Raw genomic sequence first — 115,343 nt, 5'->3', positions numbered from 1 at the left:
AACTGCGCGATCTGATGTTGCGCGCAAACGAACGCGGACTCGGCCCGGAAGATCTCGTCGCACTGGGTGAGCGCCGTGATCGGCCGGAGTGGGTCGCGGCCGGACGTTTCGCGCAGCGCTACGAGCAGGTGATGCTCCTGCGCGGTGCGGTCGGTCTCGAGGCCCCCGAGGCCACCGCTCCGGCGCTCGACGCCGCCGAACTCGTCGGTGCGGCGCTCGCAGCGTTCGCCACCGACCCTGATCTGCTCGCCTCCGAACGCGGCCGGATCCGTCATCTGCTCGTCGACGACGCCCAGCATCTCGATCCTCAGGCGGCCGATCTCGTGCGGGTGATCGGGACGGGCACGCGCACGAGCACTGTCGCAGGCGATCCTGATCAAGGTGTGTTCGGCTTCCGCGGTGCCGACACGACGTTCCTCGAGGATCTCGGGGAGGCAGACGGGTCGCGGAGGATCGTGTTGGGCGTCAATCATCGGGCCGATCCGGAGGTAGCGACGCTCACCGACGGCATCGCCCGCAGGCTGCCGGGCCTGCCGCCACACCGAGGCGTGGCCGAGCATCGCGACCGAGGCGTGGCCGAGCCGGGCGACCGGGACGGTGATCCCGGCCGCGTGCGGGTGGCGGTGTGTTCGTCGCAGGCGAAGGAGGCGGCTCTGGTGGCCGACACACTGCGCCGGGCTCATCTGGTGGACGGGGTGCCGTGGTCGGAGATGGCGATCGTCGTCCGATCCGTGCCGCGGGTGCTCGCCCCACTGCGGCGCGCGTTGCTCGCGGCAGGTGTCCCGATGACGACCGCCGCTTCCGAGCTTCCACTCGCCCGGCAGCACAGCGTTGCGGCATTGCTGCTCGTGCTGCGCGCGGTGTCGGGTCGTGGCTTCGGCGCCGAAGAAGCGCTCGCTCTGCTGTCCGGTCCGATCGGTGGGGCCGAACCGGTTGCGCTGCGAAGACTGCGGCGCGGACTGCGGCGTGTCGAACTGGATTCGGGTAGCGACCGCGATTCGGCCGAACTGCTCCGCCTTCTCCTCACCGAGGGCGACGACACCGCCGAGAACGCGCATCTCGTGCGCGGTCTGACCGACGTCGAGGTCGCACCGCTGAAGAAGGTGCTCGCTGTGCTGCGCAAGGCGCGCTCGGCGGCGTTGCGTGGGGGTGGACTCGAGGACGTGTTGTGGGAGGCTTGGCAGGCCACCGCACTCGAACGGCGATGGGCCGCTGCGTCGGCCTGGGGCGGGCCGATCGGCGCGCAGGCCGATCGCGATCTGGACGGGGTCGTCGCCCTGTTCGATGCCGCTGCCGACTACGTCGATCGGCTGCCGCGCGCACAGATCGCCGGATTCGTCGACTATCTCACCGAACAGGAGATTCCCGGCACGATCCGGACCCGCGCCGCCGCCGAGGCGGAAGCTGTGACGGTCCTCAGCGCGCATTCGGCCGCCGGCAGGGAATGGGAGGTCGTCGTGGTCGCCGGCGTCCAGGAAGGACTGTGGCCGAGCCTGCGGGCGCGGGGCACCCTCCTCGGCATCGAGGCGCTGATCGACGCCGTCTCCGGCGCCGACGGGGGAGAGGAGACCGGCGCCCGGCTCTCTCGTACCGCGCCGCTGCTGGCCGACGAGCGTCGACTGTTCCTCGTCGCGTGCAGCCGGGCCCGCACGAGGCTTCTCGTCACCGCCGTCGATTCGGTGGGCGGCGACAGCGAACTCCTCCGGTCGCGTTTCGTCGACGAACTGCTCGCCGGCGACACCGATGGCATAGACGAGTCCGAGGCGCTCGACGAGAGGCTTCCGGAGGAGGTCCGGACGAGGGTGCTCGCCCTGCCCGCCCTCGTCGCCGAACTGCGCAGCGTGGTGTGCGACCCGGAAGTCGCGGAGGAAGAACCCGAACGGCAGCAGCGGGCGGCTCAGCAGCTCGCGCGGCTCGCCCGCGCCGGGGTGCGCGGCGCCCATCCGGACGACTGGTACGGCACTGCCGATCCGAGCACCGCAGACCCACTGTGGGATCTCGACGACGACGTCGTGCGGCTGTCGCCGTCCACGGTCGAGCAGCTCACGACCTGTCCGCTGAGGTGGATGTTCGAGCGTCACGGCGGCTCCGACGGGGAGAACAGTCACGCCGTGACCGGCACGCTCGTGCACACCCTCGTCCAGGCACTCGCCGGACGGATTCCGCCCGAACGCATCGACCAGGCGCTCGAGAAGGCTTGGGACTCTGTCGATCTGGGCGCAGATTGGTATGCACGACGTGAGCTCGAACGCACACGCCGCATGCTCGACACCTTCTCGACCTGGTTGCAGGGCACGCGCGGGGAGCTCACCGAGATCGGCGTCGAGGTCAAGGTCGACGGCATCCTCGAACCCGACTCCGGCGACAAGCCCCGTGTGCGGCTCCGCGGCCGCATCGACCGACTCGAACGAGACGCCGAGGGCCGTCCCGTGGTCATCGACGTCAAGACCGCGAAGAACCCCGTGTCCAAGGACGCCGCACGAGATCACGCTCAGCTCGCTGCCTACCAGGTGGCTGCGGCGGCCGGCGCGATCGAGGGCGAACCGGCGGCGGCACCAGGTGGCGCGCGCCTGGTCTTCGTGGCGAAACCCCACAACAAGGAAGGCGCGACACAGCGTGTGCAGCCGCCCCTCGACGACGAGGCTCTCGCCCAGTGGCGCGAGATCATCCACGAGGCCGCTGCCGCGACCCGCGGCCCCCGATTCGTTGCGAGGGTCAACGACGGGTGCCGGCATTGCCCGGTGCTGTCGAGCTGTCCCGCACACGACGAAGGCAGGCAGGTGACAGGGGAATGAGCGCACCACGGGTGAGCGCGCTGCGTCTCGCGGAGGCACTCGGGCAGCTGCCGCCCACGGCGGAGCAATCCGCCGTCATCGAGTCCCCGCCCGGCCCGATGCTGGTCGTCGCAGGGGCCGGCGCCGGTAAGACCGAGACCATGGCCGCCCGCGTCGTATGGCTCGTCGCCAACGGCCTCGTCGACCCCGAGCAGGTGCTGGGCCTGACCTTCACGCGTAAGGCCGCTCAACAACTCACGGCCCGGATCAGGGCCCGCCTCGCCAAACTCGCAGGATCGGCACTCCTGCGTGATCTCGATCCGACAGGTGAGTTGCGCGCTCGGATCCTCGGTAGCGAACCTGAGGTGAGTACGTACCACGCCTACGCCGGTCGCCTGCTCGCCGAGCACGGTCTGTTGCTGCCCATCGAGCCGTCGGCGATGCTGCTGTCCGAGACCGAGTTGTGGCAGGTCGCGCACCGTGTGGTCAGCTCTTGGGACGGCGAACTCGACACCGACCGCAATCCCGCATCGGTCACCGAGGCCGTGCTCGCGTTGTCCGGGCAACTCGCCGAGCATCTCGTCGAACCCGATCGGTTGCGCGACGCCCATCTCGAGCTCGAGCAGCTCGTGCATACCCTTCCTCCCGGTCCGGGGCAGCGAGGAACACCGTCGAAGACGCTTCTCGGCTATCTCGAGACCCAACACGCCCGCCTGCAGTTGCTCCCACTCGTCGAACGGTTGTCCGAGACCCTGCGCCGTGAAGGCGCTCTGGACTTCGGCAGCCAGATGTCGCTCGCCGCACGGGTCGCCCGCGATCATGTCGAAGTGGGCGCCGGGGAGCGGAGCCGCTTCCGGGCCGTGCTGCTCGACGAGTACCAGGACACCGGCCATGCGCAGCGGGTCCTGCTCGCGGCACTGTTCGGTGGCGGCACCGACCCCGGACTCGCCGTGACCGCGGTCGGCGATCCCATGCAGTCCATCTACGGCTGGCGTGGCGCATCGGCCGCCAACCTGCCGCGCTTCGCGACCGACTTCCCGTCGGCGAACGGTGAGCCCGCCCCGACCCGGGAGCTGCTCACCAGCTGGCGCAATCCGCCGCAGGCGCTCGAACTGGCGAATGTGTCGTCCGATCCCCTGCGCGACCGGGGAGTGTCCGTCAGCCGGTTGCGTCCGCGGCCCGAGGCCACCGCCGGCGACGTCCGACTCGCGCTGCACCCCGACGTGGCGACCGAACGCGAATGGGTGGCCGACCGGATCGCCGCCGAGTACCTAGCGGCACGCGAGGCGGGACGCAAACCCCCGACCGCGGCGGTCCTGGTCCGGCGCAATGCCGACGCGGCACCGATAGCCGAGGCGTTGCGTGCGCGCGACCTTCCGGTGGAGGTCGTCGGTATCGGTGGGTTGCTCCACACACCGGAGGTCGCCGACGTGCTGGCGATGTTGCGCCTGGCGGCCGACCCGCTCGCCGGCAGCGCGGCGGTGCGCGTGCTCACCGGGGCCCGCTGGCAGCTCGGTGCCGCCGACCTGAAGGCGCTCTGGCAGCGCGCCCAGGAACTGGCCATCGCGGCGCGGTGGGGTGTCAGCGGTGCGGTGACCGATCCCGACGCCCTCGACGACGCTCTCGATTCGGCTCTTCCCGGTGAGTACGCCGACCAGGCCGGACTCGCCGACGCGATCTCCGACCCCGGCGAACGCGAACGCTACTCGGAGTTCGGGTATGCGCGCATCGTGGCGCTGGGGCGCGAACTGACCTCTCTGCGAGAGCGTCTCGGACAGCCGCTCACCGAACTCGTCGCCGAGGTCGAACGCGTACTCGGTATCGGCATCGAAACCGAGGCGCGGGTGGGCAGCAGGCGCGGAGTCGCCGGCCGCGAGCATCTCGACGCGTTCGCGGCGGTCGTCGCGTCCTATGCCGCGCGGACCCACGCGACCCTTCCCGGTCTGTTGACCTATCTCGCCGCTGCGGAGGAGATCGAGCAGGGTCTCACGCCGGGGGAGGTGGAGGTCGACCCCGACCGGGTGCAGATCCTCACCGTCCACTCGGCGAAGGGGCTCGAATGGGAGGTCGTCGCGGTTCCGCACGTCGCGGCCGGAGTCTTCCCGTCGGCCAATGCCGCCGCGACCTGGCTCGGTTCCACCGACGAACTCCCCCCGCATCTCCGAGGCGACCGGGTGCTGCCCGGCGACGAACCGGGCAACACCGACGGTGTGCCCGTGCTCGAACTCGCCGACGTCTCCGATCGCAAGATGCTCGAGCGAGTGATCGATACCCACAAGGCAGCCCTCAAGCGCCGTAAGCTCGACGAGGACCGTCGCCTGTTCTACGTCGCACTCACCCGCACCGAACGCGCCTTGCTGGTCTCCGCGCATCACTGGGCCGAAACCGGATCCGACCCGAAGGGGCCGTCACCCTTCCTGGAGGAACTGCACGAGATCGTCACCGCCCGGCCCGAACTCGGTGTGATCGAGCAGTGGGCGCCCGACCCGGAACCCGACGAGCAGAACCCGCTGACGGCGTCACCACGGAACGCGTTGTGGCCGCGCGACCCCCTCGGCTCCCGGCGCGCCGACGTCGAACGTGGTTCCGCACTCGTCCTCTCCGAACTCGACCGAGCCGACCTTCCGACCGAGTACGAAGACGATCCCGACGAGTGGGCCGCCGACGTCGATGCCCTCCTGGCAGAACGTGAACAGCGCGCTGAGCAGAGCGCCGAGGTGGCCCTGCCCGCTCAGCTGTCCGTCAGTCAGCTGGTCGACCTCGCGACCGATCCCGACGCCCTCGCGGCCCGGTTACGCCGCCCGTTGCCGTTCCGGCCCAATCCGCTCGCACGTCGCGGCACCGCCTTCCACGCCTGGCTCGAGCGCAGGTTCGGAGCGACGCGCCTGCTCGACCTCGACGAGCTTCCCGGTGCCGACGACGAAGACGGCGACGACTCGCACTTCGACCGGCTCCAGGAGGCCTTCCTCCGTTCCCCGTGGGCATCGCGCAATCCCGTCGAGGTCGAGGTGCCGTTCGAGACCGCCCTGGGTGGCACGGTCGTCCGCGGCCGCATCGACGCCGTCTTCGAGGATCCGGACGGGGGGTGGACGGTCATCGACTGGAAGACCGGCGCCGAACCGGAAGGCGAGAAGCTCGCCGCGGTCGGTGTGCAGCTGGCCGCCTATCGACTCGCCTGGGCGCAGCTGATGGCAGCGCGAACCGAGCGGCTCACCGGCCGGCCCGCCGAACTCCCCCTGCACAAGGTTCGAGCGGCCTTCCACTACGTGCGCACCGGACGCACCGTCGCACCCGAAGAACTGCCCGGCGCGGCGATGCTCGAACGTCTGGTCCTCGAGGCCGGAGAATCCTCGCGCGAATCCTCCGTGACGTCCGTGCCGAACCGCCGAGAATGAACCATGGCGACCTTCGTGCTGCTCCCCGGTGCCGGATCCGACTCGTGGTACTGGCACCGGGTGATACCGCTGCTCGAGCGGCGCGGACACCGCACCCTCGCGGTGGACCTGCCGTATTCGGACGAGAGGGCGGACCAGTACGACTACGCCGCTCTCGTCGTCGATGCGATCCGGGAGGCGTCGTCTCCTGTGGTACTCGTGGCCCAGTCCATGTCCGCGTTCACGGCGGTTCTCGTCGCCGAGCGGTGCGCCGTCGACGAACTCGTCCTCGTCGCTCCGATGATCCCGGCGCCGGGGGAGTCGCTTGCCCGGTGGTGGGGGAATGTCGGACACGGGGAGGCCAGGCGAGACCAGGAGGTCGCCGCAGGTCGCGACCCTGATGCTCCGATGGACATGCGCGAGGTGTTCTTCCACGACGTGCCGGAGGATGTCGTGGCCGAGGCGTTCACGCGCGAGGCGTCCGCACCTTCGGAGGCCGCCTTCGAGCCCGCCTGGGACGCCGACCGGTGGCCGAGCGTCCCCGTCCGCGTGGTCGCCGGCAGCCACGACCGGTTCCTACCGCTGCCGCTCGTGACGCGCCTGTCGCGCGACCGCCTCGGTATCGAACCCGAGATCGTCGACAGCGGTCACCTTCCGGCGCTTGCGCGGCCGTCCGAACTCGCCGAAGTTCTGCTGTCGCCGAGGTGACGCGCGGTTCAGGGACGTTGCCCCACGCCGGTTGCGACTTCGTGGATTCGGCGACCGGCCGTGTCGGGAGCCAGCGGGGCTGTGGGCATCCCGGTGCCGTCCCGCAGACCGGACAGGAACTCCGAGAGGATCTCGCTCGGTGAATACCGCGGTGTCCAGTCCAGCTCGGCCCGGGCGCGCGTGCTGTCGAGCAAGGGTAGTTGCAGCACGGTGTCGAGCAGACCGGGCGATGCCGGAACGAGGTGCGCATGCCACGCCGCTCGCAGCGCTTCGCGGAGCGCCGTCCGCGGTACCGGGATCTTCCGGGCGGAGAACATCTCGGCGAGGAAGGAGCCGTCCACCGGTGGTTCCGTCGCGAGGTTGAACGGCCCGTGGACGGGGCGGACGGTCGCCCGGGCGAATGCGTCGGCCACGTCGCTCGTGTGGAGAACCTGAAAGCGGAGATCCTCGACGAGTGGCATGACGGGCAGCAGTCCGCTGCGCAGCAGATTTCCCGGTAGCAGGGGGCCGACGAAGATCCGCCGCTGCGAGGTCGCCGACTCGCGCTTGAAGATGAAATACGGCCGCATCCGCACGATCCGCATGTCCGGATTCCGCAGTTCGAGAGTGTCGAGGCAACGCTCGAGATAGGACTTCTCGCGAGGATAGGCCGCACCCGGCCACCCGTGCGTCGGCCAGTTCTCGGTGACACGATCGTCCGAGTTGCCGGGTGAATAGGCCGCCACCGACGACGAGTAGATCAGAGCGGGAACCTTCTCGGCCTCGGCCGCCTCGAACACCGAGATCGCGCCGAGTACGTTGTTCTTCCACGTCACCTCCGGGCGGTGGGTGGGCTGGAAGAGCCACGCAAGGTGGATCACCGCGTCGGCCCCGCGCACGATCGGGCGGAAGTCGTCGGTTGTGGTGTCGGCGACCGTGAACGTCGTCTTCGGGCACGTCCACTCGGTCGGCCGTCGCGCGACGCCGACTATCTCGGCGACAGCGGGTTCGTTGCTGAGCGCCTCGACAACGCCCGTGCCCACATTGCCGGTCGCGCCGACGACCACGACCTTCAGACCACGTCCGGTATCCATACCGACGCATACCCGTTCGTTGTGACCGTAATCACAGTCCGGGAACGGTCAACGCGGTGCGGTGCGGCGAACCCTCACCGCTTCGGTGACGAGCGGGATCTGCAGGGGCAGCCGGGCGAGGGCCACGGCCTTGGTGGCCGGGGAGAGTTTCGGACTGCGCAACCACGTCACGGCCATCTGAACATTGGCAGGGAAGACCGCAAGGAACAGGGCCGCGGCGAGGGTGCCGCCGAGCCGCCGCGAACGAGGCACCGCGAGCGCACCGGCCACGGCAATCTCGGCCACTCCCGACACATAGGTATAGGTGCGGGCATCGCCCGGAAGAGCGCGGGGGACTATGCCGTCGAACGGTTCCGGTCGCACGAAATGCAGCACTCCGGCACCGAACAGCAGAGTGGCCAGCCGGATCGCGGAGCGTTGCGACGTTTTCGTGGTCGTGGACATGCGCGCCACACTAGCGCGCGGCGGTACGCTGCGATCCGGTATCGGACACAGTCCGCTCGATACCGCGACGACCGAGGGTGGCCGCCAGTAGGGGCCGACAGCAGGAAGGTGGACACCGCGATGCCCGGGAGGTTGCGTGCGCGGTTCAGCCGCTCCGATCAGCTCACCGAGCGACCCGACTTCGCGCTCGTCGGTGTGCTGCGCGTACCGCAGGAACAGAGAAGCCCCGGACTCGCGATCGCTCGTCGGATCGGCTACGCGTTCGTGGCGCTGTTCGTGGCGGTCGTCGTCGTCTACCTCGATCGCGATGGATACCGCGACGCCCAGGGCGACGAACTGTCGTTGCTCGACTGCGTCTACTACGCCACGGTGTCGCTCTCGACCACTGGCTACGGCGACATCACCCCCATCACCCCCGAAGCGCGACTGATCAACATCCTGCTGATCACCCCGCTCCGGGTCTTCTTCCTCATCGTGCTGGTCGGTACGACTCTCTCGGCACTGACCGAGAACTCCCGGCAAGCATTCAAGATCCAGCGTTGGAGGCGCCGCGTGCGTAATCACACCGTCGTCATCGGTTACGGCACCAAGGGCCGTACCGCGGTCGACGCCATGCTCGGCGACGGGATACCGCCGTCCGAGATCGTCGTGGTCGACACCGATCCGGTGGTACTCGAGTCCGCAGCCGGACAAGGCCTCGTGACCGTTCAGGGCTCGGCGACGAAGTCCGACGTGCTCCGGCTCGCCGGGGTGCAACATGCCGCGGCGGTGATCGTCGCTGCGAACCGTGACGACACCGCGGTGCTCGTCACCCTCAGCGCGCGGGAGATTGCCCCGCGCGCAAAGATCGTCGCCGCGATCCGCGAGTCGGAGAACACACACCTGCTGCGCCAGTCGGGTGCGGACTCGGTGGTCATCTCCTCGGAGACGGCGGGTCGCCTCCTGGGCATCGCGACGACGACCCCGAATGTCGTCGAGATGATCGAGGATCTGCTCACGCCGGAGGCGGGCTTCGCCATCACCGAGCGCGATGTCGAACCGAGTGAGGTCGGCGGGTCACCGCGACATCTCAAGGACATCGTCCTCGCCGTCGTGCGGGACGGGCGGATGTGGCGGATCGGGTCACCGGAGGTGGACGCGCTCGAACCGGAAGACAAACTGCTCTACATCCGGTTGGTGGGTTCGCCGCCCGGCGCCATGCGTGGCTAGGGTGCTGGTGTGACCGGTTTCGCCCTGTCGGGTACCCCGCTGCTCTCCCGTACCGTCGTCGATCGGGCGGAGGAACTGCGTTCCGACGAGGACGCACTGCGATCCGGATGGGCCGACGCGAAACTGCTGCGCGTCGATCGGCGCAACCAGGTCCGCGTGTCCGACGGGGCACTCGTGCTCGGCGACGCGTCCGAACTCGGTCCCGAACCGGTCGCCGGTGCGATCTTCCTGGGCATCCGTGACGGACACCATGTCTGGGCAGTGAGGGTGCTCGCTCAGACGGGCACGGTGGGCGATCTCCGGCGAGTCGGAGAGCACCTCGACGATGCGGATGCCGACCTCATGGTGAGCGCGGTGGCGTTGCTGAACTGGCACGACAACGCCGGCTACAGCGCGGTCGACGGCTCGCCCACCCGCCCGAGGATGTCCGGCTGGTCGAGGATCAGCACCGAGACCGGGCACGAGGAGTTCCCCCGCACCGATCCGGCGATCATCTGCCTCGTGCACGACGGGCACGATCGTGTCCTGCTGGCCCGGCAGCCGGTATGGCCGGAGCGGCGCTTCTCCGTGCTCGCAGGTTTCGTCGAGGCCGGCGAATCGCTCGAATCGTGTGTGGTGCGCGAGATCCGCGAAGAGGTCGGCGTCGAAGTGCGGGACGTGCGGTATCTCGGCAGTCAGCCCTGGCCGTTTCCCCGGTCGCTCATGCTCGGATTCGCGGCGGCCGCCGATCCTGCCCAGAAGCTCGACTTCCGGGACGGGGAGATCACCGAAGCGCGTTGGTTCACACGCGACGAGGTGCGGGCGGCACTGGCGACGGGTGACTGGGGATCGGCCGAGGACGTGCCGCTGCTGTTGCCCGGCTCGATCTCGATCGCGCGCGGCATGCTCGAGGGCTGGGTCAAGGAATGAGAAAGGCCGGTCGCGACGAACGCGACCGGCCTTCGCAACGGGGGTCGATCAGAGACCGAGCGCGCGCTTGACCTCGGCCAGCGGCGGATTGGTCGCGGTGCTGCCGTCGGCGTACTTGACGGTGGGCACCACATGGTTGCCGTTGTTGACGCTGCCCACGAACTCTGCGGCAGCCGGATCCGACTCGATGTCGATCTCCGTGTATTCGATGCCGTTCGCGTCGAGCTGTGTCTTCAGTCGCCTGCAGTAGCCGCACCAGGAGGTGGAGTAGACGGTCAGGGCAGGTGCGTCGGTGGTCGTCATGCCTTGGAGAACATCACAGTCGGCGTACATGTTCCAGTTCGGGTCGGCTGTGGTTGCCGCCACATCGTCGGCATCGCCGGCGGCGACTGCGCTGTCGGCTGTCACTGTCATGATGGAGGCCATGTGTGCGGATGTGGTGGACGGCCTCGACCCGGAGCAGGCAGCGGCAGTACTCGCCCCCCGAGGACCGGTCTGCGTGCTCGCCGGCGCCGGCACCGGCAAGACCCGAACCATCACCCGCCGCATCGCGCACCTCGTCTCCGCCGGGCACGTCTCGGCCGGCCAGGTCCTCGCCGTCACGTTCACCGCCCGCGCGGCAGGGGAGATGCGGTCGCGCCTCCGTGCCCTCGGCATCGGCGGTGAGGGTGGGCAGGTGCAGGCACGCACCTTCCACGCGGCTGCACTACGGCAACTGCGGTACTTCTGGCCGCAGGTCGTCGGCGACACGCCGTGGCAATTGCTCGACCGCAAGTTCGCCGCCGTCTCCCAGGCCGCACACCGCTGCGGCTTCCCGACCGACACCGACACCGTGCGCGACCTGCTGTCGGAGATCGAGTGGTCCAAGGGCACACTCGTCGCTCCGGAGGACTATCCGGCCGCGGCCGCCCGCGCGCACCGCACCCCGCCGGCCGATCCCGAACGGATCTCCCGCGTGTACGCGACGTACGAGCAGTTGAAGAACCGGTCGGGCGAGGGCATGTATCTCGACTTCGACGACCTGCTGTTGCACACCGCTGCCGCTCTCGAGGACAACATCGCTGTGGCGGAGGAGTTCCGCGACCGCTACCGCTGTTTCGTCGTCGACGAGTATCAGGACGTGACGCCGCTTCAGCAGCGCGTGCTCGACGCATGGCTCGGGGACCGCGACGATCTCACCGTGGTGGGCGACGCCAACCAGACCATCTACTCCTTCACCGGGGCGACCCCGAGGCATCTGCTCGATTTCTCCCGTCGCTTCCCCGATGCCACGGTCGTGCGCCTCGAGCGCGACTATCGATCCACCCCGCAGGTCGTGGACCTGGCCAACCGGGTGATCGGCGCCGCGCGGGGACGCATCGCAGGCACCCGTCTGAAGCTCGTGGGGCAGAGGCCGCCCGGCCCGGAGCCGACCTTCGCCGAGTTCGACGACGAGCCGGCCGAAGCGCTGGCCGTCGCGAAGGCTGTCGCCAAGCTGATCGGACAGGGCGTTCCGGCTGCCGAGATCGCGGTGCTCTACCGCATCAACGCCCAGTCCGAGGCGTACGAGCAGGCATTCACCCAGGCGGGGATCCCCTACCAGGTGCGCGGTGGCGAGGGATTCTTCAACCGCACAGAAGTCCGGCAGGCCGTCAACGCCCTGCGCCAGGTGAGTGCGCGCGACGATCTTCCGGACGACGCCGGCAGCGGCGACGGCCTGCTCAGCCTCGTGCGGGCCACGCTGATCCCGCTCGGCCTGGCCGACACCGAACCGGTGGGAACCCAGGCACGTGAACGCTGGGCCTCGCTCGTGGCTCTGGTGCAGCTCACCGAGGAACTCCTCGAGCACGAACCCGGACTCGGCCTCGATGGGTTGTTGCGCGAACTCGCGGCGCGGGCGGAGGCACGTCAGCCACCGACCGTGCAGGGTGTGACACTTGCGTCGCTGCACGCGGCGAAGGGGTTGGAGTGGGACGCCGTCTTCCTCGTCGGGCTCACCGACGGCACCCTGCCGATCACCCATGTCACCGGCGACAAGGACACCCCTCCCGACGAGGCGGGGATCGAGGAGGAGCGTCGGCTGCTCTATGTCGGTGTCACTCGCGCTCGCGTGCATCTGCAACTGTCGTGGGCACTGTCCCGCACGGCGGGCGGGCGACGGTCGCGGCGACGCTCCCGCTTCCTGCACGGCTTGATCCCGGACAACTCTCCCGCCTCCAAGATCGTCGAACCGGCGACCTCGCGGAAGAAGCGGCCCCAGTGCCGTGTCTGCGGCAGACCGCTCATGGGGGCCACAGCGACCATGCTCGGCCGCTGCGAGGGTTGCCCGTCGGACCTCGACGAGAATCTGCTGGTCGCGCTCAAGGAATGGCGTCGGGAGCGCTCGAAGGAGATGAAGGTGCCCGCCTACGTCGTCTTCAGCGACAACACCCTGGTCGCGATCGCCGAGCAGCAACCGCGCGACGACCGCGCGCTGGTCGCCATTCCCGGAATCGGAGCGAAGAAGCTCGAACAGTACGGCGCCGACGTGCTCGCACTCGTGCGAGGAGAGCGCACCGCCGACACGCTGGATCTCTGACGACGAGCGTCGCCGGAGGTCAGCACGCGCACAGGCAGAAGAAATGCCCGGCCGGGTCGCGGAACACCCGGAACGTGCCGGTGCTCGACCCCTCGTCGGCGCGCAGCGCATCGAGACCGAGCACGAGACGCTCGGCTTCGTCGAGATCGGGTACGACGAAGTCGAGATGGGCGTGCACCCCGTCGGCAGGCCAGTGGCGCGGCGTGAAATCCGGATCGCGTTGGAACGCGATGGCAGTCGCGTCGTCACGGGCGAGTTCGACCCACTCGTCCCGGTTCTCGGTGATCGTCCACCCGAGCAGCCGGCGATAGAAATCTGCGAGCGCGCGCGGATCCGGGCAGTCGAGCACGGGCAGGAATCTCGTGGTCGCGAGGGACATGGCTCCAGACTGTAGTCCCGAGAGTGCCGCCGGCGAGACGAAACCGCAGGTAGAAAATCAGTTGTGCCGAATGTGTCCGCGAATCTAGGCTGGATGACGATGTCACGGGAGACGGCCCGTGCGCGACGAGAAAGTGAGGTGGCCCCGATGCTCGGCTTCGACGTCTTTGCAGCGGCAGTGGCCCCTCGGCTCGCACCGGTCGTCGCTACCTCCCGCGCCGCCACACCTGTGGCTGTCGCAGCAGCAGTCGCGCCGCGTGCACGCCGTCGTGCCGCCGCCGTCTCGTCCGTGGCCGGAAGTCGTTCCGGGAGTATCCCCCGGTAGACCTTTCGTCTCCTCCAGGCCACGGACCCCGCCCAGCGGACTGTGGCCTTTCTCGTTCTCCGGCCGGGTTCGCATCGCCTTCGAACGAATCAGCAAAAGGAGCTCACGTGCCGAGCGAAAACCTGTCGAGCCTGTCGGAACATAGGAACGGAGACGAGGTGAGCCGTAACGACGGGATCGTCCTGCCGTGCCACGACAACGACCCCGACCTGTGGTTCTCCGAAACCCCGGCGGATCTCGAGCATGCCAAGACACTGTGTGCGGGCTGCCCGGTACGGGCCCGGTGTCTCGATGCCGCTCTCGCACGGGAGGAGCCGTGGGGTGTCTGGGGTGGGGAGATCATCGACCGCGGTAGCGTCGTCGCCCGCAAGCGCCCTCGGGGCCGACCCCGCAAACAAGCGGTTCCCGAACCTCCCAAGGAACTCGTCTGCGTGTGAAATCGGTTGCCCGGCTTCGTCACTTCTCGACGAAGCCGGGTAGCCATTCGCTCAGGATGCGCATATAGGGCGCCTCGGCATCGAGCTGCGCGCAGATCCCCACCGACCCCAGCAGCACGCGGAAGACGCTCGCGTATTCGGGCGGCAGATTCAGGGTGCGGGCTGTCCGGAACGTCGAACTCGTGAAATCCGTGGCCGTGCCCGCCACCCGCTGCAGCCATGCGCGGGTGAAGTGGAAGGACTCGGTGTGGATCGGATCGGTGAACGGTCTCAGGTAGTCGGCGATCTCCTCGTCGGTGACCGTGCGCCCGGGTAGAACGAACTTGTTGTCGTAGAGGAGCCGGGTGAGTTCGTCGAAGCGCTCGTCCACGGCGAGGCGGACCATCCGGCCGAGCACGGGCGGGAAACCGTCGGGCATCGCCGCCGCGGCACCGAAATCGATCACACCGAGGCGACCGTCGTCGACAAGCATGAAATTGCCCGGATGCGGGTCGCTGTGGAGCAGACCGGCGCGCGCGGGTGAACAGAAATGGAACTCCGCGAGCAGCGCGCCGGCCCGGTTGCGCTGCTCACGCGTGCCGCCGGCGATGATTGCCGACAGGGGAGTCGCCGAAAGCCATTCTGTCACCATGACTTTCGGTGAGCTGGCGACGACGCGCGGGATGAGGAACTTGTCGTCCCCGGCGAAGGCCTTCGCGAATGCCCGCTGGTTCTCGGCTTCGATCCGGTAGTCGAGTTCTTCCTCGGTGCGGGCGGAGAGTTCGTCGAGCAGCGCGCGCACATCGGCGCCGGGCATCATCGTCGCGAACAGTCCGGCGAACCGCGACAATGTGCGCAGATCGGCGCGCAATGCCTCGTCGGCCCCCGGATACTGCACCTTCACCGCAACTTCGCGCCCGTCCGACCACACCGCCCGGTGCACCTGCCCGATACTCGCCGAGGCGACGGGTACATCGTCGAACGACTCGAACCGCTCGCGCCACTTGGTGCCGAGCTGCTGGTCGAGAACCCGATGCACGGCCTTGGCCGGCAGGGGAGGGGCCTCGGCCTGAAGTTTGGTCAACGCTTCCCGATACGGCTCGGCAAATTCCTCCGGTACGGCGGCTTCCATCACGCTCAGGGCCTGCCCGAACTTCATGGCGCCGCCCTTGAGTTCGCCCAGCACGCTGAACAGTTGCTCGGCAGCCTTGGCCGTCATCTCGGCGTCGATCTCCTGCCGGTCTCCGCCGGCAAGTCGACGACCGAAACCGACGGCAGCGCGCCCGGCGATTCCCAACGGAATACTCGCGAGCTTGGCGGTGCGGGACGAGCTTCTGCGAGGGATCTCTGGCACGCCCCCCATCATGCCTGACAGATGGAGGTCGTGGCCGAGCAGTCGCATCGGGGATGACGGTCCCACCGCCGGGTGACGATGCGGTGAGTACGCAGATCGAGCTCGAACGTGCGGTCGACGGCGGGAGAGACGGACGGATCGGCCGAGAGGAACGCCTCGATCTGGCAGACGGCTACCGCAGCGGTCGCCGACGTCACGGCGCGACCCGCGTGGCCCTGCCGTCCGTACAGTTGGCTCGCCAACCGCGGCCAGGACGGATCGAGGTCGGTCCGCACGAGATCCGCGCAGCGCAGGCAGCTGCTGCGTCCCGGAAGCACGAACGGTCCCACCACACCGCGCCCGTCCCTGATCCGCACCACGAGATGGGGAAGGCCTGCCCGCATCAGCGCGCGAACGAGGTGAGGATCCGGCACCTGCCGGTCGGCGAGGACGACACAGTCGGCTGCACTCGCCGGATCACCGCCGTAGGGCGAGCGCACCCAGCGCACATCCCACAAGGGCAGGTCGTCGACGATGGCGGCGGCGAGCGGCCCGGAACCGTGGACCCGTACCCGTCGTGTGCGCGTCGGCTCGATGGTGGAGCCCGGGACCCGCCGGACCGCACCCGTCGCGGTGAGTTCGTCGAGCAACACCCGGACCGGATCCGGCGGCAGTCCACGCAGCGAGGCGGCCTCGACCACCTCGTCGTCGGTGAGTCGGCCGTCGAGCAGCCGGACGAGCACACCGACATCGAACGCGTCCATACCGTCGGGCGGAACGACGACCGTCGAGGTGTCGGGTCCCCAACCGAGCTGGATCGCGCCGTCCGATCGTTCGAGCACGGCAAGTTCGGGATCGATGCGGAGAACGAAGTCCTCGGACGGTGGCGAGGGCGGGATGGGGGCGGTGATCACGCACACAGCCTGACAGCGCCGACACCGGCCCAACGCGTTGTCGGGGGAGTTGTCCACAGGGTGGAGCGCAACCCGCCCCGGGGGCGAGCCCGGTCTACGAGGTGCTGCCGCCCTCGGGGTGTTCCTCGTCCGGCCCGTCTTCGGCGGCTTTGTCGCGCTCGGCCTTCTCGCGTTCCATGGTCGCCTGCAGCTGGGCGATCGGATCCTCGAACGCTCCGGTTCCGCCCCCGATCACCCTGTCCACGAAGGATGCCGGGTTGTCGAGATCGGACGAGTCCGGCAGCAGATCGGGGTGTGCCCACACGTGGTCGCGGGCCTCGGTGCCGGCGTCGGTGGTCAGGCGCCGCCACAGTGCCGCAGCCTCGCGAACCTTCCGGGGGCGGAGTTCGAGGCCGACGAGTGTGGCGAAGGTCTGCTCCGCGGGTCCTCCCGTCGCGCGGCGACGTCGCAGCGTCTCGGTCAGCGCAGAGGCACCCGGAAGCCGCTCGCCGAGGGCGTCGGCCACGACCGTCTCGACCCAGCCTTCGACGAGCGCGAGCATCGTCTCGAGCCGTTCGAGCGCGGCCTTCTGCTCCGGGGTGGTCTGCGGTTCGAACGCCCCCTGCTTGAGGATCTCCTCGAGCTTGGACGGATCGGCGAGTGCCGACGGATCGAGGCCCTGCGCGAGATCTTCGATCGACGACATGTCCATGCGGATCCCGCGTGCGTATTCCTCGACGGTCGCGAGCACCCGCTGACGCAACCAGGGCACGTGGCTGTAGAGGCGCTGGTGCGCGGCCTCGCGGGCGGCGAGGAAGACGAGTACCTCTTGGGCGGGCTGCTCGAGGCCTTCCCCGAAGCTCTCGATCGCGGCCGGGAGCAGCGCGGCCGTACCTTCCGGGCCGAGCGGGATGCCGATGTCGGTGGAGGTGAGCACTTCCTTCGACAGCTGTCCGAGTGCCTGGCCGAGCTGGGAGCCGAAGGCGACCCCACCCATCTGGGAGAACATGCCCATCATCGGGCCGGCCATCGCGCGGGCCTCCTCGGGAAGGCCGCTCAGCATCATGCCGTTGACCTGCTCGGCGATCGGGTCGCACAGGCGCTTCCACGTCTCGAGCGTGTTGTCGAGCCAGTCGACGGGCGTCCACGCAACCGCCTTCGACGCACCCGCGGGCAGCGTGGTGGCCGCGTCGAGCCACAGCTCCGCGAGACGTGCGGCGTCGGCCACCGCGTCGGCCGTGCGCGGAGAAACCGGAGTGACGGACCCGATCTGCTGGCGTGCGAGCTTGGTGGCGATCTCGTAGTTGACCGGTCCCGAACCACCGCCGGAGCCCATGGCGCTGCCCATACCTGCGAGCATCTGGCCGAACTGGCTGAGCATCTGACCGAACTGCGCGGGATCGAAGCCCTGACCGCCGAACGGGTTGTCGTTACCTCCGCTGCCGGGGAGTCCGAATCCGAACGGCATACCGCCACCGGCGCTGCCGCTGCCGGAACCCTCGTCCTTCCTGCGGTCGGGGTCGTCGTCGGGATTCGAGAATCCGAAGGGCGTGTCGCTCATACATCCAACGGTACAAGGCATGCAGGCGGGGGATCGGCATCGTGGTCACGCTGACGGCGAACAAGGCCCGACCGCTACCCTGGCCGGGTGAATCGTCGCTTCGTCCTGCCGCTCGCGCTGGTGTTCCCGATCCTGCTCATCGTGATCGTGGCGTTCAACGTCCGGGCACCGTACGTCGCGCTCGGTCCCGGTCCCATCTTCGACACGCTCGGGGAGATCGACGGCACACCGGTTGTCGCACTCGACGGCATCGAATCGGACGAGACCGAGGGCAGCCTGTACATGACGACGGTCGGGGTGACCGACAATCTCACCTTGGCCCAGGCGGTCACCGCCTGGCTCAGCGGACGGTACGGCGTCGCCCCGCGCGAACAGGTCTATCCGCCGGACAGGAGCAAAGAGGAGGTGCAGGCCGTCGACCAGGCGCAGTTCGCACAATCCGAGCGTTCTGCCGAGCTCGCGGCCCTGCACTATCTGGACCTGCCGGTGACCCTGCGAATCGCCGAGGTGGGCGAGGATGCTCCTGCCGCGGGGGTTCTCGAGACGGGTGACCGGATCGTCGCCATCGGCGGAGAACCGATGAGTACGGCCGGCCAGGTGCAGCGCGCGGTGGGAGAGATACCACCCGGCGAGTCGGTGGAGGTCCGCGTCCTGCGCGGCGACGCCGAGGAGTCGCTCGACGTCACAGTCGGTGCCCGGCCCGGCGAGCCGGACAAGGGTTTCCTGGGTATCGCGACCGAGGAGGTGCCCGAGGTGCCGTTCGGGGTCACCTTCAATCTGGCCGACATCGGCGGCCCGTCGGCGGGCCTGATGTTCAGCCTCGCGGTGGTGGACAAGCTCAGCCCGGGCCTTCTCAACGGCGGACTGGACGTCGCAGGCACCGGCACGATCGATTCCGACGGAATCGTCGGCCCGATCGGGGGCATCACCCACAAGCTCACCGCGGCCTCGGAAGACGGCGCGACCGTCTTCCTGGTTCCTGCGGACAACTGCGCGGAGGCGCTGAGCGGCGCACCCGACGGGGTGCAGCTCGTCAAGGTGGAAACCCTCGAGGGCGCGATCGACTCCCTCCGTGCGATCGCCGAGGGACAGGACGCCCCCACCTGCGGCTGAGCCCCCGATCCGGGGATGCCTTCAGTCGTCGTCGCTCGCCTCGAGCGTGGCGTACAGCGCCGCCACCAGGTGGGGAGCGAGATTGTCGTAGGTCCGCAGCTCGGCCCCTGCGAACGGATCGTCGTCGTCGAGCGGACGCAACTGGAGGATCGAGAGCGACGGCCCGTCGCGCAGCACCGCCGAGATCAACCGCGCAGCGCGCCGCTCGGGATGGCTGTTCGCCGCGAGGCGTGCTGCCTCGTCCGCCGCGTGTGCATCGGCGAGCAGCGGGGCGAACGCATCGTCGAGTTCGTTCTCCGCGCTCGGCGGCAGCACGACGACCTCCTGCACGAGGGCGCAGCCGGCCACCGACCCGGGCCAGGTGGTTGTGGCGAGGAACTCTTCGAGCGCGGGACTGCCGCCCTCGACGTCGTCAGGAAACGCCTCCTGGGCGATCGGGGTGTACTCGTGCCCCTCGTCGAGCTGGTCGGCGAGGTTCGGTTCGGCGGCTGCGAGCAGCACGGTCGGCACGAGCGCGAACATCACGGGAGGGCGGTCCCAACCCTCCGCATCCACGAAATCGATGATCTCGTGGACCGCGCGCGCGAGTGCTTGTTCGGAAGGGACGGGAAGAGGTTGGTTCACCGGCCTATCCTGGCACCTGTACGCGGGTGTGCGTGGGCGGACCCGCGTCACGTGACCCCCCGTACGCGGATTCCGTAGAGTGGGGCGAAACGGTCACTCCGCGACAACGAGGCGTGTTCGCACGCGTTCGTCCAGCGCGAGATGTACAGATGCGGTGCGTTCGCGCCGCCGGAAGAGTTGGGAGCGTGGCACGTGGGCATGAGGCCCCCCACCGGAGTACCTACATTGTCGAGGCGGAGCAGAGTTCTGCTGATCCTTGCAGTCGTGGCCGCAGTGCTGCTCCTGCTCGGACCGCGGTTGGTGGATACCTACACCAACTGGCTCTGGTTCGGCGAAGTGGACTTCCGGGGCGTTTACGTCAAAGTTCTCCTGACCCGGATAGTGCTCTTCCTGGTGGTCGGGTTGTTCGTCGGTGGCGTGGTGTGGTTGGCGATGCTGCTCGCCTACCGTTCGCGGCCGGTCTTCGTACCGACGACGGGCCCCAACGATCCGGTGGCGAGATACCGCACCACCGTGATGACCCGGATGCGTGCCTTCGGGATCGGTATCCCGGTCGTGCTCGGTGCCCTGTCGGGCCTCGTCGCCCAGGCCGGCTGGGTGACCGTGCAGATGTTCTTCAACGGTGGCGATTTCGGCACCACCGATCCGCAGTTCGGCCTCGACGTCGGGTTCTATGCCTTCGACCTGCCGTTCTACCGGTTCCTGCTCAACTGGTTCTTCGTCGCGATCGTGCTCGGGTTCATTGCGAACCTGATCACGCACTACATCTTCGGGGGCATCCGTCTCGCGGGTCGCGGCGGCAGCATTTCGACCGCAGCGCGTGTGCAGCTCGCCGTCCTCGCGGGCCTCTTCGTGGCCTTCAAGGCGGTCGCCTACTGGCTCGATCGCTACGAACTGCTGTGGAGCAGCCGCAAGGAACCGACCTTCACCGGTGGCGGCTTCACGGACATCAACGCAGTCCTGCCGGCCAAGCTCATCCTCCTGGCGATCGCCGTCATCTGCGCGATCGCGTTCTTCGCCGCGATCTTCCTGCGCGACCTGCGGATCCCCGCACTTGCGACGGCCCTGCTCGTGCTGTCGTCGATCCTCGTCGGTGCGGTCTACCCGCTCATGGTCGAGCAGTTCTCGGTCCGCCCGAACGCTGCCGACAAGGAAAGCGAGTACATCGAGCGCAACATCGCCGCGACGCGCGAGGCGTACGGCATCACCGACGAGAAGGTCTCGTACGAGGACTACCCGGGAGTGGGAACCACTTCTCCCGAGAACATCCCGGCCGACATCACGACGATCGCCAACGCGCGACTGCTCGACCCGAACGTGCTTCCCCGCACGTTCACGCAGCAGACCCAGCTGAAGAACTTCTACGGCTACCCGGAGTCGCTCGACATCGACCGCTACGACATCGACGGTCGCATGGAGGACTACATCGTCGCGGCGCGTGAGCTCTCGCCCACGAGCCTGACCGGCAACCAGACCGACTGGATCAACCGCCACACCGTGTACACGCACGGCAACGGGCTCGTCGCTGCTCCCGCCAACCGGGTCAACGCCGCAGCGAGTGCGTCGGCGGAGGAAGCGGCGAACAGCAACAGCGGCTACCCGGTCTACTTCGTGAGCGACCTCGCGTCGCTCGCAGCCGAGAACCAGGTGATCCCGGTCGAGCAGCCTCGCATCTACTTCGGCGAGGTCATCGCAGAGGCCGATCCGGATTATGCGATCGTCGGCAACAGCGGCGACTCGTCCGGTCCGCGCGAATACGACACCGACACCGAGAAGTACACCTACACCGGTGCCGGTGGCGTGGACATCGGCAACTGGTTCAATCGCCTTGCTTTCGCCGCCAAGTACGGCGAGCGCAACATCCTGTTCTCGAGCGCCATCGGCAGCGACTCGAAGATTTTGTTCAACCGCGATCCGCGCGAGCGTGTGACCAAGGTCGCGCCGTGGCTGACCGCTGACGGCGACGCATATCCGGCGGCGATCGACGGGCGAATCGTGTGGATCGTCGACGCGTACACCACGCTCGACTACTACCCCTACGCGCAGCGTTCCTCCCTCGAGGGGCTCGTCGAGGACAGCATCGACCAGAACACCGGCCGGTTGCTGCCCCGCAAGGAGGTTTCCTACATCCGCAATTCGGTCAAGGCGACGGTCGACGCGTACGACGGCACCGTCACGCTCTATCAGGTCGACGATCAGGACCCGGTCCTGAAGGCGTGGATGGGCGTGTTCCCCGATGCGGTAACTCCGCAGGACCAGATCTCCGACGAACTGCGTGCCCACTTCCGGTACCCGGAGGATCTGTTCAAGGTCCAGCGCGAGATGCTCGCGAAGTACCACGTCGACGACCCGCGCGAGTTCTTCACGAACAACGCGTTCTGGTCGGTGCCCGCCGATCCCACCGTCGACACCAGCGCGAATCAGCCGCCCTACTACTTGCTGACGGGCGACCGTGAAACCGCTGATCCCCGGTTCCGCCTGACCTCGGCGATGGTGGGCTACAACCGGCAGTTCTTGTCGGCGTACATCTCGGTCGAATCCGATCCGGAGAATTACGGGCAGTTCACAATCCTGCAGCTGCCCACGGACACGCAGACCTTCGGTCCCGAGCAGACGCAGAACGCGATGATCTCGGATACCCGAGTGGCGTCCGAACGCACCCTGCTCGAGCGGTCGAACCGGATTCAGTACGGCAACCTGCTCACCTTGCCGATCGCCGACGGGGGCATCCTGTACGTCCAGCCGATGTACACCGAACGCAACGCGACGGCGGGTAGTACGTCGACCTTCCCGCAGCTCTCACGCGTGCTCGTCAGTTACCGCGAGCCGGGTGCGAGCGGAGGCGTGCGGATCGGCTACGCGCCCACCCTCGCCGGAGCGCTCGACCAGGTCTTCGGCCCCGGTGTCGGTGACGCGGCGACCGCGCCGGGTGGCGAGGCACTGCCCACCGCGGAGGTCGATGACCAGACCCGTGGCGAGGTGCCCGGCGAGGGCACGGTGGAAGGCAACCAGCCGGCCGGACCGCAGGAAGAGCGGCCGGAGACCCCGGCAACGCCCGCGCCTGCCAACCGGGAGGCCGCCATCGCAGAACTCGACTCGGCGCTCGCGGAGCTGTCCGACGCTCAGACCAGCGGCGATTTCGAAGCCTACGGCCGAGCGCTACGGCGGGTGCAGCAGGCGGTCGACGCCTACGAGTCGACCGGAGGCTGACCCCGGACGATCGACGCGACGAAGGCCCGCGGTGCACCGCGGGCCTTCGTCGTATCCGGGAGGTGGTGTCTGCGCTCAGCGGCCGGCGAGCGCGATGTCGACGATCTGCGTGAACTCGGCGCCGACACCGTAGTGATGGGCGAGCTGGCTCGCGATGTCGACGGCCTGGGTGACGTCGGACGGCAGTTCCGGGACAGCCGGTGCGACCGGTGCAGGTGCCGGAGCCGCCGGAGCGGGAGCTGGTTCGGTGGTCAGGTACTGCCCGCAGACAGGCCATGCGCCCGGGCCCTGTGTTTGCAGGGTGTTCTCCGCGACGCGGATCTGCTCTGCCTTCGACGCCTGGTGCGGCATGCCGCTACCGCCGTTGGCCTGCCAGGTGCTCGGTGAGAACTGCAGACCGCCGTAGTAGCCGTTGCCGGTGTCGGTCGACCAGTTGCCGCCGCTCTCGCACTGAGCGACAGCATCCCAGTTGTGCGGGGCAGCATTGGCGGTGCCGGTGGCCAGTGCGAACGGAACGGCGGTCAGAGCGCCGGCGGCGAGAACGGTGCGAAACGCACGCGTGCTGAAGATCTTGCTCATGTGATGGAGATCCTTCCCGCGCTCGCGGGCGCGACGGCCATCGGCGATCCGGCCTGACGGCTCGTGGATCGTGGGCGTCGAGGTCGCGTCCCTGCCCCTCGGGTCTTCGTAGGCACCGGACCCCGCGGGGCAGAATCGTGCGGCGACGGGCCGGTGGTGGCTCGGCGGTTTCGAGCCGGGACCGACAGTACAAAGCGTCCGGACGACCGTCATCTCGTCCCGGCCACGACCGTCCGTCCATCCTGTGAGACGAAGTTGGAGGAAATCTGCTGCTCAGGGTCGCCGTTGCACGGCTCGATACAAGATCGTTACAGGTCCGTTATGTGTTTAGTGTCATGTGTGAAATGTGCACTGGGTCACGTCCGGGCGGCGTGTGGGCGAGGCGGCGAAGTCGGTCCAGGAGACGAGGCGAAGGGATTTGCTTTCCTTTTCCACGCTCGTGTACGTTCATTCATGCAACGCGGGGTGGAGCAGCTCGGTAGCTCGCTGGGCTCATAACCCAGAGGTCGCAGGTTCAAATCCTGTCCCCGCTACCACCACGAAGGCCGGTCGTCTCGGACGACCGGCCTTCGTTCGTTTCGGGGCAGTTCCGCCCCGCCGCCTCTACAGGGCGGTGTATTCGCTTTCGGGGTCCTCCGGCACATCCATCTCCACGAGCACGCGGCGCAACAACTTACCTGTCGCGTTGCGCGGAAGTTCCTCGAGGAAGACCACCTCGCGGGGGACCTTGTACCGGGCGAGATTGGACTTCACGAACTTCTTGATGTCCTCGGCGTCGCGGGCCGATTCGGGTGAGGGGACCACGAACGCCCTCAGTCGCTGGCCGAATTCCGAATCCGGTACTCCCACTACAGCGGCATCGAGCACGTCCTCGCGTTCGGCGAGCAGATTCTCGACCTCGAGTGGGTAGACGTTCTCCCCGCCGGAGACGATCATGTCGTCGTCGCGTCCGTCGACGAACAACCTGCCGTTCTCGTCCCAGTGCCCGATATCGCCGATCGACAGCATTCCGTCGATGCGTTCCTTGTCGCGGCCGTCGGTGTATCCGGAGAACGACAGTCCGCTCGAGACGAAGATGCGACCGGGAACGTGCGGTTCGGTGATGCGGTTGCCGTTCTCGTCGAAGAGCACCACCCGGCACGTCACGGGAGGGCGGCCCGCCGTGCCCGGCGACTGCCGGATGTCCTCGGGAGTCGCGACCGTTGCCACGGCACACTCGGTGGACCCGTAGAGATTGTGCAACACGTGCCCGAACGCTTCCGTCGTGCGCCGACAGACGTCGGGCGACAGGGACGAACCCGCGGAGAAGATGATCTTCAGACTCGACGTGTCGTACTCGGCGATCTTCTCCGGTCCGAGATCCAGGATTCGCTGCAGCATGGTGGGAACGACGACGAGAACGTTCGCCCCGTGCTGTTCCACGAGGCTCAGGGTGTCGATCGGGGAGAACCGCCGCATCATCACCACGGTCTGCCCGAGCGCGAGCGCGAGCGCGAACTGCGACACACCGGTGCCGTGAAAGGCCGGGGCAGCCATCAGCATCGTCTGCCCTGGCCGCAGGGGGACCCGGTCGAGGAACTGGGCGGACGCGAACGGCGAGGTGCGACCTCGTGGAGCGCCCTTGGGAGTGCCGGTGGTACCGCTGGTCAGCAACACGAAGCCCCCGAAGACCTCGGGGGCGGGCAGCGACGAACCGTCGACCCCTTCGATGACCGATTCGAGCGTCGGAATACCGGGGACCTCGTCGTCCACCCACGAGACGTAGCGGCGCACTTCGTCGGGAAGCGTCGCAGCGAGGTCGACGAACTCGCTGTCGAAAACGAACGTCGTGACCTGCTCGCGTGCGGCGACGTCCACGAGCTGCCGCGCCGCGAAACCGGTGTTCATCATCACGAGCCGCACACCGAGTTTGGCCGTGGCGAGCATCGTCGACACGAGTCCGCGGTGATTGCGGGCCATGATGCCCATGACCGATCCCGGCTCGATTCCGTCGCGCTGCCACGCCCGCACCAGGGCGTTCGAGCGGGCCTCGAGTTCCTTGTAGGTGACGTCGCCGGCCTCGTCGATCACCGCGACCGCGTCGAGACCTCGCTCGGCCTGGGCGTGCACGGCTCCTGCGAAGGGGCCGTACTTGTTGGCCGCGATGATCGTCGCGATGCTGTGGTCCACGCGTGGGAAGTGGAGCAGGCCCGCACGATGCAGCACCGCGAGTGAACCGACGGCGTCCTTGACCTGGGCGATCGTGTCGTCGAACGTGGTCCGCGCCCCGGTGATCCTGCCGAGAATGTCCTGACCGAGCATCCGTCCCCCTAGCTGTATGTGCGTCAGCACACACAGTAGCGGTGACCTATCTCACATTCCAGGCGTCGTGATCGAAGCGGTAAACCCTCGCCGCACGTGCGGCGAGGGTTCATCCCCCGATGGGTCCTCCGATGCGCCCGGCGCGTCCGCCGACCCGGCCCCATCCGCCGGGTCGTGCTCGCGAACTCCTGACCCGAGTGCTACTTCAATTCGGAGGACGACTTGCCGAGCACCCGTCGAGCGACGATGAGCTGCTGGATCTGCTGGGTGCCCTCGAAGATGTCGAGAATCTTGGAATCGCGCGCCCACTTCTCGAGCAGAGGTCGCTGCGAGTATCCGTATGTTCCGGCCAGTTCGACGGCCTTGAGCGAAACGGCGGTGCCGGTGCGACCCGCCTTGGCCTTGGAGACCGAGGCCTCGAGCGAGTTGGGCTTCTTGTTGTCGGCCATCCACGTCGCGCGCAACGCGAGAAGGTAGGCCGCCTCCCAATCCGCCTCGAGTGCCAAGAACTCGGCGGCTGCGGCGTGCTGGTTGTTCGCGGGGATGTCGTAGGAGACCTCGACACCGGCGTCCTTCAGGATTGCACGCAGTTCCTCGAGGACGGCGCGACCGAGACCCACGGCCATGCCGGCGACGATCGGGCGGGTGTTGTCGAAGGTCTGCATGACCCCCGCGAAACCCTTCTCGGTGTTCACCTCGGGCGAGCCCAGGATGTTGTCCTTGGGAATCCGGCAGTTGTCGAGCACCAGGACGGCGGTGTCGGACGCCTTGATGCCGAGCTTCTTCTCGAGGCGGGCGACCGACAGGCCGGGAGCCTCGCGCGGTACGACGAACGACTTGATTGCGGCCCGGCCCTTCGACTTGTCGACGGTCGCCCACACGACGATGTGCGTGGAACGCTCACCGGCCGTCACGAAGATCTTCTCGCCGTTGAGAACCCACTCGTCGCCGTCGAGCACGGCGGTCGTCGTCACTGCCGCGGAATCGGATCCGAAGCCGGGCTCGGTGATCGCCATGGAGGCCCACACCTTGCCGAATCGTTCGAGCTGTTCGTCGGTGGCGACCGCGGCGATCGCCGAGTTGCCGAGCCCCTGATAGGGGATGGACAAGGTCAGGCCCACATCGCCCCAGCACGTCTCGATCACGTTGAGGAGGCCGGCCATGTTGCCCCCGTTGGCATTTCCTGCCCGCTCGTCCTGCTTCGCCTTGGCGTCGCGGCCGAGTGACGCTCCCGCGGCGCCCTGGCCGGAGTCGTTGAGTCCCTCGACCATTGCGGCCATCGTGTCGAGCTCGACCGGGTACTCGTGTTCGGCCAGGTCGTACTTGCGGGAGACCGGCCGGAAGATCTGTGCAGCGACCTGATGGGCCTGGTTCGCGGAAGCCTTGAGCTTCCTGGGCAGTTCGAGATTGATCATCACAGGTTCCTTGTTCGGGTCGGGCCGATCAGACGAGGACGACGCCCTCGGCGACGCCGATTGCTCGCAGGTCGCGGTACCAACGCTCGACGGGATGTTCCTTGGTGTATCCGTGGCCGCCGAGCAGCTGGACGCCGTCGAGGCCGAACTGCATACCCTTGTCGGTGGCGAGCTTGCGGGCGAGGGCCGCCTCGCGGGCGAACGACAGACCCTGTTCGGCACGCGATGCACCGCGGAGAGTGACCAGCCGGAGGCCGTCGAGCTCGATCTTGATGTTCGCCACCATGAATGCGACCGCCTGCCGGTGGCTGATCGGCTCGCCGAACGCTTCGCGCTCGTTCACATACGGGATCACGTAGTCGAGTACGGCCTGGCCGGTGCCCATCGCCAGCGACGCCCAGCCCAGACGCGACAACCGCACGGCGTCGGCGTACTGCTCGGCGCGTACTTCCGCGTCGTCGTCGCCGAGGCGCGCCGACTCCGGCACCGCGACGTCTTCGAGCAGCAGCCGACCGAGGCCGGCGGCGCGCAGGCCCATGCCCGGGTCGGCCTCGATGACCACACCCTTGCTCTTCGCCTCGACGAGGAAGAGGGACGGCTTACCGTCGAGTTCGGCTGCGACGACGAAGAGTTCGGCGCTGCCGGCGGCCGGCACGAACGACTTCACGCCGTTGAGCCGGTATCCGCTGGGGGAGCGCACTGCCTTGGTCTGCAGCGCGAAGGGATCGAACAGCGCGCGCGGCTCGGCGATCACGACGGAGGCCTGGGGGACGTCGTCCCCGGCGAAGGCCGGAAGGTAGGTCTTCTGCTGCTCCTCGGTGCCCCACTGGGTCAGCGCAACCGCCACCCCGCTCGGCGCGAGGATGGGCAGGGCCAGGCCCATATCGCCGTGGGCGAGGGCCTCGGCGACGAGCACGTTGGTCACCACACCGCGCTCGTCGGCGGCGCCGTCGAACGCCTCGGGGACGTTGACCATCGTGATGCCCAGTTCGGCGGCGCGTGCCAGCAGATCGGCCGGGGCTGCGGCCGCCTCGTCGGCGTCGTGCGCTGCGGGCCGGAGGATCTCCTCGGCGAACTCCCGCACCGTCTCGGTGATCATCTGCTGATCGTCGGTGGGGGTGAGGTCGAAGAAGTCCGAGTTCTTTGCGGTCGCGAGGCGCTGCGGACCTGCCGCGCCTCCCGACATCTTCTTGAAGGTGCGCGTCGCAGCACCGAGGGTCTTGAAGCCGGTCTTGGTGGACTGGTACGTGATCCGGTCGATCGTTTCGCGGATCTTGTAACGGTCCGCGAGCTCGGAGCCCGTGATCCGGGTGAGCACGCGCATGGCGGCGCCCATGGCGTCGCGTTTGATCGGATTGAGGCCGACGGCGGACGTGTCGCGAGGCGTGTGGCGGGCCACGCTGTCTTGCTTGCTCATGATCACCAGAAGTCTCTCGATGCGGGAGCGGACGGAACCCGATCTTACTTCTGAGTAAGGTGACTGTCTACTGCGCGGTAAGTTCCCCGGCGCGCCTCCCTGGCGACTTCAGGACAACCGAGACAGCACGTGCTCGTGCAGCCGCCCGTTGGTGGCCACGGCGCTGCCACCGTGCGGGCCGTCCGCGCCCTCGAGATTCGTGAACCGGCCACCCGCCTCGCGGATCAGAATGTCCAGTGCGGCCAGATCCCACAGCGACACCTCCGGTTCGAGCGCGATATCGACCGTTCCCTCGGCGAGAAGGCAATAGGAGAAGAAGTCGCCGTAGGCACGGACCCGCCATACCTCGTCCGTCAGGGCGATGAAGCGGTCCCGGATTCCACGCTCGTGCCAGCCGGTCAGGCTCGAGAAGCTCAGCGAAGCCGACGCCGGGTCGGTCACCTCCGACACCGTGATTCGACGGGCCTCCTCGTCGTTGTGCGAGACCCACGCCCCCGCGCCTGCGGCTGCCCACCAACGGCGGTCGAGGGCGGGAGCGCTCACGACACCGACCACGGGGACACCATCCTCGAGCAGGGAGATCAGGCTCGCCCAGACCGGCACCCCCCTCACGAAGTTCTTGGTGCCGTCGATGGGGTCGACCACCCACTGCCGTCCACGGAAGATCGCGTCGCCCCCGAACTCCTCGCCGAGCACCGCGTCCTCGGGGCGCCGCGCCTCGAGTTCGGTCCGCAGCGCGCGCTCGGTCGCGAGATCCGCGTCCGACACCGGGCTCAGATCCGGCTTGTCGTCGACCTTGAGATCCAGCGCTCCGAATCGATCGCGGGTGATCGAGTCCGCCAGGTTCGCGAGCCGGAGGGCGAGGTCGAGGTCTGCGCTGTAGTCGGTGGTCATGGGGGAAACGCTAGTCGTCGCGACCGGTGGCCGAGTAGCTTGCCGCCCACGGCAGGGCCGTTCGGCGCTCCGGTAGCCTGTTGAATCGTGCATCCCGATGTTTCCGCAGCCCTGGCCGAGCTCGACACGACCCTCCGCACTGTGGAGACGGTCCTCGACGTCGAGGAGCTGCGGCGACGGATCGACGAACTCGAGCACCAGGCCGCAGATCCCGAGCTGTGGAACGACCAGGAGCATGCTCAGAAGGTCACCAGTGAGCTCTCGCACGCGCAGGGTGAGTTGCGCCGGGTGGAGGGGCTGCGTCAGCGGCTCGAGGACCTGCCGGTGCTGTACGAGCTTGCCGAGGACGAGGAAGGTGAGGCGCGTACGTCCGCGCTGGCCGACGCCGATTCCGAACGTGAGAGTCTGCGTACCGACATCGAGGCGATGGAGGTGCGCACGCTGCTCTCGGGCGAGTACGACCAGCGTGACGCGCTCGTCAACATCCGTGCCGGAGCCGGTGGCGTCGACGCCGCCGACTGGGCCGAGATGCTCATGCGGATGTACATCCGCTGGGCCGACAAGCACGGCTACGGCGTCGAGGTCTACGACACCTCGTACGCGGAGGAAGCAGGCATCAAGTCGGCCACCTTCACGATCAAGGCCCCGTACACCTACGGCACCCTCTCGGTCGAGATGGGAACGCACCGGCTCGTCCGTATCAGTCCGTTCGACAACCAGGGCCGTCGGCAGACGTCCTTCGCCGAGGTCGAGGTACTGCCGGTCGTGGAGACCACCGACCACATCGACATCGACGAGAACGACGTTCGCGTCGACGTCTACCGTTCGTCCGGGCCGGGTGGACAGTCGGTCAACACCACCGACTCCGCCGTGCGCCTGACCCACATCCCGACCGGTATCGTCGTGACCTGTCAGAACGAGAAGTCCCAGCTGCAGAACAAGGTCGCGGCCATGCGAGTGCTGCAGGCCAAGCTGCTCGAGCGCAAGCGCCAGGAGGAGCGCGCCGAGATGGATGCGCTCAAGGGCGACGGCGGCAGCTCGTGGGGCAACCAGATGCGGTCGTACGTGCTGCACCCGTATCAAATGGTCAAGGATCTGCGCACCGAATACGAAGTGAACAATCCGTCTGCGGTACTCGACGGCGACATCGACGGATTCCTCGAGGCAGGCATCCGCTGGCGTATGCGGGAAGAGCAGAAGTCGTGATCGGAAACAGGAGAGGGGCCTGTGCCGTTTCTGCCCGGAGCTAGACTGCTCGACTGGTTGTCGACGAGTGGGCTGCAGATCGCGCTCACCATCCTGGGCGCGGTTCTGGTCGCCCGGTTCGTCTCCTGGGTCGGCGGCCGCATCACCCGACGGATCGACGAGCGCTACAAGCAGTCCGACGACCTCGTGCGGTCCGAAGCGACGAAGCACCGTCACTCTGTCGCCCAGGTCGTCACGTGGATGGCGATCTCGTTCGTCTATATCGTCGCCACGCTGAAGGTCTTCGATTACCTCCAGCTGCCCATCGGCAGCCTGGTCGCGCCCGCGACCGTGCTCGGTGCGGCTCTGGGCTTCGGTGCCCAGCGGATCGTGCAGGACATCCTCGCCGGTTTCTTCATCATCACCGAACGGCAGTACGGCTTCGGTGACACCGTCCAGATCTCCGTGACGGGCGCGTCCGAGGACGCGATCGGCACTGTCGAGGACGTCACTCTGCGGGTCACCCGGGTGCGCAGCACGGCGGGCGAAGTGATCACCGTGCCCAACGGGCAGATCAACAAGGCCGTCAATCTGTCGAAGGACTGGGCGCGGGCGGTGGTGGACGTGCCGATCCCGGTCTCCGCCGACATCGCGAACGTCACGGAGATCCTGCGCGAGCTCGGGGTATCCGCCTACCAGGAACCGCGCCTGCGCGAACTACTGCTCGACGAGCCGAGCGTGATGGGTGTCGAGAGCCTCGAGGTTGATCAGCTCAGCGTCCGCATGGTCGCCCGCACCCTGCCGGGCAAGCAGTTCCAGGTGGGACGCCTGCTCCGCGCGCGGATCGCAGCTGCTCTTCGTCAGCAGGGCATCACGGTCACGCCGCAACTCGATACCGCCAGTGTCGTCGATCGTGTGGAGGCACAGTGAGCGAGCCCGAGCCCGAGACCGGGGCGACGCACCGCAGGCACATCCCGTCGCACCTGCTCGGTGGGCGGATCAGGACCACGACCTTCGCGCTGTGCAGCCTCTGGGTGGGGTTGTGGGTGCTCTACCAGTTCCTCAATCAGCCCGACGAGCCGCCCTCAGCGCCGTCGACCGCGGTGATCATCTCCGAGACCCCCTACGTGCCGTACGTGCCGCCCGCGACCACTCCTGCTCCGCAGCAGTCACCGTTCGCGACCACCGCCCCGTCCCCGTCGACCACCGTGCCGACAGCCCCGCCCCCGACGACGACGGTTCCGGCGCCTCGGCAAGGCCAGACCACGACGCAACAGGTTCCGACGACACCGACGCCCACTACGACGACCAGGCAGTTCCCGTTCGACCTGCCGACGATTCCGGGCCTTTCCGAGGAGCAGAACGGGACGGTTCCGGACGACACCGGGGCGCCGGCGCCATAGGTCACCGTCCGGTAACGGTTAGCATTGCCTGGTGATCCGGCTGGAGAATGTGTCCAAGTCCTACAAGACATCCACGAGACCCGCCCTCGAAGGGGTATCGGTCCACGTCGAGAAGGGTGAGTTCGTCTTCCTCATCGGCCCGTCCGGATCCGGGAAGTCGACCTTCCTCCGGCTGCTGCTGCGGGAGGAGAAGCCCACCACGGGCGACATCCACGTCGCCGACTTCCATGTCAACCGGCTCCCCGCGCGGCGCGTGCCGAAGCTGCGGCAGAGTCTCGGGTGCGTCTTCCAGGATTTTCGCCTGCTCCAGCGCAAGACGGTGGCCGAGAACATCTCGTTCGCCCTCGAGGTGATCGGCAAACCGCGTGCGGTCATCGAGCGCACGGTGCCGGAGGTTCTCGAGTTGGTGGGGCTGTCGGGCAAGGCCGACCGGCTGCCCGGGGAGTTGTCGGGTGGCGAGCAGCAGCGCGTCGCGATAGCGCGCGCCTTCGTCAATCGCCCGCTCGTGCTCATGGCCGACGAGCCGACCGGCAATCTCGACCCCGAGACCAGCCAGGACATCATGCTCCTGCTCGAACGCATCAACCGCACGGGCACGACGGTGCTCATGGCGACCCACGACCACCACATCGTCGATTCGATGCGCCGGCGGGTCGTCGAACTCGACCTCGGACGTGTCGTGCGCGACGAGGCCCGCGGCGTCTACGGCGTCGGCCGGTAGCGCCCGTCCTCGAGCATCCCCACCAGGCAACCGAAGGATCCCACTCGATGCGTGCCAGCTTCCTGTTCAGCGAGGTCACCACCGGCCTGCGCCGTAACCTCACCATGACCGTCGCGATGATCCTGACCACGGCGATCTCACTCGCACTCTTCGGTGCGGGTCTGCTCGTGGTCCAGATGGCAGGCAAGACCGAGCGGATCTTCCTCGACCGGGTCGAGGTGCAGGTCTTCCTGACCGAGGACATCTCCTCGCTGGATCCGGAGTGCGAGCAGGATCTGTGCGCCACCCTGCGCAGTGACCTGGAGAACACCGACGACGTGGTGTCGGTGCAGTATCTGAGCCGCGACGACGCGGTCGTCGATGCCACCGAACGTGTCTTCGCCGACCAGCCCGAGCTGGCCGAGTTGGTGAGCGCCGACAGCTTCCCCGCCTCCTTCAAGATCAAGATGTCCGATCCGGATCGTTTCGCGGCGATCCAGGAGGATTTCGGCACCCGGCCGGGGGTCGACAGTGTCCTCAACCAGCAGGACCTCGTCGAGCGTCTGTTCGGCGTGCTGGGCGGGATTCGCAACGGTGCATTTGCGATCGCAACCATCCAGGCGATCGCAGCAGTGCTCCTGATCGCCAACATGGTGCAGATCGCGGCCTTCACCCGTCGTACCGAGGTCGGCATCATGCGACTGGTCGGCGCGACACGCTGGTACACGCAGTTGCCCTTCCTGCTCGAAGCGGTGATCGCCGCGATCGTGGGTGCCGCACTCGCCATCGGCGGTCTGTTCGTGGCCAAGAGCATGTTCGTCGACGACATGCTCGTCGAGGTCTACGACGCGAACATCGTCGCGCGCATCACCGACAGCGACATCCTTCTGATCTCGCCGTTCCTGGTGCTCGTGGGTGTGGGAATGGCCGCGCTGACCTCGTACGTGACCCTGCGTTTGTACGTGCGTGAATAAGGTGTTGCGCGAGGTTCCTATGCTGGACGATGTTCTGTTCGACCGATCGTGGACCGGAAAGGCCTGCACGTGAAGGAAAAGGGCCGGAAGGTCATCGCGACCAACCGGAAAGCGCGCCACAACTACACCATCATCGACACCTACGAGGCGGGGATCGCGCTCGTCGGTACGGAGGTCAAGAGCCTGCGAGAAGGCAAGGCCTCCCTGGTCGACGCGTTCGCCACCGTCGACGACGGTGAGGTGTGGCTGCGCGGTCTGCACATTCCGGAGTACGGGCACGGCACGTGGACGAACCACGCTCCGCGACGCACCCGCAAACTGCTTCTGCACCGCCGGGAGATCGACGCGCTCGTCGGCAAGACCCGCGAGGGCAACCAGACCCTCGTCCCGTTGTCGATGTACTTCTCCGACGGCAAGGTCAAGGTCGAACTCGCGCTGGCCAAGGGTAAGCAGGACTACGACAAGCGTCAGGATCTCGCGCGTCGCACCGCCGAACGCGAGGTGACCCGCGAACTCGGCCGGCGCGTCAAGGGCATGAGCCGCTGATCGCGGTCGCGCTCGCGCTGGTCGCGGCGGTCGCCTACGGCGTGAGCGATTTCGCCGGTGGCGTCGCGTCCCGCCGCGCGAGCGCGCTCGGCGTCGTCGCCGTGACCTATCCCGTCTCCCTCGTCGTGTCGCTCACCGCAGCGCCGCTCGTAGGCGGTGACATCACCGCCGCCTCGCTGATGTGGGGTGCCGCGGCGGGCGTGGCCGGTGGTATCGCCGTCTGGTGGTTCTATCTGGCGCTCGCGATCGGGCCGATGTCGGTGGTCTCCCCGGTCACCGCGGTGCTCGTGGCCGGAATTCCTGTGCTCATCGGGATCACCCTGGGGGAGCGGCCGGGTCTGCTCGCCTATCTCGGCATCGTCGTCGCAGTGATCGCGGTGGCGCTGGTCAGCCGTGAATCCGACGAGACGGTGACGGGCGTCGGGCACCCACGCTTCACGGCGAGGGTCGCGTGGTGGACCGTCGGGTCGGGCATCGCCTTCGCGTTGTCGTTCGTGGCGCTCGGGCAGGTCGAGACGGGGACCGGGCTGTGGCCGCTCGCCGTGTCCCGCGCGACCGCCACCCTCGTGGTGTGGCTGGTGATCGCCGCATCGTGGCGCACGGTGGCCTGGTCGACCCGGTCCCTCCTGCCGATCCTGATCGGAATCGGGGTGATCGACGTCGTCGCGAACGGTGCGCTGATCTTCGCCTACCAGCACGGCATGCTCTCCTTGGTGAGCGTGATCGCAGCCCTGTATCCGGCGGTGACGGTCTTCCTCGCGGTGATCGTGCTCGGTGAGCGGGTGAGCCGGGTGAAACTGCTCGGGCTGGTTGCGGCGGGCATCGCCGTCGCCCTGGTCAGCGTGCCCGCCTGATCGGCGTCCGCCGCAGGGGAAGAACCCGCGAGCGGTGGGCGTTGGACCGGGTATCGCGGCATGCCCGTGATCGACGACCGAACCCGGAGAAAGTCGAGGACTTCCATGTCCGAAACCGTTCCTTCCGCGCTTTCCGTGCCCGAGGCAGTTCTGAAGCGGCTGGCCGACGAATCGGTGATCTGGTTGACCACGGTGGACCGTCGAGGCGGACCGGTCCCCACTCCGGTGTGGTTTCTGTGGTCCGACGCGTCGTTCCTGATCTTCTCGCAGCCTCATACGTCCAAGCTCGCCAACATCACCGCCCGGCCGCGGGTCGCCCTCAATCTGGAAGCCGACCGAGGCGGCGGGCACGTGGCGGTGTTCACCGGGACCGCTGCGATCGGTGAGAGTGTCGAGGACGACGAATGGGCCCGTTATGTCGGAAAGTACGAGGCGGGTATGCGTTCGCTCGATTACGGCCCGGAAACCTTCCGGGCCGACTATTCCGTTCCGCTGCGGGTGACCCCGCTCAGGTTCCGGGGCTGGTGACCGGCGGTGTGAGCAGGTTCATGGCAGGCCCGCGAATCGTTTCGAGAAATGGGAATGACATCGGACCGTCGGGTCGTTACAGTAGGTACTCCTGCGAAGTTCGCAGGAGCGTACGGGGCTGAACGGTTTCGACTGCGTACGTTGAGCAAGGGGAAGCGTGTCGGTGCAGGCAAGAGACCACCGTAAGCGTCGCTGCAACCAATTAAGCGCCGAGTCTACTCAGCGCGAGTACGCCCTCGCTGCCTAAGCGAGCGCGTCTCTGTCAGCCCGGGTTTGCTCTCGACCCGGATCCTGGCATCGACTAGAGAGCTCTACCGTGCGGCTCGGTCGCGGAGACGTACGGGACAGCAAACAGCGACTGGGATCGTCATCTCGTCTTGTTCGCGAGAACGGGAGATCCGAGTAGAGGCATAGCGGACTGCACACGGAGAAGCCCTCGCGAGGCGGCGGAGGACCCGGGTTCGATTCCCGGCAGCTCCACCATCGACCCGGGTAGGAGATCGGCATTCGATCACCTACCCGGGTTTCGTCGTTTCAGGGCGCCGGGACCCCGAAGGTGAGCCGGTCCGGATGTGCAAACGACAGTGCCCGCCGCGAGACTCGGGTGCGAGAGTTCTCGGCGACGGGCACGGTCACGCTGTCGGCCACGTAGCGCGTCGGTGACGGCTCCGGACAGCGGGACGAAACGAAGGATGTCCTCCCCGGCATTGCCTTCGTTCCGATCCTGAAATTACTGGGCATTTTGTCAGCCAACAACGTGACTTCGGAGTTGGAAGCTTTGGTCCCTGTTCCGTGGGGACCTTTTCGGCATCGCGTCGAACCGGCACCCGGATCGGGTACTCGTGCCGCACGCCGCCGAACCGGCGGGCAAGATGAGGGCACATCGTCGAGGAGGAGAGCACATGGCGCACGAACGAGCGGGACAGCCGGCCACGGCAGCGGATCTCGAGGATCTCGCACATCTCGTCACCGCCTATTACACCGTGCATCCGGATCCCGAGAACGCCTCGCAGCAGGTGGCTTTCGGTACGTCCGGCCACCGTGGATCGAGCCTCGACGGGGCGTTCAACGAGGACCACATCCTCGCGACCACCCAGGCGATCGTCGAGTACCGCACCGCGCAGGGCACCACCGGCCCGTTGTTCCTCGGCCGCGACACGCACGCTCTGTCCGAACCGGCCTGGGCGAGCGCACTCGAAGTGCTCGTCGCGAACGGCGTCGAGGTGGTGATCGACTCCCGCGACCGCTACACCCCGACCCCCGCCGTCAGTCACGCGATCCTGCAGCACAACGCCGGGCCCGGCGCTCGTGCAGACGGCATCGTCGTCACCCCTTCGCACAACCCGCCGCGCGACGGAGGCTTCAAGTACAACCCGCCGTCGGGCGGACCTGCCGACAGCGACGCGACGTCGATCATCGCGGCGCGCGCCAACGAACTGCTCGCGGCCGGTCTCGCAGGAGTGAAGCGGGTGTCGCTGTCCTCGGCCGTCGCCGCGGCGGGACGACACGACTTCCTCGCCGCCTACATCGACGATCTGCCGAATGTCGTCGACCTCGACGTCGTCCGGGCCACCGGCGTGCGGATCGGTGCCGATCCGATGGGCGGGGCGAGCGTCGACTACTGGGGAGAGATCGCCGAACGGCATGAGCTCGACCTCACTGTGGTCAATCCGCTCGTCGACGCCACCTGGCGGTTCATGACGCTCGACACGGACGGGAAGATCCGGATGGATTGCTCGTCGCCGAATGCGATGGCGTCGCTGATCCGCAATCGGGAGGCCTACGACCTCGCGACCGGCAACGACGCCGACGCGGACCGGCACGGCATCGTCACACCCGACGCCGGTCTGCTCAACCCGAACCACTATCTCTCCGTCGCGATCGATTACCTGTTCCGCAACCGACCGGGCTGGTCGGCGACGAGCATGGTGGGCAAGACGGTCGTGAGCTCGTCGATGATCGACCGCGTGTCTGCCGGCCTCGGCCGGGAACTGCTCGAGGTGCCTGTCGGGTTCAAATGGTTCGTACCCGGCCTGAGCGACGGCTCGCTGGGATTCGGTGGGGAGGAAAGCGCCGGTGCGTCCTTCCTCCGGCGCAACGGATCGGTGTGGACCACCGACAAGGACGGCATCGTGCTCGCCCTGCTCGCGGCGGAGATCACCGCCGTGACGGAGAAGAGCCCGTCCCGGTATTACGCCGACCTCGTCGATCGATACGGCGACCCCGCCTACGCGCGAGTGGACGCCCCGGCGACGCGTGAGCAGAAGGCCGTCCTGGCGAAGTTGTCGCCCGAGCAGGTCGGTGCCACCGAACTCGCCGGGGAGCCGATCACCGCGACGCTCACCACAGCGCCCGGCAACGGTGCCGCGCTCGGCGGCCTGAAGGTCACGACCGAGAACGCGTGGTTCGCCGCACGACCCTCCGGAACCGAGGACGTCTACAAGATCTACGCCGAATCGTTCCGCGGTCCCGAGCATCTGGCCGAAGTGCAGCAGGCGGCCCGCGCGCTGGTCTCGTCGGTCCTGTCCTGAACGCGGTCGCCGACCGCGCGCCCGAGCCAGGTCGTGCGCATCGCTAACATCATGGGCATCATGCGGACACGTGACGCGGCACTGCCGCGGGAAATCTGGGTTCTGGTCGTCGCGAGTTTCGTCATCGCGCTCGGTTTCGGTCTCGTCGCTCCCGCGCTGCCGCAGTTCGCGCGTAGTTTCGACGTCGGGGTCACGGCTGCGACCGTCGTCGTCTCGTCGTTCGCGGCGATGCGCCTGCTGTTCGCGCCGGCCAGCGGCACGCTGGTGCAGAAGCTGGGGGAGCGGCCGGTCTACATCACCGGCCTGCTGATCGTCGCGCTGTCGACGGGCGCGTGCGCCTTCGCCGAGAGTTACTGGCAACTCCTCGTGTTCCGGGCACTCGGCGGCATCGGATCGACGATGTTCACGGTGTCGGCGTTGGGGCTGCTCGTGCGGATTGCTCCGCCCGACGCTCGCGGCCGGGTGTCCGGTCTGTACGCGACCAGCTTCCTGATGGGTAACATCCTCGGCCCGCTCGTGGGAGGGGCCCTCATAGGGCTGGGGCTGCGTGCACCCTTCCTCATCTACGCCGTGGCGCTGCTCGTCGCGGCCGCGGTCGTAGGGATCAGCTTGCGCACCTCGCACCTCGCGCGTCCCGACACCGGGGAGGGCGTGCCGACCATGAGCCTGCGCGACGCCCTGCGGTCGCCCGTCTACCGCGCCGCACTCGGATCCAATTTCGCCAACGGCTGGGTGGTTTTCGGGGTCAGGGTGGCCATGGTGCCGCTGTTCGTCGTCGAAGCGCTCGAGGAGGGCGAGGCGTTCGCGGGTATGGCCCTGACGGCCTTCGCCGTGGGCAATGCGCTCGTTCTCATCAAGTCCGGCAAACTGTCCGACCGATTCGGGCGCAGGCCCTTCGTGCTGTCCGGCCTGATCGTGTGCGGGGTCAGCACGATCCTGATGGGATTCACCGAAAACATGGTGTGGTTCCTGATCACCTCGATCGTGGCGGGTATGGGTTCGGGGCTGGCCAATCCCTCGCAACAGGCCGCGGTCGCCGACGTCGTCGGTAGCAAGGCGCGCGGGGGGCCGGTGCTCGCCGCCTTCCAGATGACCGCGGATATCGGTGCGGTGATCGGCCCCATCGCCGCCGGATTCCTCGCCGACCGATTGTCGTACTCGACAGCTTTCGCGGTCACGGGCGTGATCATGCTCCTCGCGACCGTGCCGTGGTTCGTCGTCGGGCGCACCCGCACAGCGGAGCCGGAGATTCCGGTGACCGGCGACACCGCGCGTTGAGGCACTCGCTCGGTAGTGTCGGCGGTATGTGGGTTCGTCTCGTCTCCACGCTCGCACGTTTCGGTCTGGCAGCCGTGTGGCTCGTCTCCGGATGGATCAAGTTCGCAGACCCGACGCAGACCGTAGTGGCGGTACGGGCGTACCAGATCCTTCCGGCAGACCTGGTACGGCCGTTCGCCGCCGTCTTTCCGGTGCTCGAGCTGGTTCTGGGCCTGATCATTCTGGTGGGGCTGGCGACCCGCCCTGCGGCAGTGCTCAGTGCACTGGGGCTGGTCGCTCTCATTGCCGCGATCTTCTCGGCGTGGGCGCGTGGTCTGTCGATCGACTGTGGATGCTTCGGTGGAGGTGGTGTGGTCGAGGGCATCGACGCCCGGGATTACGCGGTCGAACTCGCCCGGGATTTCGGGTTCCTGGCGATGTCGGTGTGGCTGGTGGTGTTCCCGCGGACGTGGTTCGCACTCGGACCTGGCTCGAGGGCTTCCCTCTCAGCGGCCCCTCAGCCGACGATGGCAGAGTGAAGTCGAAGAGTTCGCCGAAGAACAGAGGGCAGTATTCGTGAGCGCGAAGAAGGTTCCGTCGGGAAAGTACTCACCGGAACCCACGTCGAACAGATTCACCTACATTCTCGGTGGCGTCGCGGTCGTGGTGATCGCCGTACTCGTCATCGGCGGTGTCCTGCTGACGTCCGGTGGCAGTGACGCCCGCAACGACGGTTACGGCACCGTGCAGAACGACGCGGTGCAGGTCGCGGTCGAGGACGACGGTGCGATCCTGCTGGGCCGCCCCGACGCCGCGACAACCGTCGACCTGTACGAGGATCCGCTGTGCCCGTACTGCGCGGAACTCGAACACAAGCACTCGCAGGAGATCGCCCAGGCGATCGACGAGGGACAGCTGGCCGTTCGCTACCGGATGCTCGCCTTCCTCGACCGGGCTTCGAGCAGCGGCGATTATTCGACCCGCTCCGTGGCGGCGGCGCAGTGCGTCGCGGAGACCGGCGACGCACGTGCGTTCTCCGCATTCCACGACGAGTTGCTCTCGCCGGACAACCAGCCCGCTGAGGGCGGCAACGGTGACATCGACAACGCGGGGCTCGCGCAGATGGCCCGCGACGCCGGTGCGTCCGACGAGGCCGTTCAGTGCATCACCGACGGTGCGCGAGTCGAGCAGGCCGCAGCCGACGCCGAGGCGGGTCGGCAGTTGCTCGCCACGACCGGAGCGGCCGGCACCCCGGCCGTCGTGCACGAGGGAACCGTCGTCGATGCCCTCGGCAACGAGAACTGGGTGGCCGAAGTCGTCGGCTAGACCGCGCGGTGGTGGGAGCCCGGGTGCCCGTGTACTCCCACCACCGTCGCTTCGTCTACCAGCCGATTTGTTGGCGTAGAGCGCGATGGTGTAGTTTTCTTTCAGCGCGAAGGGGTCACCGGAGCGCGACGGTACAACCGAATACGGGGCTATGGCGCAGCTGGTAGCGCACCACACTGGCAGTGTGGGGGTCAGGGGTTCGAGTCCCCTTAGCTCCACAAGATCGCTACAGGCGAGAGTGCATACTCTCGCCTGTAGTAGTCTTCGGTGGCATCCCGTTCACCGTGCAAGGGGCTATGGCGCAGCTGGTAGCGCACCACACTGGCAGTGTGGGGGTCAGGGGTTCGAGTCCCCTTAGCTCCACCCTTCGAAGATGCTTGCTCGCAGCGTTGCAGCGGCCCCGCCGGTCGCGAGGCCGCTGCAGCCGCGACATTCAGTCCGTCGCGCTGACGGATGTGTACAGCGTCAGGCCCCAACCCACCGTCGCGCGCTCGGGTGCCGCGAGGCCGGCCGCGTCGAACAGAGCCAGGTACTCCTCGTGCGAACGGCCGCCGCCACCACTGAGCGCGAAGTCGATCAGGTCGTCCTCGTAGTCGTGGTCACGAGCGAGTTCGTCGAGGACGTCGCCGAAGACGAGGACCCGTCCGCCCGGGTTCAACCCGGCCGCCGCCTGTTTCAGCACGTGGACCGCGTCGGCGTCGGGCAGTTCGTTCAACCGTCCGGTCAGCAGCACCGCATCGACCGGCTCGGGACGGGCCTCGAGCATGCTGCCCGGCTGGTATGCGACCCGCTCGTGCTCGCCGTGGATGCGGCGCAGGATCTCGATCTCCGAGGGCGCGGCCACCACGGTCACGTGCGTCTCCGGATGCGCGGAGACGAGGGCCCGAGCATAGGACGCCGAGGCCTCACCGGCGACCACGACGGTCGAGACGTCGGCGGGCACCTTCGCCGCGAGGGCACCGGCGAAGTAGACGGCCGTCTCGGCTTCGTGTTCGAGCCGGTCCGTCAGCAGCGCGGTATCGTCCGCGACCCGCTGCGCGAAGCTCTTCCCGAACCGCCGCACGTCGTCCCCGCTGCCGGTGCGGACGGCGGCCAGGAGCGCGAGCATGCCGGCAAGCTCTCGCTGCGCATGGACGCCGTCGAGCCGGAGTTCCTCCAGATGATGATCGTCCTCGAGTTCGCGCCCGACTCCGGTGAGCTGGAACCGGCCTTCGCCGAGATCCTCGGCCACACCTACCGCGGTGAGATAGCGCAGCAGTTTGCCCAGGCCGGTTCGATCCGTCCCCGTCTTGGCCGCGAGTTCGTCGAGCGTTCGTGGTGATGCGTCGAAGGCCATCGCCAAGCCGATGGTCGCCGCGACCCGCAGCGCGAAACCCGGTGCGATCTCGGCCAACTCGTCGAACCGGTCGCGCTCGTCCTCGGTCGCCTCGAAATCGGGCAGGGATGCGTCGGATTCCGACACCGCGACCTCCTGGCGACGCCAGTAGCCGGTCACCTCCACCTGTTCCTTGGGCAGGCCCTTCTCGTTCCGCAACCACCGGCGGATCGGGGTGAGCGTGAGCGTCTCACCGGACACCCACGCGAAGACCGTGCCGTCCCACCATTCCGCGCCGCGGATCGCATCGAACAACAGGGTCGTCGTGCCCGGCTCGGCGCCGTCGCGGCTGAGCCAGGTCAGCTCCACCCCGTCCGGGACGGGGAGATCCTGGCGGTGCGACTCGTCGGCGATCTCGACGAAGACCTGGCCGCGTGCTCCCTCGGGCCAGTTCTCGAGCCATCGCCCGATGGCCGGCAGTGCTGTCTCGTCGCCCGCGACGAGCGTCCAGGCGACCCCTTCAGGGTGCCCCGCCGAGGATTTCGGTCCGGCGATCTGAATCGTCTCGCCGGGTTCTGCTCGGTACGACCAGCTCGAAGCCGGACCCACTCCGTGCCGTACGAAGTCCACGTCGATCTCTCCGGCAACCGGATCCCAGCGTCGCACTGTGTAGGTGCGCATGAGCAGCTTCGGATCGCGCGGCCAGTTCACCACGCCGTCGGCCTGACTCGGGCCGAGTGCTTCGTCGAGGTCGGGATGCTTGAACATCAGCTTGAACTCGTCGTCGACGCCGTCCGAGCGGAACGCGGCGACCGGGAAGCCGTTCGCTGCGACGTGGGCCCGGAGTTGCTCGCCTCCGAGCGTCACCCGGCGCATGCCCGGACTCACGTCCGACACGCGGAGCACGGTCAGATACCGCGTGGTGATCGGGAATACCTCGACGGGACGAAGACTTCGAGCCATGTGCGTTCTCCTCGGCAGGGGTGGTGGCGGGGCGGCCGGCCGGCCCTCCGGGCGGTACGCCGACCTGCGCTTAGGTGGACCTTACTTCACAAGATCTTCGGTAGGTCCCGACCCGTCCTGGCCGGCGCGGCAACCCTGCGTATACAACTCGTCGATCAGGTGGCTGTAGTGGGTCAGCAGACGATCGCGGATCGGCCGCCCGGAGGAATCGAGATCGGCGCTGTCGAGGGGAATGCGCACCGTCACGAACCGGCGGATGCGTTCCCAGGGATCGGATCGCTCGTTGAACTGCTCCACCGCGGCTGCGACCACCGCGTCGGGGGCTGTCGTGAAGACCAGGCCGGTGCAGTACGGCCGCAGTTCCCCGGCCACGACGAGTTCGCTGCCGGGACACATCCGACGCCAGCGGTCGGCCAGGGCGGCCGGCCCCACATACTTTCCGGTGCTGGTCTTGAAGGTGTTCTTACGGTGGCCGGTGACGGTGACGAAACCGTCGGCATCGACCCCGGCGAGATCACCCGTGTGGAACCAGCCGTCGGCATCGAGCACGGCTGCGGTCTCTGCGGGATCGTCGTCGTATCCGGTCATCACCCCGGGACTCCGGACGAGGAGTTCGCCGGTGTCGGCGATACGAATCTTCGTGCCGTGCAACGGACGGCCGACCGTTCCGGGTCGGCGTGCCCCGAGCAGGTTCACGCACGACGGTCCGGAGGTCTCAGTGATGCCGTAACCCTCGAGCACCGGTACGCCGAGCTGTTCGAGCCGGTCCGCGATCTCACGGGGCAGCCGTGCCGAACCGGAGATGACGAAGCGCAGTCGACCCCCGAGTTGGTGGCGTTCGAGACGCGCGATCTTCTCGAGCACGTGTGGGACCGATCCGAGGAAGGTCGGATGCACCTTTCGCAGGTTCGCGACGACACGATCGGCGCGCCCGTCGAGGGCGGTGCTCGCGCCCGCGTGCATCGCCATCAGAAGGAGCGACCGGCCGAAGACGTGCGCGAGCGGTAACCACAGCAACTGGAGGTCCGAGGACGAGATCATGCCGGTCTGCGCGACGGCGCGTGCACCGTAGGTCGTGCCCCCGTGTGTCAGGCACGCGCCCTTCGTGCGTCCGTTCTCGCATGCCGTGTAGACCAGTGCGGCCTGGTCGTCAGGTGAGCACGCCGCGATACGCCGGTCGACGGCGTCGGGCTCGCTGCGCAGCAGACGGCGGCCTTGGGTGACCAGTTCGCCGAGACGGTCGAGTCTTTGCAGGGGAGCCGTGGGAACGGGCCGATCGGCGATCGTGAGCACGGCGTGCGCACGTTGGATCTGCGACCGCGCCTCCTCGTCGTGTGTTCCGGGATAGATCGGGACGGTGACGCCGCCCGCGCATGCAATGGCAAGATCGGCGACGACCGACCGGTAGCAGGTGGTCGCGCAGATCGCTACGCGCATGCCGGGTTCCACACCGCGAGCGATCAATCCCGCCGCGAACTCGAAGACTCTCTCGCGCACCTCCGACCAGGTCGACGGACGCCAGTGACCACCCTCCGGACGCAGGTAGGCGACGGCTTCCGGGGAGCGGGCCACCCGATCGAGGAGCAGATCGGGCACGGTGGCCGCAGACCTGCCGCGAACGCGGGAGTCGGCCGCGTTCCCGGTCGAGGATCGGGGACTTGCCACGGTTCGCAGCACCTCCCACGGACGAGCATCGATGGTCGTCCCAGTGTCGGGAATGTTACCTCCGGCAGGTTCCCGGAGGAGTCGAAGTGGAGCGGTAGAGGGTGGTCGCGGCGCCGAATCCTGCGGATATCGTGGGTACGTGAACCACGCTGTCCGCCGACCCGAGATCCTGATCGCCGAGCTACGCGACGTCCTCACCGGTCCGCTCGCGGAGATCGCGCAGCGATTCTCGGCCTACGTCGACGATCTCGCGCCCCACAGCGCCATGGTGATCTTCACCAGGGAATGCACCGGCAGACCGCGGAAGGTCGCGGGCGATCCCTCGATCGTCGACCGCGTGACGATCGCAGAACTCGACAGGGTCCGGCGCGATCTCGCCGTGGGGGAGATCCGCAGGGGGAACTTCCGCATCGCAGGGCGCGACCGGGAAGTGTGCGCGATCCTCGACAGCACCGACATGCTGTTGCTGTTCGTGCCCCGCGGGAGCCGGGCGACGAGCGCAGTCCTCGAACTCGTGCGGGCGGCGTTCGGTGTGGTCGCCACGGGGATCCGGTTGCAGGTACACACCGCGAGTCCGGCCTACCTCGCGGAGTCGCGAGCAGCATCGGCCGAGCGGGCCCGAACGGTCGCCGAACTCACCGAATCCCATGCCGTGACTCTCGAGACGATCCTCGCGACCCTGCGCTCGAAGGATCTCGACGACACCCGCGCGCGCACGACAGCGCGGGAAACAGCGACCGAAGCGCTGATCGGTCTGCGTTCGGCGGTGGATATGCACCGCGATCTTGCGGAGGAGGCTCTGACCACCGCTTTCGCCCGCCTGCACGGCGAACTACGGGATCTGGTGCGGCATCGGCCGCTCGACCTGCAGATGGTTGCGCCGCCGGTGGGTGGCCGGGGCCTGCCGGGCGAGGTCGCACACGCCGCCCGGGCGATCGCCCGGGGGACGGTGCTGGCGATGTCGGGCCAGACCGACGTGACGCGGGTCCGCGTCGCGTGGAGCTGCGACAACTCGACGCTGCTGGTGGACGTGCGCGACGACGGGAAGGGCGATGTCGACGTCGCCGAACTCGAGCGTCAGCTACGCGACCGTGTCGAGACCCTCGGCGGCGGAATCGAGGCCGAGTCGACGCCCGGCTGGGGGACGCGGGTCGCGGTGAGTTTCCCCCTCGACCTGCCGGTCGCCGCGACGGATGGTCTCGCTCTCGATTCACTCGCCGCTCTCGGCCCTCGCGAGATCGAGGTGCTCGAACACCTCGTTGCGGGACGCCGCAATCGCGTCATCGCCGAACGGCTCGGCGTGAGCGAGTCGACGGTGAAGTTCCACGTGGCCGGCGTACTACGAAAACTCGGCGTCAGTACTCGCGGCGAGGCCGCGGCGCTCGGTGCAGAGGCCGGGGTCCGCGCCGCGAGCTGACGCCGAGTTCTCGTTCGTCAGGCAGCGGGCCGGGGCGCCGGGCTGGTCGTCGTCGGGACGACGCTGGTCGTGGGCGTGCCGGTCGGGGTGCTCTCCTCCGTCCCCGGAGTCGTCTCGACCGTCGTCGGCGCAGTGGCCTCACCTGTGGCCGGGGTGGTGGCCTCCGTCGAGCCCGTGGGCGGGGCCGTGGGGGCTGCCGGGGCCGCCGGTACGCCCGCTTCGGGGGCGAGAGGAACGGCCGGCGCGGCCGGATCGACCACGGCGGGGGCCGGGGCTCCGTCGACGGGTGCGGGCAGTCCGCTCTCGTCGGCCGGTGCACCTTCCGGGACGTTCGAAGTGGGCGAAGGCGCCGGGGTGGTGGGCTCCGTGGTCTCGGCCTGTGCCGTTTCTTCGGCGATCATGAGCACGGCGGCCTTGTCGACCTTCGCTACGTCGACCTGGTTGCCTGCCTTGGCCTGCCGGGCCAGGTGCTCGAGCCACGCGGCGGCGTACTCGACGGTGGACGTGCCCTTGCCGTCGATGTCGTCGTCCCAGTAGTCGAAGTGGTGGCCGTAGTGATCCTTGGTTTCTTCGTTGTAGCCGAAGGTCTGGTCGTAGGGGTCGGCGAGTACCACTGCGAGGGTGTTCTGGTTGCTCCTGATGAAGCCGACGAGCTCCTTGACGATCTTCTCCGGCAGGTACGCCAGGTTGGACAGTCGCTCCGCCGGGATGGGCGCCTCGGCACCCTCCTCGCCGGTGGCGTCCTCTTCGGCAGCCGCGGCCGCCGGCGTGGTCGGGCGCGCGGTCGCGGGGTCGTAGCTCGGGTCGGAGACCTTGATGAGCACCTCGAGGAAGGTCTCGTCCGAACGCATCCAGTCTTCGTCGGCCGAGATGTCGGCGAGTGCGAGCAGGGCGATCCTGCCGATCACCTGGGCGAGGTCGGCGCCGGTCGCGGGAGTGAGTCCTTCGCGCTCGAGCGCGTCGCCGTTCACCTGCCGGCCGACGTTCGCGAGGAGTTCGATCAGCGCGATGTTCTCCGGTGCCGAGCAGGTGAAGTCTCCCTCGGAGCAGAACGAGGCGACCTTTCCGTCGAGCCAACCGAATCCGCCGCCGGTGTCGGGGAGCACTCCGCGGCCGGGAACGGCGCCGCTACCCGGCTCGTACGGCCGGTCGAAGCCGTTGGGATTGCTGTCGTTGTCGGCACCCGGGAAGAAGCCCTCGCCCGCCCCGCGACCCGCGTCGGAGAGGATGACGACACCGCTGACGGCGGCCGGGTCGACGATCGCCCACTCACCGTCCGCAGTCTGCTCCTGATTGCCGATCTGCATCGCGGCACGGCGGGCGACGTCGGCGCCCTCGCTGAACCCGACAATGGCGAACTGGGTGTTCGGGCAGGACTTCCGGATGGCCTGCATCACCTTGATGGTGTTCTCGGCACCCGTGTTCACGGCGTTCTCGTAGCTTGCGAGATCGGCGGGGTACTCGATGTAGATGGCTGCGTAGCCGTTATCGGCCTCGTGTTGTCCGAGGGGTGCACTGATCACGGGTTCGACCCAGTGACTGCGGTACGCGCCCTGCTGGGCAGCGGGGAGCCTGTTGCCGTTCTCGTCGACGAGCATCCTGGACTGGTCGCGCGGGATGTCGCCGCGACCGCCGATGCCCAGGCTGACCATGTCGTGACAATCGGTCGTCTTCGCGAGCCCGGCGAGATACGGATCGGCAACGGTGGGTGTGTCCTGTTGGGGCAGCACGATCGCGGCCGCTGCCACGACTCCCAATGCGGTAGGGGCGAATATGCCGGCAAGGATCTTCCGACTCGACAGCGACTTCAGAAGTGCCATGGGCGTCAACCAATCCGTTTCTCACCGTGGAATTTCACCCGCCGAAGGGCGGAGTGTCGTAACGATTTTCGTACAGGGTCGCCGGAGCGTTACATGGATACGGATTTCTCCGAGGACCTTCGTTCGTGTGGAGCGGAACAGAGAACGAGGAAAATTCGCATATCGGACGATCGGTACTCGGGCGAGGTGCCCCTGGTCGTTCGACGGGGTCGGACCCGCCGAACGGCCAGGGGCAGTGCGCCGCAGGAGTGGTTAGGGTCAGATCACCGCACATCGCAGGTCGCATCACGAATGGAGACACCATGTCGCAAACAGTCCGCGGAGTCGTCGCTCGCTCGAAGGGGGCACCGGTCGAGGTCGTCCCCATCGTGATCCCCGATCCCGGGCCGGGTGAGGTCGTCGTCGCGATCGCGGCGTGTGGTGTGTGCCATACCGACCTGCACTACCGCGAGGGCGGCATCAACGACGAGTTTCCGTTCCTGCTCGGCCACGAGGCCGCCGGTGTCGTGGAGTCGGTCGGTGAGGGTGTCGATTCGGTCGCCGTCGGCGACTTCGTCGTTCTGAACTGGCGCGCGGTCTGCGGCCAGTGTCGCGCCTGTAAGCGAGGTGAGCCGCAGTACTGCTTCTCGACGTTCAACGCCACCCAGAAGATGACCCTCGAGGACGGAACCGAACTCACCCCCGCGCTCGGCATCGGAGCGTTCGCCGACAAGACCCTCGTCCATGCAGGTCAGTGCACCAAGGTCGACCCGAGCGCCGATCCGGCCGTTGTCGGACTGCTCGGCTGCGGTGTCATGGCCGGTCTCGGTGCTGCGGTCAACACCGGCGGCGTGACCCGCGGTCAGTCCGTCGCGGTCATCGGCTGCGGCGGCGTCGGCGATGCGGCGATCATGGGCGCGCGCCTGGCCGGTGCCGGCACGATCATCGCCGTCGACCGCGACGACAAGAAGCTCGAGTGGGCCACCGACCTCGGCGCGACCCACACGATCAACTCCACCTCGGTCGACGCGGTCGAGGCGATCAAGGAACTGACCAACGGTTTCGGCGCCGACGTCGTCATCGAGGCGGTGGGCCGCCCGGAGACCTACAAGCAGGCATTCTATGCCCGCGACCTCGCCGGCACCGTCGTCCTCGTCGGGGTGCCCACTCCGGACATGACCCTCGAGATGCCGCTGATCGACTTCTTCTCGCACGGCGGTTCGCTCAAGAGCTCGTGGTACGGCGACTGCTTGCCCGAGCGTGATTTCCCCACCTACGTCGACCTCTACCAGCAGGGCCGGTTGCCGCTCGAGAAGTTCGTCACCGAGCGCATCGGGATCGACGACGTGGAGAAGGCCTTCGAGACCATGCACCGCGGTGAGGTGCTCCGTTCGGTGGTGGTCCTGTGAGCACATCACCGATCCGCGTCGACCGGGTCGTCACCTCGGGCACCTTCGCGCTCGACGGCGGCGAGTGGGAGGTCGACAACAACATCTGGCTCGTCGGCGACGACTCGGAGGTGGTGGTGATCGACGCCGCGCACACCGCGCAACCGATCATCGACGCCGTGGCGGGGAGGAAGGTCGTGGCGATCGTGTGTACCCACGCGCACAACGACCACATCACCGTCGCACCGGAACTGTCCGAGAAGCTCGACGCCCCGATTCTGCTCAACCCCGCCGACGACATGTTGTGGGAGATGACGCACCCGGGGGTCGCGCACGGTTCGCTCGAGGACGGAGAGCGGATCCGGGTGGCCGGCACCGACATCCAGGCCATCGCGACGCCCGGCCATTCGCCCGGTTCGACCTGCCTGTATCTGCCCGAGGCGGGTGAGCTGTTCACCGGCGACACCTTGTTCTCCGGTGGTCCGGGCGCCACGGGCCGTTCGTTCTCGGACTTCCCGACGATCATCGGGTCGATCCGCGACAAGCTGTTCGCTCTGCCCGCCGAGACCGCGGTACACACCGGTCACGGCGACGGCACCACGATCGGCACCGAGTCGCCGCATCTCGAGGAGTGGATCAAGCGCGGCAGCTGAGGCCGCTCGTGTGCGGTTCCGGTAGCAGGTGGTACCGGAACCGCACACGGGAACACCGCCGGCGCTTCGCCGCGGGTCAGCGCCACAGCGCTCGACGTCCCCGCCTCGCCGACCGCCGGGAGCGTGTCCGGTCCACACCGGCGACTGAGATCAGGAGGACCGACGGGGTCCGTCGGTGCCGCTAGTCTCACCATCATGGCGAAGAAGCAGATTCCGGTGATCGTGGTGGCCGGATTTCTCGGGGCGGGGAAGACGACGCTGCTCAATCACCTCCTGCGCAACACCCGCGGTGCGCGGATCGGGGTGATCGTGAACGATTTCGGCTCGGTCAACATCGACTCGATGATGGTTGCCGGGCAGGTCGACTCGATGGTCTCGCTCAGTAACGGATGTCTTTGTTGCGCAGTCGATGTCACTGACATGGATGCGATGCTCGACAAGCTCGCCCACCGTTCGTCCGATCTGGACGTGATCGTCGTCGAGGCGAGTGGACTCGCCGAGCCCCGCAACATGATCCGGCTGGTCGCTGGATCGGAGAACGAATATGTCACCTATGGCGGGCTCGTGCTCGTCGTCGACGCGGTGGAGTTCGACGCGACTACCGCGCAGCATCCCGAACTGGAACAGCATGTGGCTCTCGCCGATCTCGTGCTCCTCAACAAGACGGATCGGATCGACGGCGACGTCCACGACGAGCTGCTGACGCGCTTGTGCCGCTTGAACTCCCGGGCGGCAGTGGTCTCCACCGATCACGGTCGTATCGACCCGGCACTGCTGTTCGACATCCCGGAGCGCCCGGAGCCGCAGCCCGGCGAGCAACTGACGCTCGACCGGCTGCTCTACGAACAGGACGAGGACGAGCACCCCCACCTGCACGAGGGGTACGACGCGATCGCCTTCGAGTCCGCCGACGCACTGCACCCCCGCATGCTGGTCGATTTTCTCGAGAACCAGCCCGCAGGGGTGTTCCGTATCAAGGGATACGTGCGTGTCGTCGCCGGGCTGCACACCGGCACCTATCTGTTGCACACCGTGGGTGACCACATCCGGTTCGAACCGGTCGGACGTGGCGCGGACGTGCCCGACGGCACTCGGCTCGTGGTCATCGGTGCCGATCTCGACACCGATGACGTGCAGGAGCGCCTACGCCGGTGTGTGCCGGCCGAACCGGTGTCCGCGGACGCGATGTACGCGATCCACCGGTTCACGCCACGCTAGCTCGGTAGCGGCGACTCGCCGGATCAGCGCGCGGTGGGGGTACGACGCTGCGGTCGCCGGCGACCGCCGGTCGGCGCGGCCGCGCCCTGACCGGCCGAACGCTGACCACCTGCAGAGCGCTGTCCACCGGAGGAGCGCTGGCCACCCGAAGCGCGCTGTCCCGAACCGGTGCGCTGAGTGGAACCCTGACGAGGAGCCGCCGAGCGGCGACCGCTGCTGCTGTTGCGCTGCGGGCGCGACGATGTGGTGGTCTGCTTCGGAGCCGGCGGCACGTGCGGTGCGATCTCACCGACGAGGTCGAGCACGTGCTCGGAGTTCGCTGTCACCTTGATCGGGGTGACGGTGATCGCGGCCTTGCGCATGATGACCGCGAGGTCCTTGCGCTGGTCGGGCAGAACGACGGTGACGACGTCGCCGGTGCTGCCGGCACGTGCGGTGCGGCCGGAACGGTGCAGATAGGCCTTGTGTTCGGCGGGCGGATCCACATGCACGACGAGTTCGACGTCGTCGACGTGCACACCGCGCGCAGCGACGTCCGTCGCGACGAGTACACGGGCCTCACCCGAGGAGAATGCGGCGAGATTGCGATCGCGTGCGTTCTGGGAGAGATTGCCGTGCAGGTCCACTGCCGGGATGCCGGAATCGGTGAGCTGCTTGGCGAGCTTGCGAGCCTGATGCTTGGTGCGCATGAACAGGATTCGGCGTCCGGTTCCCGAAGCGAGCGTGCGGACGAGGTTCTTCTTGGCCTCGACGTCGGCGACGTCGAAGACGTGATGGGTCATTGCGGCAACGGGGGAATGGGCCTCGTCGACCGAATGCAGGACCGGGTCCTTCAGGAAGCGCTTGACGAGCTTGTCGACCCCGTTGTCCAGGGTCGCCGAGAACAGCAGTCGCTGACCGTCTTTCGGCGTAGCCGTCAGAATTCGGGTGACGCCCGGCAGGAATCCGAGGTCGGCCATGTGGTCTGCCTCGTCGAGCACGGTCACCTCGACCTCGTCGAGCGAGACGAACTTCTGGCGCATCAGGTCCTCGAGGCGGCCGGGGCATGCGATGACGATGTCGACACCGCGACGCAGCGCCTCGACCTGACGCTTCTGCGACACGCCGCCGAAGATCGTGGTGACCTTCAATCCCGATGTGTGGGCGAGCGGTTCGACGACCGCTGCGATCTGGGTGGCCAGTTCGCGGGTCGGGGCGAGGATCAGGCCACGCGGGCGGCCGGCTGCCCGGGTGCTGCTGCCGCCGAGCCGGGCGGCGACCGGAATCGAGAAGGCCAGGGTCTTACCGCTTCCGGTGCGCCCGCGGCCGAGCACGTCGCGGCCCGCGAGAGTGTCGGGGAGGGTGTCCACCTGGATCGGGAACGGGTTGGTGATCCCGGCGTCGTTCAGAGTGGCGACGAGCGGGCGGGGCACCCCGAGATCGGAGAAAGTTGGGGTCATGAAACAGCGCTGCCTTTCGATGCGGCGTGTGTGCACTCGACGGACGGGGTCCGTGGTGCTGTGCGATCGCCGCAAGGAAAGCCGGTGCATCTGTGCGTGCGGGCCGGGCACGATCCCGGGCCGCCGGTATCCCACGACGGTGGGTGTCGTCGTGACACCCGAACCATGTCACCCTACCGCACCCGACGGCGGCGTCCGCCGCTGCGGCTACAGGCCCACCCACTCCGAGACACCCGCAGTGAAGTGCTGACGCTTCCAGATGGGTACTTCGGATTTGATGCGTTCGACCAGTTCGGCGCACGTAGCGAAGGCCTCCGCGCGATGCGGGGCCGCAACCGCAGCGACCAGCGCCAGATCGCCGATGGTGAGATCGCCCACTCGGTGCACGGCCGCGACCGGTAGCCCCGATCTCGCCGCGACGTCCTCGCAGCACCGGCGCAGGAACGCCTCGGCATCGGGATGTGCCTGATACTGCAGCGCGGTCACCGACTCGCCGCCGTCGTGATTGCGGACCAAACCGGTGAAGACCACCACCGCGCCGTGCTCGGCGCCGGCCACCGCGGCGTCGACCGCGGCGGGATCCAGCGGCTCCGACGAGATCCGGGCCAGCAGTTCACTCATGGGCGCCGCCTCCTGCGACTTGGGCCAACAGATGGTCGAGGATCGGGTCGAGGGCGGCGAGGCCGTCCTTCACCCCACCGGGCGATCCGGGGAGGTTCACGACGACCGTGCGTCCGACGAGTCCGGCGACCCCGCGGGAGAGCACGGCGTGCGGTGTGGCACCGAGTCCGCGCTGCCGGATTGCGTCCGCGATGCCGGGCAGTTCTCGATCGAGAAGTGCGAGAGTGGCTTCCGGGGTGGCGTCGGTGGGCGACGCTCCGGTACCGCCGGTCGTGACGACGAGGGCGGGACCCGGACGCACCGCGTCGGCGAGACCGGCAGCGATGTCCGCGTCCGCGTGCACGAGCGGACCGCGAACCGTGAATCCCTTGTCCTCGAGCCACGATCGGATGAGCGGGCCCGTGCGGTCGGCGCGGGTGCCCGCTGCTACACCGGTCGACGCGACGACCACCGTGGCCGTATGCCCTGTCTCATCCGCCACCGGCGCCGGTGATGTCGTCTCCTCGTCCGGGGATGGCGTGTGGTCGCGCGTCCAGTGGCCGCGCTTGCCTCCCTCCTTCGAGAGCAGGCGGACACCGTCGAGGACCGCCGCGGGATCGACGGCCTTGACCATGTCGTGCAAAGTCAGACCGGCGACGGCGACCGCAGTGAGTGCCTCCATCTCGACTCCGGTCGGGCCCTTGGTCTTCGCCGTGGCCTCGATCGTGATGGAGGTGTCCGTGAATCCGAACATCACCTTCACCGACGACAACGCGAGCTGATGACACAGAGGGATCAATTCCCAGGTGCGTTTCGCCGCGGCGATACCGGCGATGCGCGCCGTCGCCAGCACGTCGGCCTTGGGCATGTCGTCGGCCCGGACGAGCGCGACCACCTCGGCGGTGGTGACGAGCTCGCCCGCCGCCACAGCGACCCGTGTGGTGTCGGCCTTCGACGAGACGTCCACCATTCGGGCACGTCCCTGGTCGTCCAGGTGGCTGAGATCGGTCACAGAATCCGTACTTTCACGAGGTCTCCGGCTTCGAGGGAGGTGGTGTCGGCAGGAATGTCGAGGAGGACGTCGGCTGCGGCGAGTCCGGCGACGAGGTGCGATCCGTGCCCGCGGAAGGGAGTCACGCCGTTGTCGTCGAGCCGTCCCCGCAGAAACTGCCGTCGCCCGGGGATCGATGTGAGTCCGGTGGTGAGCGGCAGTTCTTCGCACACGACGGGCCGGTATCCGGCCGCGGCCCGCAACGCCGGTCGCGCGAACACCTCGAACGAGACGAGGGCGCTGACGGGATTTCCGGGGAAGGTGAGGATCGGGACACCCTCGAGCACCGCCGTGCCCTGAGGGCCGCCCGGCTGCATCGCCACCGAGACGAACTCACCGCCCCGAGGACCGAGAGTGTCCTTCACGACCTCGAAATCGCCTTTCGACACTCCGCCCGAGGTGAGGACCAGGTCGGCGACGCGCAGAGCGTGGTCGAGCATCTTCACGAACTCGTCCGGATCGTCGTGGCAATGGTCGATGGCGACGACATCCGCACCGTTGGCCGACGCGCTCGCAGCCAGCGCAGGGCCGTTGGAATTGAAGATCTGGCCGGGGCCCAGTTCGCTCCCGGCCGTGACGAGCTCGCTGCCGGTGGAGATGATCGCCACCCGCGGCCGCGGACGCACGGGAACCCAGGTGAGACCGACGGCGGCGAGGACGGCGATGTGGCGTGCGGCGAGCACCGTGCCGGCGGGAAGCAGCAGATCGCCCTTGCGGACGTCGCTTCCGGCCTCACGCACATAGGTCCCGGGCGTCACGCTGCGCTCGACGGTCACGGTGGCCGCGTCGGCGGCACGGGTGTCCTCGACGGGGACGACGGCGTCGGCGCCCTCGGGGACCGGGGCGCCGGTCATGATCTTCAGCGCCCGGCCCGGTGCGAGTGCGGCAACTGTGTCGCCGGCGGCGAGGACACCCTGCACGGGCAGGTCCGCGGGAATCGACGAGAGATCGCGTGCGCGTACCGCGTAGCCGTCCATCTGGGAGTTACGGAAGGGTGGCAGGTCGATCGGTGAGTCGACATCCTCCGAGAGTGTGCGGTCGAGTGCATGGGCGAGCGGCACCCGCGAGGCGCTCCTCGCCCGGAGCGGTTCCAGCAGCGCCGCCACGTGCTGTTCGTGTTCCTCCACGGACCGCCTGGCGCTCGTCATGCCGTCATCCTAGGCCCAGGATGCCCACACTCCGGAGACGACGATGCGCCGATTGTGTGCCGTGTGTCCGGATGCCGTGTGACCATGCCCGGTGATGGGCATACTGTGCTGTATGAAAGCGATGGCCGGATGACGACAGTTGATGTGGGCATGCCCTCCGTGCGTGATCGCACGGACGACGTGTCCGACCGGCCCGAGGTGCCCGAGCTCGTCGACCGTTTCGGTCGCATCGCCCGCGATCTGCGTGTGTCCCTCACCGAGAAGTGTTCGTTGCGCTGCACCTATTGCATGCCGGCCGAAGGACTCCCCGAGATCCCTCGCGAGAAGCTGCTCACCACCTCGGAGATCGTGCGTCTGGTGGGGATCGCGACCGAGCATCTCGGCGTCCACGAGGTGCGCTTCACCGGCGGAGAACCCCTCATGCGCCGCGACCTCGAGGACATCATCGCCGGATGCGCCCGGCAGACGCCGGGTCTGCCGATGGCGCTGACGACCAACGCGGTGGGGCTCGCACATCGCGCTGGGAAGCTCGCCGACGCGGGGCTCACCCGCGTGAACATCTCGCTCGACACACTCGACCGCGACCATTTCGCCCGGCTGACCCGCCGCGACCGGCTCGACTCGGTCCTCGCGGGTATCCGCGCAGCGTCGTCCGCCGGGTTCACCCGGATCAAGGTCAACGCCGTGCTCATGCCGGAGACCCTCGCGGGCGCGCCGGACCTGCTCGCATGGTGCCTCGACGAGGGGGCGGAACTGCGATTCATCGAGCAGATGCCGCTCGACGCCGACCACACCTGGGCGCGTTCGCAGATGGTGCCGGCCGAGGCTCTGCTCGAGGTACTCGGACGGCGCTTCTCGCTCACGGAGACCGAACGCGAGGATCCGTCGGCGCCGGCCGAACGCTGGCTCGTCGACGGTGGGCCGGCGAGCGTCGGGATCATCGCCTCCGTGACGCGTTCGTTCTGCGCCGACTGCGACCGAACCCGCCTGACGGCAGAGGGCACGGTGCGATCCTGCCTGTTCAGCGACCGGGAGACGGACCTGCGCGCCGCGTTGCGCGGCGGCGCGAGCGACGACGAACTCGCTGCACTGTGGCGCGGGGCGATGTGGAACAAATGGGCCGGACACGGTATGGACGCGGCGGATTTCGCGCCGCCGCAGCGCAGCATGGGAGCTATCGGTGGCTGAAGTGACGACCGGGATCGAGGTGCGGTACTTCGCGGCCGCAGCCGATGCGGCCGGACGGGAGAAGGACACGATCGAACTGCCGGAGGGTGCCGAGCTCGGCGCGCTGCGTGCCGTTCTCGTCGACCGCTACGGGCCCGACATGGAGCGCGTCCTGTCGGTTGCCGCATATCTGCTCGAGCCGGGCGAGGGCGGGACCGGCGAACTCACCCGGGACCTCGGCCGCCGGGCCGGATCCCGGGTGGACGTCCTGCCGCCCTTCGCAGGGGGCTAGGTCTCCCGCCACCAGGTGTCGAAGGGCGCCACCGGCATCACACGCTTGTGCCGCGTCTCGAGGAACTTCGCTTCGAGGCGTTCGCTCAGGTCGTCGGTGACCTCTTTGCCTTCGAGATAGTCGTCGATCTCGCTGTAGGTCATGCCGAGTGCTTCCTCGTCCGGCAGGGCGGGACGGTCGTCCTCGAGGTCCGCGGTGGGGATCTTCTTCCACGTACTCTCCGGTGCGCCGAGTTCACGCAGCAGCTCGGCGCCCTGCCGCTTCGTCAGCCCGGCCAGAGGAGTGATGTCCACACCACCGTCGCCGTACTTGGTGTAGAAGCCGGTCACTGCTTCGGCAGCGTGATCGGTACCGACCACGAGGTAGCCGAGTTCGCCGGCGATCGCGTACTGGACCATCATGCGCTCGCGTGCCTTGATGTTGCCGCGCACGAAATCGCGCAGGCGGGTCTCGGCCCCGTACAGCGCGCGGGCGACCTCCACGGCCGTCGCGTGGGCGCCGGGTTGCACATCGACTCCGAGAGTCCGGTCGGCACAGATGAACTCCAAGGAGACGAGGGCATCGTGCTCATCGGCCTGCTTGCCGTAGGGCAGCCGGACCGCGACGAACTCGGCGGGGTGGCCTTCGGCACGCAATTTCTCCGCTGCGAGCTGGGACAGCTTTCCCGCGAGCGTGCTGTCCTGGCCGCCGCTGATCCCGAGCACGAACCCCTTCGCCGGAGTGCTACGCAGGTAGTCGGCGAGAAACTGCACCCGTGAGTCGATCTCGGCGCGAGCGTCGATGGTGGGCTTCACCCCGAGTTCTTCGATGATCCGATCGCGAAGGTTCGTCATCTGGAAAACCCTAGCGCGCTCGTGTTACTGCCGCGATACAACGGTGAAGTGGGTGCACAGGCACACTCGAAATGTGAGCGACGCAGATGCCTTCCGCAAACATGATTCCCACGCGCACCCCGACTTCTTCCGCGCCGAGGCGGCGGGACTGTCCTGGCTCGCGGCCGCCGGCATGCCGGTCGCAGGGGTGCGGGATGTGGGTGCGCATCACATCGAACTCGACAGGATCGTCGAGGCGGACCCCTCGGCCGATGCCGCACGCCGGTTCGGTGCCGTGCTCGCCGCGATGCACGATGCGGGCGCGGGCGGCTTCGGTGCGGCCCCCGACGGGTACGACGGGCAACTGTTCATCGGTCGCCGTCCCATGAGCCGCACCGTGCACGCACGATGGGGACAGTTCTACGTCGCCGAACGGGTGCTTCCGTTCCTGCGGATCGCTGTCGACGCCGGGAGCGTCACCGACCTCCAGCGCCGCGACATCGAGACCGCCTGCGAGCTCGTCGAGGACGGCGCCTTCGACGATCAGGACCCGCCCGCACGCCTGCACGGCGATCTGTGGAACGGCAACGTGCTGTGGTCGCCGAGTGGTGTGGTCCTGATCGACCCGGCCGCGCACGGAGGCCATCGCGAAACGGATCTGGCGATGCTCGCGCTCTTCGGCTGCCCACATCTCGACCGTGTCGTGGAGGGATACGAGTCGGCGCATCCGCTACGTGCCGGATGGAGACAGCGAGTGCCCGTGCACCAGTTGCATCCCTTGGCGGTCCACGCGGCGGGATACGGTGCCGGATACGGGCGGGCGCTGCACCAGGCGGCACTCGAGACCCTCGAACTCGGAGGCATTACGTGAACGGGATCCTCGTCGTATCCGCTACCCGCGCCGAGGCGGCGCATGTCCCGGACCGCTACGAGACGGTGATCACCGGGATCGGGAAGGTGGATGCGGCCATTGCCGTGACGGCGGCCCTCGCGGCGTATCCGGCCGACGCGCGACCGCTCGTCGTGAACATCGGAACCGCCGGCGCACTGCGCACCCACCACGCGGGCCTGTTCCTCCCGTCCACCGTCCTCAATCACGACATCAGCAGTGAGATCCTGAAGAGCCTCGGTCACCCGGTCGATGACGTCGTCGAGATCTCCGACGGAGACGGCAGCGTCCTGGCTACGGGTGATTCGTTCGTGTCCGACGAGCAGGTCCGCGACGCGCTCGCCGCCCGTGCCGATCTCGTCGACATGGAAGGATTCGCCGTCGCCTGTGCGGCTCGCCGTATGGGTGCGCGCTGCCGGCTCGTCAAGCACGTGAGCGATCAGGCCGACGATTCGGCGCTGGACTGGCCGAAGCAGGTCGACCGGAGTGCGCAGGAACTCGCACGGTGGCTCGCCGAGCGGTACTGACGGCTCGTCGTTCACCGCCCGTTCGTGCGTTCGGTGAGCGTGACGGTCACCGAACCGGTGGTCAGCGTGAGTACCTCCCCGTCCGATGTCCAGCGTGGCCGGCCTGCGAACAGTGTCTGCACCCAGTCGTCGGCTCCGTTCCGCGGGGGAGGGCACACCATTCTGGTGGACGCCAGATTTCCGGCGCGGATCGTCCCGCCGGAGAAGTCGGCGGTACCGGTGAACCGGTTGCAGCCGGCGGTCGCGGCGAGACGCTCGACGGCAGGGAAGGACAACTCGAGCGGTCCGCCTCCCGGTATCGGCCGGCCCTCGATCTCGGTGGAGACGTAACGCCGGCCCACCGGGTCGGACGACGAGGATCCGGATTCTCCACCCCCGCACCCGGACAGCACCGAACCCAGTGCGAGTACGGCGACCACACGGGAAGCTCCGGGCATGCGTCTCACGGTACCGAGCGTGTTCAGCGTGCCGTGAAGTCCAATCCGTCGACACCGTTCGGTGCGGTGAGGCTCATGGACGACCCGTCCACGCGGTAGGTCGTCTCGCCGGTCAGAACCTCGAGGATGTGCGTCTCGATTCCTGTGGCCTCCGGATCGCTGCACGCCGCCCTGGTCATCGTGAGCGGTTCGAAGAGAATCACATCGTCACCCACCTCTGCGGAACCACTGAAGTCGTTGCAGCCCGTGCGGCCGGCGACCGTTCCGTCCTCGGAGATCCGGAGCGTGGGCGCAGCGTTCTTGAGGGCGACCGACGAGACCACCGCGTCTTCGGTGCGCAGTGCGGTCACCCCCCATTCGGTGCCGGTGATCGGCAGATCGGGGTCGGCGACCTTCTCGTCCTCGAAGGTGACGGTCGAATCGTCGGTGGTCAGTGTGAACTCGTCCCCGTCGAGCGACCAGCGCGGCCCGGCGCCGAGCAACGAGCCGAGCCACTCGTCCGCGCCCTCCCGATCCGGTGAACAGGCCATCATCGTGCTCGCGAGATCCTGCGTTCTCACGGTGCCGTCGGCGAGATCCACCGCTCCGGTGAATCGGTTGCATCCGGCGGTTGCGGTGATCCGACCGTTCTCGGGGAAGCCGACGATCATCGGCCCGTCGCCCGGGATCGGAGTTCCGGTCACGCCCGTCGAGACGAACGTGCGGCCGATGAGGTCGTCGGGGGAGGCGGGATCGGATGACTCGGTACCGGCGCTGCACGCCGCCGCGGCGACGGCCGGCAACAGAAGTGCCGACATCCGGAGAATTCGCATCATGCGGTCACGTTACGACGCGGGTGTCCCGCGCGGATGCGCTTGTGCCGGTCACGACTCGGTGGGCCAGTTCGGCCCAGTTGTCCGCGAGTTGCCGGAGGGGATAGCCGAGTTCGCGCCACTGGTGGAGTACGAGTGTGGCCTCGAGCGAGGCAACCAGTGAGGTCGCGAGGAGGCGGGTGTCGCCGCCGACCCCGGCGGCGCGCAGCAGGGCGTCGACGTGGGTGAGCGAGACGAGATGGGAAGGGGCAAAATAGTGCGACTCCGCGGCGGATTCGGCCGCGCGGAGGAGTTCGCCCTGGACCTCGACGAGTTCGATGCGCGCACGGCCGAACGCCACGAGCCGGTCGAGGGGCTCGGCGTCCGGGCCCAGGGGCGGCGGACCGAACAGGAAACCCTGCTGGAACTCGCGCTCGCTGTGGTCGAGCAGGGCACGAACGAGCCCGGCACGCGAGCCGAACCTGCGGAAGACCGTGCCCTTGCCGACACCCGCGCGCGCCGCCACGTCATCCATCGTCACTGCATCGACACCGCGCTCGGCGACGAGGAGAGCAGCCGCCTCGAGCAACCGGGTGCGGTTCCGTGCCGCATCGCCCCGTTCGGAGGACCGATCGTCCGCGAGAGGCAGGGGGCGAGTGTTCACAAGATCACACTCTAGCGGGGGCGGGAATAGAAACGGACTGCGGTCCGTTTATCATTTCACAGTCAATCACTTCGATCCGAGGATGTTTCCCATGACCCGAGTTCTCGCCCTTGTCGGTAGCCTGCGCGAGGGATCCGTCTCCCGTCTGCTGGCCGAGACCGCCGCTGCCGTCGCTGCCGAGAACGTCGAGGTGACCCTCTACGGGGGCCTCGCCGACGTTCCCTTCTACAACGAGGACCTCGACGGCGAAGCCGTGCCTGCAGCTGCCGCGGCCCTGCGCGACGCAGCAGCCGAGGCCGACGCCGTGCTGCTGGTCACGCCCGAGTACAACGGCACCACCTCTGCGGTGCTCAAGAACGCCGTCGACTGGCTGTCGCGGCCTTACGGTGCCGGCGCGCTGAACGGCAAGCCCGTCGCCGTCGTCAGCCAGTCGCCCAGCCAGAACGCCGCGAAGTGGGCGCTCGAAGACACGGTCAAGTCCGTCGGTATCGCGGGTGGCCGGGTCGTCGAGGGCGGGTCGCTGTCCGTGGGTGAAACCTTCGGCAAGTTCGGCGGAGAGCACCCCAAGGAGCACGCCGAGACGGCCCAGCAGATCACCGCACTCGTCGCTGCGCTCACCGAGGCCACGAAGGAGCTCGCGAACGCCTGATCGACGTCCGCCGAGAGGCGGCACTTACCGATCCGCACCGCGGTGCCGGAGACTCCCGAGGTCTCCGGCACCGCGGTGTCTTTCCGGGAACCGTCGACCGGTGCGAGCGCCGGGAGGTTCGATCCCGTTCATTGGGGGAATGCCCCGAACACATCCCATCGTTCGGAGGTTTGCCCATGACAAGCGGGGATACGAAGACCGACACCGGCCACGAACCCGATCTCGCCATAACTTTCCACGTCGACGGGGTCGAGCGCCGCGTTCCCGTCGACGTCCGCACTACCGTGCTCGACGCCCTGCGCGACCGCCTCGGGGTCACCTCCCCGAAGAAGGGGTGCGATCTCGGTCAATGTGGAGCGTGCACCGTGCTGCTCGACGGGCGCCGCATCCTCTCGTGTCTCGCGCTCGCCGTCTCACACGACGGCGCAGAGATTGTCACGGCCGCGGGGCTCGCCGACGGGCGACTGCATCCGCTCCAAGCGCAGTTCATCGAGGACGACGCATTCCAGTGCGGCTACTGCACGCCGGGTCAGATCTGTTCGGCCGTGGGCATGCTCGACGAGTTCGCCGACGGTGCACCCAGCCACGTCACGACAGATCTCGAAAGCGCGCCGGAACTCGACGACGAGGAGATCCGCGAGCGCATGAGCGGCAACCTGTGCCGATGCGCCGCCTACCCCAACATCGTCGCCGCGATCCGTAGCTATGCGTCCGGTGACAGCCGACCCGGCGAGGAGGGGGCTCGATGAGGTCCCTCCGATACGAGCGGCCGGCCGATCCCGCCGCAGCGGTCGCCGTGGTGCACGACACTCCGGGCGCGGTCTTCCTCGCGGGCGGTACGAATCTGGTCGACCATCTCAAACTCGGGGTGGCGACCCCCGATCTACTCGTCGACGTCTCGCATCTCCCGCTCGACACGGTCGAGGAGACGGCCGACGGCGGAATCCGCGTGGGTACCAACGTCCGCAACAGCGACCTCGCTGCTCATCCCCATGTGCGGAGCAACTACCCGATGCTGTCGCGTGCACTGCTCGCGGGGGCCTCGCCTCAGCTCCGGAACCTCGCTACCACCGGTGGCAACCTGCTCCAGCGCACTCGCTGCTCCTACTTCCGGGACGTGACCACCGCCTGTAACAAACGGGAACCCGGCACGGGCTGCTCCGCTCTGGGCGGCTACACCCGATACCACGCAGTACTGGGCGCTTCGGAACACTGTGTGGCCACCCACCCCTCCGACATGGCCGTCGCTCTGCTCGCGCTCGACGCCGAAGTTCTCGTTCTCGGTCCGGACGGCGAGCGCGCGGTCGCAGTCGAGGACTTCTACCGTCCGCCCGGCGACACTCCCGAACGAGACACCGTGCTCGAACGGGACGAACTCGTCGTCGGCGTCCGGATTCCCCCGCCGCACACCCCGCTGTCCACCTACCGAAAGGTGCGCGACCGTGCGTCCTATGCGTTCGCGCTGGTCTCGGTGGCCGCCGAGATGACGGTCGCGGACGGGACGATCACCGGCTGCCGCCTCGCGTTCGGTGGTGTCGCGCACGGGCCGTGGCGTGCGCACCGTGCCGAAGCCGCACTGCTCGGGCAACCGCCCACCGAGAGTGTCTTCGCGTCCGCGGCCGATGCCGAACTGGCCGAGGCCACTCCTCTGGACGGCAACGCCTACAAGATCCCGCTGCTACGGCGCACCGTGGTGGCGACCCTGCGTGAACTCGACGAACGACGGGGACGAGGTGAATCCGCATGAGCCCCGAGGCGATCCGAGCGAGCGGACACTCCACCGCGCGAATCGACGGACCTGCGAAGGTCGCCGGGACGGCTCCGTATGCGTACGAGCACCCGGTCGACGACCCCGCCTATCTCGTGCCGCTCGTATCCGCTGTCGGCCGAGGACGAGTCGACCGGATCGACACCGCTGCCGCCGAAGCGATACCCGGGGTACTGAAGGTGCTCACCCCGTGGAACGCGCCGAGACTGACCGAGAAGGCCGAGGGCGAGTACTCCGTGCTGCAGACACCCGAGGTGCTGTACCGGGGGCAGATCATCGGCGCCGTCGTCGCGGAGAGCTTCGAGATCGCCCGCGAAGCATGCTCTCTGTTGCAGGCCGAATACAGCGAGGAACCGCACGACGTGGTTTTCCGCTCCGACCATCCCGATGCCTACACCCCCGAGACGGTCAACGGCGGCTACGAACCCGATACCGCACGCGGCGATGTCGACGCGGCGTTCGCCCGTGCCGAGACCGTGATCGACCAGTGGTATTCCACGCCCGAGGAGCACAACAACCCGCTCGAACCGCACACGGTCGTGGCGGTGTGGAACAACGATCCTGCTGCCTCGGACCAGGATTCCGCCGAGTACACGTTGACGCTGTACACCTCCACGCAGCATCCGCACGGAGTTGTGGGCGCCCTCGCCCCGGTGTTCGGTCTCGAACCGGATCGTATGCGGGTGATCTGTCCGTACATCGGCGGGGGATTCGGCTCGAAGGGCGGGCCGCACGCACACGATGTGCTCGGCGGCCTTGCGGCACAGTCCCTTCCGGGAAGGCCGGTGAAGTTCGCGGTCTCCCGTCAGGACATGTTCGGTTACGTCGGATATCGTTCCCCGACGGCGTCGCGGCTGCGACTCGCGGCCGACCGGGACGGCAATCTCACGGGCCTCGTGCACGAGGCGTTCACACAGTCGTCCCGAGTGACCGAGTTCGTCGAGCAGGCGGCGGTACCCACCCGCAATCTCTACGAGGTTGCCAACGTTCGTACCTCTCATCGGGCCGTCACGCTCGACGTTCCGGCGCCCTTCTGGATGCGTGCCCCCGGCGAAGCCCCCGGAATGTTCGCCGGTGAGGTCGCGATGGACGAGCTCGCCGTCGAGCTCGGTGTCGACCCGATCGAACTGCGGATTCGCAACGAACCCGACGTCGATCCGGAGTCGGGTCTGCCGTGGTCGTCGCGTCGACTCGTCGAATGCCTCCGGGAAGGGGCACGACGGTTCGGGTGGGATCCCTCCGATCGTCGACCCGCCGTCCGGCGGCAGGGCAACACGCTGATCGGTACGGGTGTCGCTGTCGCAACCTATCCCCACCTGATCAACCCCGGTTCGGAGGCGCTCATCCGCTACCTGGGGAACGGCCGGTTCTCGGTGCGTATCGGAGCAACCGATCTCGGTACCGGCGCCTGGACGGCCTTGACGCTCATCGCGGCCGACGCCCTGGGGTGCCGCCCCGAGGACGTCGACCTCGAGATAGGGGACAGTGCGCTGCCCAACGGCACGGTGGCCGGCGGTTCGTCGGGAACATCGTCCTGGGGCACGGCGATCGTCACTGCCGCAGAGGAATTCGGCAAGCGATTCGGTGACGATCCCTCACCGGGTGCCGAACTCTCGGCGACCGCGGCCGAGAACAGCGAACTCGAGCATTACAGCGCCCAGTCGTTCGGCGCGCACTTCGCCGAGGTGCACGTGGACGCGGACACCGGCGAGATCCGGGTGCCTCGAATGTTCGGGCTGTTCTCCGTCGGACGAGTGATCAATCCACGGACGGCGCGCTCCCAGTTCATCGGAGGAATGTCGTTCGGTATCTCGATGGCGCTGTTCGAGGAGAGCATCCGTGATCCGCGCTTCGGGCATGTCGTCAACCACGATCTGTCCGAATATCACGTGCCGACGCATGCGGACATCAGGGAGGTCGAAGCCGACTGGCTCGACGAAGAGGACCTGCACGCGACGCCGATGGGCTCGCGGGGAATCGGCGAGATCGGGATCGTCGGCAGTGCCGCGGCGGTGGTGAACGCCATCTGGCACGCGACGGGAGTGCGGGTGCGCAACCTTCCCGTCCGCCTCGACGACCTTCTGCCCGGCTTGCCCTGACGCTCCGGATCAGCAGGCGCGGCAGGGGTGATGTTTCGCCCCTGCCGCGCCCGACATGTGCCGTCCGGAAGTTCGGCCGAGGGAAGTTGTCGGTGGCGCCCGTCATACTGTGCTCGAGGTCTCCGTCCGGCGTCGTTCGCGACGCCTCGGGACACGCGCGAAACGGTGCGGAAGGAGGGTCGCGACCTGGGAATATCACCTTTGTAAGTCACAACATCCTGGGTTCTATGTATCCGGTGGCCACAAGGTGTAGTGTCTAGACCGCTGGAAGGCCACAAGCGCCGACGATCTCTCGGGGAAGCGGGATCGGACGGATTCGTGGGTTTCCGGGTAACGCACAGCAGTCAGTCGTCAGGCCGCCCACGGCCGTCGGAAAAGGGGCATTCATGAACATCACCGTCTACACCAAGCCTGCCTGCGTCCAGTGCACCGCCACCTATCGCGCCCTCGACAAGGCCGGCATCGAGTACGACGTCGTCGATATCAGTGAGAACCCCGAGGCCCGCGACTACGTCATGGCGCTCGGCTACCTCCAGGCGCCCGTCGTCGTGGCCGGCGAGGATCACTGGTCCGGTTTCCGCCCCGACCGCATCAAGGCCCTCACGGTCGCTGCCTGATCACGGGCCGCGTCCGAGGCGGCCCGATCGTCGTCGTCTCCGGGCGGAGCGCTCCGTCCCGTCCGGCCCGGTCTTCGCAAACGAATGAAGAGTGGTGACTACCGATGGCTTCGCTGGGGTCGATCCAGGGAACGTCGCTGGTGTACTTCTCGAGTACATCCGAGAACACCCACCGGTTCGTGCAGAAACTCGGGATTCCGGCCCTCCGGATCCCACTGCACGATCGCGATGGTGTCTTCGAGGTCGACGAACCGTACGTCTTGATCGTGCCGACCTACGGCGGCGGGACCACCGCCACCGGGCGCGACACCCGCTACGTACCGAAACAGGTCATCCGATTCCTGAACAACGAACGCAACCGGAGCCTGATCCGTGGTGTCATAGCGGCGGGCAACACCAACTTCGGCGACTCGTACTGTTTCGCGGGCGACATCGTCTCGCGTAAGTGCAAGGTGCCGTATCTGTACCGGTTCGAGCTGATGGGCACGACCGACGACGTCGAGCGTGTCCGCGACGGTCTCGCCCGGTTCTGGGATTCGGTTCTCCAGAACGCCTGAGCCACATCCGTATCCGTATCCGACGCGCGTCGCGGACGTGACTGCGCGGCCGTTTCCTAACTCCGACAAGTGGGGACAGCACTGTGACCATTACCGATCCCGCTCCCGCCACGAGCGCGCACCTCGACGACTCGATCAAGGATCTCGACTACCACGCGCTCAACGCGATGTTGAATCTGTACGGCCCCAACGGCGAGATCCAGTTCGACAAGGATGTGGCCGCCGCTCGTCAGTACTTCCTGCAGCACGTCAACCAGAACACCGTCTTCTTCCACAACCTCGACGAGAAGCTCGACTACCTCCTCGAGGAGAACTACTACGAGCCCGAGGTACTCGAGAAGTACTCGCGCCCGTTCGTCAAATCGCTGTTCGATCACGCGTATTCGAAGAAGTTCCGGTTCCCGACCTTCCTCGGTGCCTTCAAGTACTACACCTCGTACACGCTCAAGACCTTCGACGGCAAGCGTTACCTCGAGCGCTTCGAGGACCGGGTGTGCATGGTTGCGCTGACGCTCGCCGACGGTGACGAGATCCTCGCCCGGCACCTCGTCGACGAGATCATCTCCGGCCGCTTCCAGCCGGCGACGCCGACATTCCTCAACTCGGGCAAGAAGCAGCGTGGCGAGCCCGTCTCGTGCTTCCTGCTCCGTATCGAGGACAACATGGAGTCGATCGGCCGTGCCATCAACTCCGCACTGCAGCTGTCGAAGCGTGGCGGCGGTGTCGCTTTGCTGCTCAGCAACATTCGTGAGCACGGCGCGCCGATCAAGAAGATCGAGAACCAGTCTTCCGGTGTCATCCCGATCATGAAGCTGCTCGAGGACTCCTTCTCGTACGCCAACCAGCTCGGTGCCCGTCAGGGTGCGGGTGCGGTCTACCTGCATGCGCATCACCCGGACATCTACCGCTTCCTCGACACCAAGCGCGAGAACGCGGACGAGAAGATCCGCATCAAGACCCTCTCGCTCGGCATCGTCATCCCCGACATCACGTTCGAGCTGGCGAAGAAGAACGAGGACATGTACCTCTTCTCGCCGTACGACGTCGAGCGCGTCTACGGAAAGCCGTTCGCCGACATCGATGTCACCGAGAAGTACTACGAGATGGTCGACGACAAGCGCATCCGCAAGTCGAAGATCAAGGCGCGCGAGTTCTTCCAGACCGTCGCGGAGCTGCAGTTCGAATCCGGCTACCCGTACATCATGTTCGAGGACACGGTGAACCGGGCCAACCCGATCGCCGGCAAGATCACCCACTCGAATCTGTGCTCGGAGATCCTGCAGGTCTCGACGCCCTCTGAGTACAACGACGACCTGTCCTACAGCCATGTCGGCAAGGACATCTCGTGCAATCTCGGGTCGCTCAACATCGCGAAGGCGATGGACTCGCCCGACTTCGCCCAGACCATCGAGGTCGCCATCCGTGGCCTGACGGCGGTCTCCGACCAGACGAGCATCGCGTCCGTCCCGTCGATCGAGCGTGGCAACAACGAATCCCACGCCATCGGCCTCGGCCAGATGAACCTGCACGGCTTCCTCGCCCGCGAGCACATCTTCTACGGGTCCGAAGAAGGCGTCGACTTCACGAACATCTACTTCTACACGGTGCTGTTCCATGCTCTGCGGGCGTCGAACAAGATCGCGATCGAGCGTGGTACGTACTTCAAGGGATTCCCGGAGTCGAAGTACGCCTCGGGTGAGTTCTTCGACAAGTACACCGATCAGGTGTGGGAGCCGGCGACCGAGCGGGTCCGTCAGCTGTTCGCCGAGTCGAACATCGCTATCCCCACGCAGCAGGACTGGCGCGAGCTGAAGGAATCCGTGCAGAAGCACGGCATCTACAACCAGAACCTGCAGGCGGTCCCGCCCACCGGTTCGATCTCCTACATCAACCACTCGACCAGCTCCATCCATCCGGTCGCGTCGAAGATCGAGATTCGCAAGGAGGGCAAGATCGGGCGGGTCTACTACCCGGCGCCCTACATGACGAACGAGAACCTCGAGTACTTCCAGGACGCGTACGAGATCGGCTACGAGAAGATCATCGACACCTACGCTGCCGCGACGCAGCACGTGGATCAGGGCCTGTCGCTGACACTGTTCTTCAAGGACACCGTCACGACCCGCGATGTGAACAAGGCTCAGATCTATGCGTGGCGCAAGGGAATCAAGACGCTGTATTACATCCGCCTGCGGCAGCTGGCGCTCGAGGGCACCGAGGTGGAGAACTGCGTCTCCTGCATGCTGTGATCGGCATTTCATGACAGTCCTTGCATCAGCACACAATTCAGGTAGGTAACCGATGACTGCAGCAGCTCACTCGCCGGCCGACGGCGTGCGCGTCAAGCTCATCGATCGCGTCTCCGCGATCAACTGGAACCGCGTTCCCGACGACAAGGACGCCGAGGTCTGGGACCGTCTCACCGGCAACTTCTGGCTCCCGGAGAAGGTGCCCGTCTCCAACGACATCCAGTCGTGGGGCACCCTCACCGAGTACGAGCAGGAGCTGACAATGCGGGTCTTCACAGGCCTGACGCTCCTCGACACCATCCAGGGCACGGTCGGTGCTGTCTCGCTCATCCCCGATGCGGTCACCCCGCACGAGGAAGCGGTGCTGACCAACATCGCCTTCATGGAGTCGGTGCACGCGAAGAGCTACTCGCAGATCTTCTCGACGCTGTGCTCCAGCCGGCAGATCGACGACGCCTTCCGCTGGTCGGAGGAGAACGAGAACCTGCAGCGCAAGGCGCAGCTCATCCTCGACTACTACAAGGGCGACGACCCGCTCAAGCGCAAGGCCGCCTCGACGCTGCTCGAGTCGTTCCTGTTCTACTCCGGGTTCTACCTTCCGATGTACTGGTCGTCGCGGGCGAAGCTCACCAACACCGCCGACATGATCCGTCTGATCATCCGCGACGAGGCCGTCCACGGTTACTACATCGGTTACAAGTACCAGCGCGGCCTCGAGAAGATCACGCAGGCCGAACGCAATGAGCTCAAGGACTGGGTCTTCGAGCTGCTCTTCGAGCTGTACGACAACGAGACCCACTACACGGCGGATCTCTACGATCAGGTCGGGCTCACCGAGGACGTCAAGAAGTTCCTGCGCTACAACGCGAACAAGGCCCTCATGAATCTCGGCTACGAGGCACTGTTCCCCAAGGACGAGACCGACGTGAACCCGGCGATCCTGTCGGCTCTGTCGCCGAACGCCGACGAGAACCACGACTTCTTCTCGGGTTCGGGTAGCTCGTACGTGATCGGCAAAGCCGTCGTCACGGAAGACGAGGACTGGGAGTTCTGAGCAGTTCCGGACTGTCGCAGCCGGCCCACCTCCGCTCGTCGAGCGGTGGTGGGCCGGCTGTTCGGCATGCGGGTCTCAGCCCTGCCGGAACCATGCCTCCGCGCGACCGTCCAATGCCTTCTCGAGCCGCAGACGCGACGTCTCGGTGAGTGGCTGCGGAAGCGCATCCGGCGCGAACCACGCCACCTCGAGGTTCTCGTCGTCGGCCACACGCGCGTGCCCGCCGGTGGCGCGCAGCAGGAAGCACACGTCGAGATACTGCGCGACATCCCCGTTGGGATAGGTGATGGGCGCGGTGACGTCGACACTCGTCAACCTGACGATCTCGGCCACGACCCCGGTCTCCTCCAGCACCTCCCGCACTGCGGCAACGGCCGGTTCCTCGCCGGGTTCGAGAATGCCGGAGACCACCGCCCACATACCGTTGTCGGCGCGCCGGGTGAGCAGAACGCGACCGTCGGCGTCGGTGACGATCGCGCTCACTCCCGGCAACCACAGGGGAGCGGTTCCGATGAGCGACCGGAGCTGGAGGACGAATTCGGGGATCGGCACGCCTTCGTTTCTATACCGCTATGCGTTGCGGTGCCCGGCGAGCCCGAAGATCAGCTCGAATACCCGTTGAGGGTGTGCGTCAGGTCGGTGAGGATCGCGCGTGCGGCGACCGGTCCGGGTGTCGACCACACTTCGTCGTTCATCGAGAACAGACGGTTGTCGCGGACCGCACCGAGATCGAGCCACTCGTCGGTCCGCATGTATTCGGTGCCGCGCTCGAGTCCGTCCTCCCCGGCGAAGCGTACGAAGATGACGTCGCCCTCGGCCGCCGCCGGATCGGCGGTGTCCACGGGCTGCCACGGTTGTCCGTCGACCACCCCGAACCGTTGCGCGGGCGGGCGGGCCGCGCCGACATCGCCGAGAACCTGCCCGGCGAACGACGCCGTGCCCTCCACTGTGGGGCCGTCGGCCGTGAATCGGACGATCGACGCCTGGGTCTGGGACGAGGCCAGTTCCCGGCCCAGCTCGCGCGCAGCGGTCGTGTAGTCGGCGAGAACGCGCCGAGCCGCCTCGGTGCGACCGAGCGCCTCGCCCACACGCACGAACTGCTCTCTCCAGAAGACCGGATCGGACCCGACCAGCACGGTCGGGGCGAGTTCACTCAGGGACCCGTAGAGATCGGAATCGGTGGACGAGCCGAGGATCACATCCGGCTGCGCGCGCTCGATCGCCGCGACGTCCGGAGCGCCGGCGACTCCCACGGCGGGCAACTCCACGATCCCCGTCCCGAGGTACTCCGGCCGCCCGGAGGCTTCCGAGCTCACGCCCACTACGCGCTCCCACAGTCCCAGCGCGCACACCGCGTCGAGTGCCGCCGGGTCGAGGACGACGATGCGCTGTGGGTCGGCGGGCACGTCCGACAGGCCCGCGGTGTGCAGGACTGCCCGCGTGCCGTTCGTGGGCTGTCCCGGATCGAGTGGGGAGGGAAGTGCGCATGCGGTCGAGGTGTCACGTTCGATACCGACAACCGCGGCTCCCGCGATGCGAGTCGTGGTGCGCACGATCTCGGAGGCGTCGTCGTCGGGCGGAGTGGAGCATCCGGCCAGGGCTGTCGTCACCGCAGCGACGGCTGCGACGAGCACTGCTCGTGACCGGTGCACGGAAATCACGTCGGACCACTCCTGAAGGACGCTGCTGAATCGGACGGCTCAGGTTATCCCGTCATGTGCGGGCCGGCTCCGAAGGCGTCCGTGAGCGCGGACGCCTACGACGGTCCGGGAAAGCGGCGTCGTTACGGACGACAGGTGATCGGGGAACGAATCGGACGTGCCGGCCGAACTGCATTCGGCGACGAGGATTTCGGTGGGCGGGACCGCTGGAGCAAACCACCTGCCGCGGAGGGACATGGACGTCCTCCTGCGGTTTTCCGTGCGCAGACGAGCGTTGACCTGCGCTGTTCGTGCGCGGCTCGACGACGGCCCGTGATCTCGAATGTGAAGTGCGGCACAGGCGCCGACTCCGGTTCCCGGCTCCGCTCCAGGTAGGTTCGCAAACCGAATACGACAGTGAGTAGGACCCGGAGGGCGACCGTTTCGGGGAGGGTCTACGATTCGATGAGCGCAAGCCAGAGACCGTTCGCCTCCAGCCCGAGGTCGAGCGCGCATTCAGGAGGATTAGTGACTGCCGTAGCGCCCCAGCCAGTCCCAGAGATAGCTGCAGCAAGGCCGTACCCGCCGCGGCAGGGACCCAAGGGTTCGTTCATCTACAAGATGATCACGACCACAGATCCCAAGATGTTGGGGATCATGTACCTGGTCACCTCGTTCGCCTTCTTCCTCATCGGCGGCCTGATGGCCCTGCTGATGCGCACCGAGCTCGCGGTCCCCGGCCTGCAGTTCCTGTCGAACGAGCAGTACAACCAGCTGTTCACGATGCACGGCACGATCATGCTGCTGATGTACGCGACCCCGGTCGTCTTCGGCTTCGCGAACTACATCCTGCCGCTGCAGATCGGTGCTCCCGACGTCGCCTTCCCGCGCCTGAACGCCTTCAGCTACTGGCTGTACCTGTTCGGCGCGACGATCGTCATGCTCGGCTTCGTCACCCCCGGCGGCGCTGCCGACTTCGGGTGGACGGCCTACACGCCGCTCAGCAGTGAGCTCCACTCCCCGGGTGTCGGTGCCGACTTCTGGATCCTCGGTCTCGGCGTGATGGGCCTGGGCACCATCCTCGGCGGCGTCAACTTCATCACCACCGTGGTGTGCATGCGCGCACCGGGCATGACCATGTTCCGGATGCCGATCTTCACGTGGAACATCCTGATCACCAGCCTGCTGATCCTCCTCGTGTTCCCGCTCCTGACCGCCGCCTTCTTCGGTCTGTTCATGGACCGTCACCTCGGTGGCCACATCTACGACCCCGCCACCGGCGGTGTGCTCCTGTGGCAGCACCTGTTCTGGTTCTTCGGGCATCCCGAGGTGTACGTCATCGCGCTGCCGTTCTTCGGCATCGTCTCGGAGATCTTCCCGGTCTTCTCCCGCAAGCCGATCTTCGGTTACACGGGTCTGGTCTACGCCACGATGGCCATCGCAGCGCTGTCGATCGCGGTGTGGGCGCACCACATGTACGCCACCGGCGCCGTGCTGCTGCCGTACTTCTCGTTCATGACCTTCCTCATCGCCGTCCCGACCGGTGTGAAGTTCTTCAACTGGATCGGCACCCTGTGGAAGGGGCAGCTCACCTTCGAGAGCCCGATGTTGTTCTCGGTCGGTTTCATCGTCACCTTCCTCTTCGGTGGCCTGTCGGGCGTCATCCTCGCGAGCCCGCCGCTGGACTTCCACCTGCACGACTCGTACTTCGTGGTGGCGCACTTCCACTACGTGCTCTTCGGCACGATCGTGTTCGCGACCTACGCCGGCATCTACTTCTGGTTCCCGAAGATGACCGGACGCATGCTCGACGAGCGCCTCGGCCGCTGGCACTTCTGGCTGACCTTCGTCGGCTTCCACGCCACCTTCCTGGTGCAGCACTGGCTCGGTAACGAGGGCATGCCGCGTCGCTACGCCGACTACCTGCCTTCGGACGGGTTCACCACGCTCAACGCGATCTCCACGATCGGTGCGTTCGTGCTCGGTGCCTCGACGCTGCCGTTCCTGTGGAACGTCTTCAAGAGCTACCGTTACGGCCAGCTCGTCACGGTCGACGACCCGTGGGGCTACGGCAACTCGCTCGAGTGGGCCACCAGCTGCCCGCCCCCGCGGCACAACTTCACCGAGCTGCCGCGGATCCGTTCGGAGCGTCCGGCCTTCGAGCTGCACTACCCGCACATGGTCGAGAAGATGCGTGCCGAGGCGCACGTCGGCCCGGGCAGCGACAAGCACAACGTCAACGTCCTCGAGGGTGCCGATCGCACCCCCGGCGACCATCCGCGCGCTTGAGCGCAGATCGACGATCGACCGAAGCCCCACCCGTGAAGGGTGGGGCTTCGGCCGTTCGGGGGGCCGGACCCCACAACGAGCGGGACGTTTCGACCTGCAACAATGGACGGACGAGCCGGTACGCGCGTGCGTCCGCGTGTGCCTCGACAGACAAGCGATCGGAGACGTAGTGGCGTCTGAAAGCACGGTTCTGGTAACCGTGACCGGACCTGACCATCCCGGCGTGACCTCGGTGCTGTTCGCAGCGCTGACCCGGCACGACGTCGACCTCCTCGACGTCGAGCAGGTCGTGATCCGCGGGCGGCTCACCCTCGGCGTTCTTCTCGTCTGCCCGAACGATGTCGAAGCGATGCAGGACGAGGTCGAGGCCGCGATGGCCACCGTCGGGATGCACGCGGACGTCCAGGTCGGCGTGGAGCGCGGGGGACGCACCGTCTCGACCCACGCGGTCGTCGTGCTGGGCAGTCCCATCAGTGCCCGGGCACTGAGGTCGGTGGGTCGCACACTCGCGGCCCAGGGCGCGAACATCGATTCGATCCGCGGTATCGCCGATTACCCGCTCACCGGCCTCGAGCTGATGATCACCGCATCCGACACCGGTGCCGAGGCCGATGCCGCACTGCGCCACGCTCTCGTCGAACTGGCTACGGGCCTCGACGTCGACATTGCCGTAGAGCGCGGCGGTCTCGCTCGTCGTTCCAAGCGTCTGATCGTCTTCGACGTCGACTCCACGCTCATCCAGGGCGAGGTGATCGAGATGCTTGCCGCACACGCCGGTGTGGAGGACAAGGTCCGAGAGGTCACCGAAGCCGCCATGCGCGGCGAGATCGACTTCGCACAGTCCCTCGAACAACGTGTCGCCACGCTCGCCGGCCTGCCCGCGACCGTCATCGACGAGGTCGCCCAGCAACTCGAGCTCACTCCCGGCGCTCGCACCACGATCCGCACGCTGCGGCGTCTCGGCTTCCGCTGCGGTGTCGTCTCGGGTGGCTTCCGTCAAGTGATCGATCCGCTGGCCCACGAACTCGAACTGGACTTCGTCCGCGCCAACACGCTCGAGATCGTCGACGGCAAACTGACCGGGCGAGTGGTCGGCGACATCGTCGATCGCGCAGCGAAGGCACGTGCCCTGCGTGAGTTCGCCGACGAGACGGGAGTCCCGGTCGAACAGACCGTCGCAGTCGGGGACGGCGCCAACGACATCGACATGCTGTCGGCCGCAGGGCTGGGGATTGCGTTCAACGCCAAGCCCGCGCTGCGCGAGGTCGCGGATACCGCCCTGTCGTATCCCTATCTCGATGCGGTGCTGTTCGTCCTCGGTGTCACCCGCGAGGAGATCGAGGACGCCGACCGCGTCGACGGAACTCTGCGGCGCGTCCCGATCGATCGCGGTGCCTGAACAGCAGTCCGTGTCCGCCGGGGTGGGACCGGCGCCGGCTGTCGATCCGGTACTCGCCGAGCGTCACGGTGTGCTCGCCCGCGGTTACGGACACCGGCCCGATCCCGAAGACCCGGCGAAGGTGCAGGCGATGCCGATCGTGCTGCACCTACCGAAGGCGGATCCGCCGGCCCGCAGCGCGGTGCTCGAGGCAGCGGCGATGGCCACGGTCGCCCTGTGCCTCGACCCGCGGGTGGGGCCCGGTCCGGACGGCGAGCCCGGCCCGTGGCAGGAACCCTTCCTCGCATGGAACGACGCTCGCATCCGGAAGGTCGCCCGGCGAGCCCGCGGTGCCCACTGGCGGGCCGCGCAGGACGTCGACGGCGTCACCGTCGACCATGCCGGTGCTCAGGCCCGGGCGTTCGTGCCCGGTCCGGTGGGGGATCTGGACCCACGCATCTCTCGCCTGCAAATCGGAGGAACCGACCTTCCCCATGACGATCCACCCGCCCCGGAGGCCGGTGTGCCTGTCTTCTGGGTGCAGAAGAGTCTCGAGATGACCGTCGGCAAGGCGGCCGCGCAGGTCGGCCACGCTGCGATGCTGTACGCGGGCGCCCTCGACGTCGATGCCGCACGCGCCTGGGCGGTGGACGGATTCCCGTGCGCCGTCCGCGATGCGGACGAGACCACGTGGCGCGAGCTGCTCGCCCGGGTGGAGTCGGGCACGGCCGTGGCGGTCCGCGACGCGGGATTCACAGAGGTGGCGCCGGGTTCGGTCACCGTGATCGCGGTGGCCGGCACAGTCACCGGACGAGTCTGACCTCGCTCAGCGTCCTCCAGGGATGCATCATCGATGTTCGTCCGGTTCGTCGTTCGCGATCCGGAAGATCAGCACCGTCGGTCCGTCGACCGGATAGGCACTTCCCACCCGCACCGGTGAGCTGTCCGCGGGCAGGCCGTCCGGGGCACTCGAATCGAAGACGCAGGCGATGTCGCCGCGGTACCACTCCGGTCCGGCCAGCGTCACCGTCGCGGGCCCTCCCGAATGCAGCACGAACAGACCGCTGCTGTCCTCGAGGGTGATACCGGTGCGGGTCACGGTACCGAGTTGCGAACCGTCGACCCAGCCCTGCAGCGTGCGACGGCTGTCGTCGTGCCATGCGGCGTCGCCGAGTTCGATGCCCTCGAGGCCGAACCACACCAGGTCGGGATAACCCACGGATCGGGCGCGGCCCTCGAAGAAGCGACGCTGCCGCAGCACCGGCACGCGGGTGCGCAGGCGGAGAAGTTCACGTACGTAATCCATCCGTCCACGGTCGGCGTGCTCCCAGTCCAGTGGCCAGGCGTCGCGGACAGGAACATTCTCGGGGACGCAGTAGGCGTTGTTGTTGCCGTGCTGCGTGTGCCCGAATTCGTCACCGGCGAGCAGCATCGGCGTCCCCGTGGACAACAGCAGCGTCGCCAGCATCGCCCGGACGTGACGGTCGCGGGCGGCGAGGATCGCGGGATCGTCGCTCGGGCCTTCGACACCGTGGTTCACCGACTCGTTGTTGTTCGTCCCGTCGCGCCCTTCCTCACCGTTCGCGTCGTTGTGTTTGCGTTCGTACGACACGGCGTCCGACAGGGTGAAGCCGTCGTGGGCGGTGACGAAATTGACCGACATCCAGGGCTGCCGGATGTTCCTGTCGTAGAGATCCTCCGAGCCGGTGAGCCGTGACGCGACTTCGCGAATCCCGGAGCGACCTGCCCAGTACCGGCGCACGGTGTCGCGGTACCGGTCGTTCCACTCCGCCCACTGAGCCCCGAAGTTCCCGAGTTGATATCCGTGGGCGGTGGCGTCCCACGGTTCGGCGATGAGTTTGACGTCGCTGAGGATCGGATCGGTCACGATCGCGGTCAGCAGTGCCGCGCGGGGATCGAAGGGCCCCCCGTGCGGGCGCGCGAGTGCACTTGCGAGATCGAAGCGGAAGCCGTCCACCCCCATCAGGTCGGCCCAGTAGCGGAGGCTGTCGCACACCATGCGCACCACGATGGGGGAGGACGCGTCGACGGTGTTGCCACATCCGGTCAGATCCACGTCCCGTCCGTGAGAGTCGAGCAGGTAGTAGCCCGGTGCGTCGAGCCCGCGCCACGACAGACTCGGCCCGTCCACCGAGCCCTCGCTCGTGTGGTTGTAGACCACGTCGAGCACCACCTCGAGACCGGCGCTGTGAAAGGCATCGACCATCGTGCGGAACTCGGCGACTTCGTTGCCGGGTGTCACGGCGTAGGCAGGATGCGGTGCGAAGTAGGAAGCGGTCGAGTAACCCCAGTGGTTGCGCATCCCGCGTGCACGTACCGACGGTTCGGTCACGAAGGCCTGTACCGGGAGCAACTCGACAGTGGTGACTCCCAGTCCGACGAGATAGTCGGTCACCGCCCGATGAGCGAGTCCGAGATAGGTGCCGCGCAGTTCCGGAGGCACGAGCGGATGGCGAGCGGTGTACGCACCGACGTGCAGTTCGTAGACGACGGTGTTCTCCCACGGCACGCGTGGCTTGTCGCGCATCGGCGTCGGCTCGGGAGTCACCACCGACAACGGTGTATGGCCGAGCGAATCGACGTTCGACATCGCACCGAACGGATCCCCCTGGTAGGCGAGCAGTCCGTCCGGGTCACGGATGTCTCCGACGATCTGCCGTGCCCACGGATCGAGCAGGATCTTGTGCGGGTTCGTGCGTATCCCTCGCTCGGGCTGCCACGGTCCGTACGCGCGATAGCCGTAGCGTTGTCCGGCTCCCACACCGGGAACGATCCCGTGCCAGACGCCGTAGGTGCGATCGGGCAGGTCCACGCGACGCTCGTTCCCGTCCTCGTCCACGAGGCACACCTGGAGGCGGTCGCTGTGTGGGGCGTGGACCGCGAAGCGTGTCCCGCCGTCCACGATCGTGGGCCCGAGTGGAAAGGCCGCCCGATCGGGGCGCGCGACCGACGGGGAGACGTAGGCAGGTTCGGATGCGGAGGACGACACGAGAACCGATCCTGCCGCGTTTCCGGCTCTGACGTAAGAGAAGATGGACGCCGTGGCACAACCTGATCCCGATTTGCTCATCGAATTCGACGACGTAGTGGTCCGACGCGGCGGGAACGTCCTCGTCGGGCCCGTGACCTGGAAGGTGGAACTCGACGAACGTTGGGTGGTGCTCGGGCCCAACGGCGCGGGAAAGACGACGCTGCTGCGGGTCGCCGCAGCCGAGACGTTTCCCACCTCCGGTTCCGCGCACGTCCTTGCGGAGACCTTCGGCAGGACGGACCTGTCCGAACTGCGCCCCCGGATCGGATTGTCCTCCGCGGCCCTGGCCAATCGGGTGCCGAACGACGAGAAGGTCACCGACCTGGTGCTCTCCGCGGGCTACGGCGTGCTGGGACGGTGGCGTGAGCGGTACGACGAGATCGACACGACCCGCGCGGTCGAGATGCTCGAAAGTCTCGGGGCGGAACATCTCGCAGATCGCCTGTACGGGACGCTGTCGGAAGGCGAGCGCAAACGTGTACTCATCGCCCGGGCATTGATGACCGATCCCGAACTGCTGTTGCTCGACGAACCGGCGGCCGGCCTGGATCTGGGTGGCCGTGAGGAACTCGTGGCGCGGCTCGGCACTCTCGCCGCCGATCCGGATGCTCCCGCGATCGTGCTGGTCACCCATCACGTCGAGGAGATCCCGCCCGGTTTCACGCACGCGATGCTCCTGAAGGAGGGCGGTGTCGTCGCGCAGGGCCTGCTGGACGACGTGATCACGGCGGAGAACCTGAGCGAGGCATTCAGCCAGTCGATCTCGCTCGACAAGGTCGACGACCGGTTCTTCGCACGCCGCACTCGACTGCCGGGACGGCACCGGAGGTAGCTCCGGGTCGGGGGACGCCGGGAGCGATCGGTTAGGTTGAGGCCATGGCCAACGATCGCTCGGCATCCACCTTCGACCCCACCGCGGTGCCCATCCGCGATGCGTCCACCGTGATACTCGTGCGGAATTCCGCACGCGGTGTCGAGGTGTTCCTGCAGCGCCGCGTAGTCGGCATGGACTTCGCGGGCGGCATGACCGTATTCCCCGGCGGCGGTGTCGATCCGTCCGACACCGACGCCGAGGTGCGGTGGGCCGGGCCGGGGGTCGACTGGTGGGCGGAGAAATTCGCCGTCGGTGAGGCGCAGGCGCGGGCACTGGTGCTCGCCGCCGTGCGTGAGACCTTCGAGGAATGCGGTGTGCTGCTGGCCGGTCCGTCCCCGCACACCGTCGTCGCCGACACCACCGAGTACACCGACGCGCGTCGACTGCTCGAGGCGCGCGAACTGTCGTTCGGTGACTTCCTGGAGCGGGAGCAGCTCGTACTGCGCGCGGATCTGCTGCGGCCGCAAGCCAACTGGATCACGCCGCTCGGGGAGCGGCGCCGTTACGACACGCGCTTCTTCGTCGCCGTGGTCCCGGAAGGGCAACGAGCCGACGGAAACACCACCGAGACCGACCTCGTGCAGTGGCAGACGGCCGAGGAAGCCCTCGCCGACTGGCGTTCCGGGCGGTGCGTCCTGTTGCCGCCCACATGGAGCCAGTTGTCGGCCCTCTCCAGGTTCGACACGGTCGCCGAGCTCATGGCGGCAGATCCGGTCGTCGAGCCGATCCTGCCCATCATGAGCCGGCGCGACGGTGCGGTCCACATCGCCTTCGACGGGGACGCGGCCTACTACGAGGTCGGTACTCATCCATGGGCCCGGCGCTCCGACATCTAGGCTGAGCGCCATGCCTGAATTCGTGACCTTCGAGGTCTCCGACGGTATCGGCACCATCCGTCTGGACCGGCCTCCCATGAACGCCCTGAACCGTCAGCTTCAGGAGGAGATCAGGGAGGCCGCGCGTCAGGCCACCGTCCGATCCGAGGTGAAGTCGGTGATCGTCTACGGCGGCGAGAAGGTGTTCGCGGCCGGCGCCGACATCAAGGAACTGGCCGAACTGAGCTTCGTGCAGATGAGCGAGATCGTGGGCGACCTCCAGTCGGCCCTCGGCTCGATCGCCGACATTCCCAAGCCCACCGTCGCGGCGATCACCGGATACGCGCTCGGCGGCGGCCTCGAACTTGCCCTCGGCGCCGACCGGCGCATCATCGGCGACAACGTCAAACTCGGAACGCCCGAGATTCTGCTCGGCCTCATCCCCGGTGGCGGTGGCACCCAGCGGCTGGCCCGGCTCGTCGGTCCGGCGAAGGCGAAGGACATCGTGTTCACCGGTCGTTTCGTCGGTGCCGACGAAGCGTTGGCTATCGGCCTGGTCGACGAGGTGGTCGCGCCGGACGATGTCTTCGAGGCCGCGCGCCGCTGGGCCGGGCAGTTCACCGGCGCGGCCTCTCGTGCACTCGCCGCTGCGAAGGCGGCGATCGACCAAGGGCTCGACACGGACCTGGACACGGGTCTGAAGATCGAACAGCACGTCTTCGCCGCCCTGTTCGCTACGAAGGACCGCGCCATCGGTCTCGAATCGTTCCTCGAGAACGGGCCGGGCAAGGCGAAATTCGTGGGCGAGTGACCCCGACTGCCACCTGTACTTGTTCACAGCTTACCGACGAGTAGGATCACCGCATGACTGCCAGCAGGACCGACGGGGTCGACCCCGCGCCGAATCCGCATGCCACGGCCGAACAGGTCGCGGCGGCCCTCGAAGACACCAAGCTCGCCCAGGTGCTCTATCACGACTGGGAAGCCGAGACCTACGACGAGAAGTGGTCCATCTCGTACGACGAGCGGTGCATCGACTACGCCAAGGGCCGGTTCGTCGCTGCTGCGGGTGAGCAGCCGTTGCCGTACGAGCGTGCGCTCGAACTCGGTTGCGGCACGGGATTCTTCCTCCTCAACCTCATGCAGGGTGGCGTTGCGAAGACCGGTTCGGTGACCGACCTGTCGCCCGGCATGGTGAAAGTGGCGCTGCGCAATGCCGAGAACCTCGGACTCGACGTCGACGGCCGCGTCGCCGACGCCGAAACAATCCCGTACGACGACAACACCTTCGATCTTGTCGTCGGCCATGCTGTGCTGCACCACATTCCGGATGTCGAGCAGTCCCTGCGCGAGGTCTTGCGCGTGCTGAAGCCGGGAGGCCGTTTCGTCTTCGCCGGTGAACCCAGCACGATCGGCAACTTCTATGCGCGCATGCTCGGCAGGGTGACCTGGGAGGCCACCACCAACATCACCAAGCTGCCCTTCCTTCGCGACTGGCGTCGTCCGCAGACCGAACTCGACGAGTCCTCCCGGGCGGCCGCCCTCGAGGCCGTCGTCGACCTGCACACCTTCGACCCCTCGGATCTCGAGAAGCTGGCATCGTCGGCCGGTGCCGTAGAGGTGAAGGCCTCGAGCGAGGAATTCGCCGCGGCGCTGCTCGGCTGGCCGGTGCGCACTTTCGAGGCTGCGGTTCCGGAGGAGAAGCTGGGCTGGAACTGGGCGAAATTCGCCTTCGGTGGCTGGAAGACGCTGAGCTGGGTGGACGAGAACGTCCTCAGGCACGTCGTGCCCCGCAGCTTCTTCTACAACGTCATGATCACCGGTGTGAAGCCCGGCAAGTAGTTGGGCTACGACTTCACACTTGCCGACGTCGACTACCTGACGTCGGACGACGGCCGCGAGGCGCTCGCGCGCGTCGCCGGCCGGGAGTTGTCGCCGCGAACGCGCCTCGCCGACATCGGCTGGGCGCGTACGCATTTCGGTGAGCGTACGGGCATGCTCGTCGAAACGGTCATGTTGCGGCGAAAGGCCGGAGGGAAGATCGCCGGCGGGGCCGACTGGATCCTCACCGACGACGCGCTGCAGCAGTCGACGCCCACGCGCGTCGCCGCGCACCGTGCCCATCGGCTGCGCGGCCGGACCGTGCACGACGTCACGTGCTCGATCGGCGCCGAACTCGCCGAGCTGGTCGGGGTCGCCGACACCGTCATCGGCAGTGATCTCGACGAGGTCCGGCTGGCGATGGCCACGCACAACGTCGCAGGGGCGTACCTCCTGCGCGCCGACGCCCTGCGTCCGGTGACGAGGGGGACCACCGTCGTCGCTGATCCCGCGCGCCGCTCCGGCGGCCGGCGAACCCATGATCCGGCCGCGCTGCAACCGCCGCTGCCCGACCTTCTCGACGCCTATGCCGGGCGGGACCTGGCGGTGAAGTGCGCGCCGGGGCTGGATTTCGATTCGCTCGACTGGGTGGGCGAGGTGGAAGTCGTCTCGCTCGACGGCGGTGTCCGGGAAGCGTGCCTGTACTCGCCCGGTCTGAGCACTCCGGGCGTACGCCGACGTGCGGTTGTATTGCGTTCGGACGGAAGCGATTTCGAGATAACCGATGCTGTGGACGACGATATCCCCGAGCGTGGTCCGGGGGAGTGGATCGTCGATCCGGACGGTGCGATCGTGCGCGCCGGTCTCGTCCGTCACTACGCGGCGGCGCACGGACTGTGGCAACTCGATCCGCGGATCGCCTATCTGACCGGTGACCGTGTACCCGAAGGAGTGCGCGGTTTCCGCATTCTCGAGCGCCTCAAGTACAGCGAGAAGGCTCTACGTCAGGTGCTCGCACGCCACGACTGCGGCGCCGTCGAGATCCTCGTGCGCGGGGTCGACGTCGACCCGGCGGTGCTGCGCCCGCGCCTCAAACTGCGCGGGTCGGTCTCGCTCAGCGTGGTTCTCACCAGGATCGGCCGGACGCCCGAGGCGTTCGTCTGCACACCCTCACGCTGACTGCGGAGCGCGCAGCACCACGACCTCGCCGTCGACGGTGGTGATCACGAACTCCCCGTCCGGCCCGATCCCGCTCCCCACCGGCAGCCCGGTGGACGGCTCGAGTGCTTCCTCCGCGATCGTCCGTCCGTCCGCAGTGTCGAGCACCGCGGCGACGAGACCGTCATCGCCTTCGACGACCACATAGGCCCGGCCGTCCGCCGTCACCGCCGGCGCACCGAACGGGCTCACGTCCGTCCGTTCCCACACCACGTCCACCGCGTCCCCGCCGTCGCGCAAGGCGGTCAACGGGATGCTGCCGTCGGCCGCGGCGACGAGCAGCAGACCGTCGGCGGTGACGGCGGGTGCGACGGCCCCGGCACGACCGGCCTCGTGGCTCCACCGCGCCTGGCCCGTCGCGGCGTCGAGCGCCCACAGGGCACCTTCCCCGTCGTGGATGTACACGGTGGACCCGTCCGCGGAGAGCACCGGACTCGTCACCGCACCACCGGGGAGGTCGGTTGCGGACCACTCCTCGGTCACCGCCGCGTCTTCACCTGCGGTGTAGCGCAGTGCGACGAGCGCGGACCGGTCGGTGCCCGGGCGCCACACCGTGACGAAGATGCGGTCCGTGGCGGTGTCGACGGCCGGTGTGGTCGCCACCGGGCAGTCCTCGGAACCGCCGAAACAGGCCGGCAGTCCGTGATCGCTCGCCGGTCGCGGCAGGTTCTGACCGTCTGCGAGCGTGGGCACCGGTACGAGATCGAAGAGAGGCGCTTCGAGCTGCCCCGTCTGCGGGTCTACTACGTTGACCTGACCGAAATGGGTGACGACCAGCAGGTTTCCGTCGGAGGTGAACTGCGCACTGCGGGGGCTGCCGCTCACAGGGATACGCCAACGACGTTGGCCGTGCTCGTTGAACGACAGGAGTCCGCCGTCCTCGCCGACGTAGATGTTGGCCACGGCGTCGGACACGGGCGTGATCGTCGTGACCGCCGGCGCGAGTCGCGTGCACCAGCGTTTGCGGCCCGAGTCCATCTGGAAGGAGAAGAGGTTGCATCCGGACTCGGTCGCAGCGGTCACGGAGACCTGCCCGTTGGCCGCTATCCCGGCAGGGGAGCCCACGGCGGCGCCCAGAGGACGGGTCCAGCCGGGAGCGAGATCGTCGATGCCCTCGGCCGTCGCGGTATTGCTGTTGCGGGCATCGGAATGGCGTCCCGGCCACCCACCGGCCGAGAGCACGTCCTCGGTACCGGTGCCACCACCGCACGCGCTCAGTGCGAATACCACCGTCAGCGCCGGCACCGCGGTCCGCAGGACACCCCGCATCACTCAACTCCTCCACAGGCGAACGATTCGACGTGTCAGCGTATCGGTCCGGGGGCCGTGCACCGCGAACGAGGCGGACCGTAGGCTGGCCCTATGACGAGCATGTGGGGCGCACCTCTGACGGCGAGGTGGCGCGGGTCCCGTCGAAGGGATCCGGAACAGGCACGATTCCTGACGCTGTCCTCCCTGAAGTGGGTGCTGAACAACAAGGCGTACACGCCCTGGTATCTGGTGCGGTACTACCGCCTGGCGAAGTTCCGGATGGCCAACCCGCACGTGGTCCTGCGGGGCATGGTGTTCCTGGGCAAGAACGTCGAGATCCACGCGACGCCGGAACTCTCGCGCCTCGAGATCGGCAAGTGGGTCCACATCGGCGACGGCAACGCGATCCGCTGCCACGAGGGTTCGCTCCGCATCGGGGACAAGGTCGTCTTCGGCAAGGACAACGTCGTCAACACCTATCTCGACATCGAGATCGGGGCGTCGACCCTGGTCGCGGACTGGTGCTACATCTGCGACTTCGACCATCGCACCGAGGACGTCACCTATCCGATCAAGGACCAGGGCATCGTGAAGAGCCCCGTCCGCATCGGACCGGACACCTGGATCGCCGCCAAGGTCACGGTGCTTCGCGGCACTCGTGTCGGTCGGGGTTCGGTGCTCGGAGCGCACGCCGTGGTCAAGGGCGACATCCCGGATTTCAGCATCGCGGTGGGCTCGCCTGCCAAGGTGGTCAAGAACCGGAAGGTGGCGTGGGACAACGCAGCCGCCGAGCGTGTCGCCCGGGAGGCGGCGCTCGCCGACATCGCACGGAAGAAGTCGGGAGAGGCGCCCGCCGACGTGCACTAGGAACGACACGGGCCGTGACTGTCGGGGGACAGCGATGGAGTACTCGGAATATCGGCGTCACGACGCGGTCGGTCTCGCCGAACTCGTCGCGACGGGGCAGGTGTCGGCGCATGAGCTGCTCGAGGCCGCGATCGGCAGACTCGAGGTCGTCGAACCGGCCTTGAACGCGGTCGTGCGCCGCCTCGACGAGGACGCCCGCGCGCGGGCGCGCGAATCGCCTTCCGGCCCGCTGGGAGGCGTGCCGTTCCTCGTCAAGGACCTCGGTCAGGACATAGCCGGAGTGCCCACCTCCAGTGGCTCCCGAGCCCTCGCCGCGCTGCCCGCCGAGGAGAACTCGGTCATCGTCGACCGCTGGCTCGGCGCAGGGCTCGTTCCGTTCGGCAAGACCAACACCCCGGAGTTCGGAGCGAAGGGGATCACCGAACCGGAGGCGTTCGGCGCCACCCGTAACCCCTGGGACACCTCGCGGACGCCGGGCGGATCGTCGGGTGGTTCGGCTGCGGCCGTCGCTGCGGGGGTGGTCCCGGCCGCCGGTGCCAGTGACGGCGGAGGGTCCATCCGGATCCCCTCGGCATGCTGCGGACTGGTCGGGCTCAAACCCGGTCGCGGACTCGTGCCGACCGGCCCCCCGGGCGGAGAACCACTGCACGGTGCCGCCACGAACGGGGTCATCACCCGCACGGTCCGCGACGCCGCCGCGTTTCTCGATGTGATGGCCGGTCCGTATCCGGCGGGGCCCTACAGCGTGGTGCCGCCCGCGCAGTCCTTCGCCGGGGCCATTACACGTCCTCCGGCGCGCCTGCGGATCGGCTACACGACGTCGTCCCCGCTCGGGACCCCGGTCGATCCGGAGGCGATCGCTGCCGTGGAGGACACCGCCACGCTTCTCGACGAGCTCGGGCACGGGGTGGAACCCGCGGCGACCGGCATCGACGAGCGGCGACTCGCCGAGGACTTCCTCACGATGTGGTTCGCCACGGCCGCCGCCGAAATCGACGATGCGCGCAGGCGCGCGGGAGCAGGTGCGGATGCGTTCGAGTTCGACACCCGCATGATGGCCGCCCTGGGGCGAGCCGTCCCGGCGTCGGAATATCTTGCGGCGCTCAGGAGGTGGGCGGACCACACCCGCGGCCTCGCTGCCTTTCACGAGCGCTACGACCTGTTGCTCACACCCACTCTCGCCGGGCCTCCGGTCCGGATCGGCGAACTCGCGACACCGCGGTGGATGCGCGCCGTCGGGCAGGTGCTCCTGACGAGCCGCACGACGTGGATCGCCCGCCGGGCGGGGTTCGTCGACAGGATGGTCGACGAGAATCTCGGCCCCGTCCCGTACACGCAATTGGCGAACATCACCGGCAGACCGGCGATCTCCCTGCCTCTGCACTGGAATTCGGAGGGTCTTCCACTCGGGGTGCAGTTCGTCGCAGCTCTCGGCGGGGAGACGACACTGCTCGCGCTCGCCGCCGAACTCGAACGGGCACGTCCGTGGTTCGACCGTCAGCCGCCGCTCGCCCCGGCCTCCGGGTTGCCGAGTGAGCCGAGCGCCTTGAGATAGGGGACGACCTCGCACGGAACCGCCGTAGCGGCAACGAGTTCGGGGTGTCGTTCGTCGAGCGGGGCCGGTCGCTGCGCAAGATAGCCGAGTCGGCGGTACCACGAGTCGAGGAACTGCTTGGACTCGTGCGCGCCGTCTCGGGGGCGGATCACTTCGAGCTGCATCGTCGTGAAACCTGCTGCTGCGCACTCTGCTTCGGCGGACCGAACGAGAAGGAGCCCGATTCCGGTGCCGCGGACCGTGGGATCGGTCGCCAGCATCCCGAATTCCGCGGTGGTGTCGTCGATCCGCACGACGCGGATGCACCCGACGATGCGGCCGTCGAGCCGGGCGACGCGGATCGCACCGTCGCGCGCCGATCGCGCGACGTCGTCGACGTCGGTCCGGGCGGTACCCGGATGCCACAGTCCGTCCTCCGCGACGGCGTACACGGCGTTGACGAGCTCGGCCACGGCCGCGACGTCGGGTCCGGGCGTGCCCTCGGGGGCACACAGTCGCTCGACGAGGACGCGCTCTCGGGTCTCCGAGGTCATCGATCCACTCTCTCAGCCTCGGTCCGGAAGCGGACGCTGGGGGATCGTGGGCCGCGCGAGCGGGTGACGGACCCGTCGCTTCGCCGACGAGTAGACCTGCACGGTCTCCTCGGCGACGCGCCGCCAGTCGAAGTCGTCGGTGAGCCGCGCACGGGCGGCGCGGGCGCGGATCTGGGCGGCGGCCGGATCGTCGAGGGTCTCCCGAACAGCCGACACGAGCCCTCCCACGTCGCCGGGCCGGAACGACAGGCCTGTCACGCCGTCGACCACCGCTTCGCCCAGCCCGCCGGCGGTGGATGCGATCAGCGGGATGCCCGCTGCCGCGGCTTCGAGGGCGATGATCCCGAACGGCTCGTACCGGCTGGGCAGAACGATCGCGTCGGCGCCGTGCAGCCAGCCGAGCAGTGCGGTGTGGTCGAGATTGCCCAGGAAGCTCACCGATCGGGCGACGCGGTGTACCCGCGCCTGCTCGCGCAGCCACTCGAACTGGGTACCTTCGCCGGCGACGTAGAGGGTGGTTCCGGGATGCGACCGACGGATCCGGGGGAGCGCGGCGATCGCATCCTGCACACCCTTCTCGTATTCGAGCCGGCCGACGTACAGCAGCCGTGCCGGTCCGGTCCTCGGCTCGCGTTCGCGATACGACCACGTGGTGAGGTCGATGCCGTTGCGGATCACCGAGATCTCGGGCAGGTCGGGGCCGTACAGTTCGGTCACTTCGTCGTGCATCGACGCCGAACACGTGATGAGCCGGTCGGATTCGTTGGCGAGCCACCATTCGACGGAATGCACCTGCCGATTGATCCGCCCCGACAGCCAGCCGCTGTGACGACCCGCTTCGGTCGCGTGCAAGGTCGACACGAGCGGTACGTCGAAGTACTCGGCCAGCGCGATCGCGGGATGCGCGACGAGCCAGTCGTGGGCGTGGACCACATCCGGTTGCCAGCCCTCGCCGATTCCGCCGCGGCTCAGTCCCACACCGGCGCGAACCATCGCGTGCCCCATAGCCAGGGTCCAGGCGATCATGTCCTCACCGAACTCGAAATGGGGGGCGTCCTCCGCGACCGCCACCACGAGCACCCCGTCGGCGATGTGGCTGACCGTCGGGTGCGTCGACCCATCGGTGCCGGTCGGCCGGCGGGACAGCACCACGACCTCGTTGCCCGCGGCGGCGAGTTCGGCGGCGAGATGGTGGACGTGTCTGCCCAGCCCGCCGACGACGACGGGCGGGTACTCCCATGAGACGAGCAGGATCTTCATCGCGGGCCTCCGTGGCGTCCGGGCAGTCGTCGGGCGTCGAGTCCGGGAAAGAGATTGTCGGCGCGATTCCACCCTGCCGCCAGACGCTCGGCTGCATCGTCGCGTCCGGCGTCGACGGCTTCGGCGATCTCTCGCAGGGCGTGTGCATGCTTGTGCGCGCGGTCGCGGGCGTATGCGGCAGCAGTGTCCTTGCTCACCATGAAGGCCCAGTCGCTCGATACCGTGAGCAACGCTTCGCGCAGCATCTGATCGTGCACGCGATTGCGTGACGCGACCGGTGCGGCCTTCTGCTCACGGGCCTTGTCGATGCTGTCGAGCGTGGTGCGGACCACCTCGTCGTGCAGGCGGACGAGGTCGGCGACCTGGTCCCCTGCCCAGACCCGCCAGTCTTTGCCCGATCCCCAAGACGAATCCTCGAGATCCACGGCGTCACCGACGTAGCCACGGTCGCGAGCCTCGGCCAGTGTTCCTACCTCGATGCCCGCTTCGGGCAGGGCGCGCAGCAATCGCTCGAGGAAGATCGGGCCCTCGAACCACCAGTGCCCGAACAGTTCGGTGTCGAAGGCCGCCACCACCAGGGCGTCCCGGCCGATGCGTTCGGATTCACTGCGCAGCCGGCGCCGGACGGTCTCGACGAAATCGGCGACATGCCGGTCGACGGCCCGAGAGGCGAGTTCCGGTTCGTAGGGCGCCTTCTCGTGCGAGGGAACCGTGCGGCCCGTGACCCGGGACGGTTTGAGTCCGGTGTCGTGGCAGTAGGTGTGGAAGTCGCGGTAGGCGGGATGGCCCGGGTAGCCGGATTTCGGGGACCACACGCGGTACGAGACCTGCAGATCGCGGCCGAAGCACACGACCTCCGAGTCGCGGACCGTGCGGCCGAGCGAGGTATCCCCGCGCAGGGCCGGACCGTCCACCATGAAATGTTCGACCCCTGCGGCGGCGTAGCCGTCCTCCATTCCCGGGGTGTAACCGCACTCGGGGCCCCAGATGCCGCGTGGCCGGTGGCCCCAGCGGGCATAGGCGTCGGCGAGACCCTCGGACAGGGAGAAGGCGCGTAGACGAGGGTCGAGGAGCGGTTGGAAGGGGTGGGCCAAGGGTCCGCCGAGCAGTTCGATCGCGTCGGCGTCGATCAGTTGCCGTAACACCGGGGATCCACCGTGCCGCCAATGGGTTTCGAAGTCCGCGAGTGCGGCGGAGGCGGCCCGGTGTTCGCGGGCGCCGAGCGCGCGGTAGGACTCCTCGCGCATCCCTGCGGCTTCGTGTGCGCGCAATTGCCAGTTGCCGAGCCAGTGGTGCATGCCGGCGAGACAGTGCGGGTCGTCGAGTTGCGCGGCGAGCACCGGGGTGACGCCGAGGGTGAGCATCCCGGTCCTGCCTTCGGCGGCGAGTCGCCTCAGAACGTCGGTGACGGGCAGATAGGTCGCGGCCCACGACTGGTAGAGCCACTCCTCGCCGACAGGCCAGCGGCCGTGGTGGGCGAGCCAGGGCAGGTGCGAATGCAGAACGAGGGCGAACATGCCCGGTTCGCGGGAGGGCGTGGCACTCACGGAGCGGTGTCCTTCACGGCTATCGCGACGAGATCGAGGCAGTCGTCGATGTTCTCGGGCGTGATGGTGAAGTCCTCCACGGACACCGCGGCGACATCGGCGCTGAGATCGTCCGGCCAGGGCCGGCCGGCGAGTGCCCGTTCGATCTGGGCGTCGATGAACGATCCGCCGTGCTTGGCGTCGAGAGCGCGCAGGGTCGGGCCGTGATGCACGCCGGTCATGAGTTCGACGCGGAAACCTGCTTCCTCGAGCAGTTCCGTCAGTTCGGCGGCGTTCAGCTCGCGGGTGTGGAACGGGTTGAGCGGGGTGTCGCGACCCGGGGAGAAGGTGATGCGGTTGGGGGTGCTGATGAGGAGTTCACCGCCCGAGGGCAAGACCCGATAGCACTCGCGCAGGAACTGTGCCTGGTCCCAGAGATGCTCGATCACCTGGAAGTTGACGACGACCTCGACGGACTCGTCGTCGAGGGGGAGTTCGGCGAGATTTCCGTGCCGCATGTCCACCCGGGGGTAACGAGCGCGGATGTGCGCGACCGCGCTGTCGTCGTAGTCGAGACCGATCACCCGGGTCGCGACGTCGGCGATCATGTCGGCGCCGTAGCCCTCGCCGGCGCCTGCCTCGAGCACGATCCGGTCTGCACAGCGGGGCAGAAGGTGCTGGTAGACCACCTCGTGGCGGCGGAACCAGTAGTTCTCTTCGGCGATACCGGGGACCGTCCGTTCGCCGGTGAGAGGAAGGGTCTGCGCGTCGTCGGCGCGGGCGGAAATGTCGCTCACCGCCAAGACATTAGCCGCCCATCGGGCGCTGCTTCTCCGGTGGTCCAGATCACAGGTTTGCTCGTCCTCTCGTGCGGCTATGGTGAACCGGGTATCCCGTCAAGTTACTGGCTGGTAACTTAGCGTTTGATAATCTATCGCACACGCCGTGCGAAAGACACGAGTGCTCGGTTCAGGCAGCGCCTTGCCGACAAAGGCAGCTACACACAGGAGGTCGACGCAGACCCATGACGAACATCGTCGTTTTGATCAAGCAGGTCCCCGACACGTGGTCCGAGCGCAAGCTCTCGGACGGCGACTACACCCTCGACCGTGAGGCTGCGGACGCCGTTCTCGACGAGATCAACGAGCGTGCCGTCGAGGAAGCCCTGCTCATCAAGGAGCGCGACGGCGGCGAGGTCACCGTTCTGACCGCCGGCCCCGATCGCGCCACCGACGCCATCCGCAAGGCGCTGTCGATGGGCGCAGACAAGGCGATCCACCTCAACGACCCGGCCCTGCACGGCTCGGACTCCATCCAGACCGCCTACGCGCTCGCTGCCGCACTCGGGCAGATCGAGGGTGTCGAGCTCGTCATCGCAGGCAACGAGGCCACCGACGGCCGTGTGGGTGCCGTGCCGGCCATCATCGCCGAGTACCTCGGCCTCCCGCACCTGACGCACCTGCGCAAGCTCACCATCGCCGACGGCAAGGCCACCGGCGAGCGTGAGACCGACGAGGGTGTCTTCGGCATCGAGGCTCCGCTCCCCGCCATCGTCTCGGTGACCGAGAAGATCAACGAGCCCCGCTTCCCCTCCTTCAAGGGCATCATGGCCGCCAAGAAGAAGGAAGTGCAGACCCTCACCCTCGCCGAGATCGGTCTCGATCCCGAGATCTTCGGTGTCGCGAACGCGGCGTCCACCGTCACCGGCGTGACCCCGAAGCCCCCGCGTACCGCGGGTGAGCGCGTCACCGACGAAGGCGACGGCGGCACCAAGATCGCCCAGTACCTGGTCGGCCAGAAGATCATCTGATCGCGCCCCGCGACAACATCTGACATATCTAGGAGAGAAGCAGTAATGGCAGAAGTACTCGTGCTCGTCGAGCATGCCGAGGGCGCGCTCAAGAAGGTCAGCACCGAACTCCTCACCGCCGCGCGTGCGCTCGGCGAGCCCTCCGCCGTCGTCGCGGGCGCTCCCGGCACCGCCGATGCGCTGCAGGACGCCCTCGCCGCCGCCGGTGCCGTGAAGGTCTACGCCGCCGAGTCCGACGACGTCGACAACTACCTGGTGACCCCGAAGGTCGACATCCTCGCGTCGCTCGTCGAGTCCACCAGCCCCGCCGCCGTCATCACCGCCGCGTCCGTCGAGGGCAAGGAGGTGTCGGGCCGCCTCGCAGCCCGCATCGGCTCCGGTCTGCTCGTCGACGTGGTCGACGTCAAGGCAGACGGTTCGGCCGTGCACTCGATCTTCGGTGGCGCGTTCACCGTCGACGCCAAGGCGAACGGTGAGGTCCCCGTGATCTCGATCCGTCCGGGTGCCGTCGAGGCCAAGCCCGAGGCGGCTGCGGCCGAGCGCGTGGCCGTCGAGGTTCCTGCGCAGGAAGAGAACGCCGTGAAGATCGTCTCCCGCGATCCGATCGTCGGCGGCGACCGCCCCGAACTCACCGAGGCGTCGATCGTCGTCTCCGGTGGCCGCGGTGTCGGCTCGGCCGAGAAGTTCTCCGTCGTCGAGGAACTCGCCGACTCGCTCGGTGCCGCCGTCGGCGCTTCCCGCGCCGCCGTCGACTCCGGCTACTACCCGGGCCAGTTCCAGGTCGGTCAGACCGGCAAGACGGTTTCGCCGCAGCTCTACGTCGCGCTCGGCATCTCCGGTGCCATCCAGCACCGTGCCGGCATGCAGACGTCGAAGACGATCGTCGCCGTCAACAAGGACGAGGAAGCCCCGATCTTCGAGATCGCGGACTACGGCGTCGTGGGCGACCTGTTCAACGTCGCTCCGCAGCTGACCGAAGAGGTCAAGAAGCACAAGGGCTGATCGCTTCGGCAGCTCGATCCATCGCCCGACCCCGCCCCTCTTCCGAGGGGCGGGGTCGCGTGCGTCTGCAGAAGTGGCCGCCGGCTCACCGTCGCGGCGCCTCCGGCGCGGCAGGTACGGCGGACGTCACCCCACCGCGACCCCCTGAGCGCGGCGGGCGCCTCGGCCGACCCGCTATCCTGGATCGGTCATGACCTCGCCCGCCTCCGGTCCTTCCGGTACCTCCAAGACCGTCTACCTCGATCACGCCGCGACGACGCCGATGCTCCCTGCGGCCGTCGAGGCGATGACGTCGGTCCTCACCACCGTCGGAAACGCGTCGTCCCTGCACGGCTCCGGACGTGCGGCGCGACGCCGCATCGAGGAGTCGCGGGAGTCGATCGCCGCGGCGCTCGGCGCCAGACCCTCCGAGGTGATATTCGTGTCCGGGGGCACCGAGGGCGACAATCTGGCGATCAAGGGCATCTACTGGGGGCGGCGTGCCCAGGATCCGCGTCGCCGCCGGATCCTCGCGAGCGCCGTGGAACACCACGCCGTGCTCGACGCCGTCGAGTGGCTCGTCGAGCACGAGGGCGCGTCGGTGACCTGGCTGCCGGTCGACCGGTCGGGCCGCGTCGATCCTGCCACTCTCCGTGAGGAACTCGCACGCCACGCCGACGAGATCGCCCTCGTGTCCGTGATGTGGGCGAACAACGAGGTCGGCACGGTCATGCCGATCGCCGAACTTGCCGCCCTCGCCGCCGAGTTCGACATCCCGATGCACAGCGACGCCGTGCAGGCCGTCGCCCACCTACCGGTCGACTTCGCCTCGAGCGGCCTGTCGGCGCTGACCCTCGCCGCTCACAAATTCGGCGGACCGCAGGGGGTGGGTGCGTTGCTGCTCGGCAGGCAGGTGCCGTGCGTGCCACTCGCTCACGGCGGCGGTCACGAACGCGACGTGCGTTCCGGCACGCAGGACACCGCGTCCATCGTGGCGATGGCCGCCGCACTGCGCGAGGTCACCATGGATCTGCCCGCCCGCACCGCCGAACTCGAGAGCCTGCGCGATCTCCTCGTTGCGGGTGTCGAGGCGGAGGTTCCCGACGTGATCCTCAACGGTCCGCGCGATGTGGGACGACTGCCCAACAACGCCCATTTCACCTTCCCTGGCTGCGAAGGGGATTCGCTGTTGATGTTGCTCGACGCGGCCGGTATCGAGTGCTCGACCGGTTCGGCGTGCACGGCCGGGGTCGCGCGTGCGAGCCACGTCCTCGTCGCGATGGGCTCCGATCCCACCCTCGCGCGCGGCTCGCTCCGATTCTCGTTGGGGCATACAACAACTCGAAGCGACATCGAGAAACTGATCGAAACTCTCCCTGCCGTGGTGGACAGGGCTCGCGCCGCCGGACTGGCGAGCGCCGGAGGACGAGGAGGTGACCGGAGATGAGGATTCTTGCGGCAATGAGCGGCGGTGTGGACTCGGCGGTCGCCGCCGCCCGCGTCGTCGACGCCGGACACGAGGTGGTCGGAGTGCATCTCGCGCTGTCCACCGCTCCGGGGACGCTGCGCACCGGGTCACGGGGATGCTGCTCGAAGGAGGACGCCGGCGATGCGCGCCGTGCCGCCGACGTGCTCGGAATCCCCTTCTACGTCTGGGATTTCGCAGACCGGTTCAAGGAAGACGTGATCGACGATTTCGTCGCGTCCTATGCTGCCGGCGAGACCCCGAATCCGTGCTTGCGATGCAACGAGAAGATCAAGTTCTCGGCGCTCGCCGATCGTGCCGTCGCTCTCGGCTTCGACGCCGTGGCGACCGGCCACTACGCGCAATTGAACGACGGAGTGCTGCGCCGTGCCGTCGACGCAGACAAGGACCAGTCGTACGTGCTCGCCGTCCTCACTGCAGAGCAGTTGTCCCGGGCGATGTTCCCGGTGGGCGACACCCCCAAGAGCCGCATCCGCGAGGAAGCCGCCGAACGCGGTCTCGCGGTGGCGAACAAACCGGACAGCCACGACATCTGCTTCATCCCCTCGGGCGACACCCGCGCGTTCCTCGGCGCGCGGATCGGCGTGCGTCCCGGCGCCGTCGTGGACGATCGTTCGGGTGAGGTGCTCGCGCAGCACGAGGGCGTACACGGATTCACCATCGGCCAGCGCAAGGGGCTCGGAATCGCCGGTCCCGGTCCGGACGGCCGTCCCCGATACGTCACGGCGATCGAACCGGAGAGCGGCACCGTCCGGGTCGGCACCGCCGAGCGGCTGAAGGTGGATTCGATCCGGGCCGAGCGTGCCGTGTGGACCTCGGGCACCGCCCCGGTCGGCCCGATCGAATGCGTCGTCCAGGTCCGTGCACACGGCGGCCTCGCCCCGGCCGTCGCCGAGGCCGTCGGCTCAGGCATCGAGATCACCCTGCGCGAACCGCTCACCGGAGTCGCCGCAGGTCAGACAGCCGTGTTGTACCGTCCCGATCCGGGCGGCGACATCGTGCTCGGCAGCGGCACCATCACGGCAGGGGACCGGTGACGGGATCCGCCACCGGCCGCGAGGTGTGGTCCGGTCTCGCGACGGGGATCGGTTCGTGGCCGGGGACCGATCCACGGGAGGCCGCAGCCGTGGTCGTCGGTGAACTCACCGACTTGCCCCACCTCGTGGAACTACCGGCACGTGGACTCGGTGCCGACACCATCGGGCGGGCGAGCGCACTGCTGGTCGACATGTACCTCGACACCTCCACGACGGGATACCGCCTGGTGTCGCGGAGGGGCGCCGTGGCAGGGCGGGCGCGAGATCTGCTCGCCCAGGACCTGGACGCGCTCGAAGAGGCCTGGGAACGCGCAGGTCGGGACTCCACACGGCCGGTGAAGGTGCAGTCGGCCGGGCCGCTCACCCTCGCCGCCTACGTCGAACTCGCGACCGGCCGACGGGTGCTCACCGACCGCGGTGCCGTCCGCGACCTGGCGGAGTCGCTGGCGGAGGGCCTGGCCCGGCACGCGACCGAGGTCACCCGCAGGCTCGGGGTGCCGGTCGTCGCCCAACTCGACGAACCGGCCCTTCCGGACGTACTCGCAGGAACGTTGAAGGGCCGGACCGCCCTCGAGACCGTGCCCGCGCTCCCGGAGCCGGAAGCTCTCGACGTGCTCGACACGACGATCCGGGGGACCGGGCTGTCCGCCGCCGTGCACTGCTGCGCGGAAACATTCCCGGCCGACTTCCTGCGGCGCAGCGCTGCCGACGCGGTCGCCTTCGACGTCGCGCGGGTGCGACGATCCGATCTCGACGGGCTGGGCGAGCTGTTCGACTCCGGCACGGTGCCGATCCTGGGGCTGGTGCCGGCTACGGAACCGAGCGCGACCGGCTGGCGCGAGCATGCGGCACCGGCCGTCGACCTGATCGACCGACTCGGCTTCCCCCGGAAGACGTTGCAGTCGGTGGCGGTGAGTCCGGTCTGCGGCCTCGCTTCGGCCTCCTCTCGGTGGGCTCGGGAGGCCCTTCGCTCGGCGCGGGACATCGTTGCTGCATTCGCCGAAGAAGCCGACAAGCTCTGAGAGTTCCGGTCGGTGCGCTGGACTAGGCTTGCAGACTGTGAGTGAACCGACGGACGCGCCCATCACCGCTCCTCCGGAGGCGCGTGAGCGCTGGCAGGATCTCGCCGAACAGGTGCGCGAGCATCAGTTCCGCTATTACGTGCGCGATGCCCCCATCATCTCCGACGGTGAGTTCGATGCGCTCTTCGGCGAACTGCAGGCACTCGAGGAGCAGTACACCGAACTCCGGACGCCGGATTCGCCCACCCAGCTCGTCGGAGGCGGGTTCGCCACCGAGTTCGGGTCCGTCGAACATCTCGAACGGATGCTCAGCCTCGACAACGTCTTCACCGAGGACGAGTTACGTGCATGGCTCGCACGCGCCGAGGTCGAGACCGGGACGCGCCCCGACTACCTGTGCGAGGTGAAGATCGACGGTGTCGCGCTGAGCCTGGTCTACGAGAACGGCAAACTCGTGCGCGCCGCCACCCGTGGCGACGGCCGCACCGGTGAGGACGTCACGCTCAACGCACGGACCATCGACGACGTCCCCGAGAAGCTCACCGGTAGCGACGAATACCCGGTCCCCTCGCTGCTCGAGGTGCGCGGGGAGGTCTTCTTCCGTCTCGAGGACTTCCAGAACCTCAACGCCGGTCTGGTCGCCGAGGGCAAACCACCCTTCGCGAATCCCCGTAACTCCGCCGCCGGTTCGCTGCGGCAGAAGAATCCTGCCGTCACCGCACGGCGGCGGTTGCGAATGTACTGCCACGGCTACGGCCGGATGGAGGGATTCGAACCGCGTTCACAGTCCGATGCATATGCGGCCTTCGCGGTCTGGGGGTTGCCGGTCTCCCCTCACACCGCCCGGGTGCAGGGTGCCGAGGCGGTCGTCGAGCGGATGCGCTACTGGGGCGAGCACCGGCACGACGTCGAGCACGAGATCGACGGACTGGTGGTCAAGATCGACGACATGGGACTGCACCGCCGTCTCGGCGCGACGTCACGGGCACCGCGATGGGCGATCGCCTACAAGTACCCGCCGGAAGAAGTCACCACGAAACTTCTCGACATTCGCGTCAGTGTCGGCCGTACCGGGCGCGTGACTCCCTTCGCCTACATGGAACCGGTCACCGTCGCCGGATCGACGGTCTCGCTCGCGACGCTGCACAACGCGTCCGAGGTGGTCCGCAAGGGTGTGCTGATCGGCGACACCGTGGTCATCCGCAAAGCAGGCGACGTGATCCCGGAGGTGCTCGGACCGGTGGTCGACCTCCGTGACGGTTCCGAGACCGAGTTCGAGATGCCCTCGCACTGTCCCGAGTGCGGAACACTCCTCGCTCCCGCGAAGGAGGGTGACGTCGACCTGCGTTGCCCCAATTCGCGGTCGTGCCCGGCGCAGTTGCGCGAACGGGTCTTCCACGTAGCGGGCAGGGGAGCGTTCGACATCGAGGCGCTCGGCTACGAGGCGGCCACGGCCCTGCTCGACGGAAAGATCATCGCAGACGAAGGAGACCTGTTCTCGCTCACGAAGGACGATCTCGAACGCGTCCCGTTCTTCCGCACCTCCAAGGGGGTGCTCTCGAAGAACGGGGAGCGTCTGCTGCAGAATCTCGACAAGGCGAAGGAACAACCGCTCTGGCGGGTGCTCGTCGCCCTGTCCATCCGGCACGTGGGCCCCACCGCTGCGCGCGCTCTGGCCACCGAATTCGGCAGTCTCGACCGGATCCGGGCGGCGTCCATCGACGAACTCGCTGCCGTCGAGGGAGTGGGGCCGACGATCGCTGCCGCAGTCATGGACTGGTTCACCGTCGACTGGCACGTCGCCATCGTCGACAAGTGGGCGGCTGCCGGGGTGCGCATGGCCGACGAACGCGACGAATCGATCCCGAGGACGCTCGAGGGCCTGTCGATAGTGGTCACGGGTACCCTCGTCGGATTCTCCCGCGACCAGGCAAAAGAAGCTGTTGTGGCACGCGGCGGTAAGGCCGCCGGATCGGTCTCGAAGAAGACGGCGTTCGTGGTGGTCGGTGACAACCCCGGATCGAAGGCAGACAAGGCTGCCGACCTGGGCGTTCCCGTACTGGACGAGGACGCCTTCCGGATCCTGCTCGACGAAGGCCCGGAAGCTGCACGCGCAACGCTCGGCGACAGCGGGGCCGGTGACTGAACCGTCGTCCGGGCCGATCGCTCAGGAGGTCGCAGTCGGCTCCGGCTTCGCGGGGAGTCTCCCGTGCCGAGGACGCCGGCTCCGACGGAGGCGACACCGAAGGCGATCGCCCCGAGCACGTTCGGCCACGCACTGATCCACTTCCGCGAGGCGGAATCTCCACGGGATCCGGACTTCCACAGGATCGCGACGGCAACGCTGCTCGAAATCGAAAGCACAGGGAGCTTTCGAGATCGGGGTTCCACACCGCGTGCATTGCGTCCTCGTCCGTATGCACACGCAGCGCCGCGCCGGTGGTGACGTTGAACAGCAGTTCGCACGGCCGTTCCCGGAAAGGTCGAAACTCCGGGCGCAGAACCGAGTGCGAAAACGGCAGCTCCTATCACGAAACCCGAGGACTGCATTCGCTGCCTCGGGTGGATCAGCATGGTGCGCAGTGTGGGGCAGTCGAGAAGGAAACTCTGAAATTAATTGCTGCAGAGAATGTCCGGTCCGGATCGAGCCTGCCGGTGGACTTCACGAGGGTGAGTGGCCGCCGGAATGAACTCGTCGACAAGGATTTCGGCCCGTCGTCGCCCATATGCCCGTCGTTCGTCCCGTCGGCGGGTCGTTCGTCCGATTCACGCAGTGTCGTCTTCTGTCGGCGTCGTCGAGTCCGATCACGGCCGGTCCACAGGACGAGCGACGGGCATATGAGCGACGTGACGGAAGCGTCGTTCCGAACGGTCCTGCACGTCGACGATGATCCGTTCGAGGATCTGAGCCCGATCGTCCATCCGGCCGAGAATTCGGCGGTTATCGGGAAGAATGAACGCATTGTCGAACATTCTGTGAGCACGGCATCGTGACGAAGAGGAGGTAGTCCGCGACCGGTCGGTGACTCGAACGGAAGGTGCGAGGACGTGGCAGCACGGGGTGAGGAGTTGTCCGGGACCCACGTGGAAACTTCGCCCGAGATGGGTACGGAACAGGATCCTTCGCCCTCTCGGGAGAGTTCTCCGGATGAGGCAGACGAGTTCGCCTCCGATGAGCATTCCGCGCAGGAAGACCCCGGCACGCTCGTATCGGCTCGGGGGATCGAACTCCACGGGCCGTGGGGGCATGTTTTCGGGCCCCTCGACCTGGACATCGACGAAGGTGGAGTGACCGTCATATCGGCGCCGCCGGGTGCAGCACGCACTGCCTTCCTGATGGCACTGTGCGGCAGGATGCGTCTCACGCGCGGTTCGATGACGATCCTCGGCTTCGTGGACCGGCCGAACAAGGTGATCGCGAATTCGGCCATCGCCTGCGTGGACGAGCTCGACGGAGTCCGCCCGTCGGTCACGGTCCGCGATCTGGTGACGGAGCAGAAGCGCTGGGATTCGCCCTGGTACAAGATCGTTCCCCGGGTGAACGAAGAAGGCGTCGCGGAGATGTGCGCGGAAGTCTTCGGCGACGTACCCGTTCCGCCCCTCCAAGCGTTCGTCGACGACCTCCCCGAACTCCAGCAACTGCTGCTGCGGATTGCAGTGGCGAACACCCGGCGACCACCGCTCCTGGTGGTCGGCCGTATCGACAAGATCGCAGACGACGCCGAACGCGCGAAGCTGCTCGAACGGCTCGTCGCTCTGGGCCGGAACCAGTCGGTGATCACCGCCGATGTCAACCTCGTCGAACCGGAGGACGGCGTCGAGGGCGTAGTGGACATGCACGACCTGCTGGGTCCCGGAGACGTCGGCGTGCTGACCGTAAGGAAGTGACCGAGTGCTCGCAGGAATTTCTCTCGGTAGTGATTCGAAACGATACTTCCGAGGCGCGATGCCGCGAATCGCGATCATCACGATCATTCTCATGCCGTTGCTGTACGGCGCCTTGTATCTCTGGGCGTTCTGGAATCCGTTCGCCTCGGTCGACAAGATTCCCGCCGCGATCGTCAACAACGACACCGGAAGGTCGTCCACCGGGCAACAGGTCGACATCGGTGACCGAGTGGTGAAGTCGCTCGTCTCGGCGGGGCAACTCGACCTCGAGGAAGTGTCGGAGCAGGAAGCGATTTCGGGACTCTCGGACGGCAAGTACTACTACACCGTCACGATTCCCGAGAATTTCAGTGAAGCGGTGGAGTCGCCGAACAGCGACGACCCGGTGAAGGCGGATCTCGTCTTCACCTTCAACGACGCGAACAATTACCTCGCGAGCATAATCGGGCAGGACGCGTCCGAACAGGTGATCGGGCAAGTGAACTCGACCATCGGCGCACAGGGAATCGGCACCGTCCTCACCGGACTCGAATCGGCCGGTTCGGGCCTGAAACAGGCAGCCTCCGGCGCCGAGCGGCTCGCGGGCGGGATCGACTCGGCCAAGAACGGAGCCGACCAGCTCGCCTCGGGATCGCAGGACCTTGCGACGAACATGGTCACCGCCCGGAACGGATCCGCGCAACTCGCAGCGGGAGCGGACGAACTGGCCACCCGGGTCGACGGCGTGACGGAGCCGTTGCTGAACGCTCTGGACAGCGGAGGACTGTCCGATCTGGCCGGCCGGGCGGCGCAGTTGCGCGCATCGCTCGAAGCGCTCGAATCGAGGGTGCCGCCTTCCACCTTGAACCAGGCCGTTACGCAGGTGCTGAACCTCCTGAGCCTGAGCTCGGATCCCCTCGTACAGCAAGCGATCGCAGTTCTGGCGCCCCTGTCCGGGCAACAGGCGGCAGCGGAAGCCGAGGCGTTACGCGCGGAGATCGTGCGATTGCAGGGCGACGCCCGAGAGCTCGAATACCAGCTCGGTGACCCGAACAGTCCGCTCCAGAGTGGTCTCGCATTGCTGGCGAGCGGTGACCTCGCGGCCGAGGTGAGTCAGTTGCAGAACGGAGTCGACGAGCTCAGTTCGGGCGCGAAGACCTTGAACTCGGGCCTCGTGCAGCTCACCGACGGCAGTTTCCGGCTCTCGGACGGAGCGGGGCAGCTGGCGTCGGGCATGGATCAGCTGCAATCCGGTTCTCGGGAACTTTCGGACGCTTTGGGACAAGGTGCAACACAGGTGCCGAGCTGGACCGATGAACAACGCACCGCCGCTGCCGACACGTTGGCAGCGCCGGTGTCCCTGCAGCAGGACTACACGAACAAGGCATCCACTTTCGGCACGGGATTCGCGCCGTTCTTCCTTTCGCTCGCGCTGTTCGTCGGAGGAATCATCGTCTGGATGCTTCTCACGCCGTTGCAGGCGAGGCCGACCGTTCAGGGACTCGGGGCGTACCGCACGGTCCTCGCGTCGTACTGGCCGGCACTCCTCGTCGGTGTCCTGCAGGTGGTGGTGATGTACACGGTGGTGCACCTCGGCGTCGGTCTCGACGTGACGCACGCTCCGGGAACGATCCTGTTCCTCGTGCTCATCTCCGCGACCTATCTGGCCATGATCCAGGCCTTCAATGCCATCTTCGGCGTCGCGGTCGGTCGTGTCATCACGCTCGCGTTCCTGATGCTGCAACTCGTTTCGGCCGGCGGAATCTATCCGGTTCCCACCACCGCCAAGCCGTTCCAGTACATCCACCCGTTCGACCCGATGACATACACGGTCAACGGCTTGCGGCAGCTCACCGTGGCCGAACAGTTCGATTCACGGTTGTGGATCGCGATCGCCGTTCTCCTGGGCATTCTGCTCCTGTCGTTGACCGCGAGCGCGCTGGCAGCCCGGCGTAATCGGCGCTACACGATGGAACGGCTGTATCCACCGGTCGAGGTCTGACGAGAACGTCGCCGGTCGTATCGACGAGGGTCGATACGGGAAGTTACGGAGGAATCATGTCGGAATTCATCTCTCCTGACGCGACCGTCGCCCCGGCCTATACGGGCAGACTCGGTACCGAGCCGATCCCGGCGCTGAGAATGCCCGAATCGGAGACCGAGCCGGACGCGACGTACCGGTTCATCCACGACGAGCTGATGCTCGACGGCAGCTCACGCCTGAACCTCGCGACCTTCGTGACCACCTGGATGGATCCGCAGGCCGACCGGCTCATGGCGGAGACCTTCGACAAGAACATGGTCGACAAGGACGAATACCCGGCGACTGCCGAGATCGAGACCCGATCCGTCAACATCGTGGCGGCGCTCTTCCATGCCGAAGATCTGTCCCCGGTCGACCCTTCCTCGGCCACCGGGGTCTCGACGGTAGGTTCCTCGGAGGCCGTCATGCTGGCCGGTCTCGCCCTCAAGTGGCGGTGGCGTCAGGCGCGGCAGGCGGCGGGAAGAGACGCGACCGTGCCGAATCTGGTCCTGGGCAGCAACGTCCAGGTCGTCTGGGAGAAGTTCTGTCGGTATTTCGACGTCGAGCCGAAATATTTGCCGATGGCGCCCGGCCGTTATGTCATCACTCCCGAGCAGGTGCGCGATGCGGTCGACGAGAACACCATCGGTGTGGTCGCGACCCTCGGTACCACATTCACCGGCGAACTCGAACCCGTCGCCGAGATCGCTGCCGTGCTCGACGATATCGCTGCGGCAGGCGGTCCCGACGTGCCGGTGCATGTCGACGCTGCCAGTGGCGGTTTCGTCGTGCCCTTCCTGGATCCCGAGCTCGAATGGGATTTCCGCGTACCACGCGTCGTATCCATCAACGTCAGTGGTCACAAGTACGGAATGACCTATCCTGGAATAGGTTTCGTGGTCTGGCGTTCGAAGGTGCATCTGCCGGAGGATCTCGTCTTCCGTGTGAACTATCTCGGTGGCGACATGCCGACGTTCACCTTGAACTTCTCCCGGCCCGGTAATCAGGTCATCGGTCAGTATTACAACTTCATCCGCCTCGGCATCGCCGGTTACACACAGATCATGGGGGCATTGCGGGATACCGCATCGATGCTGTCGCAGCAGTTGTCCGAGATCGACGACATCGAGATCATCACGGACGGCTCGGCGATGCCCGTGCTCGCCTTCCGGCTCGTGGGTGATCCGGGATACACCGTGTTCGACATCTCGCACGAACTCCGGGCCCGCGGCTTCCAGGTTCCCGCATACACGATGCCCGCGGACGCCGAGGATGTGGCGGTGCTGCGGATCGTGCTGCGCGAGGGCTTCGGTCGCGATCTCGCCCACAAGCTCGGCCAGGACATCGACCACATCGTCGAACGGTTGCGCCGGGGCGTGGGCCGAGGTCACTCGGCTTCGGCCTTCGCGCACTGAAAGCCGTGCCTCGGCCGGTGCGCAAACCCGCCGAGGTGCATCCGTCCAGGCGCGCCGACCGGTCGCTACGGGTGAGGTCGACCGAAGGTGGTGCAGGTCAACGGAGTACGGTACCCACGATGCCGGCGAAGTAGCCGATCCGGGCGATTTCGGACGGCCGGAACTCGGGGCCACCGGGGCGGCCGAGGACGAGTACCCGCTCGGGTGAGCCGAGGGGCGCCGCCGCGAGCATCGTGTCCATGTCGCGCCAGAGTTGCGGTACCCACTCGCCGGAGTGGTCGAGGCGCGCCGGTTCGGCGAGCGGCATCCAGGGGACGCCACTGAGATGAGTCTCGGGCGAACCGGGGCTTCCCGCGATGCGGTAGATGCCGTCGGGACCCATTCCGAGGACCGTCGCCCAGCCGACCCGCAGTACTCGGGGAGCACCGTCGACGAGGATCTGGATCCGGTCGTCGTGTGCGGCGGCGACGTGATCGATCAGTTCGAGTTCGCGGTGGGTGTCGAGGATCCCGGCGTAGGGGCGGATCGAGTCGACGGTCACGCCGGGCAGCGCCTCGGCTGCGGTGAGGAGCGTGTCGGGGAGCTTTCCGGGTTCGACGTCGACGACGAGGTCGTCGATCGCGAAGTCCGTGCCACGTTCGACGACGTCGAGCGACAGGATGTCGGCACCGACCGAACCGAGGGCCAAGGCGAGCGAGCCGAGACTGCCCGGACGATCGGGGAGCCGGACACGCAGCAGATAAGACACGTGGGTCCTTCCCGAGTCGATGGGCCACCGGGTGGTGGCGCCGATCCTCCGGCATCCGCGTGCCGGTCCGGAGTCCGTCTCGGTCTCCGGCAGAGCACATCCTTGCACCTCTCACCGGTCTTTCGACACGCCGCGACGATGAAGATGTCCCGAGCCGCACCGAAAGTCCGGGTCGGATCGACCTGCGTCACGTGAATGCAACACATCGTTGCGCAACTCGAAACATCCCGGGCCGGAGGGAGCCCTCACACCGCGTGCAGCGCCTTGTCCAGGACGCATTACCCTGGACAGGACGTTCACTCTCCATCGGAAAGGGGCCATTCACGGTGCCTGCCATCTCCCGTGACGAGGTCGCGCATCTCGCCCGGTTGTCCCGGCTTGCGCTGACCGATGCCGAACTCGACGAGTTCGCCGGTCAGTTGGATTCGATCCTCAACCACGTCAAGGCGGTGTCGGAGGTGGCCGCAGACGATGTGGCTCCCATGGCGAATCCGAACGCCGTCACCAACGTGACGCGGCCCGATGTCGTCGTACCCGGTCTCACCCCCGAGCAGGCGCTCTCCGGTGCGCCGGCCGTGGAGGAAAACCGTTTCTCGGTACCGCAGATCCTGGGAGAGGGCGAATGAGCACCGATACGACCCGCCTCGACGCCGCGACCCTGGCGTCGAAGATCCACGCGGGTGAGCTCTCGTCGGTGGAGGTCACCCAGGCCCATCTCGATCGCATCGCAGAGGTGGACGGCGAGTACAACGCCTTCCTGCACGTCGCATCCGAGCAGGCTCTCGAGGCGGCGGCCGAGGTCGATCGTGCCGTAGCCGCGGGTAAGAAGCCGGCCTCGCCGCTTGCCGGCGTGCCGCTCGCGCTCAAGGACGTGTTCACCACCACGGACATGCCCACGACCTGCGGTTCGAAGATCCTCGAGGGCTGGGTGTCGCCCTACGACTCGACCCTGACGACGAAGCTTCGCCAGGCCGGTATCCCCATCCTCGGCAAGACCAACATGGACGAGTTCGCGATGGGTTCGTCCACCGAGAACTCGGCCTACGGCCCCACGCGGAACCCGTGGGACACCTCGCGTATCCCGGGTGGTTCGGGCGGTGGGTCGGCAGCAGCGCTCGCGTCCTACCAGGCGCCGCTCGCGATCGGCACCGATACGGGCGGGTCGATCCGTCAGCCCGCGGCCGTCACCGCCACGGTCGGCACCAAGCCCACTTACGGGACGGTCTCGCGGTTCGGTCTGGTGGCCTGCGCGTCGTCGCTCGATCAGGGCGGGCCGTGCGGCCGCACCGTCCTCGACACCGCCTTGCTCCACGAGGTCATCGCGGGTCACGACCCGCGTGACTCGACGTCGGTGAACGCCCCCGTGCGCCCCGTCGTGGAGGCCGCCCGGCAGGGTGCGTCCGGCGACCTGAAGGGGCTGAAGGTCGGCGTTGTCAAGGAACTGCATTCCGACAGCTACCAGCCCGGCGTGCTCTCCTCGTTCGATGCCGCGGTCGAAACGCTCACGAAGCTCGGCGCCGAGGTCGTCGAGGTGTCGTGCCCGCACTTCGAGTACGCGCTCGCCTCGTACTATCTGATCCTGCCGTCGGAGGTCTCCTCGAATCTCGCCCGATTCGACGCCATGAGGTACGGCATGCGTGTCGACGACGGCGCTATGAGTGCCGAGCAGGTCATGGCCGCGACCCGAGCCGCGGGCTTCGGCAAGGAGGTCAAGCGCCGCATCATGATCGGCACCTACGCGTTGTCCTCCGGGTACTACGAGGCCTACTACGGTCAGGCGCTCAAGGTTCGTACCCTCATCGCGCAGGACTTCGACAAGGCGTACGAACAGGTCGACGTGCTGGTCTCGCCCACGAGCCCGTTCACACCGTGGAAGCTCGGCGAGAAGGTCGACGATCCGCTGGCGATGTACCTGTCCGACCTGTGCACGCTCCCGACCAATCTGGCGGGACACTGCGCGATGTCGGTTCCGTCCGGCCTCTCGGAGGACGACGGCCTTCCTGTGGGTCTGCAGATCATGGCTCCGGCACTGGCCGACGAGCGCCTGTACCGGGTGGGTGCGGCCTTCGAGGCAGCGCGAGGACCCATCGCCTGATCTCTTCTCCGTGCTGCGACCCGCCGCGCCGTTGTTCGGCCGGCGGGTCGCCGTCCGTCCGGGTACCGCGCTATCCGGGAGCCGGGGTGCACCGGGCCTGGTCCTCGCCGTAGCGGTGGCCGTGGCCGGGGGCCGCGGCGAGGGAGGTGAGGAGGTCCACCGTCGTGTGGACGAAGGTCACCACCGGTATCCAGGGCGGGCTCGGAGCGTCGGCCCGTGCGTGCGAGAGCTCCGGAGGCGACCACAGCAGCGACGGCCGCCACCACACCACCGGATCGGAGACGTTCGCCAGAACGGTCGCGTGCGTTGTGCGCACGCCGGCCGGCGGTCCGGCGAGGAACAGCGCGCACGGCTCCGGGTCGGTGCCGTCGAAGACGGCGCTCGCGCCGCTCGCTCCCAGGGATTGCCCGTACACGTGCAGTGCGGGGCGCTGCTGCTCCGGCAGCGTGGACAGATGGGCCCGAAGTGCGGCGACGAGTGTGCGCGCCTCGTTCGCGGCGGCGCGGCGGTCGAGAACGAAGGTCGCCCAGCTCGGCCGGTCGGAGTACTGCTGGGCGACGAGTGCGACGTCCTCGCCCCACTGTGCTTCGAAACCGCGGACCGCGGCTGCGTCGACCCAGCCCGAGCCGGTCGGCACGGTCACCACGAGGTGTGCCCGGCGGAATGCGCCGGCCCTGCGCAGCTCGTCCACCGCGAGGCCGGCACGCGCGGAGGGATCCGGTGCGGCCGCCAGCGGAACGTAGATCCGGATCGGTGAGCCCTCCGAGGGCAAGGACACGAACCGCTGTCCCTCGCGTCCCAGATCCTTCCAAGCGACGGCCGATCCGGACCCGCCCGACAGCCCTGCCGAGAGCGTGGTGGGCGAGGAGACGGTATCGACCGCCTCACCGCTGGACGCGGACACGGTGGCGACGCCGATTCCCAGTACCACGGCGACGGCCGTCGCTGCGTCCCGTCGTCGCCCGAGAACGCGCGCGAGACGTGGGAGGGCGAGCGATACCCCCACGACGACGACCGCGACCGTCAGACTGTCGAGCCAGTACCGCCCGTCGAGGGCAGGCACCGACATGGCCTCCCGCAGGCGGTTCTGCCGGTGATGAGCAGTGGCCGCCGCAACCAGAACCGCGGACGCGCCGACAACCGCGACGGGTAGCCGGAGCTCGCGCGATCCGGGTCGGGGAGTTCGTCCGGTCAGGTGCCGCCGGAGGATCAGGACGAGGCGACGCGCAATCAGGGCGAGGACGATCGTCACCCCCGTGAGGGCGCCCTGTACGGACGGCTCCCGCGGCAACAGCGAGGGCGCGAGCGATACCACCGTCGCGAGAACCACCGTGAGCGCCGTCATCGCGCTACCTTGCGAGCGGCCAAGCCCAGAACGGCCGATCCCGCGGCGAGGGCCGCAGGCCACGGCGATTCCGGGACGGGGCTGCGATGCCCCTGCCGCCACGAGTTGAACTCGACTGCAGCAGAGGCAATTCCGGCAACAGTGGAGCACGTCTCGAGGTCGGGTTCGGATCGGCACGCGGCATCGAGATGCCGTGCGAACAATCCGTCGAGGTCGCGCCGGGCATCGGGATGGAGCTCGCCTCCGGTAGCACGCGCGTACCGGAGGAGGTCGTATCCGAGATCGTGTACCCGGCACGCCGATTCGAATGCATCGGGAAGGGGGATGGGGGCGGAGCACGATCCGTCCGGATCGACGAGGACGGACGTCGTACCGGCCTGCCCTTCGACGACCGGGGAGTAATTCGTCACGCCGATGAAATCACCGGGGAAGGACGACAGTGCCCCCGCGGTGTCGTCGGCTACGAGTGCGGCGACGGTCGCTGCGGCTGCGGCATTCTCCGCAGATGGCATCGCGGAGTGGGCCGGCGCTCCCACAACCACGTGCGCGGCGGTCGCGAGAAAGGTAACCGAGGCGACACGTGCCGCTACGGATTTCACTGTCATGGCGACGACGCTAGGAACGTGCCTGCCTGCACCGGACCCCTCGCCGGAGCGATCTCGGGGATCGTTGCCCCCTCTCGCGAGCTACCGGGATCTCACTCTCAGGTATGAGGACAGTCGAGGAACCGACTCCTAGCGTGGAGGGGGTGAAAGAGCTTGTATCGTCCGGTGTGACAACCGCGGGCCGTCTGGGCCGGGGCAGATGGAGCGCCATCGCCGTCGTCGCCGTGACGTTGATTCTCTACGCGATCGCGTGGCCGACGCTACCGCTGACCCACCATGTTTCCCCGCCACTTCTTCCACTGGTCGCGGCTCTGGCGGTGCTCCCGTTGGCCATGGTGCTCGTGCGGCCCGTCGTCGCCTGGATAGTGGTCGGAGCGGCCGGTGTCGTCATCCCGATCGCGTTCGACCGGGTTCCGGGCTACAGCTATCCCTGGCAGGTCGTGCACATATTGGTGATCCTCGCGTTGGTCTTCGCGGTCGCCGTACGCGAGGAGATCCGCATCGTGCTCGTCGTGTGGGTGGCGACGACCGTACTGTTCGCCGCATTCGTTCCCGGTCGCGACGGCTGGGGATGGGCGGTGGGTATCGCCGCGATCGTGGTGTTCGGCCTGCTGGTGCGCTGGCTGCTCGTCTCCCGTCGGCAACTCGCACGCGAAGAGGAGGTCAGTGAACTCGAGCGTGCACGGCGCGCCGCCCTCGAGGAGAAGGCGCGCATCGCCCGCGACCTGCACGACATCGTCGCCCACCACATGTCGATGGTCGTCGTGAGGGCACAGAGCGCGCCGTACCGGTTGCCGGATGTCGGCGACGATGTGCGCGCCGAGTTCGACGCACTCGGCTCCACGGCGCGAGAAGCCCTGAACGAGATCCGCACCCTGCTCGGTGTCCTGCGCAGCGACGGCCAGCCCCCCGAGCACGAACCGCAGCCCGGACTCGACCGCATCGAGGGGCTGTTCGAGTCCTTCCGTCAGGCCGGTATGTCCCTCGAGACCGAGACGGTCGGAACCCCCGTGGACGTCTCCGACATCATCGGGCTGACGGTCTACCGGATCCTGCAGGAATCCCTGGCGAATGCCGCCCGGCACGCACCCGGAGCGCGGGTGTGCGTACGACTGACATGGAACGCGGAGACCGTCACGGTGGAGGTGGTCAACGGACCGGCGGCTGCGGGGACATCCGCCATCACGGTCGATGGGCAGGACCACGGGGGCGGCAACGGCATTCGGGGTATGGCCGAGCGCGCCTCCGTCGTGGGCGGCCGGTTGGTCGCGCATCCTCGGCAGGACGGAGGTTTCGAGGTCCGGGCAGTTCTCCCGGTGCCGCCGCGCGAGGCCTAGGGTGGGTGCCGATGACCGAACCACGAGCTCACATCACCGTGTTCATCGCCGACGACCAGGCGATGGTCCGCCAGGGTTTCGGAGCGCTGTTGGGCGCGCAGCCCGACATCAGTGTCGTCGGCGACGCCCCCGACGGTCGGGCGGCCGTGGCCGAGGTGGCACGGCTGCGCCCCGACGTCGTCCTGATGGACGTGCGGATGCCCGAGATGAACGGTCTCGACGCGGCACGGCAGATCCTCACCGACACCCGGGAGCCGCGATCGAAGGTGCTCATGCTCACCACCTTCGATCTGGACGACTACGTGTACGAGGCACTGGGGATGGGGGCCAGCGGGTTTCTCCTCAAGGACGCCCCTGCCGACGAACTCGTGCGTGCGGTGCGGGTCGTCGCCGAGGGCCAGGCGTTGCTCGCACCGACCGTCACCCGTCGTCTCATCGCCGACGTCACCAGCCGGCGTCGGCCGGCGAGAGGCCGCGATCGTGTTCTCGCCCCACTGACCCCGCGCGAACTCGAGGTACTCGAACTGATCGCGCACGGCCTGTCCAACACCGAGATCGCGGAGCGCCTGTTCGTCGCCGAGCAGACGGTGAAGACGCATGTCGGGAAGGTGCTGGGGAAGCTGCACCTACGCGACCGGGCGCAGGCCGTGGTGCTCGCCTACGAGTCCGGTCTCGTCACACCCGGCTGAATCGGGCTGCCGTCCCGGTGGAGAACGGGCAGGATGGCGGTGCAGTACTTGTCCATCCGACGGGAGGTAGTGCGTGACGCGCATCGGCATTCTCACCAGTGGCGGGGACTGCCCAGGTCTCAACGCCGTCATCCGCGGTGCGGTGCTCAAAGGGACCGAGGTGCACGGGCAGGAGTTCGTGGGTTTCCTCGACGGCTGGCGTGGTCTCGTCCAAGGCGAGGCGATCCCGCTCGATCGCAGTCGTGTCCGCGGGCTCGCGCAGCAGGGCGGCACGATCCTCGGTACGAGTCGCTTCGGGCCGTATCAGGGGCCGAACGGGGGCGCGGCGAACATCCAGAGGACTCTCGACAAGCTCGGGATCGACGCTGTGATCGCCATCGGGGGAGAGGGGACCGCCGCCGCGTCGAAGCGGCTGTTCGGCGAAGGGATACGCATCGTCGGTGTGCCCAAGACCATCGACAACGACCTCAGTCAGACCGACTACACGTTCGGATTCGACACGGCCGTCGAGATCGCGACCGAGGCGATCGATCGCCTCCGGACCACCGGAAACTCCCACAAGCGTTGCATGGTGCTCGAGGTCATGGGCAGGCACGCGGGGTGGATCGCGCTGCACGCGGGGACCGCCGGCGGTGCACACGCCATTCTCATCCCCGAACATCCCGAGAGTCTCGAGCAGATCTGCGAGTGGGTGAGCAGTGTCCGGGACCGCGGGCGCTCGCCGATGGTCGTCGTCGCGGAGGGCTTCATGCTCCCCGGTATGGAAGAGGCCTACTCCACGAAAGGTCTGGACGGTTTCGACCGGCCGCGCCTCGGCGGCATCGGAGAGGCGCTGGCACCGCTGATCGAGGACCGCACCGGAATCGAAACCCGCGCGACCGTCCTCGGCCACATCCAGCGCGGAGGCGTGCCCACGGCCTTCGACCGAGTGCTCGCCACTCGTCTCGGTATGGCCGTCACCGATCTCGTGGCCGACGAGGACTGGGGACACATGGTCGCACTCCACGGAACCGACATCGCCCGCGTCGACTTCGACGAGCTCGCCGAGCCGAAATTCGTGCCCGATCAGCGCTACCAGGAGATGCGGATCCTCTTCGGGTGAGGCCGCGCGGCGCCCTGGGCGAGGCCGTCTAAAATCGGGATCATGACTGCCTCCATGTCCGCTGACCTGCTCGCCTACGATGACGTGCTCGCGAAGTTCGAGCCCGTGATGGGCATGGAGGTGCACGTCGAGCTGCACACCGCCACCAAGATGTTCTGCCCGTGCCCGACGACCTTCGGTGCCGAGCCCAACACCCAGGTGTGCCCGGTCTGTCTGGGTCTGCCGGGGTCGCTGCCCGTGGTCAACCAGGCCGCGGTCGAGTCCGCGATCCGGATCGGTCTCGCGTTGAACTGCTCGATCACGCCGTGGGGCCGTTTCGCGCGGAAGAACTACTTCTACCCGGATCAGCCGAAGAACTACCAGATCTCGCAGTACGACGAACCGATCGCCACCGACGGTTACCTCGACGTCGTGCTCGACGACGGCACCACTTGGCGGGTCGAGATCGAGCGCGCCCACATGGAGGAGGACACCGGCAAGTCGCTGCATGTCGGTGGCGCGACCGGTCGTATCCACGGTGCGAGCCACTCGCTGCTCGACTACAACCGCGCGGGCGTGCCGCTCATCGAGATCGTCACGAAGCCCATCGTCGGTGCCGGGGAGCGTGCTCCCGAGGTCGCTCGTGCCTACGTGACCGCCCTGCGCGACCTGCTGAAAGCCCTCGATGTCTCCGACGTTCGCATGGACCAGGGTTCGATGCGGTGCGACGCGAACGTCTCTTTGATGCCGATCGGCGCCGAGGAGTTCGGCACCCGCACCGAGACGAAGAACGTCAATTCGCTCAAGTCCGTCGAGGTGGCCGTGCGCTACGAGATGCGCCGCCAGGCCGCGGTGCTCGTCTCCGGCGGCGAGGTGATCCAGGAGACCCGGCACTTCCAGGAGGCCGACGGCACCACCTCGCCCGGCCGCCGCAAGGAGACCGCCGAGGACTACCGATACTTTCCGGAGCCCGATCTTGAGCCGATCGCGCCCGACGCCGCCTGGATCGAGGAGTTGCGCGCGACCCTGCCCGAACTGCCGTGGCTGCGCCGTGCTCGCATCCAGGCCGAGTGGGGGGTCTCGGACGAGGAGATGCGCGATCTGGTCAACGCCGGCGCGCTCGACCTCGTCATCGCGACCACCGAGGCCGGCGCTCCCGCTTCGGAAGCCCGATCGTGGTGGGTCGCCTATCTCGCCCAGCAGGCCAACACTCGCGGCGTCGAACTCGCCGCGTTGCCGATCACGCCCGAGCAGATCGCGCGCGTCATCGCGCTCGTGGCCGACGGCAAGCTGACGAACAAGCTCGCCCGTCAGGTCGTCGACGGCGTGCTCGCGGGTGAGGGTGAACCCGACGAGGTGGTGGCCGCCCGCGGTCTCGAGGTCGTGCGCGACGATTCGGCGCTGCAGGCCGCGGTGGACGCCGCCCTCGCCGCCAATCCCGACATCGCCGACAAGATCCGCGCGGGCAAGGTTCAGGCGGCGGGCAAGATCGTCGGCGACGTCATGAAGGCGACTCGCGGACAAGCCGATCCGGCGCGGGTGAAGGAACTCGTCATCGCCGCGTGCAGTTGATCAGTCGAATCCACCGCCGCCGGCCGGGAACTGGATGCGGACGACACGATCGTCGTTCGGCCCCGGTTCGGCGCCCGCCTTGTTGACCGTCGAGACCCACAACAGGCCGTCGGGGGACGAGGCGGCACCGCCGAGCATGCCGTAACGGTCCTCCGCCGCGAGCACCGGAGCCGCCGTGACGGATCCCGTGCCCGGATCGATGCTGAGGACCGCGACGGCCTTCGTTCCGGTGAGCGAGATCGCGATTCCGTCGGGCGCTGCCGCGCATCCGGCGACACCGGGGCGCTCGGGCCACGTCCACGCCGGGCCTGCGGCCGTCGAGCCGTCCACCCCGACGCGCTGGAGTCGATCCTCGAGGGGAGTGCGGTCGGTGACCCACAGGTTGCCGTTCGGATCCCGGCACACGTCGCCGGCGGTGCCGATCCCCGAGAGCACCACCGAGGGCGCGGCGGCCGCTCCCGGGGCCGGGAGCGGGAGTTTCAGGAGCTTCCCCGCGAGTGTGTTCGGATCGGTTGCGACAGCGGCGTTTCCGGCGTTTCCGGTGAGCACGACGAGCTCGGTGGGTGAGACGAACTCGATCGCGCCGGCGTTACCCGAAGCGCCGCGGGGTATCCCGGTGAGCACGTCTTTGGGAGTATCACCGGCGGCGATACGCACCACGCGGTTGTCGGCGGCCGTGGTGATGTAGGCGTAGAGCAGCCGGTCCTCCGCGAAGGTGGGGGACAGTGTCACGTCCAGCAGACCACCGTCGCCGGAGCCGTCGACCGGGATCGTGGCGACCTCGACCGGTTCGGTGTCCGGCGCGACCTGCAGGATCCGGCCCGTTCGGCGTTCGGCGACGAGTGCGGAATTCCCGTCGGGCATCGTCACCAGGCCACCGGTGACGTCCAGGCACGTGGCGATCACCGCCGGATCGGGATCGACGCACGGTCCCGGCGGACGAGCGGAGGCACTCGGTGCTGTCGTCGTGGTGGTGGGATCGAGGGGGCCCACGCCCGGCCCCGGATCGAAGGTGGGTTCGGGGGTGAACGGGCTCGATGCCGAGTCGTCGAAGCGGGCACACGAGGGAACCACGAGAACTCCCACCGCCAGCGCAACCGCTGCCGCGCGCACGCTCCACGAACTCGTCCACCGCGTACCCCGTGTCATGCCGCAAACGTTACCGGCACGACGCGCGCACCCGCGGATGCCGGGTGGAAGGGCTGGGGCGGGCATAGGCTGAGGGAGTGGCCGACAAGGAGACCGGCGGCACGCCGGGAGCGGGTTCGAGTCCCTACGACAACCAGCAGGACGAGCGGACACTCGAGATGCGCCGACCACGCGCGTCGTATCTCGACTCCGAGGACGATCTCGGCTCGGGCACGACCGGCCTGGGCAACGATGCGTACGTCCCCCCGACCGAACAGATGTACCGGCCGGAGCCGGTCTACGGCGCGGAGCCGGCCGGGGCGGTGGCGGCCGAGGAACGGGCCCCGGCGAAGGTTCGCCGGGGCACACTCGACCTCGGCCTGTTCGTCCTGCGGGCCGTGGTCGGTGCGATCCTCGTCGTGCACGGGCTGCAGAAGCTCGTGGGCCTGTGGAACGGTCCGGGCCTGGACGGCTTCGAGGCCACGCTGCGCGATGCGGGTTATCAGCAGCCCGCCGTGCTGGCGATCGCCGGGGCGGTCGGTGAGGTCGCTGCCGGGGGATTGCTGATACTGGGGCTTCTCACGCCGTTCGCGGCAGCCGCAATCGTCGCGATAATGGTCAACGCTGTGCTGTTCAAGCACGAACTCGAACCCGGATACCAGTTCTTCGCTTCGGAGTCGTCGGGCGTCGAATACGAGATCCTCCTCGTCGCCTGTGCGGTGGCGCTCGTGCTCACCGGGCCGGGACGCATCGCGGTCGACGGGCGTCGCGGCTGGGCGACGCGTCCTTTCCTCGGCTCTTTCGTCGTGCTGCTGCTCGGTGTCGCGGCGGGGGTGTGCCTGTGGATCTTCGGGCGGTGAGACATCGATGAGGAGGGGCCCCGCGATCCGGGCGGTTTCAAGGGGTCGACGCAACACCGCTGTTAGTTGGTGGTGATTAGATCACGCAGACGCTCGGCTGGGGTATCCCAGCCGAGCGTTTTGC

At 67.7% G+C, this 115,343-nt stretch carries 100 protein-coding genes, 3 tRNA genes and 1 other RNA gene (1 of these 104 running past the window's edge); 68 read left to right on the top strand and 36 right to left on the bottom strand.

The features are described 5' to 3' along the window. The 3 genes in view from ABZ789_RS16350 to ABZ789_RS16340 are tightly spaced (at most 3 nt apart) and all read left to right on the top strand, a layout consistent with a single transcriptional unit that may run on beyond the window. Window positions 1-2,795: the 3' portion of an ATP-dependent DNA helicase gene (locus ABZ789_RS16350; protein ID WP_358425510.1), read on the top strand. 553 nt of this gene lie to the left of the window's left edge; the window shows 2,795 of its 3,348 coding nt (coding positions 554-3,348); its start codon lies off the left edge, out of view; it ends in the stop codon at window positions 2,793-2,795. Then, on the top strand, window positions 2,792-6,169 hold the full coding sequence (locus tag ABZ789_RS16345; protein WP_358425414.1) for a UvrD-helicase domain-containing protein: 3,378 nt from the start codon (window positions 2,792-2,794) through the stop codon (window positions 6,167-6,169). Before ABZ789_RS16350 ends, ABZ789_RS16345 begins: the two co-directional genes overlap by 4 nt. 3 nt (window positions 6,170-6,172) lie before the next feature. Further along, on the top strand, window positions 6,173-6,856 hold the full coding sequence (locus tag ABZ789_RS16340) for an alpha/beta fold hydrolase (protein WP_358425412.1): 684 nt from the start codon (window positions 6,173-6,175) through the stop codon (window positions 6,854-6,856). A gap of 8 nt (window positions 6,857-6,864) precedes the next feature. Here the strand turns inward: ABZ789_RS16340 and ABZ789_RS16335 are convergent, their stop codons facing one another. Beyond that, a complete protein-coding gene (locus ABZ789_RS16335) occupies window positions 6,865-7,929 on the bottom strand; it encodes an NAD-dependent epimerase/dehydratase family protein (protein ID WP_358425410.1) in 1,065 nt (354 codons plus the stop codon). Between the two features lie 48 nt (window positions 7,930-7,977). Next, on the bottom strand, window positions 7,978-8,373 hold the full coding sequence (locus tag ABZ789_RS16330) for a MauE/DoxX family redox-associated membrane protein (protein WP_358425408.1): 396 nt from the start codon (window positions 8,371-8,373) through the stop codon (window positions 7,978-7,980). Window positions 8,374-8,493: 120 nt separating this feature from the next. Between ABZ789_RS16330 and ABZ789_RS16325 the strand changes: the two genes are divergently transcribed. Both ABZ789_RS16325 and nudC read left to right on the top strand, forming a co-directional pair. Then, on the top strand, window positions 8,494-9,582 hold the full coding sequence (locus tag ABZ789_RS16325; RefSeq protein ID WP_358425406.1) for a potassium channel family protein: 1,089 nt from the start codon (window positions 8,494-8,496) through the stop codon (window positions 9,580-9,582). Window positions 9,583-9,591: 9 nt separating this feature from the next. Beyond that, on the top strand, window positions 9,592-10,491 hold the full coding sequence (gene nudC / locus ABZ789_RS16320; RefSeq protein WP_358425404.1) for an NAD(+) diphosphatase: 900 nt from the start codon (window positions 9,592-9,594) through the stop codon (window positions 10,489-10,491). A gap of 48 nt (window positions 10,492-10,539) precedes the next feature. Here nudC and ABZ789_RS16315 read toward each other — a convergent pair whose 3' ends face one another. Beyond that, a complete protein-coding gene (locus ABZ789_RS16315) occupies window positions 10,540-10,794 on the bottom strand; it encodes a mycoredoxin (RefSeq protein WP_358425507.1) in 255 nt (84 codons plus the stop codon). A gap of 112 nt (window positions 10,795-10,906) precedes the next feature. On the opposite strand from ABZ789_RS16315, the gene ABZ789_RS16310 reads away from it, so the two are divergent. Beyond that, on the top strand, window positions 10,907-13,048 hold the full coding sequence (locus tag ABZ789_RS16310; RefSeq protein WP_358425504.1) for an ATP-dependent DNA helicase UvrD2: 2,142 nt from the start codon (window positions 10,907-10,909) through the stop codon (window positions 13,046-13,048). Between the two features lie 19 nt (window positions 13,049-13,067). Here ABZ789_RS16310 and ABZ789_RS16305 read toward each other — a convergent pair whose 3' ends face one another. Then, complete coding sequence (locus tag ABZ789_RS16305; RefSeq protein WP_358425402.1) at window positions 13,068-13,427, bottom strand: VOC family protein; 360 nt, start codon at window positions 13,425-13,427, stop codon at window positions 13,068-13,070. A 99-nt stretch (window positions 13,428-13,526) separates the two neighbouring features. Here ABZ789_RS16305 and ABZ789_RS16300 point away from each other — a divergent pair, with 99 nt between their 5' ends. Continuing rightward, a complete protein-coding gene (locus ABZ789_RS16300; RefSeq protein WP_358425400.1) occupies window positions 13,527-13,751 on the top strand; it encodes a hypothetical protein in 225 nt (74 codons plus the stop codon). 158 nt (window positions 13,752-13,909) lie between these two features. Beyond that, window positions 13,910-14,188, top strand: coding sequence for a WhiB family transcriptional regulator (locus ABZ789_RS16295; RefSeq protein WP_358425398.1), 279 nt, complete (start codon window positions 13,910-13,912; stop codon window positions 14,186-14,188). A 19-nt stretch (window positions 14,189-14,207) separates the two neighbouring features. Here ABZ789_RS16295 and ABZ789_RS16290 read toward each other — a convergent pair whose 3' ends face one another. The 3 genes from ABZ789_RS16290 to ABZ789_RS16280 all read right to left on the bottom strand — a co-directional run bounded on the left by ABZ789_RS16290 (window position 14,208) and on the right by ABZ789_RS16280 (window position 17,954). Continuing rightward, entirely contained in the window at window positions 14,208-15,533 is a 1,326-nt protein-coding gene (locus tag ABZ789_RS16290) for an AarF/UbiB family protein (protein WP_358425501.1), read from the bottom strand. Next, window positions 15,530-16,414, bottom strand: coding sequence for a hypothetical protein (locus tag ABZ789_RS16285; RefSeq protein WP_358425396.1), 885 nt, complete (start codon window positions 16,412-16,414; stop codon window positions 15,530-15,532). Before ABZ789_RS16285 ends, ABZ789_RS16290 begins: the two co-directional genes overlap by 4 nt. A 94-nt stretch (window positions 16,415-16,508) precedes the next feature. Beyond that, window positions 16,509-17,954 carry a zinc-dependent metalloprotease gene (locus tag ABZ789_RS16280; protein WP_358425394.1) on the bottom strand — a complete coding sequence of 482 codons (1,446 nt, stop codon included), beginning with the start codon at window positions 17,952-17,954 and terminating at the stop codon, window positions 16,509-16,511. An 87-nt stretch (window positions 17,955-18,041) separates the two neighbouring features. Here ABZ789_RS16280 and ABZ789_RS16275 point away from each other — a divergent pair, with 87 nt between their 5' ends. Continuing rightward, window positions 18,042-19,067 (top strand): PDZ domain-containing protein, encoded by a 1,026-nt coding sequence (locus ABZ789_RS16275; protein ID WP_358425392.1) that lies wholly within the window; start codon window positions 18,042-18,044, stop codon window positions 19,065-19,067. Window positions 19,068-19,088: 21 nt separating this feature from the next. Here the strand turns inward: ABZ789_RS16275 and ABZ789_RS16270 are convergent, their stop codons facing one another. Continuing rightward, window positions 19,089-19,691, bottom strand: a complete 603-nt coding sequence (locus tag ABZ789_RS16270; protein WP_358425390.1) for a PPA1309 family protein — start codon at window positions 19,689-19,691, stop codon at window positions 19,089-19,091. A gap of 192 nt (window positions 19,692-19,883) precedes the next feature. Between ABZ789_RS16270 and ABZ789_RS16265 the strand changes: the two genes are divergently transcribed. Continuing rightward, complete coding sequence (locus ABZ789_RS16265; RefSeq protein WP_358425388.1) at window positions 19,884-22,901, top strand: UPF0182 family protein; 3,018 nt, start codon at window positions 19,884-19,886, stop codon at window positions 22,899-22,901. A gap of 75 nt (window positions 22,902-22,976) precedes the next feature. Here the strand turns inward: ABZ789_RS16265 and ABZ789_RS16260 are convergent, their stop codons facing one another. Beyond that, entirely contained in the window at window positions 22,977-23,480 is a 504-nt protein-coding gene (locus ABZ789_RS16260) for a transglycosylase family protein (RefSeq protein ID WP_358425386.1), read from the bottom strand. Window positions 23,481-23,939: 459 nt separating this feature from the next. Here ABZ789_RS16260 and ABZ789_RS16255 point away from each other — a divergent pair. Then, window positions 23,940-24,016 (top strand) — tRNA-Met (locus tag ABZ789_RS16255). A gap of 67 nt (window positions 24,017-24,083) precedes the next feature. On the opposite strand, the gene ABZ789_RS16250 is transcribed toward ABZ789_RS16255, so the two are convergent. From ABZ789_RS16250 to hisN, 4 genes are all read right to left on the bottom strand, one after another. Then, window positions 24,084-25,781 (bottom strand): acyl-CoA synthetase, encoded by a 1,698-nt coding sequence (locus ABZ789_RS16250; RefSeq protein ID WP_358425384.1) that lies wholly within the window; start codon window positions 25,779-25,781, stop codon window positions 24,084-24,086. Between the two features lie 200 nt (window positions 25,782-25,981). Further along, window positions 25,982-27,196 (bottom strand): acyl-CoA dehydrogenase family protein, encoded by a 1,215-nt coding sequence (locus ABZ789_RS16245; protein WP_358425382.1) that lies wholly within the window; start codon window positions 27,194-27,196, stop codon window positions 25,982-25,984. Window positions 27,197-27,224: 28 nt separating this feature from the next. Then, a complete protein-coding gene (locus tag ABZ789_RS16240) occupies window positions 27,225-28,619 on the bottom strand; it encodes an acyl-CoA dehydrogenase family protein (protein WP_358425380.1) in 1,395 nt (464 codons plus the stop codon). A 102-nt stretch (window positions 28,620-28,721) separates the two neighbouring features. Beyond that, window positions 28,722-29,507: a histidinol-phosphatase gene (gene hisN, locus ABZ789_RS16235; RefSeq protein ID WP_358425378.1), complete on the bottom strand. Its 786-nt coding sequence runs from the start codon at window positions 29,505-29,507 to the stop codon at window positions 28,722-28,724. An 87-nt stretch (window positions 29,508-29,594) separates the two neighbouring features. Between hisN and prfB the strand changes: the two genes are divergently transcribed. The 15 genes from prfB to ABZ789_RS16160 all read left to right on the top strand — a co-directional run bounded on the left by prfB (window position 29,595) and on the right by ABZ789_RS16160 (window position 41,174). Further along, window positions 29,595-30,713 (top strand): peptide chain release factor 2, encoded by a 1,119-nt coding sequence (prfB, locus tag ABZ789_RS16230; protein WP_358425376.1) that lies wholly within the window; start codon window positions 29,595-29,597, stop codon window positions 30,711-30,713. 30 nt (window positions 30,714-30,743) lie between these two features. Next, on the top strand, window positions 30,744-31,622 hold the full coding sequence (locus tag ABZ789_RS16225) for a mechanosensitive ion channel family protein (protein ID WP_358425498.1): 879 nt from the start codon (window positions 30,744-30,746) through the stop codon (window positions 31,620-31,622). Continuing rightward, window positions 31,619-32,095 carry a hypothetical protein gene (locus ABZ789_RS16220; protein ID WP_358425374.1) on the top strand — a complete coding sequence of 159 codons (477 nt, stop codon included), beginning with the start codon at window positions 31,619-31,621 and terminating at the stop codon, window positions 32,093-32,095. The genes ABZ789_RS16225 and ABZ789_RS16220 overlap by 4 nt, the downstream gene beginning before the upstream one ends. A 31-nt stretch (window positions 32,096-32,126) precedes the next feature. Then, window positions 32,127-32,816 carry a cell division ATP-binding protein FtsE gene (ftsE, locus tag ABZ789_RS16215; RefSeq protein WP_358425372.1) on the top strand — a complete coding sequence of 230 codons (690 nt, stop codon included), beginning with the start codon at window positions 32,127-32,129 and terminating at the stop codon, window positions 32,814-32,816. Window positions 32,817-32,863: 47 nt separating this feature from the next. Further along, a complete protein-coding gene (ftsX, locus tag ABZ789_RS16210) occupies window positions 32,864-33,769 on the top strand; it encodes a permease-like cell division protein FtsX (RefSeq protein WP_358425370.1) in 906 nt (301 codons plus the stop codon). Window positions 33,770-33,838: 69 nt separating this feature from the next. Continuing rightward, window positions 33,839-34,315, top strand: a complete 477-nt coding sequence (gene smpB / locus ABZ789_RS16205; protein WP_358425368.1) for an SsrA-binding protein SmpB — start codon at window positions 33,839-33,841, stop codon at window positions 34,313-34,315. After that, complete coding sequence (locus ABZ789_RS16200; protein ID WP_358425495.1) at window positions 34,312-35,169, top strand: DMT family transporter; 858 nt, start codon at window positions 34,312-34,314, stop codon at window positions 35,167-35,169. The genes smpB and ABZ789_RS16200 overlap by 4 nt, the downstream gene beginning before the upstream one ends. Before the next feature lie 105 nt (window positions 35,170-35,274). Continuing rightward, on the top strand, window positions 35,275-35,697 hold the full coding sequence (locus ABZ789_RS16195; RefSeq protein WP_358425366.1) for a TIGR03667 family PPOX class F420-dependent oxidoreductase: 423 nt from the start codon (window positions 35,275-35,277) through the stop codon (window positions 35,695-35,697). 114 nt (window positions 35,698-35,811) lie between these two features. Further along, window positions 35,812-36,180, top strand: a transfer-messenger RNA (tmRNA) gene (gene ssrA / locus ABZ789_RS16190). Window positions 36,181-36,599: 419 nt separating this feature from the next. Then, complete coding sequence (pgm, locus tag ABZ789_RS16185; protein WP_358425365.1) at window positions 36,600-38,228, top strand: phosphoglucomutase (alpha-D-glucose-1,6-bisphosphate-dependent); 1,629 nt, start codon at window positions 36,600-36,602, stop codon at window positions 38,226-38,228. Between the two features lie 60 nt (window positions 38,229-38,288). Continuing rightward, a complete protein-coding gene (locus ABZ789_RS16180) occupies window positions 38,289-39,506 on the top strand; it encodes an MFS transporter (RefSeq protein ID WP_358425363.1) in 1,218 nt (405 codons plus the stop codon). A 26-nt stretch (window positions 39,507-39,532) separates the two neighbouring features. After that, a complete protein-coding gene (locus ABZ789_RS16175) occupies window positions 39,533-40,024 on the top strand; it encodes a MauE/DoxX family redox-associated membrane protein (RefSeq protein ID WP_358425361.1) in 492 nt (163 codons plus the stop codon). 37 nt (window positions 40,025-40,061) lie between these two features. Beyond that, window positions 40,062-40,811: a DsbA family protein gene (locus ABZ789_RS16170; protein WP_358425359.1), complete on the top strand. Its 750-nt coding sequence runs from the start codon at window positions 40,062-40,064 to the stop codon at window positions 40,809-40,811. Between the two features lie 145 nt (window positions 40,812-40,956). Next, window positions 40,957-41,029, top strand: a tRNA-Ala gene (locus ABZ789_RS16165). Between the two features lie 72 nt (window positions 41,030-41,101). After that, a tRNA-Ala gene (locus tag ABZ789_RS16160) sits at window positions 41,102-41,174 on the top strand. Between the two features lie 70 nt (window positions 41,175-41,244). Here ABZ789_RS16160 and ABZ789_RS16155 read toward each other — a convergent pair. Both ABZ789_RS16155 and ABZ789_RS16150 read right to left on the bottom strand, forming a co-directional pair. Then, window positions 41,245-43,089, bottom strand: a complete 1,845-nt coding sequence (locus tag ABZ789_RS16155; RefSeq protein WP_358425357.1) for a siderophore-interacting protein — start codon at window positions 43,087-43,089, stop codon at window positions 41,245-41,247. Window positions 43,090-43,170: 81 nt separating this feature from the next. Continuing rightward, window positions 43,171-44,754 (bottom strand): AMP-binding protein, encoded by a 1,584-nt coding sequence (locus tag ABZ789_RS16150; protein ID WP_358425355.1) that lies wholly within the window; start codon window positions 44,752-44,754, stop codon window positions 43,171-43,173. Between the two features lie 139 nt (window positions 44,755-44,893). Between ABZ789_RS16150 and ABZ789_RS16145 the strand changes: the two genes are divergently transcribed. After that, window positions 44,894-46,171: a LuxR C-terminal-related transcriptional regulator gene (locus ABZ789_RS16145; protein ID WP_358425354.1), complete on the top strand. Its 1,278-nt coding sequence runs from the start codon at window positions 44,894-44,896 to the stop codon at window positions 46,169-46,171. 17 nt (window positions 46,172-46,188) lie between these two features. Here ABZ789_RS16145 and ABZ789_RS16140 read toward each other — a convergent pair whose 3' ends face one another. After that, window positions 46,189-47,991 (bottom strand): cutinase family protein, encoded by a 1,803-nt coding sequence (locus ABZ789_RS16140; RefSeq protein WP_358425352.1) that lies wholly within the window; start codon window positions 47,989-47,991, stop codon window positions 46,189-46,191. Window positions 47,992-48,293: 302 nt separating this feature from the next. On the opposite strand from ABZ789_RS16140, the gene ABZ789_RS16135 reads away from it, so the two are divergent. The 3 genes from ABZ789_RS16135 (at window position 48,294) to ABZ789_RS16125 (ending at window position 51,229) form a co-directional block, all read left to right on the top strand. After that, the gene (locus tag ABZ789_RS16135) at window positions 48,294-49,379 is read left to right on the top strand and encodes an S-(hydroxymethyl)mycothiol dehydrogenase (protein WP_358425350.1); all 1,086 of its coding nucleotides are present in this window, start codon (window positions 48,294-48,296) and stop codon (window positions 49,377-49,379) included. Next, entirely contained in the window at window positions 49,376-50,011 is a 636-nt protein-coding gene (locus tag ABZ789_RS16130) for an MBL fold metallo-hydrolase (protein WP_358425348.1), read from the top strand. Before ABZ789_RS16135 ends, ABZ789_RS16130 begins: the two co-directional genes overlap by 4 nt. 195 nt (window positions 50,012-50,206) lie before the next feature. Beyond that, window positions 50,207-51,229 (top strand): CobW family GTP-binding protein, encoded by a 1,023-nt coding sequence (locus ABZ789_RS16125; RefSeq protein ID WP_358425346.1) that lies wholly within the window; start codon window positions 50,207-50,209, stop codon window positions 51,227-51,229. Window positions 51,230-51,252: 23 nt separating this feature from the next. Here the strand turns inward: ABZ789_RS16125 and ABZ789_RS16120 are convergent, their stop codons facing one another. The 4 genes from ABZ789_RS16120 to glp all read right to left on the bottom strand — a co-directional run bounded on the left by ABZ789_RS16120 (window position 51,253) and on the right by glp (window position 55,467). Continuing rightward, window positions 51,253-52,668 carry a DEAD/DEAH box helicase gene (locus tag ABZ789_RS16120; protein ID WP_358425345.1) on the bottom strand — a complete coding sequence of 472 codons (1,416 nt, stop codon included), beginning with the start codon at window positions 52,666-52,668 and terminating at the stop codon, window positions 51,253-51,255. Between the two features lie 207 nt (window positions 52,669-52,875). Further along, on the bottom strand, window positions 52,876-53,289 hold the full coding sequence (locus tag ABZ789_RS16115; RefSeq protein WP_358425343.1) for a molybdenum cofactor biosynthesis protein MoaE: 414 nt from the start codon (window positions 53,287-53,289) through the stop codon (window positions 52,876-52,878). Beyond that, window positions 53,282-54,280, bottom strand: coding sequence for a bifunctional molybdenum cofactor biosynthesis protein MoaC/MoaB (moaCB, locus tag ABZ789_RS16110; RefSeq protein ID WP_358425341.1), 999 nt, complete (start codon window positions 54,278-54,280; stop codon window positions 53,282-53,284). Before moaCB ends, ABZ789_RS16115 begins: the two co-directional genes overlap by 8 nt. Continuing rightward, window positions 54,277-55,467: a gephyrin-like molybdotransferase Glp gene (gene glp, locus ABZ789_RS16105; RefSeq protein WP_358425339.1), complete on the bottom strand. Its 1,191-nt coding sequence runs from the start codon at window positions 55,465-55,467 to the stop codon at window positions 54,277-54,279. Before glp ends, moaCB begins: the two co-directional genes overlap by 4 nt. A gap of 129 nt (window positions 55,468-55,596) precedes the next feature. Between glp and moaA the strand changes: the two genes are divergently transcribed. Next, window positions 55,597-56,655 carry a GTP 3',8-cyclase MoaA gene (gene moaA, locus ABZ789_RS16100; RefSeq protein WP_358425337.1) on the top strand — a complete coding sequence of 353 codons (1,059 nt, stop codon included), beginning with the start codon at window positions 55,597-55,599 and terminating at the stop codon, window positions 56,653-56,655. Next, the gene (locus ABZ789_RS16095) at window positions 56,648-56,926 is read left to right on the top strand and encodes a MoaD/ThiS family protein (protein ID WP_358425336.1); all 279 of its coding nucleotides are present in this window, start codon (window positions 56,648-56,650) and stop codon (window positions 56,924-56,926) included. Before moaA ends, ABZ789_RS16095 begins: the two co-directional genes overlap by 8 nt. On the opposite strand, the gene nadE is transcribed toward ABZ789_RS16095, so the two are convergent. After that, window positions 56,923-57,759, bottom strand: a complete 837-nt coding sequence (nadE, locus tag ABZ789_RS16090) for an ammonia-dependent NAD(+) synthetase (protein ID WP_358425334.1) — start codon at window positions 57,757-57,759, stop codon at window positions 56,923-56,925. The genes ABZ789_RS16095 and nadE overlap by 4 nt on opposite strands. 73 nt (window positions 57,760-57,832) lie before the next feature. Between nadE and ABZ789_RS16085 the strand changes: the two genes are divergently transcribed. Together ABZ789_RS16085 and ABZ789_RS16080 are read left to right on the top strand one after the other, a co-directional pair. Beyond that, a complete protein-coding gene (locus ABZ789_RS16085; RefSeq protein WP_358425333.1) occupies window positions 57,833-58,609 on the top strand; it encodes a fructosamine kinase family protein in 777 nt (258 codons plus the stop codon). Then, complete coding sequence (locus tag ABZ789_RS16080) at window positions 58,606-59,154, top strand: nucleosidase (protein ID WP_358425331.1); 549 nt, start codon at window positions 58,606-58,608, stop codon at window positions 59,152-59,154. Before ABZ789_RS16085 ends, ABZ789_RS16080 begins: the two co-directional genes overlap by 4 nt. Before the next feature lie 11 nt (window positions 59,155-59,165). On the opposite strand, the gene ABZ789_RS16075 is transcribed toward ABZ789_RS16080, so the two are convergent. The 3 genes from ABZ789_RS16075 to ABZ789_RS16065 are packed head-to-tail and all read right to left on the bottom strand — an operon-like array spanning window position 59,166 to window position 61,046. Next, window positions 59,166-59,591, bottom strand: coding sequence for an META domain-containing protein (locus ABZ789_RS16075; protein WP_358425330.1), 426 nt, complete (start codon window positions 59,589-59,591; stop codon window positions 59,166-59,168). A 23-nt stretch (window positions 59,592-59,614) separates the two neighbouring features. Beyond that, a complete protein-coding gene (locus ABZ789_RS16070; RefSeq protein ID WP_358425328.1) occupies window positions 59,615-60,406 on the bottom strand; it encodes an META domain-containing protein in 792 nt (263 codons plus the stop codon). A 4-nt stretch (window positions 60,407-60,410) separates the two neighbouring features. Then, on the bottom strand, window positions 60,411-61,046 hold the full coding sequence (locus tag ABZ789_RS16065) for a TetR/AcrR family transcriptional regulator (RefSeq protein ID WP_358425327.1): 636 nt from the start codon (window positions 61,044-61,046) through the stop codon (window positions 60,411-60,413). 91 nt (window positions 61,047-61,137) lie between these two features. Here ABZ789_RS16065 and ABZ789_RS16060 point away from each other — a divergent pair, with 91 nt between their 5' ends. The 8 genes from ABZ789_RS16060 (at window position 61,138) to nrdF (ending at window position 70,039) form a co-directional block, all read left to right on the top strand. After that, window positions 61,138-61,695 (top strand): NAD(P)H-dependent oxidoreductase, encoded by a 558-nt coding sequence (locus ABZ789_RS16060; RefSeq protein WP_358425325.1) that lies wholly within the window; start codon window positions 61,138-61,140, stop codon window positions 61,693-61,695. A gap of 176 nt (window positions 61,696-61,871) precedes the next feature. Next, complete coding sequence (locus ABZ789_RS16055) at window positions 61,872-62,444, top strand: 2Fe-2S iron-sulfur cluster-binding protein (protein ID WP_358425323.1); 573 nt, start codon at window positions 61,872-61,874, stop codon at window positions 62,442-62,444. Then, a complete protein-coding gene (locus ABZ789_RS16050; protein ID WP_358425321.1) occupies window positions 62,441-63,442 on the top strand; it encodes a xanthine dehydrogenase family protein subunit M in 1,002 nt (333 codons plus the stop codon). Before ABZ789_RS16055 ends, ABZ789_RS16050 begins: the two co-directional genes overlap by 4 nt. After that, a complete protein-coding gene (locus ABZ789_RS16045) occupies window positions 63,439-65,562 on the top strand; it encodes a xanthine dehydrogenase family protein molybdopterin-binding subunit (RefSeq protein ID WP_358425319.1) in 2,124 nt (707 codons plus the stop codon). Before ABZ789_RS16050 ends, ABZ789_RS16045 begins: the two co-directional genes overlap by 4 nt. A 386-nt stretch (window positions 65,563-65,948) precedes the next feature. Next, on the top strand, window positions 65,949-66,179 hold the full coding sequence (locus tag ABZ789_RS16040) for a redoxin NrdH (RefSeq protein ID WP_358425317.1): 231 nt from the start codon (window positions 65,949-65,951) through the stop codon (window positions 66,177-66,179). 104 nt (window positions 66,180-66,283) lie between these two features. Beyond that, window positions 66,284-66,736, top strand: coding sequence for a class Ib ribonucleoside-diphosphate reductase assembly flavoprotein NrdI (gene nrdI / locus ABZ789_RS16035; protein ID WP_358425315.1), 453 nt, complete (start codon window positions 66,284-66,286; stop codon window positions 66,734-66,736). Between the two features lie 167 nt (window positions 66,737-66,903). After that, window positions 66,904-68,985, top strand: coding sequence for a class 1b ribonucleoside-diphosphate reductase subunit alpha (gene nrdE / locus ABZ789_RS16030; protein WP_358425492.1), 2,082 nt, complete (start codon window positions 66,904-66,906; stop codon window positions 68,983-68,985). Between the two features lie 52 nt (window positions 68,986-69,037). Then, entirely contained in the window at window positions 69,038-70,039 is a 1,002-nt protein-coding gene (gene nrdF / locus ABZ789_RS16025; protein WP_358425313.1) for a class 1b ribonucleoside-diphosphate reductase subunit beta, read from the top strand. Between the two features lie 75 nt (window positions 70,040-70,114). On the opposite strand, the gene ABZ789_RS16020 is transcribed toward nrdF, so the two are convergent. Continuing rightward, window positions 70,115-70,591 carry an NUDIX domain-containing protein gene (locus ABZ789_RS16020; RefSeq protein ID WP_358425312.1) on the bottom strand — a complete coding sequence of 159 codons (477 nt, stop codon included), beginning with the start codon at window positions 70,589-70,591 and terminating at the stop codon, window positions 70,115-70,117. A gap of 50 nt (window positions 70,592-70,641) precedes the next feature. Next, a complete protein-coding gene (locus ABZ789_RS16015) occupies window positions 70,642-71,691 on the bottom strand; it encodes an ABC transporter substrate-binding protein (RefSeq protein WP_358425489.1) in 1,050 nt (349 codons plus the stop codon). A 516-nt stretch (window positions 71,692-72,207) separates the two neighbouring features. Here ABZ789_RS16015 and ctaD point away from each other — a divergent pair. The 3 genes from ctaD to ABZ789_RS16000 all read left to right on the top strand — a co-directional run bounded on the left by ctaD (window position 72,208) and on the right by ABZ789_RS16000 (window position 76,166). Then, window positions 72,208-73,968, top strand: coding sequence for a cytochrome c oxidase subunit I (ctaD, locus tag ABZ789_RS16010; protein ID WP_358425310.1), 1,761 nt, complete (start codon window positions 72,208-72,210; stop codon window positions 73,966-73,968). A 169-nt stretch (window positions 73,969-74,137) separates the two neighbouring features. After that, entirely contained in the window at window positions 74,138-75,367 is a 1,230-nt protein-coding gene (gene serB, locus ABZ789_RS16005; RefSeq protein WP_358425308.1) for a phosphoserine phosphatase SerB, read from the top strand. 10 nt (window positions 75,368-75,377) lie between these two features. Continuing rightward, the gene (locus tag ABZ789_RS16000; protein ID WP_358425486.1) at window positions 75,378-76,166 is read left to right on the top strand and encodes an aminoacyl-tRNA hydrolase; all 789 of its coding nucleotides are present in this window, start codon (window positions 75,378-75,380) and stop codon (window positions 76,164-76,166) included. A 27-nt stretch (window positions 76,167-76,193) separates the two neighbouring features. Here the strand turns inward: ABZ789_RS16000 and glgX are convergent, their stop codons facing one another. Next, window positions 76,194-78,356 carry a glycogen debranching protein GlgX gene (gene glgX, locus ABZ789_RS15995; protein ID WP_358425306.1) on the bottom strand — a complete coding sequence of 721 codons (2,163 nt, stop codon included), beginning with the start codon at window positions 78,354-78,356 and terminating at the stop codon, window positions 76,194-76,196. A 43-nt stretch (window positions 78,357-78,399) separates the two neighbouring features. On the opposite strand from glgX, the gene ABZ789_RS15990 reads away from it, so the two are divergent. From ABZ789_RS15990 to ABZ789_RS15970, 5 genes are read left to right on the top strand one after another with little or no spacing between them, the layout of a single operon-like run. Next, window positions 78,400-79,230: an ABC transporter ATP-binding protein gene (locus tag ABZ789_RS15990; RefSeq protein WP_358425304.1), complete on the top strand. Its 831-nt coding sequence runs from the start codon at window positions 78,400-78,402 to the stop codon at window positions 79,228-79,230. A gap of 44 nt (window positions 79,231-79,274) precedes the next feature. After that, window positions 79,275-80,108, top strand: a complete 834-nt coding sequence (locus tag ABZ789_RS15985) for an NUDIX hydrolase (RefSeq protein ID WP_358425302.1) — start codon at window positions 79,275-79,277, stop codon at window positions 80,106-80,108. Between the two features lie 10 nt (window positions 80,109-80,118). Further along, window positions 80,119-80,898: an enoyl-CoA hydratase-related protein gene (locus ABZ789_RS15980; protein ID WP_358425300.1), complete on the top strand. Its 780-nt coding sequence runs from the start codon at window positions 80,119-80,121 to the stop codon at window positions 80,896-80,898. Window positions 80,899-80,951: 53 nt separating this feature from the next. Next, window positions 80,952-81,929, top strand: a complete 978-nt coding sequence (locus tag ABZ789_RS15975) for a methyltransferase domain-containing protein (protein ID WP_358425298.1) — start codon at window positions 80,952-80,954, stop codon at window positions 81,927-81,929. Next, window positions 81,930-83,087 (top strand): class I SAM-dependent methyltransferase, encoded by a 1,158-nt coding sequence (locus tag ABZ789_RS15970; RefSeq protein WP_358425296.1) that lies wholly within the window; start codon window positions 81,930-81,932, stop codon window positions 83,085-83,087. Here ABZ789_RS15970 and ABZ789_RS15965 read toward each other — a convergent pair. Then, window positions 83,079-84,395: a PQQ-binding-like beta-propeller repeat protein gene (locus tag ABZ789_RS15965; RefSeq protein ID WP_358425295.1), complete on the bottom strand. Its 1,317-nt coding sequence runs from the start codon at window positions 84,393-84,395 to the stop codon at window positions 83,079-83,081. The genes ABZ789_RS15970 and ABZ789_RS15965 overlap by 9 nt on opposite strands. A gap of 93 nt (window positions 84,396-84,488) precedes the next feature. Between ABZ789_RS15965 and ABZ789_RS15960 the strand changes: the two genes are divergently transcribed. Together ABZ789_RS15960 and ABZ789_RS15955 are read left to right on the top strand one after the other, a co-directional pair. Further along, a complete protein-coding gene (locus ABZ789_RS15960) occupies window positions 84,489-85,244 on the top strand; it encodes an acyltransferase (RefSeq protein WP_358425293.1) in 756 nt (251 codons plus the stop codon). 34 nt (window positions 85,245-85,278) lie between these two features. Further along, a complete protein-coding gene (locus tag ABZ789_RS15955) occupies window positions 85,279-86,799 on the top strand; it encodes an amidase family protein (protein ID WP_358425291.1) in 1,521 nt (506 codons plus the stop codon). On the opposite strand, the gene ABZ789_RS15950 is transcribed toward ABZ789_RS15955, so the two are convergent. From ABZ789_RS15950 to ABZ789_RS15935, 4 genes are read right to left on the bottom strand one after another with little or no spacing between them, the layout of a single operon-like run. After that, on the bottom strand, window positions 86,742-87,332 hold the full coding sequence (locus ABZ789_RS15950) for a GNAT family N-acetyltransferase (RefSeq protein WP_358425289.1): 591 nt from the start codon (window positions 87,330-87,332) through the stop codon (window positions 86,742-86,744). The genes ABZ789_RS15955 and ABZ789_RS15950 overlap by 58 nt on opposite strands. A gap of 12 nt (window positions 87,333-87,344) precedes the next feature. Then, window positions 87,345-88,592: a glycosyltransferase family 4 protein gene (locus tag ABZ789_RS15945; protein ID WP_358425287.1), complete on the bottom strand. Its 1,248-nt coding sequence runs from the start codon at window positions 88,590-88,592 to the stop codon at window positions 87,345-87,347. After that, window positions 88,589-90,109 (bottom strand): glycoside hydrolase family 57 protein, encoded by a 1,521-nt coding sequence (locus tag ABZ789_RS15940; RefSeq protein ID WP_358425483.1) that lies wholly within the window; start codon window positions 90,107-90,109, stop codon window positions 88,589-88,591. The genes ABZ789_RS15945 and ABZ789_RS15940 overlap by 4 nt, the downstream gene beginning before the upstream one ends. A gap of 26 nt (window positions 90,110-90,135) precedes the next feature. Continuing rightward, entirely contained in the window at window positions 90,136-90,921 is a 786-nt protein-coding gene (locus tag ABZ789_RS15935) for a class I SAM-dependent methyltransferase (RefSeq protein ID WP_358425285.1), read from the bottom strand. Between the two features lie 221 nt (window positions 90,922-91,142). Here ABZ789_RS15935 and ABZ789_RS15930 point away from each other — a divergent pair, with 221 nt between their 5' ends. The 9 genes from ABZ789_RS15930 (at window position 91,143) to ABZ789_RS15890 (ending at window position 103,759) form a co-directional block, all read left to right on the top strand. After that, window positions 91,143-91,928, top strand: coding sequence for an electron transfer flavoprotein subunit beta/FixA family protein (locus ABZ789_RS15930; protein WP_358425283.1), 786 nt, complete (start codon window positions 91,143-91,145; stop codon window positions 91,926-91,928). Between the two features lie 45 nt (window positions 91,929-91,973). Next, on the top strand, window positions 91,974-92,930 hold the full coding sequence (locus ABZ789_RS15925; protein WP_358425281.1) for an electron transfer flavoprotein subunit alpha/FixB family protein: 957 nt from the start codon (window positions 91,974-91,976) through the stop codon (window positions 92,928-92,930). Between the two features lie 190 nt (window positions 92,931-93,120). Further along, window positions 93,121-94,356, top strand: coding sequence for a cysteine desulfurase family protein (locus tag ABZ789_RS15920; protein WP_358425279.1), 1,236 nt, complete (start codon window positions 93,121-93,123; stop codon window positions 94,354-94,356). Then, window positions 94,353-95,432 carry a tRNA 2-thiouridine(34) synthase MnmA gene (gene mnmA / locus ABZ789_RS15915; RefSeq protein WP_358425277.1) on the top strand — a complete coding sequence of 360 codons (1,080 nt, stop codon included), beginning with the start codon at window positions 94,353-94,355 and terminating at the stop codon, window positions 95,430-95,432. The genes ABZ789_RS15920 and mnmA overlap by 4 nt, the downstream gene beginning before the upstream one ends. Next, window positions 95,429-96,454, top strand: a complete 1,026-nt coding sequence (locus tag ABZ789_RS15910) for a methionine synthase (RefSeq protein WP_358425275.1) — start codon at window positions 95,429-95,431, stop codon at window positions 96,452-96,454. The genes mnmA and ABZ789_RS15910 overlap by 4 nt, the downstream gene beginning before the upstream one ends. 37 nt (window positions 96,455-96,491) lie before the next feature. Further along, window positions 96,492-98,600: an NAD-dependent DNA ligase LigA gene (gene ligA / locus ABZ789_RS15905; protein ID WP_358425273.1), complete on the top strand. Its 2,109-nt coding sequence runs from the start codon at window positions 96,492-96,494 to the stop codon at window positions 98,598-98,600. Between the two features lie 902 nt (window positions 98,601-99,502). Then, the gene (locus ABZ789_RS15900) at window positions 99,503-100,342 is read left to right on the top strand and encodes a hypothetical protein (RefSeq protein ID WP_358425271.1); all 840 of its coding nucleotides are present in this window, start codon (window positions 99,503-99,505) and stop codon (window positions 100,340-100,342) included. 4 nt (window positions 100,343-100,346) lie between these two features. Beyond that, complete coding sequence (locus tag ABZ789_RS15895; protein WP_358425269.1) at window positions 100,347-102,323, top strand: YhgE/Pip domain-containing protein; 1,977 nt, start codon at window positions 100,347-100,349, stop codon at window positions 102,321-102,323. A gap of 56 nt (window positions 102,324-102,379) precedes the next feature. Further along, on the top strand, window positions 102,380-103,759 hold the full coding sequence (locus ABZ789_RS15890) for a glutamate decarboxylase (protein WP_358425267.1): 1,380 nt from the start codon (window positions 102,380-102,382) through the stop codon (window positions 103,757-103,759). Window positions 103,760-103,856: 97 nt separating this feature from the next. On the opposite strand, the gene ABZ789_RS15885 is transcribed toward ABZ789_RS15890, so the two are convergent. Beyond that, the gene (locus tag ABZ789_RS15885) at window positions 103,857-104,507 is read right to left on the bottom strand and encodes an amino acid-binding protein (protein ID WP_358425265.1); all 651 of its coding nucleotides are present in this window, start codon (window positions 104,505-104,507) and stop codon (window positions 103,857-103,859) included. Window positions 104,508-104,833: 326 nt separating this feature from the next. On the opposite strand from ABZ789_RS15885, the gene gatC reads away from it, so the two are divergent. After that, window positions 104,834-105,133, top strand: a complete 300-nt coding sequence (gatC, locus tag ABZ789_RS15880; RefSeq protein ID WP_358425263.1) for an Asp-tRNA(Asn)/Glu-tRNA(Gln) amidotransferase subunit GatC — start codon at window positions 104,834-104,836, stop codon at window positions 105,131-105,133. Further along, entirely contained in the window at window positions 105,130-106,602 is a 1,473-nt protein-coding gene (gatA, locus tag ABZ789_RS15875) for an Asp-tRNA(Asn)/Glu-tRNA(Gln) amidotransferase subunit GatA (protein WP_358425261.1), read from the top strand. The genes gatC and gatA overlap by 4 nt, the downstream gene beginning before the upstream one ends. A 70-nt stretch (window positions 106,603-106,672) precedes the next feature. On the opposite strand, the gene ABZ789_RS15870 is transcribed toward gatA, so the two are convergent. Both ABZ789_RS15870 and ABZ789_RS15865 read right to left on the bottom strand, forming a co-directional pair. Beyond that, window positions 106,673-107,947 (bottom strand): alpha/beta-hydrolase family protein, encoded by a 1,275-nt coding sequence (locus ABZ789_RS15870; RefSeq protein ID WP_358425259.1) that lies wholly within the window; start codon window positions 107,945-107,947, stop codon window positions 106,673-106,675. Further along, complete coding sequence (locus ABZ789_RS15865; protein WP_358425257.1) at window positions 107,944-108,552, bottom strand: hypothetical protein; 609 nt, start codon at window positions 108,550-108,552, stop codon at window positions 107,944-107,946. The genes ABZ789_RS15870 and ABZ789_RS15865 overlap by 4 nt, the downstream gene beginning before the upstream one ends. A gap of 134 nt (window positions 108,553-108,686) precedes the next feature. Here ABZ789_RS15865 and ABZ789_RS15860 point away from each other — a divergent pair, with 134 nt between their 5' ends. The 4 genes from ABZ789_RS15860 (at window position 108,687) to gatB (ending at window position 113,231) form a co-directional block, all read left to right on the top strand. Beyond that, entirely contained in the window at window positions 108,687-109,889 is a 1,203-nt protein-coding gene (locus ABZ789_RS15860; RefSeq protein WP_358425256.1) for a histidine kinase, read from the top strand. Window positions 109,890-109,900: 11 nt separating this feature from the next. After that, window positions 109,901-110,578 (top strand): response regulator transcription factor, encoded by a 678-nt coding sequence (locus ABZ789_RS15855; RefSeq protein WP_358425254.1) that lies wholly within the window; start codon window positions 109,901-109,903, stop codon window positions 110,576-110,578. A gap of 73 nt (window positions 110,579-110,651) precedes the next feature. Then, complete coding sequence (locus tag ABZ789_RS15850; RefSeq protein ID WP_358425252.1) at window positions 110,652-111,680, top strand: 6-phosphofructokinase; 1,029 nt, start codon at window positions 110,652-110,654, stop codon at window positions 111,678-111,680. Window positions 111,681-111,722: 42 nt separating this feature from the next. Continuing rightward, on the top strand, window positions 111,723-113,231 hold the full coding sequence (gene gatB / locus ABZ789_RS15845; RefSeq protein WP_358425250.1) for an Asp-tRNA(Asn)/Glu-tRNA(Gln) amidotransferase subunit GatB: 1,509 nt from the start codon (window positions 111,723-111,725) through the stop codon (window positions 113,229-113,231). Here gatB and ABZ789_RS15840 read toward each other — a convergent pair whose 3' ends face one another. Next, the gene (locus ABZ789_RS15840) at window positions 113,232-114,380 is read right to left on the bottom strand and encodes a PQQ-dependent sugar dehydrogenase (RefSeq protein ID WP_358425249.1); all 1,149 of its coding nucleotides are present in this window, start codon (window positions 114,378-114,380) and stop codon (window positions 113,232-113,234) included. It lies immediately after the preceding gene. 77 nt (window positions 114,381-114,457) lie between these two features. Here ABZ789_RS15840 and ABZ789_RS15835 point away from each other — a divergent pair, with 77 nt between their 5' ends. After that, window positions 114,458-115,219, top strand: a complete 762-nt coding sequence (locus ABZ789_RS15835; protein WP_358425247.1) for a DoxX family protein — start codon at window positions 114,458-114,460, stop codon at window positions 115,217-115,219. Window positions 115,220-115,343 lie beyond the last annotated feature (124 nt).

Source organism: Rhodococcus sp. NPDC047139 (assembly GCF_040643435.1).
GTDB lineage: Bacteria > Actinomycetota > Actinomycetes > Mycobacteriales > Mycobacteriaceae > Rhodococcus.
This window is presented reverse-complemented; position numbering and strand designations above follow the sequence as displayed.

Bases quoted from the DNA above. Each gene is read 5' to 3' on its own strand.
- ABZ789_RS16345 (WP_358425414.1), top strand. From the start codon at position 2,792: ATGAGCGCACCACGGGTGAGCGCGCTGCGTCTCGCGGAGGCACTCGGG.
- ABZ789_RS16340 (WP_358425412.1), top strand. From the start codon at position 6,173: ATGGCGACCTTCGTGCTGCTCCCCGGTGCCGGATCCGACTCGTGGTAC.
- ABZ789_RS16335 (WP_358425410.1), bottom strand. From the start codon at position 7,929: ATGGATACCGGACGTGGTCTGAAGGTCGTGGTCGTCGGCGCGACCGGC.
- ABZ789_RS16330 (WP_358425408.1), bottom strand. From the start codon at position 8,373: ATGTCCACGACCACGAAAACGTCGCAACGCTCCGCGATCCGGCTGGCC.
- ABZ789_RS16325 (WP_358425406.1), top strand. From the start codon at position 8,494: ATGCCCGGGAGGTTGCGTGCGCGGTTCAGCCGCTCCGATCAGCTCACC.
- ABZ789_RS16315 (WP_358425507.1), bottom strand. From the start codon at position 10,794: ATGACGACCACCGACGCACCTGCCCTGACCGTCTACTCCACCTCCTGG.
- ABZ789_RS16310 (WP_358425504.1), top strand. From the start codon at position 10,907: ATGGAGGCCATGTGTGCGGATGTGGTGGACGGCCTCGACCCGGAGCAG.
- ABZ789_RS16305 (WP_358425402.1), bottom strand. From the start codon at position 13,427: ATGTCCCTCGCGACCACGAGATTCCTGCCCGTGCTCGACTGCCCGGAT.
- ABZ789_RS16300 (WP_358425400.1), top strand. From the start codon at position 13,527: ATGTCACGGGAGACGGCCCGTGCGCGACGAGAAAGTGAGGTGGCCCCG.
- ABZ789_RS16290 (WP_358425501.1), bottom strand. From the start codon at position 15,533: ATGATGGGGGGCGTGCCAGAGATCCCTCGCAGAAGCTCGTCCCGCACC.
- ABZ789_RS16280 (WP_358425394.1), bottom strand. From the start codon at position 17,954: ATGAGCGACACGCCCTTCGGATTCTCGAATCCCGACGACGACCCCGAC.
- ABZ789_RS16260 (WP_358425386.1), bottom strand. From the start codon at position 23,480: ATGAGCAAGATCTTCAGCACGCGTGCGTTTCGCACCGTTCTCGCCGCC.
- ABZ789_RS16250 (WP_358425384.1), bottom strand. From the start codon at position 25,781: ATGCTCGGTCAGGACATTCTCGGCAGGATCACCGGGGCGCGGACCACG.
- ABZ789_RS16245 (WP_358425382.1), bottom strand. From the start codon at position 27,196: ATGATCAATCTCGAACTGCCCAGGAAGCTCAAGGCTTCCGCGAACCAG.
- hisN (WP_358425378.1), bottom strand. From the start codon at position 29,507: ATGACCACCGACTACAGCGCAGACCTCGACCTCGCCCTCCGGCTCGCG.
- ftsX (WP_358425370.1), top strand. From the start codon at position 32,864: ATGCGTGCCAGCTTCCTGTTCAGCGAGGTCACCACCGGCCTGCGCCGT.
- ABZ789_RS16195 (WP_358425366.1), top strand. From the start codon at position 35,275: ATGTCCGAAACCGTTCCTTCCGCGCTTTCCGTGCCCGAGGCAGTTCTG.
- pgm (WP_358425365.1), top strand. From the start codon at position 36,600: ATGGCGCACGAACGAGCGGGACAGCCGGCCACGGCAGCGGATCTCGAG.
- ABZ789_RS16180 (WP_358425363.1), top strand. From the start codon at position 38,289: ATGCGGACACGTGACGCGGCACTGCCGCGGGAAATCTGGGTTCTGGTC.
- ABZ789_RS16175 (WP_358425361.1), top strand. From the start codon at position 39,533: ATGTGGGTTCGTCTCGTCTCCACGCTCGCACGTTTCGGTCTGGCAGCC.
- ABZ789_RS16155 (WP_358425357.1), bottom strand. From the start codon at position 43,089: ATGGCTCGAAGTCTTCGTCCCGTCGAGGTATTCCCGATCACCACGCGG.
- ABZ789_RS16140 (WP_358425352.1), bottom strand. From the start codon at position 47,991: ATGGCACTTCTGAAGTCGCTGTCGAGTCGGAAGATCCTTGCCGGCATA.
- ABZ789_RS16135 (WP_358425350.1), top strand. From the start codon at position 48,294: ATGTCGCAAACAGTCCGCGGAGTCGTCGCTCGCTCGAAGGGGGCACCG.
- ABZ789_RS16125 (WP_358425346.1), top strand. From the start codon at position 50,207: ATGGCGAAGAAGCAGATTCCGGTGATCGTGGTGGCCGGATTTCTCGGG.
- ABZ789_RS16120 (WP_358425345.1), bottom strand. From the start codon at position 52,668: ATGACCCCAACTTTCTCCGATCTCGGGGTGCCCCGCCCGCTCGTCGCC.
- ABZ789_RS16115 (WP_358425343.1), bottom strand. From the start codon at position 53,289: ATGAGTGAACTGCTGGCCCGGATCTCGTCGGAGCCGCTGGATCCCGCC.
- glp (WP_358425339.1), bottom strand. From the start codon at position 55,467: ATGACGAGCGCCAGGCGGTCCGTGGAGGAACACGAACAGCACGTGGCG.
- moaA (WP_358425337.1), top strand. From the start codon at position 55,597: ATGACGACAGTTGATGTGGGCATGCCCTCCGTGCGTGATCGCACGGAC.
- nadE (WP_358425334.1), bottom strand. From the start codon at position 57,759: ATGACGAACCTTCGCGATCGGATCATCGAAGAACTCGGGGTGAAGCCC.
- ABZ789_RS16075 (WP_358425330.1), bottom strand. From the start codon at position 59,591: ATGCCCGGAGCTTCCCGTGTGGTCGCCGTACTCGCACTGGGTTCGGTG.
- ABZ789_RS16070 (WP_358425328.1), bottom strand. From the start codon at position 60,406: ATGATGCGAATTCTCCGGATGTCGGCACTTCTGTTGCCGGCCGTCGCC.
- ABZ789_RS16060 (WP_358425325.1), top strand. From the start codon at position 61,138: ATGACCCGAGTTCTCGCCCTTGTCGGTAGCCTGCGCGAGGGATCCGTC.
- ABZ789_RS16055 (WP_358425323.1), top strand. From the start codon at position 61,872: ATGACAAGCGGGGATACGAAGACCGACACCGGCCACGAACCCGATCTC.
- ABZ789_RS16050 (WP_358425321.1), top strand. From the start codon at position 62,441: ATGAGGTCCCTCCGATACGAGCGGCCGGCCGATCCCGCCGCAGCGGTC.
- ABZ789_RS16045 (WP_358425319.1), top strand. From the start codon at position 63,439: ATGAGCCCCGAGGCGATCCGAGCGAGCGGACACTCCACCGCGCGAATC.
- ABZ789_RS16040 (WP_358425317.1), top strand. From the start codon at position 65,949: ATGAACATCACCGTCTACACCAAGCCTGCCTGCGTCCAGTGCACCGCC.
- nrdI (WP_358425315.1), top strand. From the start codon at position 66,284: ATGGCTTCGCTGGGGTCGATCCAGGGAACGTCGCTGGTGTACTTCTCG.
- nrdE (WP_358425492.1), top strand. From the start codon at position 66,904: ATGTTGAATCTGTACGGCCCCAACGGCGAGATCCAGTTCGACAAGGAT.
- nrdF (WP_358425313.1), top strand. From the start codon at position 69,038: ATGACTGCAGCAGCTCACTCGCCGGCCGACGGCGTGCGCGTCAAGCTC.
- ABZ789_RS15990 (WP_358425304.1), top strand. From the start codon at position 78,400: ATGGACGCCGTGGCACAACCTGATCCCGATTTGCTCATCGAATTCGAC.
- ABZ789_RS15985 (WP_358425302.1), top strand. From the start codon at position 79,275: ATGGCCAACGATCGCTCGGCATCCACCTTCGACCCCACCGCGGTGCCC.
- ABZ789_RS15980 (WP_358425300.1), top strand. From the start codon at position 80,119: ATGCCTGAATTCGTGACCTTCGAGGTCTCCGACGGTATCGGCACCATC.
- ABZ789_RS15975 (WP_358425298.1), top strand. From the start codon at position 80,952: ATGACTGCCAGCAGGACCGACGGGGTCGACCCCGCGCCGAATCCGCAT.
- ABZ789_RS15965 (WP_358425295.1), bottom strand. From the start codon at position 84,395: ATGCGGGGTGTCCTGCGGACCGCGGTGCCGGCGCTGACGGTGGTATTC.
- ABZ789_RS15960 (WP_358425293.1), top strand. From the start codon at position 84,489: ATGACGAGCATGTGGGGCGCACCTCTGACGGCGAGGTGGCGCGGGTCC.
- ABZ789_RS15955 (WP_358425291.1), top strand. From the start codon at position 85,279: ATGGAGTACTCGGAATATCGGCGTCACGACGCGGTCGGTCTCGCCGAA.
- ABZ789_RS15950 (WP_358425289.1), bottom strand. From the start codon at position 87,332: ATGACCTCGGAGACCCGAGAGCGCGTCCTCGTCGAGCGACTGTGTGCC.
- ABZ789_RS15945 (WP_358425287.1), bottom strand. From the start codon at position 88,592: ATGAAGATCCTGCTCGTCTCATGGGAGTACCCGCCCGTCGTCGTCGGC.
- ABZ789_RS15940 (WP_358425483.1), bottom strand. From the start codon at position 90,109: ATGTTCGCCCTCGTTCTGCATTCGCACCTGCCCTGGCTCGCCCACCAC.
- ABZ789_RS15930 (WP_358425283.1), top strand. From the start codon at position 91,143: ATGACGAACATCGTCGTTTTGATCAAGCAGGTCCCCGACACGTGGTCC.
- ABZ789_RS15925 (WP_358425281.1), top strand. From the start codon at position 91,974: ATGGCAGAAGTACTCGTGCTCGTCGAGCATGCCGAGGGCGCGCTCAAG.
- ABZ789_RS15920 (WP_358425279.1), top strand. From the start codon at position 93,121: ATGACCTCGCCCGCCTCCGGTCCTTCCGGTACCTCCAAGACCGTCTAC.
- mnmA (WP_358425277.1), top strand. From the start codon at position 94,353: ATGAGGATTCTTGCGGCAATGAGCGGCGGTGTGGACTCGGCGGTCGCC.
- ABZ789_RS15890 (WP_358425267.1), top strand. From the start codon at position 102,380: ATGTCGGAATTCATCTCTCCTGACGCGACCGTCGCCCCGGCCTATACG.
- gatA (WP_358425261.1), top strand. From the start codon at position 105,130: ATGAGCACCGATACGACCCGCCTCGACGCCGCGACCCTGGCGTCGAAG.
- ABZ789_RS15870 (WP_358425259.1), bottom strand. From the start codon at position 107,947: ATGACGGCGCTCACGGTGGTTCTCGCGACGGTGGTATCGCTCGCGCCC.
- ABZ789_RS15865 (WP_358425257.1), bottom strand. From the start codon at position 108,552: ATGACAGTGAAATCCGTAGCGGCACGTGTCGCCTCGGTTACCTTTCTC.
- ABZ789_RS15855 (WP_358425254.1), top strand. From the start codon at position 109,901: ATGACCGAACCACGAGCTCACATCACCGTGTTCATCGCCGACGACCAG.
- gatB (WP_358425250.1), top strand. From the start codon at position 111,723: ATGACTGCCTCCATGTCCGCTGACCTGCTCGCCTACGATGACGTGCTC.
- ABZ789_RS15840 (WP_358425249.1), bottom strand. From the start codon at position 114,380: ATGACACGGGGTACGCGGTGGACGAGTTCGTGGAGCGTGCGCGCGGCA.